At 64.5% G+C, this 107,534-nt stretch carries 88 protein-coding genes, 1 tRNA gene, 1 other RNA gene and 1 pseudogene (1 of these 91 running past the window's edge); 56 read left to right on the top strand and 35 right to left on the bottom strand.

From position 1 onward, the window contains the following. The 4 genes from K320_RS18215 to K320_RS0114485 all read right to left on the bottom strand — a co-directional run. On the bottom strand, positions 1 to 825 hold an 825-nt coding region (locus K320_RS18215), incomplete at its 3' end, for a hypothetical protein (protein WP_211236124.1). Positions 826 to 1,071: 246 nt separating this feature from the next. Next, a complete protein-coding gene (locus K320_RS19360; protein ID WP_051384942.1) occupies positions 1,072 to 1,497 on the bottom strand; it encodes a 2OG-Fe(II) oxygenase in 426 nt (141 codons plus the stop codon). Then, positions 1,464 to 1,634 carry a hypothetical protein gene (locus K320_RS19355; protein ID WP_211236123.1) on the bottom strand — a complete coding sequence of 57 codons (171 nt, stop codon included), beginning with the start codon at positions 1,632 to 1,634 and terminating at the stop codon, positions 1,464 to 1,466. Before K320_RS19355 ends, K320_RS19360 begins: the two co-directional genes overlap by 34 nt. A gap of 118 nt (positions 1,635 to 1,752) precedes the next feature. After that, entirely contained in the window at positions 1,753 to 3,270 is a 1,518-nt protein-coding gene (locus tag K320_RS0114485; protein WP_029696195.1) for an O-antigen ligase family protein, read from the bottom strand. A gap of 95 nt (positions 3,271 to 3,365) precedes the next feature. On the opposite strand from K320_RS0114485, the gene K320_RS18770 reads away from it, so the two are divergent. The 24 genes and pseudogenes from K320_RS18770 to K320_RS0114385 all read left to right on the top strand — a co-directional run bounded on the left by K320_RS18770 (position 3,366) and on the right by K320_RS0114385 (position 28,377). After that, positions 3,366 to 5,165: an ABC transporter ATP-binding protein gene (locus K320_RS18770; protein ID WP_084301271.1), complete on the top strand. Its 1,800-nt coding sequence runs from the start codon at positions 3,366 to 3,368 to the stop codon at positions 5,163 to 5,165. A 13-nt stretch (positions 5,166 to 5,178) separates the two neighbouring features. Further along, positions 5,179 to 6,123 carry a glycosyltransferase family 2 protein gene (locus K320_RS19570; RefSeq protein ID WP_024539548.1) on the top strand — a complete coding sequence of 315 codons (945 nt, stop codon included), beginning with the start codon at positions 5,179 to 5,181 and terminating at the stop codon, positions 6,121 to 6,123. A 15-nt stretch (positions 6,124 to 6,138) separates the two neighbouring features. After that, a pseudogene (locus K320_RS18760) lies at positions 6,139 to 7,052 on the top strand (glycosyltransferase family 2 protein). A gap of 1 nt (position 7,053) precedes the next feature. Beyond that, the gene (locus K320_RS18755) at positions 7,054 to 8,037 is read left to right on the top strand and encodes a glycosyltransferase 61 family protein (protein ID WP_084301268.1); all 984 of its coding nucleotides are present in this window, start codon (positions 7,054 to 7,056) and stop codon (positions 8,035 to 8,037) included. Positions 8,038 to 8,056: 19 nt separating this feature from the next. Then, positions 8,057 to 8,332 carry a hypothetical protein gene (locus K320_RS19120; protein ID WP_156913999.1) on the top strand — a complete coding sequence of 92 codons (276 nt, stop codon included), beginning with the start codon at positions 8,057 to 8,059 and terminating at the stop codon, positions 8,330 to 8,332. A 208-nt stretch (positions 8,333 to 8,540) separates the two neighbouring features. Beyond that, positions 8,541 to 8,726 carry a hypothetical protein gene (locus tag K320_RS19115; RefSeq protein ID WP_156914005.1) on the top strand — a complete coding sequence of 62 codons (186 nt, stop codon included), beginning with the start codon at positions 8,541 to 8,543 and terminating at the stop codon, positions 8,724 to 8,726. A gap of 7 nt (positions 8,727 to 8,733) precedes the next feature. Continuing rightward, on the top strand, positions 8,734 to 10,173 hold the full coding sequence (locus tag K320_RS0114470) for an FAD-dependent oxidoreductase (protein ID WP_029696193.1): 1,440 nt from the start codon (positions 8,734 to 8,736) through the stop codon (positions 10,171 to 10,173). 211 nt (positions 10,174 to 10,384) lie between these two features. Next, positions 10,385 to 10,885, top strand: coding sequence for a serine O-acetyltransferase (locus tag K320_RS19670; protein WP_024539545.1), 501 nt, complete (start codon positions 10,385 to 10,387; stop codon positions 10,883 to 10,885). A 118-nt stretch (positions 10,886 to 11,003) separates the two neighbouring features. Further along, entirely contained in the window at positions 11,004 to 11,255 is a 252-nt protein-coding gene (locus tag K320_RS0114460) for a ribbon-helix-helix domain-containing protein (protein WP_024539544.1), read from the top strand. Between the two features lie 3 nt (positions 11,256 to 11,258). Continuing rightward, positions 11,259 to 11,687, top strand: a complete 429-nt coding sequence (locus K320_RS0114455; protein WP_024539543.1) for a TA system VapC family ribonuclease toxin — start codon at positions 11,259 to 11,261, stop codon at positions 11,685 to 11,687. Positions 11,688 to 11,936: 249 nt separating this feature from the next. After that, the gene (locus K320_RS0114450; RefSeq protein ID WP_024539542.1) at positions 11,937 to 13,298 is read left to right on the top strand and encodes a Fic family protein; all 1,362 of its coding nucleotides are present in this window, start codon (positions 11,937 to 11,939) and stop codon (positions 13,296 to 13,298) included. A 149-nt stretch (positions 13,299 to 13,447) separates the two neighbouring features. Continuing rightward, positions 13,448 to 14,422 (top strand): glycosyltransferase, encoded by a 975-nt coding sequence (locus tag K320_RS0114445; RefSeq protein ID WP_024539541.1) that lies wholly within the window; start codon positions 13,448 to 13,450, stop codon positions 14,420 to 14,422. Beyond that, entirely contained in the window at positions 14,419 to 15,441 is a 1,023-nt protein-coding gene (locus K320_RS0114440) for a glycosyltransferase family protein (RefSeq protein ID WP_024539540.1), read from the top strand. The genes K320_RS0114445 and K320_RS0114440 overlap by 4 nt, the downstream gene beginning before the upstream one ends. Positions 15,442 to 15,636: 195 nt before the next feature. Further along, positions 15,637 to 16,851, top strand: coding sequence for a glycosyltransferase (locus tag K320_RS0114435; RefSeq protein ID WP_024539539.1), 1,215 nt, complete (start codon positions 15,637 to 15,639; stop codon positions 16,849 to 16,851). Next, on the top strand, positions 16,848 to 18,050 hold the full coding sequence (locus K320_RS0114430) for a glycosyltransferase family 2 protein (RefSeq protein WP_024539538.1): 1,203 nt from the start codon (positions 16,848 to 16,850) through the stop codon (positions 18,048 to 18,050). The genes K320_RS0114435 and K320_RS0114430 overlap by 4 nt, the downstream gene beginning before the upstream one ends. Continuing rightward, on the top strand, positions 18,047 to 18,820 hold the full coding sequence (locus K320_RS0114425) for a WecB/TagA/CpsF family glycosyltransferase (protein WP_084301275.1): 774 nt from the start codon (positions 18,047 to 18,049) through the stop codon (positions 18,818 to 18,820). The genes K320_RS0114430 and K320_RS0114425 overlap by 4 nt, the downstream gene beginning before the upstream one ends. 74 nt (positions 18,821 to 18,894) lie before the next feature. Further along, a complete protein-coding gene (locus K320_RS0114420) occupies positions 18,895 to 19,104 on the top strand; it encodes a type II toxin-antitoxin system RelB/DinJ family antitoxin (protein ID WP_024539536.1) in 210 nt (69 codons plus the stop codon). Positions 19,105 to 19,288: 184 nt separating this feature from the next. Beyond that, positions 19,289 to 20,755 carry a mannose-1-phosphate guanylyltransferase/mannose-6-phosphate isomerase gene (locus K320_RS0114415; RefSeq protein ID WP_024539535.1) on the top strand — a complete coding sequence of 489 codons (1,467 nt, stop codon included), beginning with the start codon at positions 19,289 to 19,291 and terminating at the stop codon, positions 20,753 to 20,755. A gap of 51 nt (positions 20,756 to 20,806) precedes the next feature. Next, the gene (gene xrtD, locus K320_RS0114410; protein WP_029696191.1) at positions 20,807 to 22,357 is read left to right on the top strand and encodes a VPLPA-CTERM-specific exosortase XrtD; all 1,551 of its coding nucleotides are present in this window, start codon (positions 20,807 to 20,809) and stop codon (positions 22,355 to 22,357) included. 100 nt (positions 22,358 to 22,457) lie between these two features. Continuing rightward, entirely contained in the window at positions 22,458 to 24,878 is a 2,421-nt protein-coding gene (locus K320_RS0114405) for a tetratricopeptide repeat protein (protein WP_024539533.1), read from the top strand. A gap of 6 nt (positions 24,879 to 24,884) precedes the next feature. Next, positions 24,885 to 25,733 carry an ExeA family protein gene (locus K320_RS0114400; RefSeq protein ID WP_024539532.1) on the top strand — a complete coding sequence of 283 codons (849 nt, stop codon included), beginning with the start codon at positions 24,885 to 24,887 and terminating at the stop codon, positions 25,731 to 25,733. Between the two features lie 128 nt (positions 25,734 to 25,861). Next, positions 25,862 to 26,551 carry a hypothetical protein gene (locus tag K320_RS0114395; RefSeq protein ID WP_024539531.1) on the top strand — a complete coding sequence of 230 codons (690 nt, stop codon included), beginning with the start codon at positions 25,862 to 25,864 and terminating at the stop codon, positions 26,549 to 26,551. Between the two features lie 181 nt (positions 26,552 to 26,732). Next, the gene (locus K320_RS0114390; protein ID WP_024539530.1) at positions 26,733 to 27,515 is read left to right on the top strand and encodes a Cys-Gln thioester bond-forming surface protein; all 783 of its coding nucleotides are present in this window, start codon (positions 26,733 to 26,735) and stop codon (positions 27,513 to 27,515) included. A gap of 115 nt (positions 27,516 to 27,630) precedes the next feature. Then, positions 27,631 to 28,377, top strand: a complete 747-nt coding sequence (locus K320_RS0114385) for a thioester domain-containing protein (RefSeq protein ID WP_024539529.1) — start codon at positions 27,631 to 27,633, stop codon at positions 28,375 to 28,377. A 55-nt stretch (positions 28,378 to 28,432) separates the two neighbouring features. Here K320_RS0114385 and epsA read toward each other — a convergent pair whose 3' ends face one another. The 7 genes from epsA to trxA all read right to left on the bottom strand — a co-directional run bounded on the left by epsA (position 28,433) and on the right by trxA (position 35,003). Next, positions 28,433 to 29,260 carry an XrtB/PEP-CTERM-associated transcriptional regulator EpsA gene (epsA, locus tag K320_RS0114380; RefSeq protein WP_024539528.1) on the bottom strand — a complete coding sequence of 276 codons (828 nt, stop codon included), beginning with the start codon at positions 29,258 to 29,260 and terminating at the stop codon, positions 28,433 to 28,435. Positions 29,261 to 29,455: 195 nt separating this feature from the next. Next, positions 29,456 to 29,546: transfer RNA gene (locus tag K320_RS0114375), tRNA-Ser, on the bottom strand. Between the two features lie 23 nt (positions 29,547 to 29,569). Further along, positions 29,570 to 30,937 carry an MATE family efflux transporter gene (locus tag K320_RS0114370; RefSeq protein ID WP_024539527.1) on the bottom strand — a complete coding sequence of 456 codons (1,368 nt, stop codon included), beginning with the start codon at positions 30,935 to 30,937 and terminating at the stop codon, positions 29,570 to 29,572. Next, a complete protein-coding gene (locus tag K320_RS0114365) occupies positions 30,937 to 32,652 on the bottom strand; it encodes a hypothetical protein (protein WP_024539526.1) in 1,716 nt (571 codons plus the stop codon). Before K320_RS0114365 ends, K320_RS0114370 begins: the two co-directional genes overlap by 1 nt. Before the next feature lie 106 nt (positions 32,653 to 32,758). Continuing rightward, entirely contained in the window at positions 32,759 to 33,013 is a 255-nt protein-coding gene (locus K320_RS0114360) for a type B 50S ribosomal protein L31 (protein ID WP_024539525.1), read from the bottom strand. Between the two features lie 155 nt (positions 33,014 to 33,168). Then, positions 33,169 to 34,431: a transcription termination factor Rho gene (gene rho / locus K320_RS0114355; RefSeq protein WP_024539524.1), complete on the bottom strand. Its 1,263-nt coding sequence runs from the start codon at positions 34,429 to 34,431 to the stop codon at positions 33,169 to 33,171. Between the two features lie 239 nt (positions 34,432 to 34,670). Beyond that, positions 34,671 to 35,003 carry a thioredoxin TrxA gene (gene trxA, locus K320_RS0114350; protein WP_024539523.1) on the bottom strand — a complete coding sequence of 111 codons (333 nt, stop codon included), beginning with the start codon at positions 35,001 to 35,003 and terminating at the stop codon, positions 34,671 to 34,673. 108 nt (positions 35,004 to 35,111) lie between these two features. Here trxA and K320_RS0114345 point away from each other — a divergent pair, with 108 nt between their 5' ends. Next, a complete protein-coding gene (locus K320_RS0114345) occupies positions 35,112 to 37,592 on the top strand; it encodes a PD-(D/E)XK nuclease family protein (RefSeq protein ID WP_029696189.1) in 2,481 nt (826 codons plus the stop codon). Continuing rightward, a complete protein-coding gene (locus tag K320_RS0114340) occupies positions 37,592 to 40,963 on the top strand; it encodes a UvrD-helicase domain-containing protein (protein WP_024539521.1) in 3,372 nt (1,123 codons plus the stop codon). The genes K320_RS0114345 and K320_RS0114340 overlap by 1 nt, the downstream gene beginning before the upstream one ends. Here K320_RS0114340 and K320_RS0114335 read toward each other — a convergent pair. The 3 genes from K320_RS0114335 to K320_RS0114325 all read right to left on the bottom strand — a co-directional run bounded on the left by K320_RS0114335 (position 40,960) and on the right by K320_RS0114325 (position 45,737). After that, positions 40,960 to 44,955, bottom strand: coding sequence for an NACHT domain-containing protein (locus K320_RS0114335; RefSeq protein WP_024539520.1), 3,996 nt, complete (start codon positions 44,953 to 44,955; stop codon positions 40,960 to 40,962). The genes K320_RS0114340 and K320_RS0114335 overlap by 4 nt on opposite strands. Before the next feature lie 79 nt (positions 44,956 to 45,034). Beyond that, the gene (locus tag K320_RS0114330; RefSeq protein WP_024539519.1) at positions 45,035 to 45,472 is read right to left on the bottom strand and encodes a putative toxin-antitoxin system toxin component, PIN family; all 438 of its coding nucleotides are present in this window, start codon (positions 45,470 to 45,472) and stop codon (positions 45,035 to 45,037) included. 7 nt (positions 45,473 to 45,479) lie between these two features. Further along, a complete protein-coding gene (locus tag K320_RS0114325; protein WP_024539518.1) occupies positions 45,480 to 45,737 on the bottom strand; it encodes a type II toxin-antitoxin system Phd/YefM family antitoxin in 258 nt (85 codons plus the stop codon). A 96-nt stretch (positions 45,738 to 45,833) separates the two neighbouring features. Here K320_RS0114325 and K320_RS0114320 point away from each other — a divergent pair, with 96 nt between their 5' ends. After that, positions 45,834 to 47,201, top strand: a complete 1,368-nt coding sequence (locus K320_RS0114320; protein WP_024539517.1) for a TIGR03862 family flavoprotein — start codon at positions 45,834 to 45,836, stop codon at positions 47,199 to 47,201. 46 nt (positions 47,202 to 47,247) lie between these two features. After that, positions 47,248 to 48,225, top strand: coding sequence for a chemotaxis protein (locus tag K320_RS0114315; protein WP_024539516.1), 978 nt, complete (start codon positions 47,248 to 47,250; stop codon positions 48,223 to 48,225). 10 nt (positions 48,226 to 48,235) lie between these two features. Here K320_RS0114315 and fabI read toward each other — a convergent pair whose 3' ends face one another. After that, positions 48,236 to 49,036, bottom strand: a complete 801-nt coding sequence (gene fabI, locus K320_RS0114310) for an enoyl-ACP reductase FabI (RefSeq protein WP_024539515.1) — start codon at positions 49,034 to 49,036, stop codon at positions 48,236 to 48,238. A gap of 44 nt (positions 49,037 to 49,080) precedes the next feature. Between fabI and K320_RS0114305 the strand changes: the two genes are divergently transcribed. The 6 genes from K320_RS0114305 to K320_RS0114280 all read left to right on the top strand — a co-directional run bounded on the left by K320_RS0114305 (position 49,081) and on the right by K320_RS0114280 (position 55,431). Continuing rightward, on the top strand, positions 49,081 to 50,880 hold the full coding sequence (locus K320_RS0114305) for an extracellular solute-binding protein (protein WP_024539514.1): 1,800 nt from the start codon (positions 49,081 to 49,083) through the stop codon (positions 50,878 to 50,880). Between the two features lie 64 nt (positions 50,881 to 50,944). Continuing rightward, the gene (locus K320_RS0114300; RefSeq protein WP_024539513.1) at positions 50,945 to 51,982 is read left to right on the top strand and encodes a microcin C ABC transporter permease YejB; all 1,038 of its coding nucleotides are present in this window, start codon (positions 50,945 to 50,947) and stop codon (positions 51,980 to 51,982) included. A gap of 63 nt (positions 51,983 to 52,045) precedes the next feature. Further along, complete coding sequence (locus K320_RS0114295; RefSeq protein WP_024539512.1) at positions 52,046 to 52,369, top strand: hypothetical protein; 324 nt, start codon at positions 52,046 to 52,048, stop codon at positions 52,367 to 52,369. After that, on the top strand, positions 52,366 to 52,794 hold the full coding sequence (locus tag K320_RS0114290) for a type II toxin-antitoxin system VapC family toxin (protein ID WP_024539511.1): 429 nt from the start codon (positions 52,366 to 52,368) through the stop codon (positions 52,792 to 52,794). The genes K320_RS0114295 and K320_RS0114290 overlap by 4 nt, the downstream gene beginning before the upstream one ends. After that, a complete protein-coding gene (locus tag K320_RS0114285; protein ID WP_024539510.1) occupies positions 52,787 to 53,830 on the top strand; it encodes an ABC transporter permease in 1,044 nt (347 codons plus the stop codon). The genes K320_RS0114290 and K320_RS0114285 overlap by 8 nt, the downstream gene beginning before the upstream one ends. Beyond that, entirely contained in the window at positions 53,827 to 55,431 is a 1,605-nt protein-coding gene (locus K320_RS0114280; RefSeq protein ID WP_029696187.1) for an ABC transporter ATP-binding protein, read from the top strand. Before K320_RS0114285 ends, K320_RS0114280 begins: the two co-directional genes overlap by 4 nt. Positions 55,432 to 55,455: 24 nt before the next feature. Here the strand turns inward: K320_RS0114280 and K320_RS0114275 are convergent, their stop codons facing one another. The 6 genes from K320_RS0114275 to K320_RS0114250 all read right to left on the bottom strand — a co-directional run bounded on the left by K320_RS0114275 (position 55,456) and on the right by K320_RS0114250 (position 61,798). Then, positions 55,456 to 55,815 carry a copper-binding protein gene (locus K320_RS0114275; protein ID WP_024539508.1) on the bottom strand — a complete coding sequence of 120 codons (360 nt, stop codon included), beginning with the start codon at positions 55,813 to 55,815 and terminating at the stop codon, positions 55,456 to 55,458. A gap of 12 nt (positions 55,816 to 55,827) precedes the next feature. After that, positions 55,828 to 57,192 carry a multicopper oxidase family protein gene (locus tag K320_RS0114270; RefSeq protein WP_024539507.1) on the bottom strand — a complete coding sequence of 455 codons (1,365 nt, stop codon included), beginning with the start codon at positions 57,190 to 57,192 and terminating at the stop codon, positions 55,828 to 55,830. Between the two features lie 4 nt (positions 57,193 to 57,196). Continuing rightward, positions 57,197 to 58,609 (bottom strand): TolC family protein, encoded by a 1,413-nt coding sequence (locus tag K320_RS0114265; RefSeq protein WP_029696186.1) that lies wholly within the window; start codon positions 58,607 to 58,609, stop codon positions 57,197 to 57,199. 63 nt (positions 58,610 to 58,672) lie between these two features. Beyond that, positions 58,673 to 59,539 carry a universal stress protein gene (locus tag K320_RS0114260; RefSeq protein ID WP_024539505.1) on the bottom strand — a complete coding sequence of 289 codons (867 nt, stop codon included), beginning with the start codon at positions 59,537 to 59,539 and terminating at the stop codon, positions 58,673 to 58,675. A gap of 103 nt (positions 59,540 to 59,642) precedes the next feature. Beyond that, positions 59,643 to 60,581: an alpha/beta hydrolase gene (locus tag K320_RS0114255; RefSeq protein ID WP_024539504.1), complete on the bottom strand. Its 939-nt coding sequence runs from the start codon at positions 60,579 to 60,581 to the stop codon at positions 59,643 to 59,645. 134 nt (positions 60,582 to 60,715) lie between these two features. Then, positions 60,716 to 61,798, bottom strand: a complete 1,083-nt coding sequence (locus K320_RS0114250) for an AI-2E family transporter (RefSeq protein ID WP_024539503.1) — start codon at positions 61,796 to 61,798, stop codon at positions 60,716 to 60,718. A 158-nt stretch (positions 61,799 to 61,956) separates the two neighbouring features. Here K320_RS0114250 and K320_RS0114245 point away from each other — a divergent pair, with 158 nt between their 5' ends. From K320_RS0114245 to K320_RS0114225, 5 genes are read left to right on the top strand one after another with little or no spacing between them, the layout of a single operon-like run. Further along, positions 61,957 to 62,493, top strand: coding sequence for a YeeE/YedE thiosulfate transporter family protein (locus tag K320_RS0114245; protein ID WP_024539502.1), 537 nt, complete (start codon positions 61,957 to 61,959; stop codon positions 62,491 to 62,493). Beyond that, positions 62,490 to 63,050, top strand: coding sequence for a YeeE/YedE thiosulfate transporter family protein (locus tag K320_RS0114240; protein WP_024539501.1), 561 nt, complete (start codon positions 62,490 to 62,492; stop codon positions 63,048 to 63,050). Before K320_RS0114245 ends, K320_RS0114240 begins: the two co-directional genes overlap by 4 nt. 31 nt (positions 63,051 to 63,081) lie before the next feature. Next, positions 63,082 to 63,405: a hypothetical protein gene (locus tag K320_RS0114235; RefSeq protein WP_024539500.1), complete on the top strand. Its 324-nt coding sequence runs from the start codon at positions 63,082 to 63,084 to the stop codon at positions 63,403 to 63,405. Positions 63,406 to 63,415: 10 nt separating this feature from the next. Next, positions 63,416 to 64,039, top strand: a complete 624-nt coding sequence (locus tag K320_RS0114230; RefSeq protein ID WP_024539499.1) for a DUF6969 family protein — start codon at positions 63,416 to 63,418, stop codon at positions 64,037 to 64,039. Between the two features lie 32 nt (positions 64,040 to 64,071). Continuing rightward, positions 64,072 to 65,064, top strand: a complete 993-nt coding sequence (locus tag K320_RS0114225; protein ID WP_024539498.1) for a sulfurtransferase — start codon at positions 64,072 to 64,074, stop codon at positions 65,062 to 65,064. Here the strand turns inward: K320_RS0114225 and K320_RS19350 are convergent, their stop codons facing one another. Then, positions 65,065 to 65,289: a hypothetical protein gene (locus tag K320_RS19350; RefSeq protein WP_211236120.1), complete on the bottom strand. Its 225-nt coding sequence runs from the start codon at positions 65,287 to 65,289 to the stop codon at positions 65,065 to 65,067. On the opposite strand from K320_RS19350, the gene K320_RS0114220 reads away from it, so the two are divergent. After that, a complete protein-coding gene (locus tag K320_RS0114220; protein WP_211236119.1) occupies positions 65,288 to 66,097 on the top strand; it encodes an OmpP1/FadL family transporter in 810 nt (269 codons plus the stop codon). The genes K320_RS19350 and K320_RS0114220 overlap by 2 nt on opposite strands. Before the next feature lie 90 nt (positions 66,098 to 66,187). Here K320_RS0114220 and K320_RS18435 read toward each other — a convergent pair whose 3' ends face one another. After that, a complete protein-coding gene (locus K320_RS18435) occupies positions 66,188 to 67,192 on the bottom strand; it encodes a YXWGXW repeat-containing protein (protein WP_024539496.1) in 1,005 nt (334 codons plus the stop codon). A 256-nt stretch (positions 67,193 to 67,448) separates the two neighbouring features. Between K320_RS18435 and K320_RS0114210 the strand changes: the two genes are divergently transcribed. The 4 genes from K320_RS0114210 to zapE all read left to right on the top strand — a co-directional run bounded on the left by K320_RS0114210 (position 67,449) and on the right by zapE (position 74,521). Beyond that, positions 67,449 to 70,328, top strand: a complete 2,880-nt coding sequence (locus K320_RS0114210) for a 2-oxoglutarate dehydrogenase E1 component (protein ID WP_024539495.1) — start codon at positions 67,449 to 67,451, stop codon at positions 70,326 to 70,328. A 90-nt stretch (positions 70,329 to 70,418) separates the two neighbouring features. After that, positions 70,419 to 71,675, top strand: coding sequence for a 2-oxoglutarate dehydrogenase complex dihydrolipoyllysine-residue succinyltransferase (gene odhB / locus K320_RS0114205; protein ID WP_024539494.1), 1,257 nt, complete (start codon positions 70,419 to 70,421; stop codon positions 71,673 to 71,675). Positions 71,676 to 71,741: 66 nt separating this feature from the next. After that, positions 71,742 to 73,169, top strand: a complete 1,428-nt coding sequence (gene lpdA / locus K320_RS0114200) for a dihydrolipoyl dehydrogenase (protein ID WP_024539493.1) — start codon at positions 71,742 to 71,744, stop codon at positions 73,167 to 73,169. 254 nt (positions 73,170 to 73,423) lie between these two features. Further along, complete coding sequence (zapE, locus tag K320_RS0114195; protein ID WP_024539492.1) at positions 73,424 to 74,521, top strand: cell division protein ZapE; 1,098 nt, start codon at positions 73,424 to 73,426, stop codon at positions 74,519 to 74,521. 185 nt (positions 74,522 to 74,706) lie between these two features. Here the strand turns inward: zapE and K320_RS0114190 are convergent, their stop codons facing one another. Next, a complete protein-coding gene (locus K320_RS0114190) occupies positions 74,707 to 75,510 on the bottom strand; it encodes a PP2C family protein-serine/threonine phosphatase (protein ID WP_024539491.1) in 804 nt (267 codons plus the stop codon). A gap of 9 nt (positions 75,511 to 75,519) precedes the next feature. Continuing rightward, positions 75,520 to 76,317 carry an outer membrane protein assembly factor BamD gene (locus K320_RS0114185; protein ID WP_024539490.1) on the bottom strand — a complete coding sequence of 266 codons (798 nt, stop codon included), beginning with the start codon at positions 76,315 to 76,317 and terminating at the stop codon, positions 75,520 to 75,522. A 127-nt stretch (positions 76,318 to 76,444) separates the two neighbouring features. On the opposite strand from K320_RS0114185, the gene K320_RS0114180 reads away from it, so the two are divergent. From K320_RS0114180 to K320_RS18430, 6 genes are all read left to right on the top strand, one after another. Beyond that, entirely contained in the window at positions 76,445 to 77,050 is a 606-nt protein-coding gene (locus tag K320_RS0114180; protein ID WP_211236118.1) for a phosphatase PAP2 family protein, read from the top strand. 74 nt (positions 77,051 to 77,124) lie between these two features. Next, positions 77,125 to 80,667 (top strand): DNA polymerase III subunit alpha, encoded by a 3,543-nt coding sequence (dnaE, locus tag K320_RS0114175; protein ID WP_024539488.1) that lies wholly within the window; start codon positions 77,125 to 77,127, stop codon positions 80,665 to 80,667. A gap of 126 nt (positions 80,668 to 80,793) precedes the next feature. Then, entirely contained in the window at positions 80,794 to 81,150 is a 357-nt protein-coding gene (gene clpS, locus K320_RS0114170; RefSeq protein WP_024539487.1) for an ATP-dependent Clp protease adapter ClpS, read from the top strand. 57 nt (positions 81,151 to 81,207) lie between these two features. After that, positions 81,208 to 83,568 (top strand): ATP-dependent Clp protease ATP-binding subunit ClpA, encoded by a 2,361-nt coding sequence (gene clpA, locus K320_RS0114165; protein WP_024539486.1) that lies wholly within the window; start codon positions 81,208 to 81,210, stop codon positions 83,566 to 83,568. Between the two features lie 104 nt (positions 83,569 to 83,672). Continuing rightward, complete coding sequence (locus tag K320_RS0114160; RefSeq protein ID WP_024539485.1) at positions 83,673 to 84,722, top strand: tellurite resistance/C4-dicarboxylate transporter family protein; 1,050 nt, start codon at positions 83,673 to 83,675, stop codon at positions 84,720 to 84,722. A gap of 56 nt (positions 84,723 to 84,778) precedes the next feature. Next, positions 84,779 to 87,118, top strand: coding sequence for a peptidoglycan DD-metalloendopeptidase family protein (locus K320_RS18430; protein WP_156913995.1), 2,340 nt, complete (start codon positions 84,779 to 84,781; stop codon positions 87,116 to 87,118). A 61-nt stretch (positions 87,119 to 87,179) separates the two neighbouring features. Here the strand turns inward: K320_RS18430 and K320_RS0114145 are convergent, their stop codons facing one another. The 3 genes from K320_RS0114145 to K320_RS0114135 form a co-directional block, all read right to left on the bottom strand. Next, positions 87,180 to 88,493 carry an O-acetylhomoserine aminocarboxypropyltransferase/cysteine synthase family protein gene (locus tag K320_RS0114145; protein ID WP_029696177.1) on the bottom strand — a complete coding sequence of 438 codons (1,314 nt, stop codon included), beginning with the start codon at positions 88,491 to 88,493 and terminating at the stop codon, positions 87,180 to 87,182. 159 nt (positions 88,494 to 88,652) lie between these two features. Continuing rightward, positions 88,653 to 89,177, bottom strand: coding sequence for a CoA-binding protein (locus K320_RS0114140; RefSeq protein WP_024539483.1), 525 nt, complete (start codon positions 89,175 to 89,177; stop codon positions 88,653 to 88,655). Further along, positions 89,174 to 90,451 carry a lytic murein transglycosylase gene (locus K320_RS0114135; protein ID WP_051384936.1) on the bottom strand — a complete coding sequence of 426 codons (1,278 nt, stop codon included), beginning with the start codon at positions 90,449 to 90,451 and terminating at the stop codon, positions 89,174 to 89,176. The genes K320_RS0114140 and K320_RS0114135 overlap by 4 nt, the downstream gene beginning before the upstream one ends. Positions 90,452 to 90,522: 71 nt before the next feature. Here K320_RS0114135 and sbcB point away from each other — a divergent pair, with 71 nt between their 5' ends. Next, positions 90,523 to 91,959: an exodeoxyribonuclease I gene (sbcB, locus tag K320_RS0114130; protein ID WP_024539481.1), complete on the top strand. Its 1,437-nt coding sequence runs from the start codon at positions 90,523 to 90,525 to the stop codon at positions 91,957 to 91,959. Here the strand turns inward: sbcB and K320_RS0114125 are convergent. After that, entirely contained in the window at positions 91,926 to 94,544 is a 2,619-nt protein-coding gene (locus K320_RS0114125; protein ID WP_024539480.1) for a [protein-PII] uridylyltransferase, read from the bottom strand. The two genes, sbcB and K320_RS0114125, sit on opposite strands and share 34 nt — an antisense overlap. Before the next feature lie 25 nt (positions 94,545 to 94,569). Beyond that, the gene (gene map, locus K320_RS0114120) at positions 94,570 to 95,385 is read right to left on the bottom strand and encodes a type I methionyl aminopeptidase (protein ID WP_024539479.1); all 816 of its coding nucleotides are present in this window, start codon (positions 95,383 to 95,385) and stop codon (positions 94,570 to 94,572) included. Between the two features lie 142 nt (positions 95,386 to 95,527). Here map and purL point away from each other — a divergent pair, with 142 nt between their 5' ends. From purL to K320_RS0114105, 5 genes are all read left to right on the top strand, one after another. After that, entirely contained in the window at positions 95,528 to 99,616 is a 4,089-nt protein-coding gene (gene purL, locus K320_RS0114115) for a phosphoribosylformylglycinamidine synthase (protein ID WP_024539478.1), read from the top strand. A 53-nt stretch (positions 99,617 to 99,669) separates the two neighbouring features. Then, positions 99,670 to 100,047, top strand: a transfer-messenger RNA (tmRNA) gene (gene ssrA, locus K320_RS18750). A 303-nt stretch (positions 100,048 to 100,350) separates the two neighbouring features. Continuing rightward, on the top strand, positions 100,351 to 100,569 hold the full coding sequence (locus tag K320_RS19560) for a hypothetical protein (protein ID WP_245593895.1): 219 nt from the start codon (positions 100,351 to 100,353) through the stop codon (positions 100,567 to 100,569). Then, positions 100,539 to 100,688, top strand: a complete 150-nt coding sequence (locus tag K320_RS19555) for a type II toxin-antitoxin system RelE/ParE family toxin (RefSeq protein ID WP_245593894.1) — start codon at positions 100,539 to 100,541, stop codon at positions 100,686 to 100,688. Before K320_RS19560 ends, K320_RS19555 begins: the two co-directional genes overlap by 31 nt. 1 nt (position 100,689) lies before the next feature. After that, positions 100,690 to 101,010, top strand: coding sequence for a helix-turn-helix domain-containing transcriptional regulator (locus tag K320_RS0114105; protein WP_024539477.1), 321 nt, complete (start codon positions 100,690 to 100,692; stop codon positions 101,008 to 101,010). 482 nt (positions 101,011 to 101,492) lie between these two features. On the opposite strand, the gene K320_RS0114095 is transcribed toward K320_RS0114105, so the two are convergent. The 5 genes in view from K320_RS0114095 to K320_RS0114075 are tightly spaced (at most 13 nt apart) and all read right to left on the bottom strand, a layout consistent with a single transcriptional unit that may run on beyond the window. Continuing rightward, positions 101,493 to 102,797 carry a sulfate adenylyltransferase subunit 1 gene (locus K320_RS0114095; protein ID WP_024539476.1) on the bottom strand — a complete coding sequence of 435 codons (1,305 nt, stop codon included), beginning with the start codon at positions 102,795 to 102,797 and terminating at the stop codon, positions 101,493 to 101,495. Then, positions 102,797 to 103,711 carry a sulfate adenylyltransferase subunit CysD gene (gene cysD / locus K320_RS0114090; protein WP_024539475.1) on the bottom strand — a complete coding sequence of 305 codons (915 nt, stop codon included), beginning with the start codon at positions 103,709 to 103,711 and terminating at the stop codon, positions 102,797 to 102,799. The genes K320_RS0114095 and cysD overlap by 1 nt, the downstream gene beginning before the upstream one ends. Beyond that, complete coding sequence (locus K320_RS0114085; RefSeq protein WP_024539474.1) at positions 103,708 to 104,448, bottom strand: phosphoadenylyl-sulfate reductase; 741 nt, start codon at positions 104,446 to 104,448, stop codon at positions 103,708 to 103,710. The genes cysD and K320_RS0114085 overlap by 4 nt, the downstream gene beginning before the upstream one ends. Before the next feature lie 13 nt (positions 104,449 to 104,461). Continuing rightward, complete coding sequence (gene cysG / locus K320_RS0114080; RefSeq protein ID WP_024539473.1) at positions 104,462 to 105,880, bottom strand: siroheme synthase CysG; 1,419 nt, start codon at positions 105,878 to 105,880, stop codon at positions 104,462 to 104,464. Positions 105,881 to 105,893: 13 nt separating this feature from the next. Next, positions 105,894 to 107,534, bottom strand: partial view of an NADPH-dependent assimilatory sulfite reductase hemoprotein subunit gene (locus K320_RS0114075; RefSeq protein ID WP_051384947.1) — the 3' portion only. 75 nt of this gene lie beyond the right edge of the window; 1,641 of the gene's 1,716 nt are visible here — the last part of the coding sequence; the start codon falls outside the window, past its right edge; it ends in the stop codon at positions 105,894 to 105,896.

The following is a 107,534-nucleotide window of genomic DNA, read 5'->3' as shown; positions in this document are numbered from 1 at the left end:
GCCATCAGACCCGTAGCGGAAAAGCTGCGCCAGCTTGGCGATGTAGTCGTCGTCCGCCTTCACCGGCACGTTGATCCACAGGTCGCGCCCGGTCGCGTTCGCCAGTTGCACCAGCAACTCCCACGATTGCCCTTTGGCCTCGGTCATGCCGATGAAGTCCGGGCGCGTGCGCTCGCTCCAGTGCGCCGTGGGGTTGGTGTTGGTCGATGTCATGTCCATCGCCCGCAGGATTTGCACCTTGCGCATGGCAGTGATGAATTCCGAGGTGAACAGGACCGAACCATCCGTCGCATAGCCCGGGCGCCAGAGATGGACCTGGGTAACGCCGTCCGCTCCTGTGGATGCAGCCGTGCGCCGGGTGTTCTCAAAAGTAAGCCAGGTGTTGCCCGTGACGTCCTGGGGCAGTACGACATCGGCCGTGCTGCGGTTGCTCGTTGCGTCGTACGCCTGGTTGCGCACCTGCCCTCCAGCTACGCCGCCCAAGGACAGGTCCGCCTTTCCCGTAAAGATCAGCTTGTAGGTGCCGGCACCGATCGTCCTCGAATTGAACATGAGCCGGAAGTCATGCCCCGGTGCACCAGTTGTATCAGGGGCTACGTCTGTTCCCCAGCCCATGTCCCTGAATTGAGCCTGCCGCACCACATCCGCCATCGCAAAGCTGCGGTCCCAATAGCTCAGCATCGGCAAATTCATGCCTATGCTCGCCGCCTGTGTAGTCAGTTCAGGAAGAGGCGGAGGTGGCGGTGCGTCACCATTACCGCCGCAGGCCTGCAGCACCGCTGCAAGGATCAGAACACAAGTACCCAAACGAGCGATTTTTGACACGATGCAGAGTGAAACAGGGCTGACGCTACACTTTGCGTGCCCATCACGCAAGGTGTGCCATTGGCAAAAGAAGTTTAGGTCAACCGCTATCGCCAGCACGCCGCCAAAGTACCGTACGACGTTTCAGGCTGGTTACAAAACGGACCAAGTGTCAGCAGTCAGTGTTCATTCCAACCAAATGACCGGTACGCGCTCTGCGACGCAAACCGTGGTAACCCACTGCCGAACATGCTGTTGCAGCTGCCATCACCGATACCGCCAGCGCGACAGCCGGCGGTACACCGCTGGCAGCAGCCAATCGCGGGCGCGCTCCCAGTTGTGCATCGTGCGTGCCTCGCGCTGCACCTCGGGCGCATCGTCCTTGCGCGGCACATACACCGTGCTGTTGGCCGGCACTTCTTCATGGATGGCGGCCGATGCCGTGTAGTAATACAGCGCCATCGAGTGGCGCGCCACGCCCTCGGGCGTGTTCAGCGGATCGGGGTGGCCGTGCCAGGTATCCGCATCGGTGCGAAAGACCACGCAGCGGTTCAGGATGGGCGACACGCGCTGCACACAGGTGGACATATCGCGACTCCACAATTCGAGCTGCCCCATCCAATCTTCTTCCCACTGCGCGTTCAGGTAGACGATCAGGTTCAGCCGCCGCTGCAGCCGCAGCTCTTCATGCACGCCCGGCAGACCACCCTGGGTTGTCTCAGAAAAGCCACCGCCTGATTGAAGTCTTGCGCCAGCAGGGCGCTCATGCCTCGCGCCTCTTCGGCGGAGAGTGTGAGGTTGTCTTCGATGGGAAGGGTCAGGGTTTGCATGGTGCTGCAGCCAGGAATGGCAAAGAGGGCTAAAAGAACCCCAAGAGTTTACGAGCCTGCAGCACCGCAGCAATGGTTCGGATGGCTCAGTCCTCGCGGCTTGTAGATTGATTTTGTATCACCCAGCGGAAACCGGTTGCGCGGGTATCTTACCAATGGGGCGTTTGCTGGCCATCAAACCCAGCCAGGCCACAGCAAATCCCGCCACTAGCCAAAAAACCTGCGCCACCACCACAATGGTGCTGACACTGGAAATCATCAGGGCGATCGCGAAAAAAGTTGCGAGCAAGCTGCGCCCCATTGTGCGCAATTCACTATCCATGGCTAGCCGCGTCTGCGTGCGCCAGAGTTGCCAGAGAATCACGATAAAGAACCCGGCAAACAGCGCCAACCCAATAATCCCGTAATTCAATGCAACCCCGAGGTAGGTGTTGACAATATCAATGATTCCTTGTCCCTGGATCATGCTTTGCATTTCCGGCGTTTGCCGGTAGTCCACCGAACCCAGCCAAAAATTGCGATCAATCACGATCAAGGCGTTATCCAGCAGCCGCTGGCGGTAGCTCACGTTACCGGAATCCACCGTGCCTATGAATGGCAGAAAAGACAGAATTTTCTGGCCCGCACCAAACAGCGACAACAAGCCCAGCCCGGCAATGCCTGCAACTCCCAGCTTGGCAATGTTTTGCACTCTATTGCGCCCCGTCCATAGAAAGGCCAGCAATACCGCTACAGCACCCACCCACGGCCCGCGCGAAAGAGCGGCCAGCAAGCCCCCGCCCATCAGCAACGCAGGCGCCAGATTGCGCAGCGTGCGGCGCTGCCCCTCCTGCAGAGCCAACCACAACCCTAACCCTACGGCTGACACATAGCCCAGCACAATCGCCTGCCCCACGCTACCGTTGGCACGCAGCAACCCTTCACGCGAAAGATAACCCGTAGTGCCCCAACCCAGCCCCAGGGTGCTGACCATGGCCGAATACAAATTCCAGTGCCGTAGGGTTTCAAAAACAGAAAGAATGCCCAGCAGCGCTGCCGCCATCACATAGGCCTGCAGCACGCGGCGCAGATCGCTGGGCTGCTGCGGCGCACGGCTGGCCACGTAGTAGATCAAAAGTACGTCTGTCACCAGGTAAAAACAGCCGCGCAAGGTACTGGTGAAGTTGCTCGCGCGCAGCTGCAGCACAGCAGCCAGCAGGACATAGCCCAGCAGCAATTTGTCCGGTAGCGTGCTGCCCAGGCGCACCCTGCCGGGCTGGCGCGCCAGCGCTAGGGTCGCCGGCGCCAGCAGCAGCAGCGCCAGCAGGCGCGGCTGGCTGAGCGTGAAAAAGTAGTTGATCAGCCCAAAGCCGGGAATGTCTACAGTTGCCGCCGGCACGGCAAACAAGAGCAGGCAGTAGGCGGCCAAGGCATCAATTGGCTTGAGTCGCTGCGCCAGCAGCACGATGGCGACGATAGCCGCGTAGAGCCAGAAACTGCCGACCGCAAATGCCACCACAGTGAAACCAAACCACCAATTGCGCCACTGCTGCGCGGTAGCTGCAGACGTGGCGCGTGCCACGCTGGGCTGGGTGACGATCCACGCTGCGCCCGCGAGCACAAGCACAACGATCAGGGCGCGAAGATGTTCAGGCATGTACAGGTGGTGCTAGGCTTGCAGATTTTTCACAGGGTGTCGAGTCTAGGTGAATTGGATCACCACCACCGCGTTACCCGTTACGCTTACGTCTCATGTACACACTGGTTTACTCGTTGTTGCGCCACCTCAGCACCAAACGGCGGTGGCAGTTGGCGCTGGTGCTCTTGCTGATGGTGGCTGGTGCGTTTGCAGAAGTATCCACGTTGGGCGCCATCGTGCCCTTTTTGGGCTTATTGGCCAGCTCCGAATTTTTAGACAAGGCGCCTTGGGCTGCAAATGCACTCGACGTTTTTGCAGCTGCACTGGGCAGCTCGCGGCTCACTGCTGCCTCGATCGCATTTGCTGGTTTGGCGCTAGGCGCTGGTGTCCTGCGGTTGCTGCTCACTTGGAGCGGCAATCGAGTCATCTTTGCCATCGGTGCAGACCTTGGCGCATTGGTCTTCAGCCGAGTATTACGCCAGTCCTATGTGTATCACTTGCAGCGCAACAGCAGCGAGACACTCTCCGCTGTCAACAAAATTGGCATGCTGACGGCGGGCTCTCTTGTGTCGTTGCTGAACATGATTGTCTCTGCCGTTATTGCGGCATCGATTTTGGGTGCGCTACTGCTGGTCGATGCGAAAATTGCGCTGGTTGCAGGCGCAGTGATCGGCGGTTTGTACGTAGCGACAAGCGTATGGGCAAAGAGCAAGCTACAGATCAACAGCGAAACAATTGCACAAGGTGATGCTCGTCGCATTCAGTCGTTGCAAGAGGGTATTGGCGCTATCCGCGACATCATTCTTGAGCATAACCAACAGGTGTATGTCAGCCAATTCGAACAGACTGACCGAGCAGTGCGCACCGCCCAAGCCACTAACGCGACGTTTGCAGGCGCCCCAAAGTACGTCATCGAAAGCATTGCCATTATTCTCGTGATCGCTTTGGCCAACTGGCTGGTACGCGGCGCTGGTGGCTTGGCAGAAGCTCTACCTGTACTGGGCGCCCTGGCACTGGGCGGTCAACGCCTGCTGCCACATGTGCAAACTATTTACAACGGCTACGCCAGCTACCGCGGGGGCATTGCCACGGCGCAAGAGACGCTGGAATTACTCAGCTTGCCCATTTCCCCCGCGCCTTCTGCACCGCCCGCAGATGCATTGCCAGCCGCTCCCCTGCACAGCATCGAACTGCGCAACATCCGCTTTGCCTACGACCCAGAGCAAAAAGAAGTGCTGCGTGGCGTGAACCTTGCCATTCACGCCGGCGAGCGCGTGGGCTTCATCGGCGTCACAGGCGGGGGCAAAAGCACGCTGCTTGATATCTGCATGGGCTTGCTTACACCCACTGCCGGGGCAGTCGTGGTGAACGGCGAATCGCTGGACGCGCACAACATGCCCACCTGGCACCGGCGCATCGCCCATGTGCCGCAGGCCATTTTTCTGTGCGACAAATCGATTGCCGAAAACGTCGCCCTGGGCCTGCGCCCGGCAGACATTGACCCAGCCCACCTGCAGCAGGCGCTGCAGGCCGCGCAGCTGGGCGACTTCATCACCAGCCTGCCCGAAGGCGTGCACACCCGCGTGGGCGAGCGCGGCGTGCAGCTTTCTGGCGGGCAGCGCCAGCGCATCGGCATTGCCCGCGCACTCTACAAAAAGGCGGATGTGCTGGTACTGGACGAAGCTACCAGCGCGCTGGATGGCAAGACCGAGGCCAAGGTGATGGATGCAATCTATCAACTGAACCCCGGCATCATCATTCTGATGATTGCGCACCGCGTATCCACGCTGGCGCGCTGCAACCGCATCTACCGCCTGGAAGGCGGGCTGGCGCACGAGGCTGCGTTGGAAAATATTGACAAAAAACAGCCTACAACGCTTGCTGGAAAATCGCCTGAAGCTATTCAATCATGAGTCTACTCAGCGCATGATCGACGTCATCATCGTCAACTACAACACCGCCCATCTGCTGGCGCGCATGTTTGCCGCATGTGATGCGGCGGGTGAAGGGCTGGCGCTGCGCTACTGGGTGGTGGACAACGCCTCCAGGGACGATTCCGTCGCCGTGCTGCAGCGCGATCACCCCGGCGCCTTCGTGCAGGTGAATGCCGAGAACGTCGGCTTTGGCCGGGCCAACAACCAGATGGTGCCGCACCTCTTGGGCGACTATGTGCTGCTGCTCAACACCGATGCCTTTGTGCAGCCGGATTCGCTGCGCGCCGCGCTGGACGTGATGCAGCGCCACCCGCGCTGCGGCGTGGTGGGCGTGCGGCTAACGGGCGAGGATGGCAGCTTGCAGCCCAGTTGCCGATATTTCCCCACACCGTTCAATGTTTTTTTGAACCGCACCGGCCTGGCACGGCTGATGCCTTGGGTGCGGCTGGTGGATGAGTTGGATTGGGACCACCAGGGCGAACGCGAATGTGACTGGGTGCCTGGTTGCTTCTTTTTGATGCGCAAGAGCGTGGTCGACGAGGTGGGGCTGTTTGACCCGCGCTACTTTCTGTATTCTGAAGAGGTGGATTTATGCCGCCGAGTGAAAGCCGCCGGCTGGAGCGTGTTTTATACCGGCGCCACCAGCGTGGTGCACCTGGGGGGCGAGAGCGCCAAATCGGCCAGCACCATCACGCAAAGCGGACGGCAGATATCTGCGCTGCAGGTGGAGAGCGAATTACTGTATTACCGCAAGCATTACGGCCTGGCGGGCGTGCTGGCGCATGTGGTGCTGGCCCATCTGGGTGATTTTGTATTAAGCATGAAAAATTTCATTAAATATCGTCGTTTTGATTTTATAAACATTCATTCCAAAAATGGAAAATTAATTTCTAAAATTCTCAAAATTACAAAATATGGCATGTATCCAACGAAGTAATTCATGGAGGATTAAATGAAAATTTCAGAAAATAATGTCTCATACATTATTCCAGCCTATAACGCAGAAAACACGCTGGATCGTTGCGTCACCTCTTTAATTGAACAAACACGTTTACCAGATGAAATATTAGTTATCATAGATGGCGCCACCGATAGCACTGAGTTAGTAGCTCGATTTTGGCAAAAAAAATATCCTACAATAATAAAAGTTTTCCTAAAAAAAATGGCGGTGTGAGTTCCGCAAGAAATTTTGGCATAGAAAAATCGACTTGTAATTTTATTAGTTTCATAGATGCTGATGATACAATATCAAAAAATTTCAATGAAACGTTAATGAACTTGATTGAAATCAACGGCGTGGAATTAGCAACCGGATCGATATATTCTGTAAGTCAATCAAAAAATAATTCAACCAATCCATTTTCAATGAGTTGGAAAGATATTAATGATGGATCGCATGATGTTGATAATTTTATTGGTTTTGTGCCTGTTGTTGGGAAAATTTATTCGAAAAATTTGATTGGGAATTCCAGATTTTTAATTGGTGTTATACATGAAGACAATCATTTTACAGCATTGATTTGTTCAAAAATAAAAAAAATAGTTTACGATAAAAATGCAAAATATTATTATTATCTGCCATCAGATCTATATGGTGAAAATATTTCCAGTAAATTAAGTATCAAAACTTTTTTGGATTTTCTTTTTGTTAGCAGGGAGATAAATAAAATATCAAGAAAGAGCAATAGTCTAAGAATATCTGGAATTTATTTTCACGGTCAAATAAATAGATTAATTTCTTATTATAACGAATGTGGAAAAAACAAAAAAGAGTATTTTGTTGAATCGATAATTTTTTTGTTTGGTGTTCTTTGTCATTCTCCATTAATTTTTTTAAATGGCGTGGCCCGATGGATTTTAAAATAAAATGACGAATCTCACTCGATTGACCGTTTCTCATCGTGGTTTGAGTGCGCCTCCAGCGTGGGTATACGGTGCAAGCACCAGGATAAATAATTGCTACGAATTAGGCTGTGAATTATTGTATCAAAATCAAATTTATATTCCACCTGCTTGTGATGAATTTCAATTGAGCCGAAAAACAACAGCATTTAAAAAAAATAAATTCAATTTTTTTAAATTAAAAATTCAAAAATTTAGTGACGAAAAAGTGTTCTATGATGCCAGAAATTTTTTTAATGGCAACATAGCGCATCTCACGCAGTATCATTTAACATCTCTCGCCATTCTTTGCATGGATTTTTCTATTTCTGAAGAAAATGTGGGTATTATTTTTTCAAAAAAAGATGGTGCGTTGGGGTATGAATTATTTTCAAAATTAGGTTTTAATTGCTTAATCACGGATCAAAATATAAACGCCCCGATATTCCAATCGCCAATCAATGATGATAATTTTTTTCATTACATGCGAAAAGCGAAAAATTTCGCAAATGGAATATTCCCCCAAATTCCTGCGGATGGAAAATATTTTATCCCTAGAAAAGGTACTAGAAAATTAATCAATGAGCTTGATGTTGGCAATTTTTTAAAATTACATGGGTATGAAAAATTATATTTGGAGGATTTATCCATTTCAGAACAAATGGATAAATGGCTAACAGCAAAAAGTGTTGTGGCCATACATGGGGCTGGTCTTGGATGGATGCCATTTTCTTTGGCCTCTAAATTTTCATTGGTAGAGCTGTTTCCATCTGGATTTGTCGTTAATCCATTTCGGAAATCACATGCAGTCATGTATCCCGGCTCCTTGTGGCGTGGCATTCGTGGTGTTTTGGATTGGCGTGTTGTAAAAAAAATAGATTCCTCTCATAATTTTAAAAAATTCGCATTTGATGACTTTCAGGTTGATTTGAAATCATTGGCGTTGGCATTGAAAGATATAGAAGATTAATTTTCAACGTCATTTTTAAATGACTGCTCCACTAATCAGTGACATTACGTCGGACTGGACCCGCGAAGCCCTCAATCCCGGCGAATGGAACCCCGGCAAGCGCATGCTGGCCAGCCTGCGCGACTACCAGCGCCATGCGACAGCGCTGGGGGCGTGGGCGCAGTTACGCAAAAAATGGGCGGTGCTGCGCCACCGGTTCTGGAGCGCGGTCAGTGGGGCGGATATTCCGCTCAATTACCAGATTGGCGGCCGGGGTGCTGCTGCCGCACCCCAATGGCGTAGTGATCCAACCTGATGTAGGCATTGGGGTGAACTGTCTGCTGTTTCAAAAAGTCACACTGAGCACCCGGGCGATGACTGCGCGCCGATGCTGGTGGGTGACAATGCGGATGTGGGCGCAGGCGCCAAGGCGCTGGGCGGCGTGACGATTGGCGCGCATGCGCGCGTCGGCGCCAATGCATTTGATTGCGGTATATCGAATGGTTTTAGTGAAAGGATTTGCAATGCAGCACGCTGCTCAACAACGACGGACGAGTCGCCGCTTTTTTATCGGCTGGCTGCTGGGCTCTGCCTCGGCCGCGCTGGGCACGGCAGCATTGCTGTGCAACCGTAAGCCGGTGCATGAGCGGCTTGGAAGCGATTTCTTGATTGTGGATGGGTGGATACTGCCATCTGCATATTTCAAATGAGGAAGCGATGATTTTCGATTTTTCTCAATCTGCGAACCTGCCAGAGTTTGATGTCTGCGTTGTCGGTGCGGGCCCCGCTGGAATCACGTTGGCACTCAAAATGGCAGAAATAGGCTTGCATGTGGGATTGATCGAAGCGGGAGGCATGGAGTATGGCCAGCAATCGCAGGATGTGTACAAAATAGAATCGCTAGGCCGGGATTTATATGCGGAATCGACGCGATTGCGCTATTTTGGTGGCACATCCAATCATTGGAGTGGGCGTTGTCGGCCCTTTGTCAAGGAGGATTTTGAGCGCGCAATCGCGGGTGATTTGCCGGGTTGGCCAATTTCGTTTGATGAGTTGAATCGCTATCAACCAGAGGCGATGCAAATATTGGATATTCCTGAAAATGGGTTTGCGACTGAGAATGAGTCTTTTGATGGAGGATATTTTGAGGCAGATCATTTTGCTCTAAGCCCGCCTACGAGGTTTGCGGAAAAATATAAAAAACAACTGGAAGAGCATAATAATGTCAATTTGTATTTGAATTGTAATTTAATCGACGTTCGATATGATCGAATTAGCGGTGGTGTTGTTCAACTGAGTGCCGCAGGATACGATAAGCAGCAGCGTGCCGTGAAAGCCAAAAACTATGTCTTGGCAATGGGTGGAATAGAAAATTCGAGAATGTTGCTAAATAGCGTGTCATTGATGGCTGTGGATCATATTAATAGTATGACTGGCGTTGGTTTTATGGAACACCTGAATGTGGAACTGGGTGAATTTGTTGTCAAGGATCAAGAGATTGAACAAGATTGGAGTGTATTTACCACACCTCGCTTGGTAAAAGAAAAAGATGTCGGACGCGGGAATGTAAGTTTCGGCGTTGTTCGACAACTAAAATCCTACGGGCGTACGGCTAAAGTCAAGACGTTTTTGAAGGGACTGGTCTGTGATTTGGGGCTGGATGACAAGATAGAGTTGATCACGCGCATCAATTGTCCAGGCGAAGGTGTTATTGGCACCTTGCTGGAGCAGTTTCCCGAGCGCAGCGGTAACAGGATCGAGCTGTCCGACGAGACAGATTATTTTGGCTTGCGGCGGGCCAAGCTTAATTGGCAGCTGTCCGAGCGTGATATCAAAACCGTGAAGGTAGTTGCCATGGAAGCGGCCAAGGCATTTGCCGATTCGGGTCTGGGTTTTGTCAAGCTGCGTGATTACATTTTGCGCGATGACGTGTTCATGCCGGTCAGCCCGCATGCCCATCACATGGGCGGTACGCGCATGGCTGCTGACAAGGCGGACGGCGTGGTGGATGAAAACTGCAAGGTGTTTGGTGTGAGCAATCTCTTCATCGCCGGCAGCAGCGTATTTGCCACGGGTGGCGGTGGCAACCCCACCATGCCGCTGATTCAACTCACGCTGAGGCTGGCTGATCATTTAAGACGCATCGTCAAGGCGTAGGCCAGAGGATTTATGCAGTGGCTGCGTTTTCCAAAAATATCCAATGAATTTATCCGCTGGTAGTTTCCAGTCTGATTGGTCGTGCGAAGCCTTGCGCCTTGGCAATTTGTTGAAATATTTATGACAACTCTTTATATATTTCCGGCTGCACCAGTATTCATTGAAAATGGCGGATATTGGATTGATGAAAAAATGCATCAGGGTATTATTTATGATTTCAACCAGCGGCGAGGTGCCCGACTGGCACCGTGAAGCCCTCAATCCCGGCGAATGGAACCCCGGCAAGCGCCTGCTGGCCAGCCTGCGCGACTACCAGCGCCATGCGGCAGCGCCGGGCACGTGGGCGCAGTTGCGCAAGAAATGGGCGGTGCTGCGCCACCGGTTCTGGAGCGCGGTCAGCGGGGCGGATGTTCCGCTCAATTGCCAGATCGGCGGTGGGCTGCTACTGCCGCACCCGAACGGCGTGGTGATCCACCCCGGTGCGCGCATCGGGGTGAACTGCCTGCTATTCCAGCAGGTCACGCTGGGCACCCAGGGCGATGGCGGTGCGCCGGTGCTGGGCGGGCATGTGGATGTGGGCGCGGGCGCCAAGATACTCGGTGGCGTCACGATTGGCGCGCATGCGGTGATCGGCGCCAATGCCGTGGTGTTGCAGGACGTGCCGGCGGGAGCTGTGGCAGTGGGGGTGCCGGCGAAGGTGCTGGTGGGGTAGAGATCCATCAGGTGGCGAGTTCGCTTCGAGGGAGTAGCGGAAAACGCACCATGATGGTAAATCATCATGGTGTAATAAGATCAACGCATCGGGATGCTGATCTCAAGGAGCCCTCGACATGAGAACCACGATCGATCTGGAGCCAGATGCCTTCATGGCCGTCAAAGAGCTGGCGCGGCAGGAAAGCGTGAGCATGGGCAAGGTTGTCTCGCGGCTGTTGCGCCAGGCATTGACGGGCCAGACGGCGCATGCGGATGCTGCTGTGCGGCAGAGCGGCGCCTCAGCGACGGGCTTTGTGCCTTTTGCCTCGCGCGGTGTGCTGGTCAGCAACGAGCTGATCGACAAACTGCGCGACAGCGAAGGGGTGTAAGCCGTGCGTGCATTGCTGGATGTGAACGTGCTCATTGCGCTGCTGGATGCTGCGCATGTGCACCACCAGCGCGCCAGTCAATGGCTGGAGCAAGAGTTGCATCATGGCTGGGCATCGTGCCCGCTGACGCAGAACGGCTGCCTGCGCATCATGGCGCAGCCCGCTTATCCGCAGGCATTGCCGCTGGCGGCAGTGGCGCAGCGCCTGGCGCTGGCGGCGGCGACTGCGGCGCACGTATTCATTGCGGATGACTACAGCTTGCTGGATACGGACAGCTTGCATTGGCCGCATCTGCTGGGGCACCGGCAGGTGACCGATGCGTATTTGCTCGGGCTGGCGGTGCGGCATGGCTGCCGGTTTGCCAGTTTTGATGCGCGGGTCAATCTGGCGGCCGTTCCTGGCGCAAAAGCACAGCATTTGCTGGTGCTGTGAGGGGGCTGTCGGTGCATCCTTCGCGGTTAAAACCGCTCCCACAGGAGCAGCTTTTGTGAGGGCAGCCTGGAGGCCAAACCAGGTCTCTGGCCGATGCTGTCCAAGCGGGGTGTATTGGCATCGTGCCGAAAGAGCTTGCGGCTTCGTCAACGTTTAAAGCGGCCCCTGAAATCCAGATGGTGGCATGGCGCCGTTTGATAAACTGCGCCAAAACTGCGCCAAACCAACTCCGAACTGCGCCACGCTGCCATGTCCTCCACCAAAGACTTGCTGAACAGCATCCAGACATCCGCGGACGGATTGACGCTGGCGGAACTGCTCGCCAAACACTCGGGCATCGCCAGGCGAACCGCGCAACGACTGATTGCCAGGCTGATCGATGGCGGCCAGATCATCGCACTGGGTGAAGGGCGGGCGCGTCGCTATTTGGATGCCGTTGCCCCACCGAGCCACCGTGTACTGGCCGCAAAAACAGATCATTTCCCGTCTTTCATCCCGCTGTCTGCCGACAGTCTGGACATCGTGGCCTATATCGATCAGCCCTTGGCCGCGCGCAAGCCCGTCGGGTATCAACATGATTTTCTGGAGGCTTATCGGCCCAATGAAACCTGGTATCTGCCCGAATCGCTGCGCCGCCAGTTGCACAGAATGGGCAAAACCACGGACGCCCACGCACCTGCGGGCACCTACGGCCGCGCCATTCTCAATCGATTGCTGATTGACTTGTCATGGGCGTCCAGCCATCTGGAGGGCAACACCTACTCTCGGCTCGACACGCGCGAGCTTATCGAGCATGGCAAGGCCGCACGGGGCAAGGCGACTCTCGAAACGCAGATGATCCTGAACCACAAGACGGCGATTGAACTGCTGCTCGAAAACATCGAAGCAGCACAGTTCAACCGCTACACGCTGATGAATCTGCACAGCGCCTTGGCGGAAAACCTGTTGGCCAACCCTGCTGATGAGGGGCGCGTTCGCCAGCACGCCGTCGATATCGGCCAAAGCGTTTACCGCCCGCTCTCGACACCACAGCCCATCGAACATGCACTCGAAGTGCTTCTGGGTAAAGCTCGCCAGATCGGTGATCCGTTCGAGCAGTCCTTCTTCGTGATGGTGCACTTGCCCTACCTGCAGCCCTTTGCCGACATGAACAAGCGCACCTCGCGATTGGCCGCCAACATCCCGCTGTTCCGTGCGAACCTTTGCCCGCTGACGTTTCTGGACGTGCCGGAGCAGGCGTACAACCGAGCCGCCCTCGGCGTGTATGAAATGACACGGGTGGAGCTGCTGCGTGACCTCTACGTCTGGGCGTACGAGCGTTCCACGCAGGAATATCTGTCGATCAAACAAGACTTGCCAGAGCCTGATCCCATTCGATTGGCATGGCGTGATTTCATCAGGCAAGCCATCCGCGAAGTGATCGCACATCCGGAGCGTGATCCGCTGGCTTGCCTTCAGCAGGCCGTGGCAGAGTGTGTACCCGAGGGCGAACAAGCAGGGGTGCAGGCGCTGACGATCGAAGAGCTTCGTCGACTGCACGAGGGAGTGCTGGCGCGCTACGGTTTGCGACAGTCCGAGTACGCAACCTGGAAGGCGGTTCATGGGCATTGACGTACGAAAAGACGAGCGTAAATTTCATTATAAAAATTGGCCTATAACGCTTTGCCATCAGGCGCTGATAGCTATGAAAAACAGATTACAAACCATCCCAACCCGCTGCACCATGGCCAGTCCATTCCCCGCGCGGGTTGCTGTGTCCCATGTCTGACAACACTGCAAGCGCCATCGGCCTGGTAGTCATTGGCCGCAACGAGGGCGAGCGTCTGCGCCGTTGCCTGCAATCGGTGCTGGGCGATGGACGCCAGGTGGTGTACGTCGATTCCGGCTCCACGGATGGATCGGTAGAACTGGCGCGCGGCCTGGGCGCGCAGGTGGTGGCGCTGGACATGCGCCGGCCCTTCACCGCAGCGCGTGCGCGCAATGCCGGCTGGCGCGCGCTGCTGTTGCAGGCGCCGCAGGTGCGCTATGTGCAGTTCATCGATGGTGACTGTGAAATGAACGCGGGCTGGCTGGCGGCCGCACAGGCGTTCCTCGACAGCCATCCACAGCACGCCGTGGTGGCAGGCCGGCTGCGTGAGCGCCATCCGGAGCGCTCCATCTACAACCGCCTGTGCGATATCGAATGGGACACGCCAGTGGGTGACGCCAAGGCCTGCGGCGGCATTGCCATGGTGCGCGCCACGCCGCTGCAGGCGGTGGGCGGCTTTCGTGATGACCTGATTGCGGGTGAGGAGCCCGAGCTGTGCGTGCGCCTGCGTGCCGCGGGTTGGAAGATTTACCGGCTGGATGCCGATATGGCGCTGCACGATGCCGCCATGCTGCATTGGCGCCAGTGGTGGCGCCGCACCATGCGCGGTGGCTTTGCCTACGCGCAGGGTGCCTGGCTGCATGGCGCTGCACCCGAGCGCCATTGGGTGCGCGAGACGGCGCGGGCCTTGGCGTGGGGCGCGGGTGTGCCGTTGCTGGCGCTGGCGGCGGTGCTGGCCTTTGGCGCCTGGGGGCTGCTGGTAGGGTTGATCTACCCATTGCAAATGTTGCGGCTGGCGCTGAAGATGCGCGACCCGCAGCGCGCCTTCTTTCTGGTGGCGGGCAAGTGGGCCGAAGCCTGGGGGGCGATCCGGTTCTATTGGGGCCGGCTGCTGCAGCGCCGGCAGGGCATCATTGAATACAAATGAACGAAATCGGCGTAGCACCCATGTTGACTGCCATCAACGTTCCTGATCTTGGGCCAGCAGACGGCGAGTTCACCCGGTTGCAGACGCGGCATGCATTGCAGTGGGTGCCGCTGACATCCAACCTGCTCGATTGGCGCAGCAAGGGCGTGCAATTCTCGCGCTATCGGGTGGCTGCGCAGGCAGCTCTGCAGGCTGGGTCTGAGCGCTTTGTGATTTCGCATCTTCCTCCGATGACGGCGGCTGTTGCTCATTTGCTGCGTTTGCGCCGCAGCCCTGCGGCGCACCTCGGTTTCGCGTTCAATTTCACCAGCTTGCCCGTTGGCCTGCGTTTCAAATACCTGAAACGGGCCTTTGAAAACGTGGACCAGATGGCCGTATTTTCTGCTTATGAAGAGCGCTTGTACGCAGAATATTTTGATATTGACCCGACGCGGTTTCGACGAGTGGTATGGACCCAGCAGGCGCCGCCGGTTCAGAAGGCGGTAGAGATCGGCGTGCAGGGCCCCTACCTTTGCGCCATCGGCGGGGAAGGTCGGGATTTTCAGTTGCTGCTGGAGGTGGCACGCAGGCTTGGATCAAACGTTCCCGTGGTCATCATCGCGCGAAGGCATAGTGTGGTGGGGCTGGTCGTGCCAGAGAATGTGACGGTGCTGTCAAATATTTCGTTGGCACAGGTGTGGGGCATTGCGTGTGGCAGCCGCGGTGTGCTGGTGCCGTTGCTGCAACGCAATACCTGTTGTGGTCACATTACCTTGGTCAGCGCCAAATTGCTGGGGCTGCCAGTGGCCACCACTTACGCCGATGCCACGCGGGAATATGTAGAAGGGCGGCGAGCTGTCCTGGAATGCGAACCCGGCGATGTGACTGCGTATACCGATTTGGCGCGCAGGTTGCTGGAGGACAAGGATGACCTGCAGGAGGCGGCGCGCGCTGCCATTGCGCAGGAATTGGAGTTGCATGACCGCCGGATATGGGCGCAGTACCTTGACCGGTTTATCGAGGAGAGGGTTTCTTGCTGAAAATAAATGCGGGCTTGCTGCGGCTGGTAGCTGCGCTGGAATTGCTCACGGCACTGGAGCGTGGCGTGTGCCATTTTTTGGAGCTTCCATTGGGCCGATTTGCCGCAATGGCGCGAAGTTGCTGTGAGTACCTGGCAAGGGTTGCCCCCTTGGTCGAACTGCGCCATGTCAGGACTGAAAATGCCTGACCACTCGATGTGCGTTGCTTATTGCATCAACCAATACCCCAAAGTCAGCCACAGCTTCATCCGCCGAGAAATCCTCGCGCTGGAGGCGCGGGGCGTGCAGGTGCACCGCTTTGCCCTGCGCGGCTGGGCCGATGCAGTGGCCGATCCGCTCGATGACCAAGAACGCGCACGCACGCGCTTCGTGCTGCAGCGCGGGCTGGCGGGGTTGATCGCGCCGGTGCTGCGGGTGTTTGCCGCGCAGCCGCTGCGTTGGTTGCAGGCGTTGGCGCTGGCGCTGCGCCTCTCGCGCGGGGCGGATCGGCCCTGGCCGCTGCATCTGGTGTATCTGGCGGAGGCGTGCCAGTTGCTGTTGTGGCTGCGCGAGTGCGGCGCCGAACACGTCCATGCCCATTTCGGCAGCAATTCCACCGAGGTGGTGATGCTCGCGCACGCGCTGGGCGGGCCGGGCTACAGCTTTACCGTGCATGGGCCGGAGGAATTCGACAAGCCCCAGGCGCTGCACCTGGCGGCCAAGATGCAGGCGGCGCGCTTTGTCGTGGCCATCAGCTCGTATGGGCGCAGCCAGCTCTACCGCTGGCTGCCGGTGGCTGCGTGGCACAAGGTGCAGGTGGTGCACTGTGGGCTGGATCAGGGCTTTCACGCCGTGCCGGCGCAGCCGGTGCCGCAGGCGCCCCGGCTGGTGTGTGTCGGCCGGCTGTGCGAACAGAAGGGGCAGTTGCTGCTGGTGCAAGCCCTGGCTCTGCTGAAAGAGCACGGTGTGGCGTGTGAGCTGGTGCTGGCCGGCGATGGCGAGATGCGCCCGCAGGTGGAGACGGAACTGGCGCGCCACGGGCTGCAGGCGCAGTGCCGCATCACCGGCTGGATTGCCTCCGAGCAGGTGCGTGCCGAGCTGCTGGCGGCGCGGGCGCTGGTGCTGCCCAGCTTCGCCGAGGGGCTGCCGGTGGTGATCATGGAGGCCATGGCGTTGCGCCGTCCGGTGCTCAGTACCTACGTGGCGGGCATTCCTGAGCTGGTGCAGCCCGGGCGCACGGGCTGGCTGTTTCCTGCAGGCGACGTGCAGGCGCTGGCCGATGCGATGGCCGAATGCCTGCAGTCGCCTTTAGATCAACTGGATGCGATGGGCGAGGCCGCGCGCACCCGCGTGCTGCAGCGCCACGACGTGGATACCGAGGCGGGCAAGCTGCTCGCATTGTTTGAGGATCATGTGCGGAGGCAAACTTGATAGCCCTGCTCTTGTGGCTGATGGTGGCCGCCGTTGCAGTGCCCGTGGCAGTGGTCTGGCTGCAGGTGCTGCTGGCCTGGCCGCACCGGCGCGCGGGGCTGCCCGCGGAAGTAGCGCAGCCAGCGGCACAGGCTGCGCCGCGCTGTGCTGTGCTGGTGCCGGCGCATGATGAAGAAACGGTGATTGCCGAGACGGTGCGCCAGCTGCGCGCGCAGCTGGGTGCGGGCGATACGCTGCTGGTGGTAGCAGACAACTGCCAGGATGCCACCGCGCGCCTGGCGCGCGAAGCCGGTGCCACGGTGGTGGAGCGGCAAGACGCTACGCGGCGCGGCAAGGGCTATGCGCTGGATTTTGGCGTGCGACACCTGGCAGGGCAGGCGCAGGCGCAGGCGCCGGAGGTGCTCATCATCGTGGACGCAGATTGCGTGGTGGCGGGGGGTAGTCTGCATGAGTTGGCTCAGCAAGCACTGCGCAGTGGGGCGCCCGTGCAGGCGCTGTATCTGATGGATGCACCCGAAGGCGCCCCGCTCAAAACCCGCGTGGCGGCGTTTGCCTGGCGCCTGAAAAACTGGGTGCGTCCGCTGGGCTGGCGCGCGCTGGGTGCGCCCTGCCAGCTGATGGGCACGGGCATGGCCTTCCCTTGGACGATGGCGCAGCAGATGCAGCTGGCCAATGCCGAACTGGTGGAGGACATGAAGCTGGGCATAGACCTGGCGCTGGCGGGCACCCCCGCGCAATTTTGCCCGCAGGTGCTGGTACGCAGCAGCTTTCCCACAAGCGAGCAGGCCACGCAGGGCCAGCGCCGCCGTTGGGAGCATGGCCACCTGGGCATGATGCTGGCGCACCTGCCGCGCCTGCTCGGCCAGGCGCTGCGCCGGCGCGATGCGCGGCTGCTGGCGCTGGTGCTGGATTTGGGCGTGCCGCCGCTGGCGCTGCTGGTGCTGTTGCAACTGGGGGTGTTGGTCGTGTGCGCGGTGGCTGCGTTGCTCGGCGCTGGGCCAGGCCCGCTGTGGGCGGTGCTGGCCTGCATGGCGCTGTTTGGCATGGCGATTGGCATGGCCTGGTGGGGTTGGGGGCGTGCGGTGGTTTCTGCCCGTGACTTGCTGGCCGTGCCCGGTTATGTGCTGGGCAAGCTGCCGGTGTATCTGGGCTTTCTGCGACGGCGGCAGAAAGAGTGGGTGAGGACGGAGCGCAAATGATGCAGCGCATCACCATCGCCGGCCTGCCCTTTGACGTGATCGACACCGCAGGCGCCGCCGAGCGCCTGGCGCGGGCGATGCGCGATGGGCAGCGGCTGTTTCTCTCCACCCCCAACCTGAACTTTCTGGTGACGGCGCAGCGCGATGCGGCCTTCCGGCAATCGGTGGTGGAAAGCGACCTGAGCGTGGCCGATGGCATGCCGGTGGTGTGGCTGGCGCGCCTGCAGGGCACGCCGCTGCCGGAGCGGGTGGCGGGTTCCACGCTGTTTGATCAGTTGCGCGCAGGCGCGGGGCAAGCGGTGCTGGGGCGCGCCATCAGGGTGTATTTTTTTGGCGGCCCGCCGGGCGTGGCGCAGCAGGCGTGTGAGCGGCTGAACGCCGAGCATGCGGCGGGGCGCGGGCAGATGCGGTGTGTGGGCTGGCATACGCCGGGTTTTGGCCCGGTGGAACAGATGGCGGCGCCCGAGGTGATCGCCGCCATCAACGCCAGCGGTGCGGATTTTCTGGTGGTGGCGCTGGGCGCGCAGAAGGGGCAGGCGTGGATCCTGCAGAACCGCGCCCGCCTGCAGGTGCCGGTGGTCAGCCACCTGGGTGCGGTGGTGAACTTCGTCGCCGGCACGGTGCAGCGCGCGCCGCCCGCCTGGCAGCGCTGGGGGCTGGAGTGGCTCTGGCGCATCCGCCAGGAGCCGCAGCTTTTCAAGCGCTACTGGGGCGATGGCTGGGCGCTGCTGAGGCTGGCGGTGCGGGCGCTGGGGCAGCGCGGGCGGTGACCGAGAGAGATGGCCAAGAGCCTTGGTTGTATCGCATTGAAGACACAAAATATGGTCATTCAAAGGAGTCAGTTATGGCGCACTCCACCGTGCTGCATGTCCGTGTGGACGAGGAAACCAAAACTCAGGCCTCTGAAGCACTGGCTTCAATGGGGCTTTCCATGCCCAACGCCGAGACACGCGCAGCAATGATTGAGGCGCGTGCGATGGCGAAGGCGCGTGCAGCCCGCTTCGAATCCGCCGATGCCTTGTTCGATGACCTCGAAAAAACCCGCCAGAGTTGAACGGGCTGCGCTGCCACCAACCTGCGAACTGTTCGAAGAATAGCGACGCCCGCCAGCTGCATCGCATCCAACCGGCGCGTGCAAGGTCATTCGGACTATCGATCCGGCGCGGCAAGCGTGATACAAACCACGGCTTGCCGGGCTGGGCTTGTGTGCCTGCCTTCTTCGCGCCGTTGCTCCATCCATGACTTCTTCCCTTGTCCTGACGCCTGTGATCCTCTGCGGAGGCGCGGGCACGCGCCTGTGGCCGCTTTCGCGCGAGGCCTATCCCAAGCAGTTTCTGGCGCTGCAGGGCGATGATGGCGGCTCGATGCTGCAGGAGACGGCGCGGCGGCTCGATGGTTTGTCCGCGGAGATTGCCCGCGGGCAGCCGCTGGTGGTGTGCAACAACGCGCACCGCTTTCTGGCCGCGCAGCAGCTGCACGATGCCGGTTTTGCCGCGGCGCAGCTGGTGCTGGAGCCAGTGGGCCGCAACACCGCGCCGGCGCTGGCGCTGGCGGCGCTGGCGGCGCCCGCCGACAGCGTGCTGCTGGCGATGCCGGCGGACCATGTGGTGGGCGATGTGCGGCATCTGCACGCCGCGCTGGCGGCGGCGTGGCCGCTGGCCTGCGATGGCGCGATGGTGACGTTTGGCGTGGTGCCGGACCGGCCCGAGACGGGCTATGGCTATATCCGCAAGGGCGGCGCGCTGGCCGGCGGCGGGGCGTACGCCATTGACGGCTTTGCCGAAAAGCCCAGCCTGGAGCGCGCGCAGGCCTATCTTGCCGGGGGCGAGCATCTGTGGAACAGCGGCATGTTCATGGTGCGCGCAGACCAGTGGCTCAAGGCGCTGGAGGTGCTGCAGCCGGCGATGCTGGCGGCCTGCCGGGCGGCGATGCAGGGCGCGAGCCGGGATTTGGATTTCATCCGCCCCGAGGAGGCGGCCTTTGCCGCCTGCCCGGCCGATTCGATCGACTACGCGGTGATGGAGCATCTGCCCGGGCGCACAGACCTGGGCATGCCGGCCTGCGTGGTGCCGCTGGATGCGCGCTGGTCGGACTTGGGATCGTGGGACGCGCTGTGGGAGCTGCTGCCCCACGACGGCGCGGGCAATGCCACGGCGGGGCAAACGCTGGCGGTGGAGTCGCAGGGCAGTCTGCTGTTTTCGCAAGCGCGCCTGGTGGCGACGGTGGGCGTGCAGGATTTGGTGGTGGTGGAAACGCCCGATGCCGTGCTGGTGGCCGACAAGCGCCGCACGCAGGACGTGAAAAAGGTGGTGGAGCAGCTGAAGGCGCAGGGCCGCAGCGTGGCGGGCAGCCACCGCAAGGTGCATCGCCCCTGGGGCTGGTACGACAGCATCGATGCCGGGGAGCGTTTTCAGGTCAAGCGCATCGTGGTGCGCCCGGGCGCGAGCCTGAGCCTGCAGATGCACCACCACCGGGCGGAGCATTGGGTGGTGGTGCGCGGCGTGGCGCAGGTCACGCGCGGCGACGAGACCTTTCTGCTCAACGAGAACGAATCCACCTTCATCCCCGTCGGGCGCACGCACCGGCTGGCCAACCCGGGCAAGCTGGCGCTGGAGATCATCGAGGTGCAGTCCGGCAGCTACCTGGGCGAGGACGACATCGTGCGCTTTGAGGATAGCTATGGCCGCACCACGCCTGGCGGCTGATGCGCTGCACGGCTGATAGCATCGCCCTACTTCTCTGAGGAACCATCCCCCGTGCGCTTTACCTTTCGATTGGCCCGCAACGAGCAATTGCTGCTGCTGGGTGTGCTGCTGGCGATCGCCGCGTTCTGGGGTGGTCTGTCCGAGCTGGTGGGGCGCTGGTACAACCAGGAGGAATACAGCCACGGCTTCTTCCTGCCGCTGATTTCGCTCTTTCTGCTGTGGTATCGGCGCGACGTGCTCAAGAAGAGCCGCGGCGCGCCCTCGGCCTGGGGGCTGGTGCTGCTGCTGGTGGCGGCGCTGTTGCTGGTGCTGGGGGAGGTGACGGCGCTGTTTCTGGCGGTGCAGTTCGGCTTTCTGCTGGCGCTCGTCGGCCTGGTGCTGTGCTATGGCGGGGTGTCGCTGCTGCGCGTGAGCTGGCTGCCGATTGCCTTTCTGCTGTTCGCCATCCCGCTGCCGTATTTCATCGATTCGCAGATTTCCTGGCGGCTGCAGCTGCTGTCCTCCAGCATGGGCGTGGGCTTTCTGCGCGCGCTGGGCTACGCGGTGTACCTGGAAGGCAACGTCATCGACCTGGGCAACTACAAGCTGCAGGTGGTGGAGGCCTGCAGCGGGCTGCGCTACCTGTACCCGCTGCTGAGCCTGAGCTTTCTGATGGCCTACATCTATCCGGCCAGGATGGTCTGGCGGGTGCTGGTGTTCCTTTCGGCGATTCCGATCACGGTGCTCACCAACAGCGCGCGCATTGCCATGGTGGGCGTGCTGGTGGCGCGCTGGGGCAACGGCATGGCCGATGGCTTTCTGCATTACTTCGAGGGCTGGGTGATCTTCCTCGTCTGCCAGCTGGTGCTGATGGCCGAGATCTGGCTGATCGAGCGCTTCACGCGCAAGCGCAGCTTCATGGAGGTGCAGCAGCAGATTCCGCTGCCGCCGGTGGCCACGCCCACCGGGGTGTTCAGCGCGCGCTGGTCGCGCCCGCTGGCGGCGGCGCTGCTGCTGCTGCTGGTGGGCTGGGCGGCCTCGATGGCCGTGGGCGGGCGCGAGGAGGTGCGGCCGCTGCGCTCCAACCTGGCGACCTTCCCGCTGGAGCTGGGCAACTGGCGCGCGACGGAGTCTTCGCTCTCCATCCAGGTGGAGCAGGCGCTGGGCTTCACCGATTACGTGCTGGCCGATTACCGCGACGAGGCCGGCGACGTGGTGAATTTCTACACCGCCTACTACGCCTCGCAGCGCAAGGGCGTGTCGCCGCATTCGCCGCAGGTCTGCATACCGGGCGGCGGCTGGGTGATTTCGGACATCCGCGATGCCAAGCTGGGGCTCAACGACGGCACGCCGCTGGAGGTGGTGCGCGTGGTGATCTCCAAGGACAATACGCACCAGCTGGTGTATTACTGGTTCGAGCAGCGCGGGCGGCGCATCTCCAACGAGTACCTGATGAAGTGGTTCCTGCTGGAAGACGCCATCCTGCGCAACCGCACCGATGGCGCGCTGGTGCGCATGGTCACGCCGATGCGCCCGGGCGAGCCCGCCGGCGCGGCGGATGCCCGGCTGACGGCGTTTGCCCGGCTGGCAGTGCCGCTGCTTGGGCCCTATGTGCCCAAGTGATTTTTGGTCAAATAGGCCGTTAACGCACGGCTGGCATGCGCTGACAGCTATGAATTTGATGAATTTTGAGCCCCATCCAACCGGGCTGAGGGGAAGCAAGATGCAGCAATCCAATCGATCGCCACGGGCCCCCTGGCCCCGCGTTGCGGCCACTGCGCTGGTGCTGGCGCTGAGCCTGGGGTTGGCGGCGTGTTCGTCGCCGGAAGAGAAAGTCGCCTCGTTCGCCAAGAAGGGCCAGTCCTATCTGGAGCAATCCGACCTGGTCAAGGCCAGGCTGGAATTCCAGAACGCGCTGCAGATTGCGCCCAATGACGTGCCCTCCCTCTACGGCATGGCGCTGATCGCCGAGCGCAACAGCGACTGGAACCGCGCCTACGGCCTGCTGAGCAAGGTGGTGGAGCTCGATCCGGCGAATCTGCAGGCGCAGCTCAAGCTGGGCAAGCTGCTGCTGGCCGCGGGCCAGATGGACAAGGCGCTGAAAGTCAGTGAAGAAGCAGACAAGATCAAGCCGGGTGATGCCGATGTGCTGGCGCTGCGTGCGGCGGTGATGTTCAAGCTCGGTGACCACGCCAAGGGCGTGGACCTGGCGCAACAGGCACTCAAGGGCAACCCCAGGCAGGTGGACGCGTTGGTCGTGCTGGCCACCGCGCGCCTGCTCGAGCGTGATGGCGATGGGGCGATCAAATACCTGGATCAGGCCCTGGCCGGCAATGACCGCGACGTGGCGCTGCAGCTCATCAAGGTGCAGGCGCTCGAGAAGATGAAGCGCCTGGACGAAGCCGAGGCGATTTTCCGCAAGCTGATCGGCTATTTCCCGGAGAACAAGGTGTTGCGCCACATGCTGGCGCAGTTCTTCATGAGCCATGGCAAGCCCCAGCAGGCCGAGGCGGTCTATCGCGAGACGGTGAAGGACCTGCCCAAGGATATGGAGGCCAAGCTTGAACTGGTGCGCTTCATCGGCCAGGTGAAGGGGCAGGATGCGGCGGCGAGCGAATTGCAGGGCTTCATCCAGCAGGAACCCAAGGCCTATGACCTCAAGCTCATGCTGGCGAACCTGCGCGTGCAGCAGAAGCAGCCTGAGCAAGCCCAGGCGCTGTGGCGCGAGGTCATGGCCGATGCGGGCACGGACCCGGCGGGTCTGCGGGCCCGGGACGCCCTGGCGGCCGACCTGCTGGGAGCCGGCAAGAAGCCGGAGGCCAACGCGCTGATCGCCGAGGTACTCAAGGCCGACGCGCGCAACGAACAGGCGCTGCTGCTGCGCGCCGGCGTGGCCATGGATGAGCGCCGCCTGGACGATGCCGTGGCGGATCTGCGCACCGTCTTGCGTGATGCGCCGTCCTCGGCGCAGGCGCACGCGCTGCTGGGGCGTGCGCTGGAAATGCAGGGCACCAAGGAACTGGCGCAGGAGGAATATGCCCGCGCCGCGCAGGAGGGCAAGTTTGCCCCGATCTTTGCCATGCCCTATGCCGAATTCCTCATGCGCGTGGGCAAGCCCCGGCTGGTGGAGCCTGCGCTGCGCGAAACCTTGCAGGCCAATCCGACCTATCTGCCGGCGTATCAGCTGCTGGCGCAGTCGTATCTTGCCGCCGGAGACGCGGTCTCTGCGCAAAAAGTGGCGGACATCGTGGCCAAGATGGGCAACCAGCAGGTGGCGGCCAGCCAGCTGCAGGGGGCGGTGGATGCGGCGCGCAATGAGCTGGACAGCAGCATTGCCGCCTACAAAAAGGCCTATGAGCTATCGCCGGACCAGGCACAGCCCCTGGTGGCATTGGTCACCAGCTACGTGCGCGCGGGCAAAGTCAAGGAGGCGCAGGATTTCGTCAAATCCGTGCTTGCCGCGTCACCCGACAACAATGACGCCCGCCTGCTGCAGGCGCAGCTGGCGGCACAGGCGGGCGACAAGGCGGGCGCACGCCAGGGCTATGAAGGTCTGATGCAGCGCGACCCCAGGAATGCGCCGGCCTACCTGGGCCTCGCCAGCCTGCTGGCGGGTGAAGGCAAGCTGCAGGAGGCCGATGCCGCGCTGCAAAAAGGTCTGGCGCAGGTGCCCGGTGACTTCGGCCTGAACCTCATGCGCGCCAGCCTGCTGGAGCAGCAGGGCAAGGTCGACGATGCCGTCGCGCTCTATGAAAAACTGCTCAAACAGCGCCCCAACGCCGAGGTGGTGATCAACAACCTGGCCAGCCTGCTGAGCGACGCGCGCAGTGACGAGGCAAGTTACAAGCGTGCCTACGATTTGGCCCAGGGCCTGCGTGGCAGTGCCATGCCGCAATTCCTGGATACCGTCGGCTGGGCGGCCTACCGCATGAAACGTTACGCCGAAGCCGCCGGCCCGCTGCGCGACGCGGCCAAGGCCATGCCTGATTCTCCGACGCTGAATTACCACCTGGGCATGAACCTCCTTGCGCAGGGCAACAAGGAAGGCGCGCGCAAGGCGCTGCAGCAGGCACTTGATCTGGCCGCGAAAGGAGCACCGTTTGCGGCCGCGGATGAGGCGAAGAAGGCACTGGCGGGAATCTGACAGCACATGTATGAAGCCTACTATGGGCTGCGCGAGAAACCCTTCTCCATCCAGCCCGACCCGGAGTTCCTGTACTTCAGCAAGCGCCACGCGCTGGCGTTCACCATGCTGCAGTACGGCATCCAGAACCGCGCGGGCTTTTCCGTCATCTGCGGCGAAATCGGCTGCGGCAAGACGACGCTGATCCGCCACCTGCTCAACACCCTGGGCGAGGAGCTCACGGTCGGGCTGGTCTACAACACGCACCGGGACATCGCTGACCTGCTCGAATGGATCATGCTGGCCTTCGGGCAGCCTTACGAAGGCATGTCGCCGGTGGCGCGCTATGACGCGTTTCAGCGCTTTCTGATCAAGGAATACGCTGCGGGGCGCCGCGCCATCCTCATCGTGGACGAGGCGCAGAACCTCTCGGCCAGCGCGCTGGAGTCGCTGCGCATGCTCTCCAACATCAACGCGGACAAAGACCAGCTGCTGCAGGTGATCCTGGTCGGCCAGCCGCAGCTGCGCGACCTGCTCAAACAGCCCGAACTGCAGCAGTTCGCCCAGCGCATAGCGGTCGATTTCTTCATCCCGCCGCTGACCGTGCCCGAGGTGGCGCACTACATCCTGCACCGGTTGAAGGTGGCCGGGCGCGAGGAGCCGCTGTTCACCAAGGCAGCCGTCATCCTGATCGCCGAGGCCTCCAAGGGCATTCCCCGCAGCATCAACATTCTGTGCGACATGGCGCTGGTCTACGGGTTTGGCGGTGGTTGCACGACGATCGACTCTGCCTTGGTCGGGGAGGTGCTGGCCGATCGCCACGACTATGGCGTGCTGAACGCGCCGCCGGCAACGACGCCATCCATGGGTCAATAGACTGGGTCAATTAGTCCTAACGCATCATTGCGCAACTGCGGCAGGCTACTTACAGTCTGATTCAGCCGGATCAAATGGTGAACCGGATGTAATCGCACTGGAGGCTATTGATCATGCAATTTTTCTCAATGAAGACCGTTTCCGTCGCTCTGGGCTCCGTGGCGCTGGCATGCGCCGCCATGAGCGTGCAGGCGGAGCAAGTCAAGGTTCACTTCGACAACTTCACTCCGGGCTATGAAAACGTCAACATTACGTCGCTCAGCCCCGCGGTGACCTACGGCGGGCGTGCCGGTCAGTTCCAGACGACGGTCGTCAATCCGATGGATTCCACGTTTGCCAACGGCTCGACACTCCTCACCTGGTGCGTGGATTTGGTCCAGGGGGTGAGTTTTGGCACTTCCTATGTCTATGACGTGGTGCGCGGGCTGACGGGCACGGTGTATGACAACCTCACCAAGCTTTTCAACAACCACTATGCGGACGTGACCACGGCCGCTACCTCTGCCGCCATGCAGCTGGCGATCTGGGAGATCGTGGGGGGTGACACCACGCTGAACCTTTCGGCGGGCAATTTCAAGGCCAATTCGGCGGGTGGTGGTGCGATAGGGATTGCACAAGGCTGGCTGGATGGACTGTCTACCGATACGGCGAAGGGCAGCTACAGCATCATCCGCTTGAACAGCACTACGGCGCAGGACCAGATCACGGCGGTCGTCAATGCCGTGCCGCTGCCTGGCGCCGCCTTGATGTTCCTCTCGGCCCTGGGACTGGGGCTTGCACGCCGCAAGGCAACCGGGTCGGAGCCTGCTGCCGCCTGATTGAGCTTCACGCAACCCTGAGCCCGCCGTCAAGGCGGGCTTTGTTTTGGGCGCTCCAGCGTGCAACACCACACTGGCATGGCGCCGTTAGGTCGATAGGACCATTGCGATAGCCGGTGGCTGTCATGTAGCATCCGGTCATAATTTTTTCAAATCCATCGATTCCGAGAGGTAGGTACCCATGAATTTTCTGACCAAGACGCTGGCGGCGACGGCGTGTGCTGCGGCGTTTGTACTGGCCGCGCCGGCAGCTTTCGCGTCCACGGTGACGGTCAAGGTGAACGGCATCGACCCGGGCACGGTGATGAAGGTTGACGTGAATACGGGCACGGGCACCAACTGGCAGAGCACGAGCGTGGGCGCCCAGCACGTCACGGTCACGGGGCATTCGGGCAGCAGTGTGCTGGATGGCCTGACTTCGCCCCTGTTGACGTGGTGCGTCGAGCTGACGGAATCCGTCTCCAAGGGCGCCAGCTACACCTATACGGTGGTGGAGAGCGTCACCGCCAGCTGGGTGGATTCGGTGCTCAAGCTGTTCACCGCCCACAGCGCGGATCTGACGGCTGGAACCAAAACCCAGCAAACCACGGCCGCGGCTGCCATGCAGATGGCGATCTGGGATTTGGTTTACGGTGATGACTACAACGTGAGGACGGGCAAGGTCAAGGAACAGGCTGGCAGTGGCGGCACTGCGGCGTTCAACAACGCCGCCAACCTGGCCAACAGCTGGCTTTCCGACATCAAGAGTGGCAAGGATACGGCCATCGGCTGGCAGGTGGTGCAACTGGAGAGTGATGGGTATTACAAGCGCGGCAAGTGGGTGCCTGGTGCGCAGGATCTGATCACCTTTGTCCAGGTCAGCGAAGTGCCGCTGCCGGGGGCCGCACTGTTGTTCCTGTCGGCACTGGGGTTCGGCAGCCTGGCCCGCCGCAAGCAGGCCGCCAAGTCACCCTTGGCCTGCTGAGCGCGGAACCGCAGGTTCAACGCGCCGACTAGTCCGATGGAGCCATTGCAGTAGTCAATGGCTTCGCATTAAGATAGCACCATAGTTTTTCTCAAACCTGTCCGAGGGATGGACCATGAAACTGTTTAGTAAAACCCTTGCCGCGTCGCTGTGTGTTGCGGCATTCACGTTCTCGGCGCCGCAGGCGTTTGCGGAAACGGTCAATCTCACCAACAATGGAGGAGCGTTCGGCGGCGAAACTCAAGCGTCCGTGACGCGCACGCCGGGTGTGTTCACCGACATGTATGTCGGTGGGTTTGATGTTCATATCAATACTGCTGATAACACCACACCACTTACTGCTGGGCAGAATATCCTCGCTTGGTGCATTGAGGTGGCGCGGCACTTCCCAACCGGGGTGACAAGCGACTACTCGACGGTCGAGGAACCGACCGTTCTGGCGGAGTCTTGGGCTAATTCACTCAAGCGCCTGTTTACCGAGTTCGGCGGTTCTGTGACCGACAGGGTGACGTCTGCCGCAATGCAATTGGCAATTTGGGAAGTGATTGGAGGAGACAGCACATATGACTTGAATGCTGGCAACTTCCAGGCGGTTTCTACGGCGGCCCCTCGCAGCGCCGAAGCGGTCGCTCAGGCGCAAAATTGGCTGACATGGCTCAACGCTAACCCGACTGCTTGGAATGATGGGTACAAGATTGTCAAGCTGGAGAATTTTGGCGTTGATCCGAAGTTGCAAGATTTGGTGACCTTCATCCCAACCCCGCTCCCCGGCGCTGCCTTGATGTTCCTCTCGGCCTTGGGTCTGGGTGGTCTGGCACGCCGCCGCAAGCAAAAGGCTGATCCGGGCGCCTTGGCAGCCTGAGTCTTGGCTGGGTAGTCCAGCCCAGGAAAAAAGCCCGCTGACATCAGCGGGCTTTTTATTTGCGTGGCGATGGATGTCGGTAACTGTCCATCATGGCCACGGCCTGTGCGCGGTTGAGCACATCGAGCTTCTTCAGGATGCGCTGCATGTGGTTCTTCACGGTGAACGCGCTGATGTCCAGGATGGTGCCGATTTCCGAATTCGTCTTGCCTTTGCGCACCCATGCCATGATCTCGAGCTCGCGCGCGCTCAGTTCCTCGACGGCGGCGTTGTTGCTGCCGTCAGTGTCCTCCGCTTCGTTTCCCGACGAAGGTATGTCGCGCGGCTGGCCGTAGTATTGTCCTGGCAGGTGCGATATCTGCCGGAATGATGCGTCGATGTAGGGAAGCAGAAACCGCAGTGATTCGAGCGTCTTGCGCTTGTCGGGCAGTTCGTTGTCTGTCAGCAACACATACAGGCAGTCGTGGCGGCCGCGCTGATCCTTGATGCCGTGGACCAAGCCGGTCTTCATGTCCTGGAAGGTCTGGATCGTGCTTTCGCCTTCCAGACTCTGGAGCGCGGAGTCCGTGAACGCTTCATTGATGAAGGGCTGGAAACGGTGCCCCATCCAGCGATCGAAAAGCCAGCTTGTGAACGGCTGCAATGTGGTGTCGCTGAAGCTGCGGGTACGAAAACCCTCCAGCGACGAGACGACGTCGTGACAGACCAGACCCAGTGAAAAATCTCCCCACGCCGCGATCACGACTTCATGTGGAATCAGGCGTTGCACATCCTTGTGCAACCAATTGAAGAGCGCGTAATGGCTGTCAACCTGCAGCGATCGCTCCATGGTCTGCAACAGGTGCCCGAGCTCTTCGACCGACAGGTGAGCCAGCAGTGACATCCGTGTAGTCCTTGGTTCGTTGACCTGGTTGGGAGTGGATCGATCGCGAAAGCGTGCCCTTAAGGGGACGCATTATGGCGCCGGTCTATTCTTGCACCGACAGCCCTGGCTTGATGCGATGAAAAACGGGTGGCAAATGGGGTTGCTCACACCGTCCATCATCTGTGTGGGTTGTAAACACGTTGCCGTGCAGTCTGGCGGAGAGGGCGGGATTCGAACCCGCGGTAGGCTATTAACCTACACACGCTTTCCAGGCGTGCGACTTAAACCGCTCATCCACCTCTCCGCAGAGTCGTCGATTGTAGCGGTTCACGAGGGCGATTTTTTGCCTTCGTCGCGGCCGGTGTGGGCGCGCAGGGCAAGCAGCAGCAGCCCGGCGAAGGCGGTGGCCGTGAGCAGCAGCGCTGCGGCACTGGCGCCCCAGAAGGGCGCGGGGGAATGCCACGGCCCGAAGCCGGCCCAGCCGTGGTAGGCCAGCGCATAGCCGCCGCCCAGGCCCAGGCCCCAGAGCAGCACGCCGTACACCAGCAGCGGCATGAGCGTGATGCGGTAGCTGCGCAGCACGAAGATGCACAGCGTCTGCATCGCATCGGCCACGTGGTAGGCGGCGACCCAGACGAGCAGCCGGGCCGCAAGCCGCGCGACGTCGGCGTTGGTGGTGTAGAGCGCGCTCAAGGGCTTTCTTGCTATCACAAGAATAGTTGCCAGCGCACACCCCATCAGCGCTGCAGCCAAAAATCCTTTCCATGCAAGGCGGGCCGCCTGGCCCTCGTCGCCGGCGCCGCGGCAAAAGCTCACATGTGCGCTGACCGCGATGCCGAGCGACAGCGGCACCATGTAGAGCACGGCGGCGAGGTTGGCGGCGATCTGGTGCGCGGCGGCGGCCAGCACGCCCTGGCGCGCGATGAACAGCGCCATCAGCGTGAACGAGGTGACCTCCACCATGACCGAGAGCGCCGCGGGCAGGCCCAGCCGCAGAAAGTGCTTGTGTTGCACGCTGTCGGGGCGCTCGATTGGCTGCCAGAGCGCCAGGGGGCGGAAGGCGCCCTGGCGGCGCAGCATCACCAGCGCCACGGCCAGCAGCGCATAGTTGACGGCGAAGGTGGCCCAGGCGCAGCCGGGCGCGCCCTGCGGTGCAAGGCCCGCGCCGCCGAAGGTGAACCACAGCGACAGCGGGACCTTGAGCAGCAGCGAGCCCATCTGCAGCCAGGTGACGAATTGCGGCCGATCCACCGCCTGGCTCAGCGTGCTGTAGATGCGAAACAGCAGCGCCGGCGGCAGGCCGAAGGCGAGGATGGCGAGGTAGCTGCGGACTTCGCCGCGCAGCGCGGGCGGCACTTCCGTGGCCCGAAGGATGGGCTCGGGCGAAAGAAGCACGGCCATGCCCAGCAGCGATGCGGCCAGCCATAAATACAACGACTGGCGCACGCTGGCGCCGATGGCCACGGGGCGGCCAGCGCCGTGGTGCTCGGCCCAGATCGGCAGCAGCGCCTGAAACAGCCCCATGACGGCGACATAGACGCTCACGAACACGGCCGAGCCTATGGACAGCGCGGCCAGCGAATCCTGCGAATAGCGCCCGGTGACGATGGTGTCGGTCACGCCAAAGGCCATGACCGCCAGCTGGCCCACGAGTACCGTGAGCGCATGCTGTGCGATGCCCGAACGCTTGCGCACTAGCGTCCGGCCCGGCGCAGCACGGTGAGCTGGTCGCGCCGGTCCGTGGGGCGCGTGACGATGGCAACCTGCTGCCAGTCGTCGGGCGGCAGGGCTTCGAACATCTGCGCGTCGGCGTCCGGGTCGACGATGGCCCAGTGGCACCGATGCGCCTGCGCCGGCGCAGCGACATCCAGCCCGCCCTGGTAGATCAGCGCCGCGACCAGGGGCTGGTCGAGCCCGTAGCCGGCCACGCAGTCGTTGGCCCGCGGGGGGGCGCCGGCGTTTGCCTCGGTGATGGCCTGGCGCAGCAGCGCCACCTGGGGCGCGTAGCTGCGGCCGTAGTCGAGCAGCGGCAGCCACAGCGTCATCAGCAGCACCCAGCCCAGCGCGGCACCGCCTGCCGGAAGAACCAGGCTCTTCCAGATGGCCGCGCGGTGGCGTGCGGTGCGCCAGCGCACCAGGGCGCACCAGGCGATCGTGCCGGCCAGCGCCGCGGCGAACGGGAGCAGCGCGAAGTGGCTTTGAAAGCCGGGCGCCAGCCGCGCCACGTTGGCCGCCGGTGTGGCGGGGATGCCGGTCTGCACCGCCAGCCAGATCACCCAGACGGTGATGGCGGCCACGCTGAAGAACAGCAGCGTGAACCAGTCGATGATGGCCGAGACGCTGCGCGTGAGCGTGGGCAGGGCAAACGCGGCCAGGGCAGCGAAGGCCGGCAACCCTTGCAGCAGCGCGCGATCGGAGGGCGCTACCAGGCAGGTGACGGCGAGCGCCACGCCCCCAAACCACAACGGCAGCAGCAGATGGTGCGCGCGCGCGGCGATCAGGTGGCGCCAGCGCCAAAGTGTCCACAGCGTCAGCAGCCAGGTCGGCCAGATGAACCAGAGCAGCAGGCGCGGGATGGCGAGCCATTCCTGTGCACTCCCGGGCAAGGCAATGCGCCAGCGCCAGAGGCCGTGCCATGTGGCCCATGCGGCGGCCAGTGCGGTGAATGCAAGCAGCAGGGCTGCGCTGCGCAGGCGCGTGCGCCACGGCCCATCGCGCCCATCGCCGGTGAGGGCAAGGACCGCACTGCCCGTGCCCAGCAGTACCGCCAGGGTCGGCGCACCGCTCAGGGTCAGGCCGAGCAGCCCCGCGGCGGCTGCCACGCCCGGCAAGGCGCGGTGGCGCCGCAGCGCCGCAGCGGCATACAGCAGCAGCGTGGTGCTGGCCAGTTGCGTGAGGTTGCTCGTCGCCTCGTGCGAGAACTGCGCCAGCCCCAGCGAGGCGATCAATGCCAGCAGGCCGCCATCGGCGATGGCGCGGGCGTAGCCGTGCGGATCGGCCTCGCCGCCAAAGGCGAAGGCCACCGGCTGGGCCAGCGGGCTGCGCGCCAGGTGATAGACCGCATGCCAGGCGGCGAAGAGGGTGAGCGCGAGCAGCGCGATGAAGGGGATGCGGCTGGCGATTTCAAGCGGCAGCCCATGGCCCAGCAGGCGCATCGCGCCGGCGCCCAGCCACAGTGGCAGCAGACCGCCGGTTTCCGGCGGCTGGCCGGCCAGCAGCGGGGCGGACCAGTCGGTCTGGCCCAGCGCCATCGCGCGCATGAAGCCGAAGGCCTGCATGTCGTCGCCGCGCCACGGGTCGCGCCCGAAGAAGCCGGCCAGCACATAGGCGGCGCACAGCAACAGCAGGGCCCAGCGTGGCAGCGGCCGCACGGCAGCCTGGGCGACGATGGCGGGGGTGGGGCGTATCACAGGTCGGAAGTCAACACGGAAGACGACAAAAAAGGCAGCGCGGCGTACCGGGCTGCCTTGTTGCGCCGGGGCGGGCCGCCCGCTGAACGCGTTGCTGGGTGGGCGTTTATCTGGCGGCGCCGCGGCCAAAGCGGTTGCGGAATTTCTCCACGCGGCCGCCCATGTTGTCCACCGATTTTTGCGTGCCGGTGTAGAAGGGATGCGATTCGCTGGAGGTATCGAGCTTGTACAGCGGGTATTCCTTGCCCTCGAAGGTGTCTTTTTCCCGCGTGTTCACGCACGAACGGGTGACGAACTTGAAGCCGTTGGACAGGTCCACGAACAGCACTTCGCGGTAGTCGGGGTGAATGCCTTCACGCATGGTGGATTCCTTGGGTGGTGTGGTTCGGGAGCCGCGCCGCACCATGCAGCGTACTTTCCGGGAAACTGCGCATTATACGGAAAATGACGCAATGACGGGTTTCAGCCTCACCCCGTCATCCAAGCGCGGCGAGATCATTGCGTCATGCGGAAGCTTCAGCCGCCGCGGCGCATGGCCTCGAAGAAGTCGACGTTGCTCTTGGTCTCGCGCATCTTCTTGATCATCAGTTCCATCGATTCGATCTCGTCCATGTTGTACATGAACTGGCGCAGGATGCGGGTCTTCTGCAGGATCTCGGGCGCGAGCAGCAGCTCTTCGCGGCGCGTGCCGCTCTTGTTGAGTTCGATCGCCGGGAACACGCGCTTTTCGTACAGGCGCCGGTTCAGGTGCAGTTCGCTGTTGCCGGTGCCCTTGAATTCTTCAAAGATCACCTCGTCCATGCGGCTGCCGGTATCGACCAGCGCGGTGGCGATGATGGTGAGGCTGCCGCCTTCCTCGATGTTGCGCGCCGCGCCGAAGAAGCGCTTGGGGCGCTGCAGCGCGTTGGAATCGACGCCGCCGGTGAGCACCTTGCCCGAGGACGGCACGACGTTGTTGTAGGCGCGCGCCAGGCGCGTGATGGAGTCGAGCAGGATGACCACGTCCTTGCCGAGTTCGACCAGGCGCTTGGCGCGCTCGATCACCATCTCGGCCACGTGCACGTGCCGCGTGGCGGGCTCGTCGAAGGTGGAGGCGATGATCTCGCCGCGCACCGAGCGCTGCATCTCGGTCACTTCCTCGGGGCGCTCGTCGACCAGCAGCACCATCAGCGTCACGTCCGGGTAGTTGGCGGTGATGGCGTGCGCGATGCTCTGCATCATCACCGTCTTGCCGCTCTTGGGCGGCGCGACGATCAGCGCGCGCTGGCCGCGGCCTATGGGCGCGATGATGTCGATGATGCGGCCGGTGATGTTTTCCTCGCCCTTGATGTCGCGTTCCAGCTTCATCTGCTCCTTGGGGAACAGCGGCGTGAGGTTTTCGAACATCACCTTGTGCTTGTTCTTCTCGGGCAGGTCGCCGTTGACCTTTTCCAGCTTGTTCAATGCGAAATAGCGCTCGCCATCCTTGGGCGTGCGCACCTCGCCTTCGATCATGTCGCCGGTGTGCAGGTTGAAGCGGCGCACCTGGCTGGGGCTGATGTAGATGTCGTCGGTGCTGGCGGTGTAGCTGGTGTCGGGGCTGCGCAGGAAGCCGAAGCCGTCGGGCAGGATTTCGAGCACGCCGTCGGCGAAGATCTGTTCGCCATTCTTGGCGCGCTTCTTGATGATGGCGAACATCAGCTCCTGCTTGCGCATGCGGCCGCCGTTTTCGATATCCAGGGCTTCGGCCTGCTTGAGCACTTCGGAGACGTGCAGGGCCTTCAATTCGTTCAGGTGCATGAATGGACTCCGGTCAGGGAGTGGCAATGTCGGGCAAAAAAGGGGAGGGTGGCTGGTTGCCAGACGAGCATCCGTCGGTCGGGATGTTCTGGCAAGCCGGTGATCTGCATGCCTGCCGCGCGTCAGATGGTGCGCGGCGGTGATCGGGGAGGATTATGACAGCAAAAGCCCGCCGCGAGGGCGGGCGCATGGGCGAGGGTCCGTCAGCGGCGGCAGGGCGCCGCCGCGAGGCCGCTGGTTCAGCCGAGGTTCTGGTCGAGGAATTCGGTGAGTTGGGCCTTGCTCATCGCGCCGACCTTGGTGGCGGCGAGCTGCCCGCCCTTGAACAGCATCAGCGTGGGAATGCCGCGGATGCCGAACTTGGCCGGCACTTCGCGGTTTTCGTCCACGTTCATCTTGGCGATCGTGAGCCTGCCCTGGTAGGCGCCGGCCGCTTCGTCGAGCACCGGGGCAATCATCTTGCAGGGGCCGCACCAGGCGGCCCAGTAATCGACCAGCACGGGTTCGGTGGATTTCAGGACGTCGGCGTCAAAGCTGGCGTCGGAGACATGTTTGATCAAATCGCTGGCCATGGCATTTCCTCGATGGCGGGAACAAGGGGGTAGATTCGGCGGATTGTGACAGAAATGCATGAGGTTCGTGCCGGTATGGTTGCTATTGAAATTGAAGCTGACGGTGCTTTGGCGCCATCGCTTTCAGGCAGCTGGATTGACGGGATTCGGACGCTTGCGGCCGAGCGCGGCGTGCACCTGGCGCGCACCGTGGTGCTGCTGCCCTACGCCAATCTGCTGGCACCCGCGCGCGCCGAGTGGGCGCGGCGCTTCGAGGGCTTTGCGCCGCGCTTTGAAACGACGCACAACTGGGCGCAGCAGGCCGATCTGTTCCTGCCCGGGCCGGACGACCTGCGCTTTGACCACGGCCGCGACTGGCTGACCGCGCAGACCCTGCTGGAGCGCGCGGGCCTGGGCAGCCAGCGTGCCCTGCTGGCCGGGCGGCTGGTGGAGCAGGCGTTGCAACTGGCGCCGCTGGCCAGCGCCCGTGCACCGGCGCAGCGCGCCGACTGGCTGGCGCAGGTCGCGGGCGTGCTGCCCGCCGTGGCCGATGGCGCCTTGCGGCTGGAGGCGGCCGTGGCGCGCATCGCCGCCAGCTGGGCTGCCACCTCGGCCTATGCCAGCGACGTGCTGTTTGCGCCGCGCGTGCTGCGCGGGGTGGAACTGCTGCTGATCCTGCCCGGCCTGCAGCACGAGCCGCTCACGCAGGCGCTGGCGCGGCACTGGGGCGACCAGGCCGTGACGCTGGCGCATCCACCCCAGGCGCCGCAGGGCGCCATCGCGCTGCACGAAGCGCACGACGCCGAAGACGAGGCCGGGCGCGCCGCCGCCTGCGTGCTGCGCCATTTGCGAGAGGGCCGCGCGCCGGTGGCGCTGGTGGCGGGCGACCGGCTGCTGGTGCGCCGCATCAACGCCTTGCTGGCGGCGCAGGGCGTGGCATTGCGCGACGAGACCGGCTGGAAGCTCTCCACCACGCATGCGGCCGCCAGCGTGGCGGCGGCGCTGCACGCCTGCGCGCCCCGCGCCGGCAGCGATGCGGTGCTCGCCTGGATCAAGCTGGCGCCGGTGTTTGCCGGGCTGGATCACCGCGCGCTGGAGCACCGCTTGCGCAAGGACGCGGTGCGCCATTGGCACCAGGCGGCGCTGCTGCCCGAAGGCGGGCCGCTGGCGGCGCAGGTACGCCAGCTCCGCCAGCCCATGCAGGCGGCCCGGCCGCTGGCGGCGTGGCTGGCCGACCTGCGCGCGCTGCTGCAGGGCTGCGGGCTGTGGCCGCTGCTTTCGCAGGACGCGGCCGGGCAGGCGGTGATCGCCGCGCTGGGCCTGGCGGACGAGGCGCTGGCCGAATGGCGCGCCTGGCCGGTGGCGGCGCGGCGCATGCCGCTGGCCGAATTCACGCATTGGGTGGGCGAGGCGCTGGAGGGCGCCAATTTCCATCCGCCGCACCCGGCCTCGGCGCAGGTGGTGGTGCTGCCGATGGCGCAACTGCTGGGGCGCAGCTTTGCGGCGCTGGTGCTGCCCGGCGCCGATGAACAGCACTTGCCCGCCGCGCCCGAGCCCGCCGGCCAATGGAGCGCGGCGCAGCGCACGGCCCTGGGTCTGCCCACGCGCGCGCAGTTGCAGCAGGAACAGGCGCAGGCCTTTGCGCTGGCGCTGGCGGTGGCGCAGGTGGATCTGCTCTGGCGCCGCGCCAACGACAGCGGCGAGGCGCTCTCGCCATCGCCGCTGGTGCAGGCGCTGCGGCTGGCGCAAGTGCTGCCCATAGGCACGGATGCGCGCAGCGCCCGTACCGTGGAAGCCAAGCCCACGCTGCGGCCCGAGCCCACAGGCGCGCTGCTGCCGCTGCAGCCGCTCAGTGCCAGCAGCTACGAACAGTTGCGCGCCTGCCCCTACCGCTTCTTCGCGCTGCGCCAGCTGGGCCTGAGCGAGGAGGGCGAGCTGGACGTGGACATCGACAAGCGCGACTGGGGCAACTGGGTTCATGCCGTGCTGCGCGGCTTTCATGAGGCGCTGCGGGCAGCACCGCAGGCTGACCGGCTGGCGCTGATGCAGCAAGCGGCCGAGGCCGTCACGCAGGCCCAGGGCCTGGCCGACGAGCCGGGCGAATTCATGCCCTTCGAAGTTGCCTGGCCGCGCCTGCGCGATGCCTATCTGTGCTGGCTGGCAGAGCACGAGGCGGGCGGCGCGGTGTATGCGGATGGCGAAAAGGCCTTCGACGTGCGCCGCGGCCCCTTGCAACTGCGCGGGCGCATCGACCGCATCGACCAGCGGATGGACGGCACCGAGCTGCTGATCGACTACAAGACCGAGGCGCGCGACAAGACCAAAAAGCGCGTCGAATCGGGCAGCGAGGAAACGCAGCTGCCCTTCTACGCGCTGCTCTCGGGCAGCGAGGCGCCGCGCGCGGCCTACCTCAACCTGGCCGAGCGCGAGGAGCCCAGGATGTTCGAGGTGAAAAACCTGCAGCAGCTCGCCGCCGACCTGCACGCCGGCATGGCGCAGGACGTGCAGCGCATCGCCGCCGGGGCGCCGCTGCCGGCGCTGGGCGAGGGCAGCGTGTGCGACTGGTGCGAGGTGCGTGGCCTGTGCCGCAAGGATTTCTGGGTGAATTGATGCAAGAAGCTGCCTACCACCACAACGGCGCCCCCTGCACCCCCGCGCAGTTCTACGCCATCGCCTGCGACCCGCGCCGCAGCGTGGTGGTCGAGGCCTGCGCGGGCGCTGGCAAGACCTGGGTGCTGGTTTCGCGCATCCTGCGTGCGCTGCTGGCCGGCAGCGCACCGCATGAAATCCTGGCCATCACCTTCACCAAGAAGGCCGCCGGCGAGATGCGCCAGCGCTTGCTGGAATGGCTGCGCGACTTTGCCCAGCCGCGCCCCTTTGACGCCGCCAAGGGCCAACCCGCCGAAACCGGCGCCGAATGGGCGCAGCGTTTGCAGGATGAGCTGGTTTCAAGGGGAATCGGCCCTGAGCCCGCGTCGATACAGCGCGAGCAGCTACAAAATTTATACAAAGCAGTGCTCAGCCAGGGCCGCCCGGTGGAGATCCGCACCTTCCACAGCTGGTTTGCCGCGCTGCTGCGCGCAGCGCCCCTGCAGGTGCTGCAAGACCTGGGCCTGCCCGCCAGCTACGAACTGCTGGAAGACGACGCCGACGCCGTGGCCGAGGTCTGGCGGCCGTTTCTGCGCCAGGTGGCCGCGGATGCCAGCCTGCAGGCCGACTACGCCGCGCTGGTCGGCGCGATGGGGCGTCATCAGGCACACAAGGCGCTGGAGGGCGCGCTGGAGCGGTGCGTGGAGTTTCTGCTGGCCGATGCGGCGGGCAGCGTTGCACCAGCGGTCGAACCATTTGGTGTGGTTTACCCGCGCATGGCAGGCGTGGCGCAGCCCAGCGACTGGCTGCTGCAGCGCGCGGCGGGCCGCGCCCTGCTGGAGGATGCGGCGCGCGCCCTGCTGCCTGCCGCCAAGACATTCGCAGCCTGCGGTCAGCAATTGCTGGATGCACTGGCAGCCGGGGGGTTTGATCAGGTGCAGCAGGCCTTGCTGACCCAGAAAAATGAGCCGCGCAAGTTCAGCGAGAAGGTGGCCGGCCTGCCAGACGTGCGTGCCGCGCAGCACGAATTGCTTGCCGTTCTTGCCGCAGACCAGCAGCACCAGGCCTGGCAGCACCAGCAGCGCATGGCTCGCCTTACCCGCGCCCTGGTCGCCTGCTTTGCCGACTTGAAGCGCGAGCGCGGCTGGGTGGACATGAACGACATCGAGCGCGCCGCGCTCACCCTGTTGGCCGACCATGAGCTTTCCGCCTGGGTGCAGGAGCGGCTGGACGCGCGCGTGCGCCACCTCCTGATCGACGAATTCCAGGACACCAACCCGCTGCAATGGCAGGCCCTGCGTGCCTGGCTGGCGGGCTACGCGGGCAGCGGCGGCGGGCAGCAGGCGCCCAGCGTCTTCATCGTCGGCGACCCCAAGCAAAGCATCTACCGCTTTCGCCGTGCCGACCCCACCATCTTTGCCGCCGCGCAGGATTTTGTGGTGCAGGCCCTGGGCGGCGAGCGCCTGGCCACCGACCACACCCGGCGCAACGCACCCGCCGTGCTGGCGGGCGTGAACACCGTCATGGCGCAGGCGCAGGGCGATGGGCAGTACCAAGGCTTTCGCGCCCACAGCACCGAATCTCTGGATGCCGGAACCATCGAAGCCTTGCCGCTGATTCCCCGCGCCAAAGTCGCCAGAGATGCGGGGGACGACGCACCCGAATGGCGCGACACCCTGACCCAGCCGCGCCAGGAAGCCGAGGAAACCCTGCGCACGCTGGAATGCCGCCAGGCCGCGCGCTGGATCGCCGCGCGCATCCAGGCCGGCGTGCGGCCCAGCGACATCATGGTGCTAGCGCGCAAGCGCGAGCCGCTGGGCGTGCTGCAGGCCGAGCTGCGCCATCTGGGCATCGCCTGCGAGCAGCCCGAAAAGCTGCGCCTGGGCGAGCAGCCCGCCGTGCAAGATGTGCTGGCCCTGGTCGACGCGCTGCTCTCGCCCGGCAACGACCTGGCGCTGGCGCGCGCGCTCAAGTCGCCGCTGTTCGGCCTGGCCGACGAAGACCTCGCGCGCCTGGCGCTGGCCGTGCGCGCCGCAGGCGATGCGCGCCCCAGCTGGCTTGACGTACTCCCAAAAACAGAGCTGCCTGCGAAGAACAGCCAAGCGCTGCATGCCGATTTGATGCAATGCCACCAATGGCTGCTGAGCCTGCCGCCGCACGACGCGCTGCAGGCCATCTACGACCAGCGCGACGCCCTGGCCCGCTTTGCCGCCGCGGCGCCCGCACCCGAGCGCGACCACGTGCTGGCGCAGCTGCGCGCCCTGCTGCACGCCGCGCTGACGGTGCAGGGCGGGCGCTTTGTCAGCGCCTACCAATGGCTGCGCGCCATGCGCCGCGAACGCATCCCCGTGCCGCGCCACGCCGCGCCCGAGGCCGTGCAACTGCTCACCGTGCACGGCGCCAAGGGCCTGGAGGCCGATGAGGTGCTGCTGCTCGACAGCGCCTCGGGCCTGCCCGTGCGCGGCGACCCCGCCGTGCTGATCGACTGGCCCGCCGAGCAACCCGCGCCGCAACGTTTCGCCTTCCTCGCCAACGGCAACCAGCCCGCCCCCAGCCTGGCCGAACTCGCCGCCACCGAGGCCGCCGCCGGCGCGCGCGAGGAACTCAACGCCCTGTACGTCGCCATGACCCGTGCGCGCCGCCGCCTGCTGCTCTCCGGCGTCGAGCCGCACCGCGCGCCCGCCAGCAGCTGGTGGCAGCGCATCGAACCGCTGGCGCAGACGCTGGACGCTCCGGCTGCGGCGCAAGCCACGCAGTCGCCAGACCAAACCTTCACGCTCCCGGTCTTACCCCCTCTCCCCTTGGGAGAGGGCAGGGGTGAGGGCTCGGCGCTTGATTCAACCCCAGTCGGTGACAATCAAAAAGAGTCTGCAGCGCTTGATGAACAAGCGCTGGCAGCTATAAATAAAGCAGTTGACGCCGACACCGAAACCTCCCGCATCGGCCAGGCCATGCACTGGCTGCTGGAGCACGCCGGCGACATCCCCGCCGGCTGGCTGCCCCAGCGCGTGCCCCAGGCCCAGCGCCTGTTCGCGCTCGGCGCCGGCCCGATGGCGCATGCCCAGGCCATGGCCCGCGCCATCCTCACCGGCGAAGCGGCCTGGGCCTGGTCAGAAGGCGAAGTGCTGGAAGCATTCGATGAAGTCGAACTGATCCACCAGGGCGAGCGCCTGCGCATCGACCGGCTGGTGCGCCGCCGCGCCAGCGCCCACGGCCCGGAGGCCTGGTGGGTGCTGGACTACAAGAGCGCCGCGCATCCCGAGCGCGATGAAGCGCTGCAAGCGCAGCTGGAGCGCTATCGCGCTGCTGTGGAGAGTCTGTATCCGGGGCAGGTGGTGCGGACGGCGTTTTTGAGTGGGGAGGGGCAGGTTATCCTAGGTTCGTCTTCTTAGCCTGTCCGTTCGAGGTCGAGCACCAAAATGTCGATTCGGCCCTGGCGCGCGGCATGCGATCGCTCGCAGAGCATGTTGCGAAGCGCGTCCGGTGTGGTGGGGGTGGGCTGGTCAAGCAACCCTTTGAGCCGCTTGTTTTTCGGCACCGATGCACCGAACCAAAGCACGAGGTAAATTCCGTGGTGCTGCGCCTGCCAGTCCGATGCGTACAGCCGGTTCAATTGGGCGTCTGCTGCCGTCCACAGGCTAGCGTGCCATTGCCCCTTGATTTCGATGGGCAGCCGCAAGCCATTCACGGCGCAAGTGATATCCACTTCTTTGTCCGACGCGACATGGGTTTCTGGCTCCAGGTGGATGCTTCTATCGCCCTGCCGCAGCAGCCCGAGCAGATGGTCGCGACAGCGCTCCTCGCTGTGCGGTTCTTGATTGCTGTCATTGAAGAAACCTCGCCACGATTCGGCGTCGTCACTTTTGATCTTGGCTTGAACGACTGCCAGCTCTTCCAGCATGAACGCCTGCAAATCCTTGATGTCGGCGGGTGCGCTGTTCGTCACGACGGCTTGGATTGCGGTCAAAGTTTGTGGTTGGTAGCTGGAGTCCACCAAGGCTTGCTGTTGCTCGGCCATCACGATCTTGATTCGTTCCGTGTAACTGTCTTCCAACGCATCACGCAATCCCCCAAGCACTTGTCTGGATTCACTGCCCAGGTCGTTTCCGAGTCGGCTGATCATGCCTTCAAGAAACCTGCAGGCATCCCATGGGTTGGTATCTCCGACCGAAACACCTGCTGGGTGGGAGGCGCGTGGCCACAAGCCGCGGAAGTTGGAAATGACCCAGCCCACTTGTCCTGGAGTCAGCGTGATGGCGTGCGAGTTCGTGCGTTCACGTTTGATGCGTGCCCGGAGGTCCCAAAGCAAGTCCCGGTCAACGGTCGCGGAAGAAAGCATTGCTGCTGCTTGTTCAAAGTCAACCAGCAGTCCAACGGCAAGCCACAACCTCCGCCGGTTTGCGTCGGATGTCTGATGACGTTGCGGCCACGCTGAACGAAGTGGCTCAAATGCCTGCGAAGCGAACAGGCGATCCACGATTTCCATCTCGGCCATGACCGGCATCTCAGGGAATCGCTCGAGCCATTCGATCGCCAACTCCGTTGCAGGCTGCGCAAATGCGTCATTGCGCATCACGTCATAGAGCTCGTGCACGCTCCTATCCGAGTGGTTGAGTTGGGGCTCCACCCGCAGTTGAATGCCTTGTTTCCACAGGCCGCGTTGTAGTGCGTACAGGGCGATCGTGTCATCGAAGTCACCGGTACCGCGATAGTGCCCCAGTGCGGTCTGATAGATCGCGACGAATCCTTTGAGGATGCAGTCGTCGCCCAAGTCATCGAACCCCAGGTTGAGCCGCACGCGTTCAGCAATTCCTGCTGCGAGCACGGTGCAGGCATTCAAGATTTTGCTGTCCGCGAGAGCGTTAACAATTTCTTTGACACCAGGAAACAAGGCAGGTTGATGCAGCGCAGCTTCGAACCCTGCCAGTGCCGCATCCGAAAGATCTTCCCCCAGCATTGACGTTACTCGACCAACAGGCTCTTCGTCACGGTACTCGTGGAAGAACCCCAAATAACTTTGAGCCGGAGCGATCAGGCAGTTGATCTCTCCGCTGCGCATCGCGTCGGCATGCGGGGCGTATGACGCCTTGACTTTCGCCAGTCTTTGTAAGCGCTCCGTACGGTGTTGTTCCTCTTTTGCCTCTCGCTCAATCTGCCATTGCGGCTTGATCGGAAACGGCAGAGCGTCGATCCAGGCCAATAAGTCGGGCCGGTCAGAGGCGAACGGACGAGCCGCGTTGCGCACTGCCGCGCCGGCGGTGGCGTCATGGTGGGTCAATCGGACGATCGATTGCCAGTAGCCGGCCGGGGTGTGAGTGGGATCGAGCGCTCCAAGGAGCGCGATGACGTCTGATTCGGAGAACGCGAGACCAGCGACGCATTGCCGGACCTCCCACACGGTTCGCCACAATTCTTCAGAAGCATGCCCCTGAAGAATTGCTTCCGCCTGGATGGCTTGGCGGATGGCGTCGTTCGCTCGGAGATAGTTGTTTACAACGTTGTGGTTGTCGTCCTGATATCCGCTCGCGCCTTGAAAAGGTTTAAGCCAGCGCCACAACTGCTCAGCCTCGACACTCCTAGTCTTCAGTATGCGAGCGATCAGGTGGTAGGCAAAGTCCTCCATGATGGAGGCAGGTGTATCTATTGCGCCATGTGAGTCGCCCTGTGCGAGCAGCGCATCAGATAGCAAGTCCAGCACACCAGCGATGCGTTCAGGTGGCAAGCGTCGTTGCAGCATGAACAGAGGAGCAGCAATTCGCTGATGCGCTGCCAGCGCACGTGTTCGCGCGGTTTCCACGATCTGCTGATCAGTGAAGCGCGCGTAATCCAGGTTGTTCAGCAGTTCCATCGCCAGGCGGGTCGAGTCCTCACCTCCGACCGCACGCAACGTATCCACCATCGTTGGCCAGTCTTTGTCTGGCGCGATGGCGATCAGCGCTTCGCTAGCAGCACTGCGCGACGCATACCACTCGTCTTGATCCAGCGCGATGCGCCACAGCTCAGTGGCGAAGGAAGATGCGTGCCGGTCGTCGCGTAGAGATTGAAGAAGCAATAGGCGCAGTCCAAATGGCGTCGCTCTAGTGTTGATCAGTGATCTGACTTCATCGCGCAGTTCTGGTTGTAGGAGCGCGGGAACCCGAACGTCTTTCGAGGGCAGAAGGGCTGGGTTTCGTTTCGCCAGTTCAGTCAACGCGGCGAGCAGCAGGCGCGCATTGCGGAGTGCGAGGTTGTCTGAGTCTCCGTATTCGATCAACCCAATCGGGTCGGCGCGGATGACACTCTCGGTCAGGACTGGATTGGCGGCCAACCAAGCATGAAAGCCGCGCAGAGCCGACGGCACACCGCTAGGCCCTTGCACGATTGCAAGCAGCCTTCGGCGCTGCCGGTCGGTGCTGCACTTGCGTGCGAGCCATCGTGCGGCTACGTACTCTGCGATGCTGCGGTGGAGATACGTGAATCGGTCAGCACCTGACGCAACGAACAATCGGGTATCGAGCACGGCATTGAGTGCTGTGCGAGGTACGAGGCGGTCGAGTTCTGCGATGGGTATAGCGCCATCGTTGTGACTGGCTGCACGGCGCGAGATGGCCTCGCAGCCGGTCAGGAGCAGCGCGGCGCAGGCGGCACCAGCGGATTCTATGGTGTCGACAGGTGCAAGTTGGCGCTCTGCTTTTTCATCCCGGTGCTCTTGCGACAAAAGGGTGATCGCTCGGTCAAAAAGTTCTGTCTTGCTTTCTGGGAGTGGGCCGGCGCGCGCCACCTCCGCAACCATCGTCAAGGTCTGTGGATTGCCCAACAAGGCTTCAAGGTTCCGTGTTTTCAGGTGCTTCTGGATGTGCTCGGCCTCTGTTGGGCCGACACGCGCGTTGAGAAAAATGCGTGCCTCGTTATCGTCAAACGGCAACAGATGCAGTTCAGCGGTGCCGACGCCGTAGTGCTCCTCTATGGCCGATTTGGATAACGCTGAACGCCAATCTGCCACGCGGCACGAAAGGATGAACCTCGGATAGCCCGCCTGTGCGAGTTGTTTCAGGACGGCGTCCACGGACTCGCCATCGCGTGAGGTGCTGAGTTCATCCAAAGCGTCGATCACCAGCGTGTTGGTGCCGTTGAGCAGTCGCGATGGATCGGAGGTTGTGGTGAGTTTTCGTGCCGAACAGAAGGCATATCCGGCAGTTTCCGCCAGCCATTTCAGCAAACCCGTCTTGCCGGCTCCCGCTTCGCCCAGTATCACCAGAGGGGTGATGAAGTCTGGCAGCGCGTCTTGGCTGGTGACTTCATTGCTTCCGTCCGCTCGCTCTTGCCGAAGACGCCGTGGAATCACGGTTTCTGGTGTCTCCGGGTCGGGCTGTTGCTGTGCGCGCGATAGCAGTGTTGAGATCATGTCGATGTACAGGGCGCAAAACTGAAATCGAGTTTTGGTGTCTCGCGATCCAGTTGGCCGGGGAGCCTCATATTTCTTGCTATTGGGGCTCCAAAGGCGAAGCCAGGAACTGCGCCGGCGACAAAATCGGCAGCCCGTGGCTGCCCTCAAAAGCCTCATGCAACACCAGCAGGTCCCGATCGCCGCTGATCAGCGCGTGCGCCTCGCCATTGAGCGCAACGTGCAAAAACATGTCGTCCTTGGGGTCGCGGCAGGCGGTGACGCGATGGTGGATAGGCACGATGCGCGCAACGCCGCCCAGCAGGCGCAGGAATTGCTGACGCTCGTCGATCGAGAGGTAGCGGTCAAACTTGGGGCGTGAGAGCACGCGTGCCAGTTCGGCAAGAGTGGCGTCGGACATCAGCAGCACGCCTTCGGCCAGCGCTTTGTCCACTGCGCGCCCGGCCACGCCGCTCGGCACCAGCAGGCGGCTCAGCAGGACGTTGGTGTCGACAACGTAGCGGCGCAGTTCGCGCATGGCTGCGTCAGTCGCCGCTGGTTTCGTCCAGCAACTCCGCCAGCGCTGCATCGTCCAGGCCTTCGCGAGTTGCGCGCTCGCCGATCTGGTCGCAGAAGCGCTGGAATTCCGCGACGTTGAGCCGGGTCAGCCGCTCGTACTCGGCCATCGACAGCACCACGGCCACGTCGCGTTTCTGGCGCTGGATCAGTACAGGCTCGTGCATGGCCGTGTCAAGCACGCTGGCAAAGGCTTGCTTGGCTTCACTGGCGGGGACGGTGCGCATCTCGGTACTCCATGAATTGACCATCCATTTTGGACGAAATATTCAAAATGGACAAATCAGACACAATCGCAGCATTTCTTTGATTGCACTGCAACCATGTTTCCCGCCGATCTTCATCCCGTCGCAGTCATCGGCGCCGGCCCCGCCGGCCTGATGGCGGCCGAGGTGCTGTCGCGCGCCGGGGTGGCGGTGGCGGTGTTCGACGCCATGCCCTCGGCGGGGCGCAAGTTTCTGCTGGCCGGGCGCGGAGGCTTGAACCTGACGCACTCCGAGCCGCTGACACCTTTCATCAACCGCTTTCGCCAGGGCGACGGCGAGCCGGGCGCGGCCGACGCGGTGGCCGGCTGGCTGCGCGACTTCGGTCCGCAAGCGGTGCGTGACTGGGCGGCGGAGTTGGGCGTGCAGACCTTCGTGGGCAGCTCTGGCCGCGTGTTCCCGACCGAGATGAAGGCCGCGCCGCTGCTGCGCGCCTGGCTGCAGCGGCTGCGCCACCCCACGGCGCCGGGGGCGGCGCCGGTGCGCTTTCACATGCGGCACCGCTGGGTGGGTTGGGGCGCGAATGCTTTCAATTCGATAGCTGCTTGCGCAGACCAGTCAAGCGATATTGGTCTGTTTTGCTTTGAGACTCCCGTCGGTGCCATCACCGTGCAGCCGCACGCGGCGGTGCTCGCGCTGGGCGGCGCAAGCTGGCCGCGCCTGGGCTCGGACGGCGCCTGGGCGCCCTGGCTGGCGCAGGCGGGGGCGGATGTGGCGCCGCTGGCGCCGGCGAACTGCGGCTTCGACGTGGGCTGGTCGCCCTACCTGGCCGAGCGCTTTGCCGGTACACCTTTGCGGAACGTGGAGCTGTCGTTCACCGACAGCCGCGGCCGGCGCTTTGCGCGCCGCGGCGAGTTCGTGCTGACGGCCACGGGCGTGGAGGGCAGCCTGATCTACGCCGCCAGCAGCCTGTTGCGCGACGAAATCGCCGCGCGCGGCCAGGCCACGCTGCACCTGAACCTGCTGCCGGGCCGCACCAGCGAGCAGGTGGCGGCGGCGGTGGCGCACCCGCGCGGCAGCCGCAGCCTGTCGTCGCACCTCAGGAGCCGGCTCGGTCTGCAGCCGGTGCATGGCGCGCTGCTGCATGAGTTGCTTTCGGCCGAGCAACTGCATGCGCCGGCGCAGCTGGCGGCCGCCCTGCAGGCGCTGCCCGTCACACTGCGGGCGCCGCGGCCGGTGGCGGAGGCGATCAGCAGCGCGGGTGGGGTGCGCCTTGCCTCGCTCACCGCCGATCTGCAATTGCGCGCCGCGCCGGGCATTTTTTGCGCCGGCGAGATGCTGGACTGGGAGGCGCCGACGGGCGGCTATCTGCTGACGGCCTGCCTGGCCAGCGGCGTGCGTGCGGCGCAGGGGGTGCTGCGGCACCTGCGCGACGGCCAGGGGCAATCCGGCGTTGCGGATGCCCCCATCGCGGCGGGCGGCTTATAGAATGGTTGCAGTCTGCACTGCAGCAGGCAGCAGAGGATGACCCACCATGGCAAAACACCAGTCCGACGTCGATGAACGCACCAATCTGGCCGGTTCGAACAAGTTCGAGATGCTCATGTTCCGCCTGGGCAAGGACAACGCCCTGGGCCAATCCGAGCTGTTCGGCATCAACGTTTTCAAGATCCGCGAGATCATGGCCATGCCGCAGATCACGCCGGTGGTGGGGGCGGACAAGCTCTCGCTCGGCGTGGTCAACCTGCGCGGGCAGGTGATTCCGGTGTTTGACCTGCCCGCCATCGTCGGCTGCAAGCCCGAGACGGGGCTCAACATCCTGCTGGTGACGGAGTACGCCCGCTCGGTACAGGCCTTCGCGGTGGAATCCGTCGAGGACATCGCGCGCCTGAACTGGAGCCAGGTGATTCCGGCCGAGGCCAGCGGCAATGCCAAGTCGTTGGTGACGAGCTTTGCGCGGCTCGATCCCGATGCCAATGGCAAGCAGCACCTGGCGCAGGTGCTGGACGTGGAGGCCATCGTGCAGATGGTCACGCCGGAAAGCGACCGGCACACGGTGCAGGGCAAGAAGCTCGGCGCCAAGCTGCAGATGCGCGGCGATGCCATCGTGCTGGCGGCCGATGACTCCTTTGTCGCGCGCTCGCTGCTGGAGCAGGAGCTCAAGGCGCTGTCGGCCTCCTACGAGATCGTGAAATCCGGCAAGGAAGCCTGGGAGCGGCTCAACGCGCTGTTCGAGGTGGCCGAGGAAGAAGGCAAGAGCATTTCCGACAAGGTCGGCCTGGTGCTGACCGACCTGGAAATGCCCGAGATGGATGGCTTCACGCTCACGCGCAACATCAAGCAGGATCCGCGCTTCGCGCGGCTGCCGGTGCTGATCCATTCCTCGCTCTCGGGCACGACCAACGAGGATCTGGTGCGCAAGGTGGGGGCAAACGGCTACGTGGCCAAGTTCGAGGCCACCGAGCTGGCCAATGCCATCCGTGGCGCGGTGGCCGCCAGCGCGTCTGCCTGACCGGGGCGCTCTACACCTGGTCGGCGGAGAGGCCGGCCGTCTGGCTGAAGCCGCCGTCCACGTAGGTGATCTCGGCCGTCACGCCGCTGGCCAGGTTGCTCAGCAGAAAGGCGGCGACGTTGCCCACGTCTTCTATCGTCACGTTGCGTCGCAGTGGCGCGGCGTCGGCCACGCGGCCCAGCAACTTGCCGAAATCCTTGATGCCGCTGGCCGCCAGTGTCTTGATCGGGCCCGCCGAGATGCCGTTCACGCGGATCGCGCGGCCGTCGGGCGTGCGGCCCATGGCCTCGGCCAGATAGCGCACGCTGGCTTCCAGACTGGCCTTGGCCAGACCCATGGTGTTGTAGTTGGGGATGGTGCGCAGCGCGCCCAGGTAGGTCAGCGTGAGCAGCGCGGATTGGTCGTTCAGATACGGCAGCGCCCCCTTGGCCAGCGCCGCAAAGCTGTAGGCGCTGATGTCGTGCGCGATGCGGTAGTTCTCACGCGAGAGACCGTCGAAGAAGTTGCCCGCGATCGCCTCGCGCGGCGCAAAGCCGATGGAATGCACCAGGCCGTCGAACTGGCCCCAGGCGGCGTGCAAGTCGGTAAAGAGCCGATCGATCTGCGCGTCATCGCCCACGTCGCAATCGAACACCAGCCTGGAATTGAAATCTGCGGCAAATTCGGTGATGCGGTCCTTGAAGCGCTCACCCACGTAGCTGAAGGCCAGCTCCGCCCCCTGCTGGTGGCAGGCGCGGGCGATGCCGTAGGCAATCGAGCGGTTGGACAGCACGCCGGTGATGAGCAGCTTCTTGCCTGCGAGAAAACCCATTGTCGTTCTCCTGAATCGGGTTCGGGGTAATGCAGAATTGTCGCATGCGAGGTTTGCGACGATTCCTTCTGTTGGCGGTGCTGGTGCTGGCCTTGCCCGTGCGCGCCGACTACGCCTATGCGCTCTGGGGCGATGTGAAGGAGCCGGCGGATTTCACGCATTTCCCCTATGCGAACCCGGATGCGCCCAAGGGCGGCACCTTGCGCCTGGTGAGCAATTCGCGCGCCTCCACCTTCGACAAATACAACCCCTTCACCATCCGCGGCAGTGCGCCGGCGTACCTGAGCGCGCTGATGTTCGATACGCTGCTCACCGGCTCGCTCGATGAGACGGCGACTGGCTACGGGCTGCTGGCCGAGGACGTGAGCGTCGCGCCCGATGGCCTGTCCGCCACCTTCCGCCTGCGGCGCGAGGCGCGCTTTCACGACGGCAAGCCGGTCACGGCGGAGGATGTCAAATACACCTACGAGACGCTGATCGGCCCCTACGTCTCGCCGGGCTACAGGACCATGCTCTACGAGGTGGACGGCTGCGACGTGCTGGATGCGCGCACCGTGCGCTTTCGCTTCAAGGCGCCCAACCGCGAGCTGCCGCTGACGGTGGGGGGGCTGCCCATCTTCAGCCGCGACTGGGGCGCGGGCAAGACCTTCGACCAGGTGGTGATGGACACGCCCATCGGCAGCGGGCCGTACAGGATCGGCCCGGTGAACTTCGGCAAGGACATCACCTACGTGCTCGACGCTGACTATTGGGCGCGCGATCTGCCGGTTCGGCGCGGCACGGCCAATTTCGGCCGCATCGAGGTCAAGATCTACAAGGACAACACCGCGCGGCTGGAGGCGCTCAAGGCCGGCGAATTCGACCTGATGCGCTTCTTCAGCGCCGGCGACTGGGCGCGGCGCGTGAACGGCAAGCGCTTCGATACCGGCGAACTGGTGAAGGCCGAGTTCAAGAACAAGCTGCCGACCGGCTTTCAGAGCTATGTGCTCAACACCCGCCGCCCGCAGCTGCAGGACCGGCGCGTGCGCGAGGCGCTGGGCCTGGCGTTCGATTACGAGTGGATGAACCGCCAGCTCTTCTACGGCGCCTACCAGCGCGTGCATGGCCTGTTCGGCAACACCCGCTGCGAAACGCATGGCGAGCCCACCGCAGCGGAACTGGCCTTGCTCGATCCCTGGCGCGCCGAGCTGCCCAAGGCAGCGTTCGGCCCCATGGTGGAACCCCCGGTGACCGAAAGCCCCATGGTGTTGCGCGAGCATCTGCGGCAGGCGCAAAAACTGCTCAAGGAGGCCGGCTGGGAGGTGCAGGACGGTGTGCTCAAGAACGCGCAAGGCGAGCCCTTCGTGCTTGAATACATGGACAGCAGCGAGGGCGGCGTGCGCACCATCTTCTCGTGGCAGCACAACCTGGCCAAGCTGGGCATCGCGCTGAACTTCCGCTCGGTCGATTTCGCGCTCTACCAGCAGCGGCTGCAGAAGTTCGACTTCGACATCACCACCATCGCCTTTCAGGGCACGAACAACCCGGGGCAGGAGTTTGCCGATCTGTTTGGCAGCAAGGCGGCCGATCAGGAAGATTCGGGCAATTTCGCCGGGGTGAAAAACCCGGCGGTGGACGCGATGATCCAGGCCATGGTCTCGGCCAAGTCGCTGGCTGGGCTGCTGCCCGCCTGCCACGCGCTCGACCGCATCATGGCCGCCGAGTACTACCTGATTCCGCAATGGTCGGCCAGCACGCACCGCATGGTGTACGACGGCTGGCGCCTGGCAAAACCCGACGTGGTGCCGCCGTACTCGCCGGGGGAGATGTGGGCGGTGGATACCTGGTGGTCGAAAAAACCATAGCTGCTTGCGCTTGCTGCATAAGCGATTGAAGGTGTTTTTGCTTGAAAATGAATAATGTGACGCCATGACCGCCTACATCCTCAAGCGCATCCTGCTCATGCTGCCCACGCTGCTGGGCGTGCTGCTGCTCACCTTCGTGGTGATCCAGTTCGTGCCCGGCGGGCCGGTGGAGCAGTACCTGGCCGAGGCCAAGGCGGGCATGGCCGGGCAGGGCGGTGGGGGCGAAGGCGTGGGCATGGCCTACCGTGGCGCGCAGGGGGTGGACCCGGGGCGCCTCGCGCAGATCAAGAAGCTCTACGGCTTTGATGAGCCCGCGCATGTGCGTTTCTTCAAAATGCTCGGGCAGTTTGCGCGTTTCGACCTGGGGCGCAGTTTTTTTCAGAACAAGGACGTGTGGCAGCTCATCAAGGAGAAGATGCCGGTTTCGATCAGCCTGGGGCTCTGGACCTTTTTCATCAGCTACCTGGTGGCGGTGCCGCTGGGCGTGGCCAAGGCGGTGCGCGCGGGCTCGCGCTTCGACCTGGCAACCACCATCCTGATCCTGATCGGCTACGCCATTCCGGGCTTCGTGCTGGGCCTGGCGCTGCTGGTGATTTTTGGCGGGCAACTGCAGTGGTTTCCGCTGCGCGGGCTCACGTCCAGCAACTGGGAGGAGCTGACCTGGGGCGCGCGCATCGTCGATTACCTCTGGCACATCACGCTGCCGGTGATCGCGATGGTGGCGGGCAGCTTCGCCGTCACCGCGATGCTGACCAAGAACGCCTTCCTGGAAGAAATCCGCAAGCAGTACGTGCTGACGGCGCGCGCCAAGGGCCTGTCTGAGCGCCAGGTGCTCTACGGCCACGTGTTCCGCAATGCGCTCATTCCCATTGTCACCGGCTTTCCATCGGCCTTCATCGGCGCGTTTTTCACCGGCTCGCTGCTGATCGAGACCTTGTTCTCGCTCGACGGACTGGGGCTGCTTTCGTACGAGAGCGTGATCCGGCGTGATTACCCCGTGGTGCTGGGCACGCTGTACCTGTTCACGCTGATCGGTCTCGTGACCAAGCTGATCTCCGACCTGTGCTACGTCTGGGTCGATCCGCGGGTGAAGTTTGATTGAGCGCCGTGCAGCCCGTTCGTTTGTCATACAATGCAAGACAAATAAAGTCCAAGGAGTTCCGTGATGCGGGTCAACGCACGTTTCGAGGGTGAAGCCGAGCAGCAGCTCAATTACCTGGCCGAGGCGACCGGCCTGGGCGTGAGCGAGGTGCTGCGCACCAGCGTTCAGCACTATTACGAGCAGATGCGCGCACAGCGTGTGGGGTTGACGCACTTTGCAGCCTTTGTCGGCAAGGGCCGCAGCGGCCGCAGCGATGTGGCGGGCCATTACAAGGCGCGGCTGGCCGAGGGCTGGAGCGCCAAGCACCAGGGCCGGACGCCCGCGGTGCATGAGTCTGATCCAGTGTCCTTCGCCGCTGGTGCCCCGGCTGCCAAAGGTGGCGCGTGATCATCGCCGACGCGGGTTTTTTCTACGCGCTGGCCGATGCCGACGACGCCTGGCACGCCCGAGCGGCGCGGGCGCTTTCCACACAGGAGGAAGGCTGGGTGACCACCTGGCCCGTGCTGACCGAGGCCACGCACCTGATCACGCGCTGGATCGGCACCGATGCAGCGCACGCCCTGCTGCGCGACGTGGCGGGCGGGGGCATTGCCGTGTGGCAGTGGGACATGCCGCAAACCGAGCGACTCGCGCACCTCATGGAGCGCTACGCCAGCCTGCCCATGGATCTGGCCGACGGCTCGCTGGTGCTGCTGGCGGAGCACCTGGGGCACGGGCGCATCCTGACCACCGATGAGCGCGATTTCGGCGCCTACCGCTTCAAGAGCCGCGAACCGTTTCAGAACCTGCTCGCCGAAGGCGCCCATGGCTGACGCGCCCGCATCCAGCCTCTCGCCCACGCGCCGCGCCTGGCTGCGGTTCAAGCGCAACCGGCTGGGCTATTGGAGCCTGGTCCTGTTCTGCGCGCTCACGCTGGTGAGTCTGGGCGCGGAGCTGGTGAGCAACGACCGCCCGATTCTTGTGCGCTACGACGGCCAGTATTACCTGCCGATGCTGCACGACTACCCGGAAACCACCTTCGGCGGCGACTTCCAGACGCCCACCGACTACCTTGATCCGTATGTGCGCGAGAAGCTTTCGGAAAACGGCAACTGGGCGCTCTACACCCTCAACCCCTATGGCGCCAACACGCTCAATTACTTCGCCAAGTCGCCCAACCCGTCCGGCCCCTCGCGCGACAACTGGCTGGGCACGGACGACCGCGGGCGCGACCTGCTCGCGCAGCTCATCTATGGCTTTCGCGTGAGCGTGCTCTTCGGCCTGGCGCTCACGGCGGTGGGCGTGGTGCTGGGCATCCTCGCCGGGGCGGTCCAGGGCTTTTTTGGCGGCAGGATCGATCTCACCTTTCAGCGCTTCATCGAAATCTGGGGTTCGATGCCAGAGCTGTATCTGCTCATCATCTTCAGCGCCATCTTCGCGCCCAGCATCGCGCTGCTGCTGGTGCTGCTTTCACTCTTCGGCTGGATGGGCCTTTCGGACTACGTGCGCGCCGAATTCCTGCGCAACCGCCAGCTCGATTACGTCAAGGCGGCGCGTGCGCTGGGGGTCAGGAGCGGCGCCATCATGTGGCGCCACATCCTGCCCAATTCCATGGTGCCGGTGGTCACCTTTCTGCCGTTTCGCATGAGCGGGGCGATTTTGGCGCTCACCTCGCTCGACTTCCTGGGCTTGGGCGTGCCCCCCGGAACGCCCAGCCTGGGCGAACTGCTGAGCCAGGGCAAGAACAACATCGATGCCTGGTGGATTTCCATCTTCACCTTTGCGGTGCTGGTGGTCACGCTGCTGCTGCTCACCTTCATGGGCGATGCGCTGCGCGACGCGCTCGATCCGCGAAAGGCCGACCAATGAACGCGCCGGTGCTGTTGCAGGTGCAGGATTTGCGCGTGCGCTTTGGCGACAAGGAAGTCGTGCACGGCGTGGATTTCGAGATTCGCGCCGGCGAAAAATTTGCGCTGGTGGGCGAATCGGGCTCAGGCAAGACGGTGAGCGCGCTCTCGCTGCTGCGCCTGGCGGGCGAGGCGCACATCACCGGGCGCGCACTGCTGGAGGGGCGAGACCTGCTGCAGCTCTCCGAGCGCGCATTGCGCGGCGTGCGCGGCAGCAGCGTGGCGATGATCTTCCAGGAACCGATGACGGCGCTCAACCCCTTGATGACGGTGGGCGCGCAGGTGGCCGAAATCTTGATGCTGAAACAGGCGCTGACGCGCACCCAGTCAGCGCAGACAGCTATCGAATTGCTGGCAAGCACGGGCATCCCCGAGCCGGCGCGGCGCGCCGCCAGCTTTCCGCACCAGATGTCTGGCGGGCAGCGCCAGCGCGCCATGATCGCCATGGCGCTGGCCAGCCGCCCCAAACTGCTGCTGGCCGATGAACCGACGACGGCGCTGGACGTGAGCCTGCGCGGCCAGATCCTTGATCTGCTGTCCGATCTGCAGCGCCAGACCGGCATGGCGGTGCTTTTGATTACGCATGATCTTTTGATGGTGCGCCGCTTTGCCGATCGCGTGGCGGTGATGGAGCAGGGCCATCTGGTGGAGGGCGGCGGCACGGCGCGGATTTTCGAGGCGCCCGAGCATGCCTACACCCGCCGGCTCATCGCCAGCACACCGCGGCGCGACGTGGTCGAAGGTGCACCGGAAGGCGGCATCGCGGTGCGGGCGCAAGGGCTGCGGGTGGGCTATCCGGTGCCGCTGCCGGGTGTGCGCGGCTGGTTTCGCAAGGGGGAATTCGTTGCGGTCAAGGGGGCGGATTTCCGGATTCCCGCAGGACGCACGCTGGGCGTCGTGGGCGAATCCGGCTCGGGCAAATCCACGCTCGCGCAGGCGCTGCTGGGGCTGCTGCCCAGCACCGGCCAGCTCATGGTGGCGGGCGATCAGTGGCATCAGCCCGCGCAGCACAACAGTGCCCACAACCAGGCCTTGCGCCGGCGCGTGCAGGTGGTGTTCCAGGACCCGTTCTCGTCGCTCTCGCCGCGCCTCACGGTAGAGGAAATCGTCGGCGAGGGGCTCAGGGTGCATGCGCCTGAACTGCCCGAGGTCGAGCGCCGCGCGCGCGTGCTGGCGATGCTCGCCGACGTCGGCCTGGCAGAGGCCCAGTTCCCCGGCCTGCTGGCGCGCTATCCGCACGAGTTTTCCGGCGGCCAGCGCCAGCGCATCGCGGTGGCGCGCGCGCTCATCGTCGAGCCCGAACTGCTGGTGCTGGACGAGCCGACGAGTGCGCTGGACGTGACCATCCAGCAGCAGGTGCTGCAACTGCTGCAGCGCCTGCAGAAGGAGCGGGGGCTGGCCTATCTGCTCATCACGCACGACGTCGCCGTGGTGCGCGCGATGGCGCATGAGGTCATCGTCATGAAGGAGGGCGAGGTGCTCGAATCGGGCGACTGCAGCCAGGTGCTCGATCGGCCGCGCAACCCCTACACGCGGCGGCTGGTGGAGGCGGCGGCGGGGTGAGGCAAGGCTGAACCAGCCCCGGTGTCAGTGCGCCGGAGCGATTTCGGTCACGGTGAGCGCGCCGTTGATCTGCTCGGCGCGAAAGCGCACCTTGTCGCCCGCCTTCAGGCCATCCAGCAGTGCCGGATCGCTGACGCGAAAGACCATGGTCATGCCGGGCATCTCCAGGTGGGCGATCGGGCCGTGGCGCAGCGTGATCTTGCCCTGGGCGCTATCGATTTTTCTAACCTCACCTTCGCTCAGGCTGCCCGCGTTGGCGTTGGCGTTGGCGTTGGCGTTGGCGGGCTGGGCACCGTGGCCCTGGTGTGCCGTACCGGTCTGGGCGCTGGCAGCTGTGGCCAGGAGCAGAGCCGCGATCAGCGGCAAGAAAAGCGTGGGTCTCATGGCGGTCTTCAATCAGTGGTGTCCGTCGTGCGGCTTGCGCACCTGCAGCGGGGCAGTGGAAGTGCGCGGCGCGCCCGCCTGCGGCGCTTCGGGCAGTTCCGCGGTGTATTCGCTCGCCAGCGTGCCCGCGGGGTGGCGGTAGGGGCCGGGGTCGGTGTAGTCGCCGGGGCGCTGGTCGTCGCGCACCTTGACGACGCTGAACATGCCGCCCATGCCGATAGGCCCGAACGGGCCGGTGCCGGTCATCATCGGCGCGGTGTTGTCCGGCAGCGGCATCTCCATCTCGGCCATGTCGTGCATGCCGCGGTCGCCCATCACCATGTAATCGGGCACCAGGCGCTGGATTTTTTCCAGCAGATCCTTCTGCTGCACGCCAATCATGGTCGGCACGCCGTGACCCATCGCGTTCATGGTGTGGTGGCTCTTGTGGCAGTGGATCACCCAGTCGCCGGCGATGGCGTCGAACTCGAACGCGCGCATCTGCCCGACGGCGATGTCGGTCGTCACCTCGGGCCAGCGCGCGGATTTCGGCACCCAGCCGCCGTCGGTGCCGGTCACTTCGAAGTGCGGTCCGTGCATGTGGATCGGGTGGTTGGTCATCGTCAGGTTGCCGACGCGTACGCGCACACGTTCGCCGGTGCGCGCCACCAGCGGGTCTATGCCGGGAAACGCCCGGCTGTTCCAGGTCCAGAGATTGAAATCGAGCATGGTGGCGATGCGCGGCGTCGCCGCGCCGGGCTCGATGTCGTAGGCGTTGAGGATGAAGCCGAAGTCGCGGTCCACCCGGTGCTGGCGCGGGTCTTTGGGGTGCACGATGAACAGGCCCATCATGCCCATCGCCATCTGCACCATTTCATCGGCGTGCGGGTGGTACATGAAGGTGCCCGAGCGCTGCAGCACGAACTCGTACATCCAGGTCTTGCCCACGGCGATCGGCGGCTGCGTGAGGCCGGCGACGCCGTCCATGCCCGAGGGCAGCAGGATGCCGTGCCAGTGGATGGTCGTCACCTCGGGCAGGCGGTTGGTGACGAAAATGCGCACCCGGTCCCCTTCGACGGCCTCGATCGTCGGGCCGGGACTGGCGCCGTTGTAGCCCCAGAGATTGGCCACGGTGCCGGGCGCAATCTCGCGCGTGACGGGCTCGGCCACGAGGTGGAATTCCTTCACGCCATCCTTCATGCGCCAGGGTAGCGACCAGCCGTTGAGCGTGACCAGAGGCCGATAGGGCCGGCCATTCGCGGGTGGCGGCGGCACCAGCGTGGCCGATCCCTTGTGCGTGGCCGCCTCGGGCAGGCGCGCAGCCCCGGCGCGGCTCACGGCGGCGGCGCCCAGCAGGGTGGCGCCGGCGGTTCTGAGGAAATGTCTGCGTTGCGTCATCGGCTCAATGCCCTGCGGAGGCAGCTTCGGGTTCGCTGCCCGTGGAGAAAACGGGCACGGCGGTCTGTGCCAGGCCAATGCTCTGCGCACTTTGCAGGTCGGTGTCGGCAATCCAGAAATCGCGCAGCGCCTCGATCGCCTGCATCACCGCGCCCGCCTGGCGGCGCGCATCGGCGAGCAGGTCAAACACGCTGGCGAACATGCCGTTGTAGCGCAGCACCATTTCCTCGGAGACCTGCTGCCCGAGCGGCACGACCTCGGCCTGCTGCAGCCGCGCAAGTTGCCAGCTGCTCTGGTAGAGCGACCAGGCCTCGCGCACCTCGGAGCGCGCCTGCTGCGCCACCGCGGCCGTGCGGTGCACCGCCTGCATGTACAGCGCCTGCGCACGGGCATTGCGTGCCTGGCCAAAGTCAAACAGCGGCAGCGCCAGCGTGACTTCATAGCCACGCGCCAGCGGCTCGCCCGTGGCGCTGCGGTTCTGTGCGCCGATCTCAAGCGCGTTGACGACGCTGGTGGCGTGGCTGAGCCCGAGCGCGTCGGCGCTGGCCTCGACGGCCTGGCGCGCCAGCTGCACGTCCAGGCGCCGGTCGATCGCCGCCTGCTCCACCGTTGGTGCGGCCAGAGGTGCTTGCGGCAAGTCGGGCAGGCGTTCGGGCAGTTTTGGCATGCCCTGCTCACGGGTCAACCCCAGGGCGCGCGCCAGCCGCTCCTGTGCCGCCGCCTGCTGGTGGCGTGCGCGGGTGAGCTGGCTGCCGGCCTGCTGGGCAAAGGCTTGCTCACGCAAACGTTCGAGTCGTGAAAAGTTGCCCGCCGCCTGCATGCGCGCGGCAAGTTCGCTGGCGGCATCCGCGGCATCCGCGGCCTGCGCGGCGTAATCGGCCAGCTGGCGCGCCGCCACCGCGCCGTAGAAGGCCTTGCGCGCGGCAGCCGCGGTGGCGATGGTGTCGATCGCCGCCTGCCACTGCGCCTGCCTGAGCTGCCGCTCGCCGAGCTGGCGCGCCAGCGGCAGCGTGAACAGGCCGAGCACGTCGAGCGAAAGCGCGCGGTCGATCTCCACCACGCCGCCGCCCGCCAGACGGCCAAGACTTAGCAGTGGGTTGGGCAGCGTGGCGGCGCGCACGCGTTCCGCCTCGGCAAGACCCAGCTGGCCGTAGCGCGCCTGCAGCTCACGGTTGCCCAGCAGCGCGATCTGCACCGCGGTTGCGGCGCTGAGCGGCTGGGCCAGCAACTGCGCCGTGCGTTCACGGGCAGCGTCGGTGTCCTGCAGCGTGCGCTGGTAGGACAGCGTTGCATCGAGATGTCCGCCAGCCTGCTGCGCGACCACGCCGAAGCCACCATCGGGCGATACCGAGGCGCAGCCGACCAGCCCCAAGATGGCGAGCGACGCAGCAAGAATGCGAGGAAATTTGAATGGCACACAGCGGAGTCTGAGGCTTGACGCAGTGTCAAGGTCAAGCGGCAATGGCAGTGCGATGGTGCATCAACGCAACACCACCACCGGCACGCTGCACAGCCGCAGCAGCGCCGTGGTGGTGCTGCCCACGATGAGCTGGCGGATGCGCGAATGGCCGTAGGCGCCCAGCACCAGCAGCGCATGGCCCAGGCTGTCCATCAGCGGCGGAATCACCTCTTCGGGCAAACCCTGCAACATGCGGCTGGTCACGGCGAACCCGGCATCGGCCAGCTGCGTTTGCGCGGCGCGCAGGCGCTCCTGCAGCCGCGCGGGGCAGTCGCCCGCCATCACCAGCTGCGCCGGCATGCCTTTCAGGAGCGGGCTGCGCGCCACCGCCGCAACCGCGCGGTCGGCCGTGGCGCTGCCGTCGTAGGCCACGACGAAGTGTTCGGGCGCGGCGAACGGCACGGCGTCCATCACCATCACCGGCTGGCGCAGGTTGCGCACGGCGGCCTCGATGCGGTGGTCCAGCCGCAGCTTGCGCGCCGTGGCGGGGCGGCGGTTGCTGCCCAGCACGAAAAGGCGCGCGCTCGGCTCCTGCGTCAGCAGCACGTCGATCAGGTCGCCCTGGCGCAGCAGTGTCCGCATCTGCGGCACGGATTCCTGGCAGACGCGCGAGCGTGCCTCGTCGAGCATGCGCTGGGCGGCCTCCTGCGCCACCTTGGCGCGCTCTTCGTCCAGATCGGAAAGACGCTGCAGCAGCAGATCTTGCGCGCCCATGCCGAGCACGCCGCTGTAATCGCCCACGGCCGCGGCGGGCTCGGGCCGCTCCAGCGTGTGCAGCAGCGTGAGCGGCGCGCCCAGGCGCTGCGCGGCCCAGCAGGCGCCATCGACCACGGCAGGGGTGGTGTTCAGGCCATCGAGGCAGGCATAGACGGTATCGGGTGTGGACATGGCTCTCTCGCGGATGACTGAGGAAGACCTTCCAAGTGTCGCATCGTCATCGCGGCGCGCAAGCGGGATATCCCGCCGGCGGTTTTGCGGAGCTGCGCGCTCCTCATGCTTCCAGCAGGGCGCGCAAGCGTTCGATGCCATGCGTGATGATGGCTTGCGCGCCGGGTGACCAGCGGCCCATGTCGAAGAAGCCGTGGATCATGCCCGCCCCCTGGATCAGCTCGGCCTGGCCGCCCGCGGCGCGCAGGGCCTCGGCATAGGCCATGCCCTGGTCGCGCAGCGGGTCGAATTCGGCGGTCATGATCACCGCCGGTGGCAACCCGGCCAGGCTCGCCGCCTGCAGCGGTGCCAGGCGCGGGTCCAGGGTGTCGGCGACATGCCCGGCATAGTGGTGGAAGAACCAGGCCATGGTTTCCACTTCGAGGAAGTAGCCCTTGGCGTTCTGCTTGGCGCTGGGGTATGCGGCAGCGGCGTGGTCCACTGCCGGATAGATGAGGAACTGTGCGGCCAGCGGAATACCCGCATCGCGCAGCTGCTGCGCCACCACGGCGGAAAAATTGCCGCCTGCGCTGTCGCCCGCCACGGCCACGACGCCGTTGCCGCCCAGCTCCTGCGCATGCGCGACGACCCACCGGGCAGCGGCCACGGCATCCTCGATGCCCGCGGGGAATGGATGCTCCGGCGCGAGGCGGTAATCCACCGATACGAGTACGGCCTGTGCGCCACGGCAGATTTCGCGGCACATGTTGTCGTGTGTGTCCAGATTGCCGATCACGTAGCCGCCGCCATGGAAAAAGGCCACGGTGGGAAACGGACCTGCGCCTTCGGGCCGGTAGATGCGCGCAGGAACGGGGCCCGCGCCGCCGGGCACGGTGGTGTCCCGCACGCTGGCCACGGGCACGCGCTGTTCGGGCGTGAGCGAGCCCGCGGTCAGCGCCAGGTAGGCGGCGCGGCCTTCTTCGGGCGTGCCTTCGGCGATGGGCTTGGCGCGCGAGCCGGCGATCATCTGCAGGACGGCGGCGAGGTGGGGATCAAGGGGCATACGGAAGTCTCCTGGGTGGTGTGATCGGAGTGCCTGTACCGTTTGGGCGCTGGGCGCAAGAGCGCCAACGGGCCTCGCGCCAACGGCCCAGCGAAAAACCTGGGTTGGAAGGCTCCCTGGCGCCCGGTACGCGGTCAGTCATGGTCTTTGCGGGCCCCGGGGTGCGAGGGGATGGCTGGCGGCGGTGAAAAAATATCCCAGGTGGCCATGAACAGCGCTGCCACCATGGGTCCGATCACGAAACCGGTCAACCCGAACAGCGACATGCCGCCCAGGGTGGAGATCAGCACCACGTAGTCCGGCATCTTGGTGTCCTTGCCCACCAGCAGCGGGCGCAGCAGGTTGTCCACCAGACCGATCACGCCCACGCCATAGAGCGCCAGCGTCACGCCCTGCCAGGTGGCGCCGGTGGCCAGGAAGTACAGCGCCACCGGCCCCCAGATCAGGCCGGCCCCCACCGCTGGCAACAGCGAGAGAAAGGCCATGAGCACGCCCCAGAGCACCGGCCCCTGGATGCCCAGCACCCAGAAGATCAGCCCGCCCAGCGCGCCCTGCGTGGCGGCCACGGCGATGTTGCCCTTGACGGTGGCGCGGATCACGGTGATGAACTTGATCGCCAGGGCGCGCTTGTGCGCTTCATCCAGCGGCACCGCGTGAAAGATGCGCGTCGCCAGCGGCGTGCCGTCGCGCAGCAGGAAGAACAGCAGGTAGAGCATCACGCCGAAATTGACGATGAACTGCAGCGTGTTCGAGCCCAGGCTCACGGCCTGGTTGGCCAGGAACTGGCTGGCCTGGGCCCCGAAACTGGCCAGCCGTGTCTGCAACTCGGCAAAGGTACCCAGGTGCAGGCGCTCAAGCAGATTGAGTGCCCAGGTGGGCAGGGTGGACCAGATCTGCTGCGCGTAGGCGCCGAAATTGAGCTGGCCCGACCGCACCCGCTGATAGACCGCCCCTGCCTCCTGCACGACCGAGGCGCTGATGGCCAGAATCGGCAGGATGACGATCAGCAGGCAGATGGCCAGCGTTGCCAGTGCCGCCAGATTGGGCCTGCGCGGCATGCGTGCCAGCAGCCGCCGGTGCAGCGGCGCGAACAGGATGGCGAGCACCATGCCCCAGAAAATCGCGCCGTGCAGCGGCAGCAGGATGGCGCCAAATGCGATCGTGACGGCGACCAGCAGAAGCAGCAGGGTACGGTTGGTGAGTGTCGGCGGGTGCATGGGACTTGCGCTGTGCGTGGTGGCGGCAACTGTACGGCATGCGCCCTGGCGCCACTACGGGTTTCCGATATTGACAGCGCTGATCGACATCAATAAATTCTTATATTGCATTTTGCCTATATACCTTCGTGCTACGCAACCTTGAAGGAGTCGTTCCGATGGCATCCCCGACTGTTTGCGAACCCCCGGGCAGCAAGGCTTACTGGCCGGCCTGGTTGGCTGGGCTGGCGCTGGGCATCGTGCTTTTGCTGACCTTCCTCATCACCGGGCATGGCTTGGGCGCTACCGGATTCACCACCCGGCTGACCGCGTGGCTTGGCGGCGAGGTGCTGCCCAAGTGGACGGTGAACAACGATTACCTGGGCCCCATGGTGGAAAACGGCTCGGTGATGTCTTCCTGGATCACCTGGCAGGTGCTCGGGGTGTTCGCCGGAGCCTTCATCTCCGCGCGGCTCGCTCACCGCTTGGCGTGGCGCATTGAAGGCTCGGCGCATGCCGGCACCATCGGGCGTTTGCTCAAGGCACTTGCAGGTGGCATTTTCGCTGGCTTCGGGGCGCGCATTTCTGCGGGTTGCACCAGTGGCGTGGGTCTGTCCGGTGCGGCGGTGCTGGGTGTCGCTGGCTTTGTGTTTCTGGGGGCTTTTTTTCTCTCAGGGCTGGTTGCAGCCCGCCTGACCGGCGGAGGTGTCAAATGATCGATGCCATCGTGGCAGTTGCGCTGGGGCTGGGCTTTGGCTTCGTGCTCGAGCGGGCCGGTTTTGGCAGCAGCTGCAAGCTCACGGCGCAGTTTCGCCTGACGGACTGGTCGGTGTTCAAAGTGATGTTCAGTGCGATCGTCTTCACGGCGGTGGGTCTGTACCTGCTGGAGCGCGTTGGTTTCGTTCAGGCCACCAGCCTCTTTGTGCCTGCGCCCTACCTCTGGGCCATGGCGGCCGGCGGCGCCTTGATCGGCGTGGGTTTTGCCGTTGGCGGGTATTGCCCGGGCACTTCGGCGGTCGGTCTGATGACGGGGCGTCTGGATGCGATCGTGTTCTTCGTCGGCCTGTTCATCGGCACCTTCCTGTTTGCAGGCCTGTTTGGCGAACTGGATGCGCTGACCACCGCGGGTGAAATCACGCGCGGCGACCGTCTGCCTGAATTGCTGGGCCTGCCCGAATGGCTGGTGCTGGCGGCCATGGTGGCAGCTGTTTTCGGGGTGTTTCAATTGGGTGGCTGGTTCGAGCGCCGTGCACGGGCAGTTGGGCAAGCTTGACGATCGGCCTGTATCGACGGAGGAACTCACCATGGCGCAACGGCGTTCAATCCATTCCCTGGCTGCCGCGCTCGCGGTGGCGGCTCTGGCGCTGCCTGTCGCCACGCTGGTGCACGCGGCCGACACCGCGGGGACGGCCGCAGCGGGCGCAAGCAATTCCTGTGCGGCCAGCGGCAAGCGCATGCGCGGCGAAAACCCCTGCAGCGCAGGCGACAGGCGCCCGGCTGGCAACAACCCCTGCGCTGCAGGCGGCAAGCGCAGCCGCGCAGACAACCCCTGCAGTGCCAATCCTTGCGGGGTCAGCAGCCGGCGCAAGAGCAAGGGCAAAAGCAACAATCCCTGCGCCGCCAACTGACAGGCGGACCATGACCACCATGGCTCTGGCTGCCCGCAGCGCCCTGGCGCGGCAACTGCAGCTCGCGCGCCGGGGGCGCACCTGGATTCAGGTGCTGAGCGGTCGGCACGCCAGGGTGGATGCATGGCAGCACTACCCGCGCCATGACGCCGTGGACGCCGCGGGCCGATGGCAGTTCTATTTCCATGCCCACGCAGCCGTGGCGCCAGACCACGCACCCCTGCGGAAAGAACTGGGGCATGTTCACCTGTTTCGCCGCAGCCCTGCCGGGCAGCTGACGCATCTGTGCGCTCTGGTGCTGGATGCGCGCGGCATGCCGCTGGGCTGGACGGCGAACAACCAGTGGGTCACTGGTGGTCGCTGGTATGCGGCGGCAACGCTGGTGCGCTGGCTGTCGTGCTTTGAATTGCGGCTGCACGGCCCTCTGGCGGGGCTGGCGCTGTGGCTTTGCGATCTGGTTGCGCTTTATCGGCAGCCGCTGGCGCAGATGCTGCACCAGCGTGATGCACGGCTTGCGCAACACCGTTCGCACCAGGGCCTGACGCAGGCGCAAGCGCTGGCCGATCGCAGTGTGAGCGTCTGGCAATCCTTTTCCATCCGTTGGCCGGCTGACGCGCTGGCTGCGGCTTCTTGATTTGCGTGTCGTTGATTCATCAGGAGACTTGCATGCACACACTGAACCGCGTCGCGGCCGGAGCCGCTTTTTTGGGCTTGTCGCCCTTCGTTCTGGCGCTTACCGTGCCAGGCCCCGTGGTGGATGATGCCTGGCTGGCGGCGCACCGCAACGAGGTGACGGTGCTGGATGTGCGCCCCAACGCCAAGTCGTTCACCGCTGCACCACAGTTTGAGGTGGACAAGAAATCCGGCCAGAAATTTCTCGTGGAACTGGGCGGACATATCGGTGGCGCGACGCTGGTGGACAACAAGAAGGTGCGCACCGAGAGGACGATCAACGGCGTCAAGCTCAAGGGAATGATCCCGGAGAAGGCGGACTTCGAAAAGCTGGTGCGCAGTTGGGGCGTGCAGGCGGACAAGCCCATCGTCATCGTTTCGGCGGGCATGGATCCCATGGATTTCAACGATGCCTCACGCCTGTTCTGGCAATTCAAGGTCTATGGGGAAGACAACATTGCCGTGCTCAACGGCGGCACGGCGGGCTGGATCGCGTCCGGCAATGTGTATGGCAATGTTCCGGTGGCGCCCGCCGCCGGCAACTGGGTGGCGCGCAGTGACCGCAGCGGTGAATTCACGGCCACTTCGCAGGATGTCGTGAATGCGCAAAAAGGCGGCTCGGTGCAGTTGATCGATGCCCGCAGCGATCCGTTCTATCTCGGGCTGTCGGTGGCGGCACCCACTGTCACCGCGCCAGGGCATATCGCTGGTGCGAAAAACCTGTTCACCGGCCTGATGTCCACGGCGGGTGGGCATGATGCTTCAAAGCTGCGCTCTGTCGCCGCCTACAAGGACATGTTCGAGATGAGCGGTCTCAATGGTCAGGCTCCCGCCATCACCTACTGCAATACCGGGCACCAGGCCTCCGGTACCTGGTTTGTGATGACGCAGATTCTGGGTAACAAGCATGTCAAGCTCTACGATGGCTCCATGCATGAATGGAGCGTCGAAAAGCGGCCCACGGTCGCAGTGGCTGGGTCCAAATAGTCAATCCAGGAGCTGACAGGCAACGCCCGCCATCGGGCGGGTGTTCTTTACCCACGACGACACCACCGGCAACCTGGCATCGCAAGCAACACCATGAAGAAACATTTCCCCTGCGGTCTGTCGTTCACCGCATTGGCGGTCATGCGGGCAGATCAGCTGCGGCGCGGGGCCTGCAAACATGCTGTGCGGCAACGGCAAGCTGGGCGTGAATTTGATGCAGCTCATGATCGCCCCGACGGTGGCGTGGAAAGCGAGCGACAACCACGCGTTCGGTATTTCGCCGCTTTTGGTGGTGCAGCAGTTTGAAGCCTACGGTCTGCAGCCGTTTGACAATGCACCGGGCTTTCCGCACATGACCGGGGCGCCGGGCAGCGTGACCAACAACGGCACCAGCACGAGTACGGGTGTCGGCGTGCGCATTGGCTATCTGGGCAAGCTTTCCGACAGGGTGAGCGTGGGGGTTTCGTATTCGCCCAGGATACGCATGTCGCGCTTTGACAAGTACCAGGGCTTGTTTGCCGATGGCGGGCGGTTTGACATCCCTGAAAACTATTCCATGGGGATCAATCTGCGCGCCACACCGGCGGTGACGCTCGCATTTGACTATGCCAGGATCAACTACGCTGGCGTGGCGTCGGTCGGCAACCCCAGTGGTCCGCCGGTGGTGCCGCTGGGCGCAGCCAACGGGTCGGGTTTTGGCTGGAAAAACATCAATGTCTTCAAGATCGGCGTGCAGTGGCAGGCGACGCCGCAATGGCAGCTGCGCGCGGGCCTGAACCTTGGGCAGAACCCGATCCGCAGCGACGATGTCTCATTCAACATCGTCGCGCCGGGCGTGATGACGACGCACTACACCTTGGGCGCGACCTATGCGATGGCGCAGCAGTCCGAGCTCACGTTCGCGCTGACGATTGCGCCGAGCCGCTCGGTGACGGGCCCCTCGATGTTCAACGGTTTTGGCATGCCGGCAGGCAATGAGACCATCCGCATGCGCCAGTATGGTCTGGGTGTGCAGTACGCCTGGAAATTCTGAAAGTCCCTGACGGAGCCCCTTGACGCCTGCCCTTCGGCACGCAGCCGGTGCCCAAGGGTGGTGGCGTCTCACGGTTGGTGACCAGCGCGGCTAGCGCTCTTCATGTTCGCGTTCATGGTGCGGATGTGGCCGCTGAACGCGGTGTTCGGGTTTGACGTGTTGGGGCGCGCGCACGGCAGGGCGTGGCTGCATGTTTTCACGCTCCATTTGTGCGGTCTCACGTGCAGTCTCACGCGCCTCGGCGGCAGCACGTTCGGGCATCTTTTGCGCGCGCTCATGCACCTGTTCTGCGGGCGAATGGACCGGCATTGCCTCCTGGTGCACGATCGTGGGCGGGTGCGGAACCGCCGCTGCCCGTACCGCCGCCGGATCGGCAAGATGCTCGCTCACGCGAGAGGTCCCATAGACGGCAGGCCCATGGCCTGCCGGGTCGTAGCGCTGGCCGCGTTCCTGCACGGCCATGGTGTGCTGCTGCACCTGGGCTGCCGTGGGAGCGGCATGTGGCTGGTGCAGCGCGGTCTTTTCCATCGCATTGGGCTGCAGGGTGGCTCCGCCGCTGCCGCCGTTGTAGCTCACGCGGTTGACCGTCGTGCCGTTGTGCGTGACGCTGTTGTCCACATACACGTTGGTGATGCGGGTGTTGTGGATGTTGTTGACGGTGCGGTTGTAATAGAACTGGTCGCCGTGCCAGTAGCCGCCGGCGTAGCCGGTGCCAAAGTAGCCAAAGCCGTAGTTGATGCCGCCGTAGAAGCCTATCGTCGGTCCCCAGTAGCCGATATGCCAGCGGTAGATGCCGCCGGACCAGCCCCACCACCCGGGTGTCCACAGGACCCCCGCGCGCGGAGGCAGCACCCAGACGCCGGGCACCCAGTAGTACGCTGCATCGCCCCATGCCCAGTAGCCGGGCGTCCAGAGGTAGCCGGGGCCGGGCGCCGCAGGCTGCTCGTACGCGGGCAGTGCCGGCGGCGCGATGGTGGTGGTCACCGTCGTCGTGCCTGACGGGGTTTCGGTCGCGGCGGTGGTCGCGGGGACGGCCACGCAGCCAGACAGCAGGGCCAGGCTTGCCGCCATGGCCAGGAGGGTGGATTTTTTCATGGAGCACTGTCCTTTCGCACCATGCAACGCAGCGTTGGACTGCGCTGTTCACACAAAATCGGCGAACCGGCAAAAAGTTACACAAATCACCGCTTGTGCAGCGCCCCGGCGGGCACCGGGTGATCGGTGGCACAATAGTCCCCGCACATCAGGCCCTTCCCCAGCCACAGTCGCATCCGCCATCCGGTACAGCCGTGTCGCGGAAGGTTTTCCAACCAACTCACGTTTCCTTCAGGGAGACAAAGGTCAGCGGGACATGAGCGAACCGACATCCGTCTACCAAGCCTTTCAGGGCAATACCTATCTCTTCGGCGGCAACGCGCCCTATGTCGAAGAGATGTACGAGAGCTATCTCACCAACCCCGGCAGCGTGCCGGATTCATGGCGCGGCTATTTTGATGCGCTGCAGCACGTGCCCGCCGTCGATGGCAGCGATGCGCGCGACGTGCCCCACCAGCCGGTCATCAATGCGTTCGCCGAGCGCGCCAAGCAGGGCGGCACGCAGGTGGTGGTGGCTTTTGGCGCCGATTCCGACATGGGGCGCAAGCGCACGGCGGTGCAGCAGCTCATCGCCGCGTACCGCAACGTCGGCGCGCGCTGGGCGGACCTGGACCCGCTCAAGCGCCAGGAGCGCCCGGCGATTCCAGAACTCGAACCGTCCTTTTACGGCTTCACCGATGCCGATCAGGAGACCGTGTTCAATGCCAGCAACACCTTCTTCGGCAAGGAGAGCATGCCGCTGCGCGAACTGCTCAACGCGCTGCGCGAGACCTATTGCGGCACCCTGGGCGCGGAGTTCATGTACGCGACCGACCAGCACCAGAAGCGCTGGTGGCAGCAGAAGCTTGAAAGCGTGCGCAGCAAGCCGCAGTACGACGCTGCCAAGAAAAAGCGCATCCTGGAGCGTCTGACGGCCGCCGAAGGCCTGGAGCGCTTTCTGCACACCAAATACGTCGGGCAAAAGCGGTTTTCGCTCGAAGGCGGCGAGACCTTCATTCCCGCCATCGACCACCTGATCCAGTCCGCCGGCCAGAAGGGCGTGCAGGAGATCGTCATCGGCATGGCGCACCGCGGTCGCCTGAACGTGCTGGTGAACACGTTGGGCAAGATGCCCAAGGATCTGTTTGCGGAGTTTGACCATACCGCGCCGGAAGACCTGCCGGCCGGCGACGTGAAATACCACCAGGGCTTTTCAAGCGACGTGACCAGCCCGGGCGGCCCGGTGCACCTGTCGCTGGCATTCAATCCCTCGCATCTGGAAATCGTCAACCCGGTGGTCGAGGGCTCGGTGCGCTCGCGCATGGACCGCCGCGGCGACCCGCTGGGCAAGCAGGTGCTGCCGGTGCTGGTGCATGGCGACGCCGCCATCGCCGGGCAGGGCGTGAACCAGGAAACCCTGGCGCTGTCCGAGACGCGCGGCTATTCGACGGGCGGCACGGTGCATGTCGTCATCAACAACCAGATCGGCTTCACCACCAGCGACCCGCGCGACAGCCGCTCGACCATGTACTGCACCGACATCATGAAAATGATCGATTCGCCGGTGCTGCACGTGAATGCCGATGACCCCGAAGCGGTGTGCCTGGCGATGGAACTGGCGCTGGAATACCGCATGGAGTTTTCGCGCGACGTGGCGGTGGACATCGTGTGCTTCCGCAAGCTGGGCCACAACGAGCAGGACACGCCCATGCTCACCCAGCCGCTGATGTACAAGAAGATCGCGGCGCACCCGGGCACGCGCAGGCTCTATGCCGACAAGCTCGCTGCGCAGGGCATGGGCGCGACGCTGGGTGACGACATGGTGCAGGCCTATCGCACGGCGATGGACGATGGCAAGCACACGGTCGATCCGGTACTGACCAACTTCAAGAGCAAGTACGCGGTGGATTGGGCACCCTACCTGAGCAAGAACTGGACCGATACCGCCGACACCGCCATTCCGTTGACGGAATGGAAACGCCTGGCCGAGCGCATCACCACCATCCCGGAGGGCGTCACGCCGCACATGCTGGTCAAGAAGGTGTATGCCGACCGCGCGGCCATGGGCCGCGGCGAGCACCCGGTGGACTGGGGCATGGGCGAGCACATGGCGTTCGCCTCGCTCGTCGCCTCGGGCTATCCGATCCGCCTGTCGGGCGAGGACAGCGGGCGCGGCACCTTCAGCCATCGCCACGCCGTGATCCATGACCAGAAGCGCGAAAAGTGGGACGAAGGCTCCTACGTTCCGCTGCAGAACGTGGGCGATGGCCAGGCGCCGTTCACCGTCATTGATTCGATTCTTTCGGAAGAGGCGGTGCTGGCGTTCGAATACGGCTACGCCTCCAATGACCCGGGATCGCTGGTGATATGGGAAGCGCAGTTCGGCGATTTCGCCAATGGCGCGCAGGTGGTGATCGACCAGTTCATCGCCTCGGGCGAGGTGAAGTGGGGCCGCGTGAACGGCATGGCGCTGATGCTGCCGCATGGCTACGAGGGGCAGGGACCGGAGCACTCCTCGGCACGCCTGGAGCGCTTCATGCAGTTGGCGGCCGACACCAACATGCAGATCGTGCAGCCGACGACGGCCAGCCAGATCTTCCACGTGCTGCGCCGCCAGATGGTGCGCCCGATCAGGAAGCCTCTGATCATCATGACGCCCAAGAGCCTGCTGCGCGCCAAGGACGCGAGTTCGCCCATCTCCGAGTTCACGGGCGGCGGTTTCCAGACCGTGATCAGCGAGCGCGACGAGGCGGTGGTGAAGAACGCGGCCAAGGTCAAGCGCATCATCGCCTGTTCGGGCAAGGTCTACTACGACCTCGTGAAAAAGCGCACGGAAAAGGGCATCGATGACGTGGCCATCATCCGCATCGAGCAGCTCTATCCCTTCCCGCACAAGGCGTTCGTGGCCGAGCTCAAGCGCTTTGGCAAGGCGGCCGACATCGTCTGGTGCCAGGACGAGCCGCAGAACCAGGGCGCCTGGTTCTTCATCCAGCACAACATTCACGAAAACATGCTCGCGGGGCAGAAGCTTGGCTACGCCGGCCGCGCCGCATCGGCTTCGCCTGCCGTGGGCTATGCCCATCTGCACGCCGAGCAGCAGAAGAACCTGGTCGAGGCGGCCTTCGCCAAGCTCAAGGGCTTCGTGCTCGCGAAATAACCAGACGTTGAACGCTGTGGGTTGGGTTTTTTGCGTCCAATCCAAGCCTGACGTCCAACGCCTAACGCCTAACGCCTAACGGAATCCAAAATGTCCATCGTTGAAGTCAAAGTCCCCGAGTTGTCCGAATCGGTTGAAGAAGCCACCTTGCTGCAGTGGAAGAAAAAGGCCGGCGAAGCCGTCGCCGCCGATGAAATCCTGATCGAGATCGAAACCGACAAGGTCGTGCTCGAAGTCCCCGCGCCGGCCGCGGGTGTGCTCAGCGAGATCGTGCAGCCTGATGGCGCCACGGTCACCGCGAGCCAGCTGATCGCCAAGATCGATACCGAGGCCGTGGCAGGGGCGACAGCGCCTGCGGCGGCGCCCGCTGCTGCTGCTGCCGCGCCCACCGCAGTAGCGCCTGTGGCACCAGCCGCTGCGGGAGGTGGCAAGGCCGGTGTCGCGATGCCGGCCGCCGCAAAAATTCTTGCTGAAAACAATCTGGCTGCCGCCAACGTGGCAGGCACCGGGCGTGATGGCCGCGTGACCAAGGGCGATGCCCTGGCCGCCGTGGCGGGTGGCGTGAAGGCGACGGCCGTCATCCCGACCGGCGTGCCGACCAAGGCGCTGCCGCAGGTTGCCGCGCCCGCCGCGCCCGACTTGGGCAACCGCCCCGAGCAGCGCGTGGCCATGAGCCGCCTGCGCGCGCGCGTGGCCGAGCGCCTGCTGCAGTCGCAGGCCACCAACGCCATCCTGACCACCTTCAACGAGGTGAACATGGCGCCGGTGATGGAGCTGCGCAAGAAGTTCCAGGATGCGTTCACCAAGGAGCATGGCGTGAAGCTCGGCTTCATGTCCTTCTTCGTGAAGGCGGCGGTGCATGCGCTCAAGAAGTTCCCGGCGGTCAATGCCTCGGTGGACGGCACCGACATCGTCTACCACGGCTATTTCGACATCGGCATCGCTGTCAGCAGCCCGCGCGGCCTGGTGGTGCCGATCCTGCGCAACGCCGACCAGATGGGTTTTGCGGACATCGAGAAGAAGATCGCCGATTTCGGCGCCAGGGCGCGCGAGGGGAAACTGGGGTTGGACGATCTGACCGGCGGCACCTTCTCGATCTCCAACGGCGGCACCTTCGGCTCCATGCTTTCCACGCCCATCATCAACCCGCCGCAGTCGGCCATTCTGGGCGTGCACGCCACCAAGGACCGCGCGGTGGTGGAGAACGGCCAGATCGTGGTCCGGCCGATGAACTATCTGGCGCTGAGCTACGACCACCGCATCATCGACGGACGCGAGGCAGTGCTGAGCCTGGTGGCGATGAAAGAGGCGCTGGAAGATCCGTCGCGTCTGCTGTTCGACATCTGATCGGTCCAGCCACACAAGTCAACCCACCCTGAGCGGTGGGTTTTCACCATCCATTGAGGAAGAAACATGAGCAAGTCTTTTGACGTTATCGTCATTGGCGCCGGCCCCGGCGGCTATGTGGGCGCGATCCGCGCGGCGCAGCTGGGCATGAACGTCGCCTGCATCGACGAGTGGAAGAACGACAAGGGCGGCCCCGCGCCCGGCGGCACCTGCACCAACGTGGGCTGCATTCCTTCGAAGGCGCTGCTGCAGTCGAGCGAGCACTATGAGCAGGCGCGCCTGCACTTTGCCGAGCACGGCATCACGGCCAAGGACGTGAAGATGGATGTCGCCACCATGGTGGGCCGCAAGGCGGCCGTGGTGAAGCAGAACAACGACGGCATCCTGTACCTGTTCAAGAAGAACAAGGTCACGTTCTTCCATGGCCGCGGCTCGTTTGCCAAGGCGGTTGACGGCGGCTACGAGATCGCCGTGGCCGGGGACAAGCCCGAAACGCTGGTGGCCAAACAGGTCATCGTCGCCACCGGCTCCAACCCGCGCGAACTGCCGGGGGCGCCGTTCGATGAAGAGAACATCCTCTCCAACGACGGCGCGCTGCGCATTCCCGCCGTGCCCAAGCGTCTGGCGCTGATTGGCTCGGGCGTGATCGGCCTGGAGATGGGCAGCGTCTGGCGCCGCGTGGGCTCCGAGGTGACGGTGCTCGAAGCGCTGCCCACCTTCCTCGGCGCGGTCGATGAGCAGATCGCCAAGGAAGCCAAGAAGGCCTTTGACAAGCAGGGCCTGAAGATCGAGCTGGGCGTGAAGATCACCGAAGTGAAGAATGGCAAGAAGGGCGTGGGCATTGCCTATACCAATGCCAAGGGCGAGGCGCAGAAGCTCGATGTGGACAAGGTCATCGTCTCCATCGGCCGCGTGCCCAACACCAACGGCCTCAACGCCGAGGCCGTGGGCCTGAAGCTGACCGACCGTGGCCAGGTCGAGGTCGATGAGCTCTGCCGCACCAACCTGCCGGGCGTCTGGGCCGTGGGCGACGTGGTGCGCGGCCCGATGCTGGCGCACAAGGCCGAGGAAGAGGGCGTGGCCGTGGCCGAGCGCATGGCGGGGCAACACGGTCATGTGAACTTCGCCACCGTTCCCTGGGTGATCTACACCAGCCCCGAGATTGCCTGGGTAGGCCGCACCGAACAACAGCTCAAAGCCGACGGCGTGAAGTACAAGGCCGGCACCTTCCCCTTCATGGCCAATGGCCGTGCGCGCGCGCTGGGCGACACCACCGGTCTGGTCAAGATGCTGGCGGATGCCGCCACCGACGAAATCCTCGGCGTGCACATCGTCGGCCCCATGGCCTCCGAGCTGATCGCCGAGGCGGCGGTGGCGATGGAATTCAAGGCCAGCAGCGAAGACATCGCGCGCATCTGCCATGCGCACCCGACGCTGGGCGAGTCGATGAAGGAAGCCGCGCTCGCGGTGGACAAGCGCACGCTCAACTTCTGAGGTTTAACCGAGAAAATCCATTAGGCGCATCTCCGATGCTGCTTGGGCGTCAACGGAGCATTTGCGGCCATTTTGGCCCCTCTTTGTCGCCTGTAGCTACGGCTACAGGCTTCGCAGTCGGGGCCAAACTGACTCGCAACTGCCCTCGTTGCCATCCCAAGCCCTGATGCACTTTCTCGGTTTAAGCAAAATTGGCTGCCAGCGCTTGATGGGAAAGCGCTGGCAGCTATTGTTTTGGATGAATTGGAGTCGGTGTGTCGGTTCGGCAGATTTACGATGAGGCCTTGGCGGCCAAGGGCTACCAGAGCGACCCGGCGCAGTTGCGGGCGGTGGATGCGCTGGAGCGTTGCGCCAGCGAATGGGCGGGCTACAAGCAGCGCCGCTCCAATGCGCTCAAGAAGCTGCTGAACCACCCGCAGATTCCGCGCGGCGTCTACATGTATGGCGGCGTGGGGCGCGGCAAGAGCTTTCTGATGGATTGCTTCTTCACCGCGGTGCCGATCAAGCGCAAGGTGCGGCTGCACTTTCACGAGTTCATGCGCGAGGTGCAGCGCCAGCTCACCGAGCTGCAGGGCACGCAGAACCCGCTGGATGCGCTGGGTGCGAACATCGCCAAACGCTACAAGCTGATCTGCTTTGACGAGTTCCACATCGCCGACATCACGGACGCGATGATCCTGTACCGGCTGCTGGATGCGCTCTTTGCCAACGGCGTGGGCTTCATCACCACCTCCAACTTCGAGCCCGATGGCCTGTACCCGGACGGCCTGCACCGCGACCGCATCCTGCCGGCGATTGCGCTGCTCAAGGAGCGCATGGAAATCATCAACGTGGACAACGGCGTGGACTACCGCAGCCAGACGCTGGAGGATGCGACCATCTACCACCATCCGCTGGGCCCCGAGGCGGATGCGGCGATGGCAGCCATGTTCGATCGCCTGGCCGAGGCGCGCGACGAAGACCCGGTGCTGCGCATCGAGGCGCGCGAAATCCACGCGCTGCGCCGTGCGGGCGGCGTGGTGTGGTTTGATTTCCGCGAGCTCTGCATGGGGCCGCGCTCGCAGAACGATTATCTGGAGCTTGCAAGCCAGTTCCACACCGTGCTGCTCTCCAATGTGCCCTACATGCCGGTGAACATGGCTTCGGCGGCGCGGCGCTTCACCTGGCTGGTGGACGTGCTCTATGACCGGCGCGTCAAACTCATCATTTCAGCCGCGCTGCCGCCGGAGCAGCTCTATACCGAAGGCCCGCTGGTGCACGAATTTCCGCGCACCGTCTCGCGCCTCAATGAGATGCAGACGCGGGAATATCTGCAGCTCGAGCGCCGCGTGGTGGATACGCGCCTGACTTGAGAGCGTGTTCAAAGTCTCCGCGTGCTGCCTTGCCCGAAGGGTTGCCCCGCAAAGGCAGCGTCTGCGGCGTTGCAAGTCCTCGCCGGGCCACCAGCCCGGCTGTGGCTTGCGCCTTGCAGCCACTACCTTTGCGGGGCAACGGGTACTACGCGGAGACTTTGAACACGCTCTGAGCAGGGAGCGCTTCAGGATTTGGCCTCGAAGCCCTGGAAGCGCCGGGATTTCCTGACTTCAACCGGGGCTTCAATCTTCACGACCGCCAGCGACAGGTTGTCGCCTCCGCCGGCGGCGCGTTCGCGCGCCTGCGCGATGAGAAATTCGGTGGCCTCGCGGGGCGTGAGCGTGCTGACCGCTTCGGCCAGTTCGTCGGACGTGAAGTAGTGCCAGACGCCGTCGCTGCAGGCGAGCAGCGCATCGTCCGTCTTGAGCTCTGCAATGGCGTAGCCGCTGGTTGGCGGCGTGTTGTCCATGCCCAGGCATCCGAGCAGGATGTTCGAATGCGGATGGTCGCGCGCCTGCGCTTCGGTCAGGTCGCCCCGATCCACCAGGGCCTGCACGTAGGAGTGGTCGCGCGTGCGATGCACCATCGCGCCGTTGCGAAAGTGGTAGATGCGCGAATCCCCGGCGTGCACCCAGTGGCAATCGCCCCCCGGGTTGACCAGGAAGGCGGCGATGGTGCTGTGCGGCTCCTGCTCGGCGGAGATGGCGGTGAGGCGGATCACGAGATGCGCCTCCTGCACCATGTTTTCCAGAAACGACGCGGCATCATCCGTGGCCGGATCGTAGCGCTCGAACACCTGGCTCGCCGTCATGATGACCTGGTCGGATGCCTTGCGTCCGCCGCTGCGCCCGCCCATGCCGTCGGCGACGATGGCCAGCACGCAGCCATTGACGCGCGGGTGCGTCAGCAGTTCGACCCGGTCCTGCTGGTAGTCCCGGTCACCCTTGTCGGTGCCCGTGGCGGCAATGATCCGAAACGATTTGCTCATGGCGCTCCATCACCAGAGTTTCCACCACGGGCTTGCCCTGCCCTTGAAGCCGGACCTGGTGTAATCGCTTTGCGGGTAGGAGGCGTCGAGCACGCGCTGCGTGTCCTCGCTCAGCTGCGTCAGGCCCAGCGCCTCATAGGAGCGCACCAGGATGTAGAGCGCCTCCTCGCTGGCGGGCACATCGCGGTAATCGGCGATGGCCGATTGCGCCCGGCTCACGGCGGCCACGTAGGCGCCGCGGTCGAAGTAGTAGCGCGCCACATGCACTTCGTACAGCGCGAGGGCATTCACGACGTAGGTCATGCGCTGGCGTGCATCGGGTGTGTAGCGCGAGTCGGGAAAGCGTTCGATCAATTCCTTGAAGGCCTCGAACGATTCCTTGGCGGCCTTCTGGTCGCGTTCGGACAGGTCCTGGCGCGAGAGCCAGGAAAACATGCCCAGGTCATCGTTGAAGTTGACCAGCCCCTTGAGGTAGAGCGCGTAGTCATACGCCGGGCTGGCCGGATGCAGCTTCATGAACCGGTCCAGCGTGGCGATGGCCGTGCCGCGGTCTCCGTTCTTGTATTCGGCATAGGCCTTGTCCAGCTGCGCCTGCTGCGCCAGCGGCGTACCCGCGGCGCGCCCCTCCAGCTTTTCCAGTAGGGGAATGGCCTTGTCCCAGGCGCCGCCCTTCATCTCGTCCTGTGCCTCGGAATGGATTTTTTGCACGCTCCAATGGGCAGTGGGGTCCGCTGGTGTGCTGGAGCAACCGGACAGAGCCGCGATGAGCAGCAGGACGGCGGGCAGAAGGGCAGGTGGGCGCAGCATGGAGCGTGGATTGGAGCAGAACGGAAAAATTCAGCCATTGTATGAAACAGCGACCGCGGGGACTACCGGCAATGGGGTGAAAATTGCGGCCCCGCCACACCTGCTCCCTGGACCGTGGAGCCGCCGGATGATGATGTTGGATGAATTCAATCGTTCTCTTTTCCTGCTGATCAACGGCCCCGCCGAGCCGGGGGCGGCGATGCTGCTTCTGGCCCGGGGCTGCGCCGCGGTGCTGGTGCTGGCCGTGCCGCTGTACCTGCTGCTTGCCTGGCTGCGCGGCGGGGAGGGGCGGCGCGCGCCGCTGCTGGAGGCCGCGCTGGCCTGTGCGCTGGGCTTTGCGCTGTCGGCTGCGCTGGGAGCGCTCTGGCCGCAGCCGCGCCCGTTCATGGTGCCGCTGGGCCATGCGCTGATGCCGCATGCAGCCACGCCATCGTTTCCCAGCAACCATTTGACCGGTATCTGGAGCGTGGCTTTCAGCCTGCTGCTGCACGGCAAGCAGCGCAGGGCCGGCCTCTGGCTCGCGCTGCTGGGCCTGCCGGTTGCCTGGGCGCGCATCTATCTGGGCATCCATTTCCCGCTGGACATGGTCGGTGCCGCGCTGGTGGCTGCCGCCAGCGCTGCCGTGCTGCACCTCGTGCTGCCCGGGCTGGTCAGCCTGCTGCTGCCGCCGGTCAACGCCGTCTACCGGTGGATTTTTGCCCCTTTGATACGGCGCGGCTGGGTGGCCTGGTAGGGCCGCGGTCGGGTTGTTTCGTCCATGCCCGCGCGCCGGGGGCGGGCAATCCGGCCTCTTCCTACAATCGCCGGATGTTTGTCCATCTGCGCCTGCATTCCGAATTTTCCGTGGTCGACGGCACCACGCGCATCGACGAGGCGGTGGCAAGCGCCGCCAAGGATGGGCAGGGCGCGCTGGCCATTGCCGATCTGAACAACCTCTTCGGTGCGCTCAAGTTCTACAAGGCGGCGCGTGGCAAGGGCGTCAAGCCGGTGATCGGCGCCGAGATCTGCCTGGAAGATGCGGCTGGCGGTGAGCCCGCGCGCCTGCTGCTGCTGGTGCAAAACCGCCAAGGCTATTTGAACCTGTGCGAGCTGCTGACCCGTGTCTGGACACAGAGCGCGGCGCGAGAGGCGGCGGTGTGCCGCTGGCAATGGCTGCGCGATCTGAACGAGGGGCTGATTGCGCTGTCGGGCGCGCAGGCGGGCCCCGTCGGGCGCGCGCTGATGGCGGGCAACGAGGCGGCGGCGGCTGAGCAGGCGCTGGGGCTGGCCGCGCTGTTTCCGTACCGTTTTTACCTGGAGCTGCAGCGCGCGGGCCGAGACGATGACGAGGCGCATGTGCTGGCCGCGGTGCAGCTGGCGGCGCGCCTGAAGCTGCCGGTGGTGGCCACGCACCCGGTGCAGTTCCTGGCGGCCGAAGACTATGAGGCGCACGAGGCGCGCATCTGCATTGCCGAAGGCAGCACGCTGGGCGACCGCCGGCGTGTGCGGCGTTTCACGCGCGAGCAGTATTTCAAGAGCAGCGCGCAGATGCAGCAGCTCTTTGCCGATGTGCCTTCGGCGCTTGAGAACACCGTGGAGATCGCCCGGCGCTGCAGCCTGTCGCTGGTGCTGGGCAAACCGCAGTTGCCCGATTTTCCGATTCCCTCCGGGATGACGATGGAGGATTATTTTCGCCACGCCTCGCAGGAAGGATTGGAAGAGCGCCTGCGCCACCTCTACCCCGATGCCGCCGAGCGCCGGCAGCAGCGTCCGCACTACCAGGAGCGCCTTGACTTTGAGCTCGACATCATCATCAAGATGGGCTTCCCGGGCTATTTCCTCATCGTGGGCGACTTCATCCAGTGGGCCAAGACGCATGCCTGCCCGGTGGGGCCGGGGCGGGGCTCGGGCGCGGGCTCGCTCGTGGCCTATGCGCTCAAGATCACCGACCTCGATCCGCTGCACTACAACCTGCTGTTCGAGCGCTTCCTGAATCCCGAGCGGGTGTCCATGCCCGACTTCGACATCGACTTCTGCCAGGCCAACCGCGACCGGGTGATCGATTACGTGAAGGACAAATACGGCAAGGATGCCGTGAGCCAGATCGCCACTTTCGGCACCATGGCCGCGAAGGCGGCGATCCGCGATGCCGGGCGCGTGATGGACATGAGCTACACCTTCTGCGACGGCATCTCCAAGCTGGTGCCGGCCAAGCCGGGGCAGAGCTACACGCTGGCCTACCCGCCCGAGTCCAAGGTGGAGGGCGACAAGCACAACTACGCGCTGGAGCTCGAACCGCAACTGATGGCGCGCGTGCAGGGCGAGGAAGAAGTGCGCATGGTGGTCGAGATGGCGCAGAAGCTCGAGGGCCTCACGCGCAACATCGGCATGCACGCGGGCGGTGTGCTGATCGCGCCGGGCAAGCTCACCGACTTCTGCCCGCTCTACCAGCAGCCGGGCAGCACTTCGGCGGTGAGCCAGTTCGACAAGGACGACGTGGAGGCGATCGGCCTGGTGAAGTTCGACTTCCTGGGACTGGCCACGCTCACCATCCTGGAGCTGGCGCGCGAGTTCATCATGGCGCGCCACCCGGGGCAGGAAAACTTCGCCTTCGAGAACATACCGCTGGACGATGCGCCCACCTACAGGCTGTTTCAGGAAGGCCGCACCGAGGCCGTGTTCCAGTTTGAAAGCCGCGGCATGCAGGGCATGCTGAAAGAAGCCAAGCCCGGGCGCCTGGAAGACCTGATCGCGCTCAACGCCCTGTACCGCCCGGGGCCCATGGACCTGATTCCGAGCTACATCAACCGCAAGCACGGCAAGGAAGCGGTGATCTACCCGCACCCGCTGGTCGAGCCGGTGCTCTCCGAGACCTACGGCATCATGGTCTACCAGGAGCAGGTGATGCAGACCGCGCAGCTGCTGGGCGGCTATTCGCTCGGCGGCGCCGACCTGCTGCGCCGCGCCATGGGCAAGAAAAAAGCGGAGGAAATGGCCAAGCACCGCCAGATCTTCCGCGATGGCGCGGCGAAGAAGGGCATCAGCGAATCCACGGCCGATGAGGTGTTCGACCTCATGGAGAAATTCGCAGGCTACGGCTTCAACAAGTCGCACGCGGCCGCGTATTCGCTGCTGGCCTACCACACCGGCTGGCTCAAGGTGCACTACACGGCCGAGTTCTTCTGCGCCAACATGACGATTGAGATGGACGACACCGACAAGCTCAAGGTACTGGTCGATGACGCCATCCGCGAGGGGCTCTCGTTCGAGCCGCCGGACATCAACCGGGGCGTTTACCGGTTTGAGCCGGTCACGGACAAGGTCATCCGTTACGGCCTCGGGGCCGTCAAGGGCACGGGCCAGCAGGCGATCGAGGCCATCGTCGCGGCGCGCGAAGGCCGGGGCACGGGGCCGCAGGGTACGACGCGCGGACCGTTTGCCAGTCTGTTTGATTTCTGCGTGCGGGTGGACCGCACGCGCATCAACAAGCGCACGGTGGAAGCGCTGATAAAAGCAGGGTCTTTTGACGGCCTGAGCCTTGATAGGGCGGCGCTTGCAGCTTCCATAGATATAGCATTCGACTACGCTCAGGCGCAGCTGGCCAACGCCAATCAGGGCGGCCTGTTCGACATGATGGGCGACGGCGCCGTGGGCGCGAGCAACGAAGAGCCGCCGCTGGCCGTCGTGCTGCCCTGGGACGTGCGCGAGCGCCTGACGCAGGAGAAAACGGCGATTGGCTTTCACCTGTCCGGCCATTTGTTTGATGCGGTGGAAGGCGAGGTGCGGCGCTTTGCCGCCGCACCGATCGCGCGGCTTGCCGACACGCGGGAGACCGTGGTGGTGGCGGGCATCGTGGCCGATCTGCGCACCATCAACGGACAGCGCGGCAAGCTCACGCTGTTCAAGCTGGACGACAAGAGCGGCGTGATTGAAGTCTCGGCCGACGAGGGCGTGGCGGCGTCGTGCGCCGAGGTCCTGCACGACGACGAGGCCGTCATCATCAGCGGGCGGCTGCAGCCCGATCATTTCAACGGAGGCTTGCGCCTGAAAGCCCAGCAGGTCTGGGGGGTGGCCGCGGCCCGGGCGCGCTTTGGCAGGTATCTGCGCGTGCAGGCGGGCATTGGCGTGCCGGATGTGGCTGCCTTCGTGCGGCGCTTTCCGCCCAGGATCGAGCAGACGGAAGACGGCCATTCCCTGGCGCTTGGCCTGTGCGTGCGCCTGGCGCTGCGCTGCGAGGCGGACGGACAGGCGGCCATGGCCGAGCTGCAGCTGGGCGACGCCAGCCGTTTTTTCCCCTCCGATGTGGCGCTCGCGGCATGGGGTGCCCAGGCAGGGGCCGGGGGCGTCAGCGTGGTCTACGGCGCTTCTTGATAGCAGCAGGCACGCGGCCTGCAAGGGCGTGCGCGGCTTTTGGCTGGCATTGGCTGGGCGAACGCTTGAAAAGCCCGGTTGTGGCACCAAATCCACAACGATCACGCTTTGCGGCGGATCGCTAGAATGGATTTCATGGTTACCAAAGCGCCCGTGCCGCCACCCCGCGAGCCGTCCTGGGATGACGGCGGTTCGGTCGTCGCCGAGCGGCGTACGCAGAAGCTGCAGCCGCCGCACATGTACCAGGTGGTGATGCTCAACGACGATTTCACGCCGATGGAGTTCGTCGTCGTCGTGCTGCAGGAGTTCTTCAACAAGGACCGCGAAGCCGCCACCCAGATCATGCTCAAGATCCACCTGGACGGCAAAGGCGTCTGCGGCGTGTATTCGCGCGACATTGCCGATACCAAGGTGGCGCAGGTGATGGATGCGGCGCACAAGGCCGGGCATCCGCTGCAGTGTGTTTCCGAGCCTGTTGAATGACAGGCAGCCCGCCCTGATCTACAGTTAGTCCCAACCGCAAGCCAAAGGAGTTCTCACATGATTGCCCAGGAACTGGAAGTCAGCTTGCACATGGCCTTCGTAGAGGCCCGCCAGCAGCGCCACGAGTTCATCACCGTGGAGCACCTGCTGCTGGCCCTGCTGGACAACCCGAGCGCCACCGAGGTGCTCAAGGCGTGCGCCGCCAATATCGACGATCTGCGCGCGGCGCTCAGCAACTTCATCAAGGACAACACGCCGCAGGTGGCCGGCACCGAAGAGGTCGACACCCAGCCCACGCTCGGGTTTCAGCGCGTGATCCAGCGCGCCATCATGCATGTGCAGTCCACCGGCAATGGCAAGAAAGAGGTGACCGGAGCGAATGTGCTCGTCGCCATCTACGGCGAGAAGGATTCGCACGCCGTGTACTACCTGCACCAGCAGGGCGTGACGCGCCTGGATGTGGTGAATTTCATCGCCCACGGCATCAAGAAGGGCGAGGCGGCCGAGCAGGCCAAGCCCGAGGTGCCGCAGGCTGAAAGCGAAGAGGGCGCGGCGCAGGGCGGCGAGCGCAACGAAAAGGCCTCGCCGCTGGAGCAGTACACGCAAAACCTCAACCAGGCGGCCAAGGACGGCAAGATCGATCCGCTGATCGGGCGCAACTACGAGGTAGAGCGCACGGTGCAGATCCTGTGCCGCCGGCGCAAGAACAACCCGCTGCTGGTGGGCGAAGCCGGCGTGGGCAAGACGGCGATCGCCGAAGGCCTGGCCTGGCGCATCACGCAGGGCGATGTGCCCGAGATCCTCAAGGATTCCACCGTCTACGCGCTGGACATGGGCGCGCTGCTGGCCGGCACCAAGTACCGCGGCGACTTCGAGCAGCGGCTCAAGGGTGTGCTCAAGAACCTCAAGGACAAGCCCAGCGCCATCCTGTTCATCGACGAAATCCACACGCTGATCGGCGCGGGCGCGGCCTCGGGCGGCACGCTGGACGCGAGCAATCTGCTCAAGCCTGCGCTGTCTTCGGGTGCGCTCAAGTGCATAGGTGCAACCACGTATACCGAGTACCGCGGCATCTTCGAGAAGGATGCGGCGCTGTCGCGGCGTTTCCAGAAGGTGGACGTGGTCGAACCCACGGTGGCCGAGACGGTGGAAATCCTCAAGGGCCTGAAGTCGCGCTTCGAGGAGCACCACGCGGTCAAGTACGCCGCCGCTGCCCTGCAGGCCGCGGCCGAACTCTCGGCCAAGTACATCAACGACCGGCACCTGCCGGACAAGGCCATCGACGTGATCGACGAGGCCGGCGCGGCCCAGCGCATCCTCACGCCATCCAAGCGCAAGAAGACGATCGGCAAGACCGAGATCGAGGAGATCGTCGCCAAGATCGCGCGCATCCCGCCGGCCAACGTGAGCAACGACGACCGCGGCAAGCTGCAGACGCTGGAGCGCGACCTGAAGAGCGTGGTCTTCGGCCAGGACAAGGCGCTGGAGGTGCTGGCCAGCAGCGTGAAGATGGCGCGCTCGGGCCTGGGCAAGGGCGACAAGCCGATCGGCGCCTTCCTCTTCAGCGGCCCCACGGGCGTCGGCAAGACCGAGGCCGCGCGCCAGCTCGCCTATGTGATGGGCATAGACCTGATCCGCTTCGACATGTCCGAGTACATGGAGCGCCACGCGGTCAGCCGGCTGATCGGCGCGCCGCCGGGCTACGTCGGTTTCGATCAGGGCGGCCTGCTGACCGAGGCGATCGCCAAGAAGCCGCACGCGGTGCTGCTACTCGACGAAATCGAGAAGGCGCACCCGGACATCTTCAACGTGCTCTTGCAGGTGATGGACCACGGCACGCTGACGGACAACAATGGGCGCAAGGCGGATTTTCGCAACGTCATCATCGTGATGACGACGAACGCCGGCGCCGAGACCATGAACAAGTCCACCATAGGCTTCACCACGCAGCGCCAGCAGGGCGACGAGATGGCCGACATCAAGCGCCTGTTCACGCCCGAGTTCAGGAACCGTCTGGACGCCATCGTGAGCTTCAAGGCGCTCGATGAGCAGGTCATCCTGCGCGTGGTCGATAAATTCCTGCTGCAGCTGGAGCAGCAGCTCGGCGAGAAGAAGGTGGAAGTCACCTTCACCGACGATCTGCGCAAGCACCTGGCCAAGAAGGGCTTCGACCCGCTGATGGGCGCGCGGCCGATGCAGCGCCTGATCCAGGACACCATCCGCAAGGCGCTCGCGGACGAACTGCTGTTCGGCCGCCTGGCCGATGGCGGGCGCGTCACGGTGGATGTGGAGCACAGGAAGAACGACAAGGGTGTGGAAGGCGAAGAGATCAAGCTCGACATCCAGCCGCTGCCCAAGAAAGAGCGCTCCAAGGCCAAGGAGGCCGCGGAACATGAGGAAGAAGCCGCTGCCGATTGACGGCGCCCCGCAAGCATCCCAACCCGCCCACCCGGCGGGTTTTTTAATGAAAAGTGGCGTTATCGCATGCTGGCAAAGCGCTGGCAGCTACTAAAATTTCATTCATGAAGGCATTTTCCACCTGGCACGCAGGGCTGGCGGACCTCTCGCCGGCCAACTTCGGGCTGGTGATGGCGACGGGCATCGTGGCGCTGGCGGCCGGCATGGTGGGCTTTGCCGCTATCGCGCACGCGATGTTCCTGCTCAACGTGGCGCTGTACGCCGTGCTCTGGGTGCTCTACCTGCTGCGCCTGGCCCTGCATCCGCGCCGCTGTCTGAGGGATCTGGCGGACCACGCCACCGGTCCGGGCTATTTCACGGTGGTGGCCGCTTCCGGCGTGCTGGCCTCCGAAGCGCTGGTACAGGGCCGTGATGCGACTGCCGGGCTGGCGCTGGGGGTGGTGACGCTGGTGCTGTGGGCACTGTTCACTTATGCGATTTTTTTCGCCTTCATCGTCAAAAGTGGCAAGCCGGCGCTTGCGCAGGGCATCAGCGGCTCCTGGCTGCTGGCGGTGGTGGCGACGCAATCGGTGGCGCTGGTGAGCGCGCTGCTCTCGCCGCATCTGGCGGCCGGCCTGCGCCCGCTGCCCAACCTCCTGGCACTGGCGATGTGGCTCTGGTCGGGCGTGCTCTACCTCTGGATCATGGCCTTGATTTTCTACCGCTTCATGTTCCTGCGCCTCGCGCCCGAGGAACTGGTGCCTTCGTACTGGATCAACATGGGGGCGCTGGCCATCTCCACGCTGGCGGGGGCCTTGCTCATCCAGCAGGCACCGGCGGCGCCGTGGCTGCAGCAGATGCTGCCTTTCGTCAAGGGCGTGACGCTGCTGTACTGGGCGGCCGGCAGCTGGTGGATACCGGTGCTGCTGCTGCTCGGCATCTGGCGCCATGGCGTGCGCCGCTATCCGCTGCGCTACGAGCCGCTGTACTGGGGGCTGGTGTTTCCGCTGGGCATGTACGCGGCGTGTACCTGGCAGATGGACAAGGCGCTGGATATTCATCTGCTTGAGGGGTTGGCGCGTTTGTTCCTCTACGCCGGGTTATTGGCCTGGTTGCTCACGTTTGCAGGCTTGGTCGGGCGCTTGGCGGGCCAGGTCCGTTCGCGCGCTGCCTGAGCGGGCGACTGATCCGGGGTTCGTCGGGGTGCTCGAGGATGCTCCGCCCAGCCGGGGTGCCGACGCAGGGCGGTCCATGCCGCTTGTCGGCGGTCTGTATTGGCCCCAGAATCGGTCTGCTCCTGTTTCACGAGGGACCGCTTGCCATGCCAATTGCCCTGAGCCGGTATGTCTCCACGCTCTGTCAATGCGCCCGCTGGTGTGCCATGGGGGGTGGCCTGAAAGCCTGCTTCTACATGGCGCTGGCCATCTTCATGGGGGCCATGGGGTCGGCGGCATGGGCTGTCTCCTACGACGCCGGGATGGCGCAGGTGGAATACGTCGACGCCACCAGCGGCCGCACGCTGAGCTACATGCTGATCTATCCAGCCGCGGTGAACGCGGCAGCGCCCGTCAGGATCCCGATGACCCAGGGTCTGCGGCTGTACCAGGATGCATCGCCTTTGCCGGATGGCGTCCGGCGTCCGCTGGTGGTGCTGTCGCATGGCGCCGGAGGCAATGGCTCCAACTATGCGTGGTTGGGCCAATACCTGGCGGCCCATGGCTACATCGTCGCCCTGGTGCACCACTACCGTGCCAATACCTATGACCGAAGCGCGCTGTACGTGCGCAATCGGCTCTGGCAGCGTCCGCGCGACATCAGTCTGGGGATCTCGCACCTGCTGCAGGACAAGGACTGGGGGCCACGCATCGATCCTGATCGCATTGCCGTTGCGGGGCATTCGCAAGGAGGGTTCGCGGCGCTCTGGTTGGGCGGCGCCCAGGTCAATCCCGAAGCGTTCATGCGTTATCAGCGAGGCTGGAAAAGCAATCCCCTGGTGCCTGCCCACATTCGCGAGAGCATGCAGGTGGATGCGGTGCCAGCGCAGCATCTGCGCGACGACAGGGTAAAAGCGGTCTTTGCGATGGCGCCTGGCGTGATTCAGGCCTTTGGCATGGACGCCGATGGCCTGCGCCAGACGCGGGTACCCGTTTACCTGATGGTCGGCGCGCAGGACAGAGCTACGCCTGCCGATGAAAACGCCGCGTTCGCGGCATCGCATATTCCCCAGGCGGAACTGCAGATTTTGCGCGGACCCGTGGGGCACGAAATTTTCACCAATGAATGTGATTCGGATGGCCGTGACAATTATTCCGAGTCCTGTGTCGATGCGCCGGGTGTTGACAGGGCCGATATGCACCGGACCATCGGTCAGGCGGCGTTGACTTTTTTTGACAGCACGCTGGGCGTGGCGCGCGCAGCAGCGCCGCCGGAGCGTGTCGCTGCCGCGCAGCCGGCGCCAGACACTTTCACGGCGGTTGTGGCGGCGCCGATCGGCGGGCCGCATGTGGCGGTGCCCGGCACCGATGGACAGCTGCATGTGTTGTACGAGCTGATGCTCACCAATACCAAGCGCGCAACCGCCACCTTGCAACAGCTGGAAGTGCTCGACGCGGCATCCCGCAAAGTACTGGCATCGTGGTCAGGCGAGGCGCTGCTCGGGCGCATCCGCACCGTGCAGCCGGCGCCTGCACAAGCGCCCACGGTCCCGTTTGGCGAGAGCCGGCTGCTCTACGTTGAACTCGCTTTCCCGCCCGGCGACGTTCCGCCCGCGGTGACGCATCGCCTGCATCTGCTGGCGGCACCCAACCCCGGGCCGAACGCCGTCGCAGCGCCAGCGCAGTTCACCGCGGCGCAGATCAACATTGCCCGTGCACCGTTGCCGGTACTGCAGCCACCGCTGCGTGGGAGCGGATGGCTCGCCGTCAATGGTTGCTGCAACAGCGGCATCGTTCACCGCGGTTCGATGCAGGGCGTCAATGGCGGGTTGTACGACTCGCAGCGCTTTGCCATCGACTGGATGCGCCTGAACCCGCAGGGCGAGATGATCCACGGCGACCCCGGCGATGTGAACAGTTTCATCAACTACGGCGCCGAGGTGTACGCCGTCGCGGACGGCACCGTGGTCGACGTGCTGAACGACCTGGATGACCAGATTCCGGGTCAATTGCCCGATCCGGCAGCGATTACCCTCCATACCGTGGACGGCAATCACGTGATCCTGGATATCGGCCAAGGCCGGTATGCGTTTTACGCGCACCTTCAGAAAGGCTCGGTGAACCTGCGCCGTGGCGATCAGGTCAAGGCCGGCAGAGTGATTGGCAAGCTGGGGAACACCGGCAACTCTTCCGGACCGCACCTGCACTTTCACGTCATGGATTCACCGTCGGCGCTGGGGGCGCAAGGCATGCCCTTCGTGTTCGACCGTTTCATGCTGACCGGGCAGGCCGACATCGCGCGCTTCGAGGCCAGTGACGAACTGACGGGACGTTGGGGACAAGCGTTACCGCAGCCCGCGCCACAGCAGGAGCGTTTTCCGCTCAATCTGAATATTGTTGATTTCGGCGAGCGCTGACGCCTCGGGTGGCAGGCACCCGACGAGCGCCATCGGCAAGAGCGCTTGTCACTGCAAACTATCAGGCGCAGGCCCGATCCAGCGCCTGGTCGATATCCCAGAGGATGTCCTGCACATCCTCTATGCCCACCGACAGCCGCACCATATCGCTGCTCACCCCGGCGCGCGCCAGCTCTTCGTCGTTCAGCTGGCGGTGGGTGGTGGAGGCAGGATGGATCACCAGCGTCTTGGCGTCGCCGATGTTGGCCAGGTGGCTGAAAAATTCGCAGGCATCTATGAATTTTTCTCCGGCCGCGCGCCCGCCCTGGATGCCGAAGGTGAGCAGCCCCGAAGCGCCGGGCGCGCCGTCCACGCTGCGGAACTGTTTTTGCGCGAGCGCGTGGTAGGGCGAATCGGCAAGGCCCGGGTAATTTACCCACGCCACCTTCGGATGGCTTTGCAGGTGCCGCGCCACGGCGAGCGCGTTGCGGCAATGCGCCTGCATGCGCAGGTGCAGGGTCTCGGCGCCCTGCAGCAGCAGCCAGGCGTTGATGGGCGAGAGCACGCCGCCGTAGGTGCGGTTGACCTCCATGCGCGCCTTCATGGTGTAGCCGAAGTCGCCGAAGGTCTCGTAGAACTTCACGCCGTGATACGCCCGGCTCGGTTCGACCATGTCGGGGAATTTGCCGTTGTCCCACGGAAAGCGCCCGCTCTCGATCAGCACGCCGCCCATGGTGGTGCCGTGCCCGCCGATGTACTTGGTGGCGCTGTGCACCACGATGTCGGCGCCCAGGTCGAGCGGGTTGCACAGGTAAGGGCTGGCCACGGTGTTGTCCACGATCAGCGGCACGCCGTGCGCGTGCGCCACGGCGGCCACGGCGGCGATGTCGAGCACGTTCACCAGCGGGTTGCCCAGGGTTTCGCCAAACACCACGCGGGTTTCGGGGCGCATGGCGCGCTCGAAGTTCAGCGGGTCCTTCGGATCGACGAAGGTGGTTTCTATCCCCAGGCGCTCGAAGCCTATGCCCAGCTGCCCGACGCTGCCGCCATACAGCGTGCTGGCGGCCACCACGTGGTCGCCGCTCTTGAGCAGCGCGAACAGCGCCGTCATCTGCGCCGCCATGCCGCTGGCGCAGGCCAGGGCCGCGCGGCCGTTTTCCAGGCTGGCCATGCGCTCTTCGAACACCGCCACCGTGGGATTGCTGATGCGGCTGTAGACGTTGCCGAAGGTCGCCAGGTTGAAGAGGTTGGTGGCGTGCTCGGCGTCGTCGAAGACGAAGCTGGTGGTCTGGTGGATGGGTGTGGCGCGCGCGCCGGTGACGGGGTCGGGCTGGGCGCCGGCATGGATGGCGCGGGTGCCAAAGCCAAAGACGTGATCGCCGTGGGGTGTGGTCATGATTATCTATGAAAAGTGGCTGTAGCGCTTGTGTATCAAGCGCCGGTAGCTATGAAAATGACAAAATGATTGCCGGCCGGCGCCGACATGACGCAATGACGGGCGCCTTTGATCGTGCGACGCGAGGAGCGTCATCGAGCGCAGCGAGGCCATTGTTCATCAGTAAGGCAATTGGCGCGCACGCTTGGCCGTGATGACCTTGGTATTCACCCCGGCCCAGCCCAGGCCGCCAAAGAGCCGCGCGTGCTCGATCTTCACGCAGCGGTCCTGCACGACATCCAGGCCTGCGGCGCGCGCCTTGGCGGCAGCTTCTTCGTTGACCACGCCCAGCTGCAGCCACAGGCACGATGCGCCGATGGCAATCGCCTCGTCGGCCAGCGGGGGGATGTCTTCGGCGCGGCGAAAGCAATCGACCATGTCGATCTTCCGGCCCTGAGCGGACAGCGCTTCGGCCGCTTGCGTGACGCTGGCGTACGCCGTCTCGCCCAGGATGCTGCCGCCCTTGTCGGCCACCAGCGGGTTGACCGGCACGACGCGGTAGCCATGCGCCTGCATGTACTGCGCGGCGAAGTGGCTGGGGCGGTGCCATTGCGGCGACAGGCCGACGACGGCGATGGTGCGGCAGCGTGCCAGGATGCTGCGAAGCTGGCTGCTCAGGATGGGTGGGCTGGTCGTGGCGGTCATGGCTTGCTGGTACTGGTGTTTTTGTCGGTCTGTTGCATCAGGCGCTGCAGCAGCTCCTGCGTGGGGTAGCCGTCCGCGGTCTGCCCCAGGCGCTGCTGGTAGCGGCGCAGCCCGGCGCGGGTGGCGGGGCCGAACACGCCGTCGATCTCGCCCGCGTCCAGCCCCAGCTGGTTGAGCGCCAGCTGCATCGCTTCGATCTCGGTGCGCGCGAGCGGTTTGATCTGCCGCGGCCAGAGGGCGAGCAGGCCCGGGCCGCCGTCGATCTGCTGCGCCAGCAGAGCCACGGCCAGCGCGTAGCTGGTGGAGCTGTTGTAGAGCAGCAGCACGCGGAAGTTGTTGCCCACCATCACCGCCGGCCCGCGTGCGCCGGCGGGCGTGAGGATGGAGGCGTCGCGCATCACCGGCAGCGGCTGGCCGTCCATGCCGCGCACGCCCTGTGCCGCCCAGGCGTCGCTGTCCTGGCGCAGGGTCAGCTCGGTGCGGCTGTAGTCAAAGCCGGCGGGCAGCCGCACTTCCGTGCCCCAGGGCTCGCTCGGGCGCCAGCCCGACTGCGCGAGGAAATTGGCGGTGGACGCGATCACATCCGGGATGCTGTTCCAGATGTCGCGTTTGCCGTCGCCATCGGCATCGACGGCGTACTTCAGGTAAATCGACGGCAGGAACTGCGTGTTGCCCATGGCACCGGCCCAGGAGCCGATCAGCGCCGCCGCCGGCATGTAACCCTTGTCCACGATGGTGAGCGCCGCCATCAGCTCGCCCTTGGCCCAGTCGCGCCGGCGTCCGTCATAGGCCAGCGTGGCCAGCGCGTCGATGGTGCGGAAATTGCCGAAGTGCGCGCCGTAGCTGCTCTCTATGCCCCAGATGGCGGTGACGATGCTGTCGGGCACGCCGTAGCGCTGCACCGCCGCCTGAAAGGCCGCGGCGTAGCGCTGGCGCTGCAGCCTGCCGGCCTGGATGCGCTGCGCCGAGACGGCGCCATCCAGGTATTGCCAGACCGGGCGCACGAACTCGGGCTGGGCGCTGTCGAGTTCGATCACTTGCGGCAGCCAGCGCGCGCGCGCGAGCGTGGCGTCCAGCGTTGCACGGCTGATGCCGGCCTGCAGCGCCTCCTTGGAAAAACCGGCGATCCACGCGCCGAAGCCGTCGGCCTCGCTGGCGGTGTCCGCCGCAGCCGGGGGCGCGGCCAGGGTGGTGCAACTGGCCGCGCCCAGCAGGGCCGCCAGGGTGAGCAACAGGGCGGGAGCACGCGCGAGGGAACCAGAGGGAGAGCGCATGGCAGGATTGTGCCCAAGTCTGGACCTGCCTTTGGGCAGGCATACTGCAATCCCGCCCGCGCTTTACGCCCATGCACACTTTTCTCTGGCACGATTACGAAACTTTTGGTACCGACACGCGCCGCGACCGCCCGGCGCAGTTCGCCGCCATCCGCACCGATGCCGGCCTGAACGAAATCGGCGAACCCGTCATGCTGTACTGCCGACCGGCGGACGACTACCTGCCCGACCCCGGCGCCTGCCTCATCACCGGCATCACGCCGCAGCAGTGCCTGGAAAGAGGCCTGCCGGAATGCGAATTTGCCGCGCGCATCGAAGCCGAGATGGCCCGGCCCGGCACCATTGGCGTGGGCTACAACACCATCCGCTTCGACGATGAAATCACCCGCTTTCTCTTCTGGCGCAACCTGATCGACCCCTATGCGCGCGAGTGGCAGAACGAGTGCGGGCGCTGGGATCTGCTGGACGTGGTGCGCATGGCCTATGCGCTGCGCCCGGAGGGCATCCACTGGCCGGTGGTGGAGGGCAAGCCGAGCTTTCGGCTGGAAAAGCTCACGCAGGCCAACGGCATTGCGCATGAGGCGGCGCACGACGCGCTCTCGGACGTGCGCGCGACGATCGCGCTCGCCAGGCTCATCCGCCAGCACAACCCAAAGCTGTTCGATTTTGCCCTTGCGCTTCATAAAAAGGAGCGCGTTGCGCAGGAACTGCGCCTGCCGGCGACGCAAGACACCGCAAGGCCTTTCCTTCATGTCTCCGGCATGTTCCCGGCCGAGCGCGGCTGCCTGGCGGTGATGTGGCCGCTGGCGACGCACCCGACGAACAAGAACGAGCTGCTGGCCTGGGATTTGGCGCACGACCCCGCGCCGCTCGCCGCGCTGTCGGTGCAGGAGCTGCGCACCCGCCTGTTCACGCGCAGCCAGGATTTGCCCGAGGGGGTGGCGCGGCTGCCGGTGAAGGGTGTGCACCTGAACAAATCGCCCATGGTGGTGGGCAATCTGGCCACGCTCACGCCGGTGCTGGCTGAGAAATGGGGCATCAACCTGGAGCAGGCGGCGCGCCATGCCGAGGCGGCGCGCCAGCTGCCGGACATGAGCGCCATCTGGCCGCAGGTCTACGCGCGGCCCGAGGAACCCACGCCCGATGTGGACCAGGACTTGTATGGCGGCTTTCTCGGCAACGAAGACCGCCGGCGCCTGCAGCGTCTGCGGGCCCTGTCTCCGCGGGATCTGGCACAGGCGCGCGGTGGCTTTGATGATGCACGCCTGACAGAGCTGCTGTTCCGCTATCGCGCGCGCAATTTCCCTGAAACGCTGGCACCCGAGGAGCAGGCACGCTGGCAGGCCCACCGCATCGCCGTGCTGACGCAGGGCGAAGGCGGCGCCCGCACCTTCGATGCGCTGTTCGAGCAGCTGGATGCCCTGGGCGCCGACGCTGACGGGCGCAACCAGGCCATTCTGGAGGCGGTCTATGACTACGCCGAGGGCATCGCGCCCGAGCTGGACTGATCGTCGGCGTCTGCCAGCGCGTCGAGCAGCTCGGCCTCGATGCGCAGTTGCCGCGCGCTGTTGCTCAGAGCCTCGCCTGCTATCAGAAACGTATCTTCTGCACGCTCTCCCAGCGTGCCGACCTTGGCCAGCTGCACGCTGAGCCCGTGGCGCGCCAGCACGCCGGCGATCAGGTACAGCAGCCCGGCGCGGTCGGTGGCCGAAATCTCCAGAATCCAGCGCTCGTGCTGCTCATCGGGCCGCAGCGCGATGCGCGGCGCTACGGGGAAGCTGCGCGCACGGCGCGACAGCCGCCGGTGGCTGGGCTGCGGCAGTGGCGTACGCAGATCGATCGCCAGCGGCAGGCCGTTTTCGATCAGCGCGATCAGTTCGCGCGCGCCACTCTCCGCGTGCCGGGCAGCCACCTGGAAGGTATCGAGCGCGTGGCCGTTCAGCGTGGTGTGGATGCGCGCCGCGAGGATGGAAAACCCGGTGCGGTCAAAGTAGCCGCAGATGCGCAGAAAAAGCTCTGCCTGGTCGGGCGTGTAGACCAGCACCTGCAGGCCGTCGCCCGCCAGCGAAGGCCGCGCGCGCACCACCGGGCTGGTGCTGCCTATCACTTCATACAGCTGGCGGGTGTGCCAGGCGATATCGGCCGCGTCGTGCTGCATGAAGTAGCCCACATTCAGCGTGCGCCACAGCGCCTCATTCGCGCCGCGCGGCAGGGCGTGCAGGGCCAGCAGCACGCGCGCATCGCGCTTGCGCTCTTCCACTTCGGTGGCGGCGTCGGGCGTACGCCCGCCCAGCACGGCGAGCGCCTGGTGGTAGAGATCGAGCAGCAGCTTGCCCTTCCACGCGGTCCATACGCGCGGGCTGGTGCCGCGGATGTCCGCCACCGTCAGCAGGTAAAGGGCCGTGAGGCGGCGCTCGTCGCCCATGCGTTGCGCGAACGCGGCAATCACCGCCGGATCGCTCAGGTCCTGCTTTTGTGCCACCTGGCTCATAAACAGGTGTTCGGCAACGAGAAATTCGATCAGCCGGGCGTCCTGAGCCGAAATGCCGTGCGCAGCGTACTGCCGGCAAAAGCGCCGCACCTCACTGGCGCCGATCGCGGAATGGTTGCCGCCGCGGCCCTTGCCGATGTCGTGAAACAGCGCGGCGATGGTGAGGATCCAGGGTTTGTCCCAGCCTGCGGCCAATTGCGAGCACAGCGGGAATTCGTGTGCATGCTCGGCCATGAAGAAACGCCGCAGGTTGCGCACCACCATCAGAATGTGCTGGTCCACCGTATAGGCGTGGAACAGGTCGTGCTGCATCTGCCCGACGATGCGCCGAAACGGCCACAGCAGCCGCCCGAGGACCGAGGTCTGATTCATCAGCCGCAGGGCATGCGTCACGCCGCTGGGTTCACGCAGGATCTGCATGAAGCAGGCGCGGTTGGCTTCGTCTTCGCGAAAGGCCTGGTCCATCAGCGGGCGGGCGTTGTAGAGCGCGCGCAGCGTGCGCACTGAAAGCCCTTGGATGCCCGGCGTGGACTGGTAGCGCAGAAAAGTGCGCACGATGGCCTGGGGCTTGCGCTGGTAGAGGTCGTCGCGCCCAATTTCCAGCAGGCCGTTCTTGTCGAGAAACTCGGCGTCTATCAGTATCAGCGGCGCCGTCGATGGCCGTAGCCGCTCCTCGATTTCCAGGCGCAGGATCTGCGTGAGCTGCGTGACCGCCTTGGCTGCCCAGTAATAGCGGCGCATCAGCTGTTCGCTGGCGCGCTGCCGGCGTCCACCTGGGCCTGTGGCATCCGCAAGGCCGAAGGCCTGGGCCACGCTGGCTTGCAGGTCAAAGGCCAGCCGGTCCTCCCGCCGCCCGGCCACCGCATGCAGGCGCGCTCGGATCAGGCACAGCAGCGCCTCGTTGCGCTCCAGCTGGCGCACTTCATACGCGGTCGCCAGGCCGTGCTGCGCCAGCGCCTTCCAGCTGGCGCCCACGCCGGCAGCGCGCGCCAGCCAGAGGACAAGATGCAGATCGCGCAGCCCGCCGGGCGATTCCTTGCAATCCGGCTCCAGCGCGTATGGCGTATGTTCGTACCGGGTGTGGCGCTGGTGCAGCTCCAGGAGCTTGGCCTGGACGAACGCCCGCGCATCGAGCTGGCGCGCATGGGCTTGCTGCAGAGCCTCGAACGCCTGCGCGCTGCCGGACAGTCGGCGCGATTCGAGCAGCGCCGTCTGCAGCGTGATGTCCTCGGCGCAGGCGGCAAGGCACTCGGCTCGCGTGCGTACGCTGGAGCCTATCGGCAGCCCCGCATCCCAGCAGCGGGCGATGAAGGTTTCTATGGCGGCGGTGGCGCCGCCGTCTGGCACCAGCACCAGCACATCGACATCCGAATGCGGGAACAGCTGCCTGCGCCCGTAGCCGCCGATGGCGATGAGCGCCGGACCGGGGCCAGGATGGAGCGACTGCCAGAGGGCGCGCAGCAGGGCGTCCGTGGCATCGGAGAGGCCGCGCAGCAGGCGATGCACACCGCGTGGATGCAGCGCCGGGTCCAGCAGGGACTGCAGCAAAGCGGCGCGGCGCGTCTGGTAGCGGGCCTGTTCGGCAGCGATGTGCGCGTCCATGGCCCTGCGCGCAAAAACGCCTGTGTCAGGTCGCCGTCGCGGTGACGAAATCCGGCAGCGGCGGGTATTGCGGCGAGAGCGTGAGCACGTCAAAACCCGTTTCGGTGACCAGAACGGTGTGCTCCCACTGCGCCGAGAGGCTGTGGTCCTTGGTGATGATGGTCCAGCCGTCCTTGCCCAGCTCCTTGATGTCGCGCCTGCCCAGGTTGAGCATGGGCTCGATCGTGAAGGTCATGCCGGGCTTGAGCTCGACACCCGTGCCGGGGCGTCCGTAGTGCAGCACCTGGGGCTCGTCATGGAATTTCCTGCCGATGCCGTGGCCGCAGAATTCGCGCACCACCGAAAGCCCCTGGTCCTCGGCAAACACCTGGATCGCGTGGCCGATGTCGCCCAGGTGCGCGCCGGGGCGTACCTGCTGGATGCCCAGCCACATGGATTCGTAAGTGAGCTTGACGAGGCGTTTGGCGGCAATCGAGCACTCGCCCACGAGGTAGGTGCGGCTGGTGTCGCCGAACCAGCCGTCCTTGGTGATCACGGTGACATCCACATTGACGATGTCGCCCTTCTTGAGCGGCTTTTCGTTCGGGATGCCGTGGCAGACGACGTGGTTCACCGAGGTGCACAGGTAGCCCGGGTAAGGCGGGTAGCCCGGCGGCTGGTAGCCGATGGTGGCGGAGACCGTGCCCTGCTGCTTCATGCACTCCGCGCCCAGGCGGTCGATTTCGATGGTGGGCAGGCCGGGCACGATGTGCGGGGCGATGTAGTCGAGCACCTCGGCCGCCAGGCGGCAGGCCTCGCGCATGCCGGCAATGCCCGCTGCGTCCTTGATTTCTATGGTCATCGCGAAATTATCCCATTCGCAATCCATTCGTGCTGGGTCACTAAAATCGCCACTTCCTCCAACCCTCCTTGCCGGATACCTGCGCCAGCCCCAGTCAGCGGCGTGCGCGGGCGCCGGCTTTGCCCGACCGTCAGGCTCTTTCGTGTCCCTGCATATCACCCTGTTTGCCGGCAGCAATGCCCTTGGTTCCTTTCGCGCGGCCCAGCTGCTGCCCCAGCTGCGGGCCATCCATCCCAGGATCGGCGCCATGGGTGCGCGCTACCTGCATCTGGTGGCGACGGCGCAGGGACTGCAGGCGGCTGAACGCGAGCGTCTCGCGGCCCTGCTCACCTATGGCGAGGCCCATGAGGGCGAGGAGGGCGGCGAACGGCTGATCGTCGCCCCGCGCATGGGCACCATTTCGCCCTGGGCATCGAAAGCCACCGATATCGCGCGCAATTGCGGCCTGGCGGTGCAGCGCATCGAGCGCGTGACCGAATACCGGCTGGTGCTCAAGGGCGGGCCGCTGGGCGGCAAGACCGAGCTCACGCCCGGACAGCGCGCGCAGATCGCCGCGCTGCTGCACGACCGCATGACCGAATCGGTGTTTGCCACCCGCGGCGAGGCCGAACAGCTCTTCACCCGCCTTGAGGCCGAGCCCATGGCGCAGGTGGACGTGCTCGCCAAGGGCAGGGCGGCGCTGGTGCAGGCCAATACCGCCTGGGGCCTGGCGCTGGCGGATGATGAAATCGATTACCTCGTCAAAGCCTTCACCGAGCTCAGGCGCAACCCCACCGACGTGGAGTTGATGATGTTCGCGCAAGCCAACAGCGAGCATTGCCGCCACAAGATCTTCAACGCCGAGTTCACGATCGATGGCGCGCCGCAGGAGAAAACCCTGTTCGGCATGATCCGCCACACCGAGGCCAGCGCGCCGCGGCACACCATCGTCGCCTATGCCGACAACGCTTCCGTCATGGAAGGCTGGCAGGTACAAGAATTTGCAGCCAAATCGGCATCTAACGCAGATGCAGCAAACGCGAGCAGCTATCAAAAACAAGAGATGCTGCGCCATGTGCTGATGAAGGTGGAAACGCACAACCACCCCACGGCCATCTCCCCCTTCCCCGGCGCTTCGACCGGCGCCGGCGGCGAGATTCGCGACGAGGGTGCCACCGGCCGCGGCTCGCGCCCCAAGGCGGGGCTCACGGGCTTCACGGTCTCCAAGCTCTGGGGCAGCGAGGTGGGCAGACCCGAGCACATCGCCAGCCCCCTGCAGATCATGACCGAGGGGCCGCTGGGCGGCGCGGCCTTCAACAACGAGTTCGGCCGACCGAACCTTGCGGGCTATTTCCGTGAGTACGAGATGGTGGTCGATGGCGTGCAGCGCGGTTACCACAAGCCCATCATGATCGCCGGCGGGCTGGGCAGCATAGACGCGCGCCTGACCAAAAAAATTGCCTTCCCGGCAGGCACCCTGCTGGTGCAGCTGGGCGGCCCCGGCATGCGCATCGGCATGGGCGGCGGCGCGGCCAGCTCGATGGCCAGCGGCACCAACTCCGCCGATCTCGACTTTGATTCCGTGCAGCGCGGCAACCCCGAGATCGAGCGCCGCGCGCAGGAGGTCATCAACCAGTGCACGCTGCTGGCCGAGGCCAACCCCATCCTGGCGATCCACGACGTGGGCGCGGGCGGGCTCTCCAACGCCTTCCCTGAGTTGGTCAACGACGCCGGGCGTGGTGCGCGCTTTGATCTGCGTGCCGTGCCGCTGGAGGAATCGGGCCTGTCGCCCAGGGAAATCTGGAGCAACGAAAGCCAGGAGCGCTACGTGCTGGCGATCGCGCCGGATTCGCTGCCCCAATTCCAGGCGCTGTGCGAGCGCGAGCGCTGTCCGTTCGCCGTCGTCGGCACGGCGACCGAAGAGCGCCAGTTGGTCGTTGGCAATGTGGATTTACTCCTTTCCCCTCTGGGGGAAGGCAGGGATGGGGGCTTGCGCGCCAGTGATGCGCCCACGCCCCCACCCCAGCCCTCTCCCGACAGGGGAGAGGGCGAATACCCCGTGGACATGCCGATGGAAGTGCTCTTGGGCAAGCCGCCCAAGATGCAGCGGGACGTCACGCGCATCACACGCCAGGGTAAGGAATTGCCGCTGGACGACCTCCCGCTGGAAAAAGCGGTCATCGAAGTGCTCGCCCACCCCACGGTGGCGAGCAAGCGTTTCCTCGTCACCATCGGCGACCGCAGCGTCGGCGGCCTGACGCACCGCGACCAGATGGTCGGCCCCTGGCAACTGCCGGTGGCCGACGTGGCCGTCACGCTCGCGGACTACAGCGGTTTTGCCGGCGAGGCCATGGCCATGGGCGAGCGCACGCCGATCGCCGCGCTCGACGCCCCGGCCTCCGGGCGCATGGCGGTGGCAGAAGCCATCACCAACCTGCTGGCCGCGCCCATCGAACTGCCCCGCGTCAAGCTCTCCGCCAACTGGATGGCCGCCTGCGGCGAACCCGGTGAAGATGCTGCGCTGTACGACACGGTGCACTCCGTCGGCATGCAGCTGTGCCCGCAGCTGGGCGTCTCGATTCCCGTGGGCAAGGACAGCCTCTCGATGCGCACGCAGTGGAGCGATGGTGGCGCGCAGAAAAAGGTCGTCTCGCCCGTGAGCCTGATCGTGAGCGCCTTTGCCACGCTCGCCGACGTGCGCGGCACATTCACGGCGCAGCTTGACCGTACGGTGAAGGACAGCTCTCTCGTGCTGATCGACCTGGGCCGCGGCAGGATGCGCATGGGCGGCTCGGTGCTCGGCGAGGTGCTCGGCGCCCCCGGAACCACCACGCCCGACCTGGATGATGCTGAAGATATCAAGCGCCTCGTCGCCGCCATCAACGCGCTGCGCGCCAAGGGCCTGATCCTCGCCTACCACGACCGCAGCGACGGCGGCCTGATCGCCACCGTGGCCGAAATGGCGTTTGCGGGCCAGGTCGGCGTGGCGCTCAACGTGGACATGCTCGTGAGCGAGGGCGACGGCATCCAGGACGGCCGCATGGACAGCTTCGAAGCCAAGGACTGGACCAAGCAGATCAGCGGCCGCCGCGACGTACTCACGCTGCGTGCGCTGTTCAACGAAGAGTTGGGCGTGGTACTGCAAATCCGCACCGCCGAGCGCGAGGCCGTGATGCAGGTGCTGCGCGAGCACGGCCTGATCCAGTGCAGCCACCTCATCGGCAAGACCCGGCCCGCATCCTCGCCGATGCAGGCGGGCAAGGGCGAGCTGCAAGTCTGGCGCGACGCGAAGAAGGTCTTTGGTGCCACGCTCGAAAACCTGCACCAGGTCTGGGACACCGTGAGCTGGAAGATCGCCCGGGGCCGCGACAACCCCGCCTGCGCCGATGCCGAGCACGCCAGCGCGGGCGATCCGTCCAACCCCGGCCTGCACCAGCACCTGAGCTTTGATCCCGCCGAGGATGTCGCGGCGCCGTATTTGAACCTCTCCAAACCCCGCGTCGCCGTGCTGCGCGAGCAGGGCGTGAATTCGCACGTCGAAATGGCCTACGCCTTCACCGCCGCCGGATTCGACGCGGTGGACGTGCACATGAGCGACCTGCAGGCCGGGCGTGCCCAGCTCGCGGACTTCAAGGGCATCGTCGCCTGCGGCGGCTTCAGCTACGGCGATACGCTGGGCGCGGGCGTCGGCTGGGCGCGCTCCATCACCTTCAACGAGCGCCTGTCCGAATCCTTCCAGCAATTCTTCGGCCGCGCCGGCACCTTCGCGCTTGGCGTTTGCAACGGCTGCCAGATGTTCGCCGAGCTCTCCGAGATCATCCCCGGCGCCCAGGCCTGGCCGCGCTTCACCACCAACCAGAGCCACCGCTTCGAGGCGCGCCTCTCGATGGTGGAGGTGCTCGATTCGCCCAGCATCTTCTTTGCCGGCATGGCGGGCAGCCGCCTGCCCATCGTCGTCTCGCACGGCGAGGGCTACGCGAGCTTCGCGCAGCGCGGCGACGCGGCCGGCGTGGTGCGCGCGCTGCGCTTCGTGGATAACCACGGCCAAGTGACCGATGCCTACCCCGCCAACCCCAACGGCAGCCCCGAAGGCCTGACGGCGGTCACGACCGCCGACGGGCGCTTCACCGCCATGATGCCCCACCCCGAACGGGTGTTCCGCAATATCCAGATGAGCTGGACGTCCGGTGACGCCTCGGCCTTCAGCCCCTGGATGCGCCTGTGGCGCAATGCGCGCCGCTGGGTGGGTTGAATCGCCGCGCGCGGGTCTTGAAGTGGCGCACTCTGGCCTAAAATAGGCACCGAGGGGCTGTACCGGTTTCGACGTGGGTTCGGACGCGGTGTGGTGCATGTCGAGCTTGAGTGACGCTCGTAAATCTCCATTCACAAAAGTAACTGCAAACGACGAACGTTTCGCACTCGCCGCCTAAAACCGGTGAGCCTTGCAACAGCACGCTGATGGGCTGGGCAAGGGGGTAGCAATACCTCCAGGCTGCAAGGGAATTCACACCAGCTGGCCTCCTGCCGGGTACCTTGGCAGGGGGTAAGAAAAAAGGGTGCTGGCCTGGTACATAGCGTGCGCCTGCGCGATGTGCCGGGTAAGACACAAAACAGAACGCTAAACATGTAGATCTGCCCGAACAAGGCTTGCGGACGCGGGTTCAATTCCCGCCAGCTCCACCACTCACAAGGGTCTGGATAGTCTCCAGGCCCTTTTTCTTGCCTGAAATCCCCGCGCCACGCGGGGTTCCGGCCGATGGGCTTGCGGATACCGCCTCGCCGCTCGCCCCCCCGAAATCGGCAGTTTTCGGGCGATTTCTGCGCCAGAGCCGTCTCTTGTCTCTGTTTTGCTTGCGGGTAGGCGCAGCGCCAATCCGCCAAAATCAAGCACTTACGCGCCACGTTTCGCCGTCAACCGTGCCTGCCGGTCACACATCGAACCTGCCACAGTGGCGCAATGGGAACTTATACGTTACCATTTGGTCTATGAGCTACCAGATCAAAGAACTGCTGCTGGACGATGGCGGCAGCCCCTTCGCGCAGTGGCTCGGGTCGCTGGAGGCCGTTGCCGCCGCCAAGGTACGCGTAGCCGTCAGCCGGATGGAACAGGGCAACCTGTCCAGCGTTGAGTGGTTTCGTGGCATCGGGGAATACAAGATCGATTGGGGGCCGGCTTGCGCGTCTATCTCGCCAAGGACGGTCTGAAGATCATCATTCTGATCGGCGGCGGTACCAAGAAACGCCAGCAGCAGGACATTGACCAAGCCGTGGCGCCATGGGACGACTACAAGAGCCGCAAGGCATCAACCCAAAAAGGAAAGTGAGATGGCACTGACCCGTGATTTCAAAGAGACCGTGGCCGCGCGCGTGCAGAACGATCCGGCTTTCGCACAGGCACTGCTGGACGAGGCCATCACCCTGTTCGTCAATGGCGAACCGGAATCGGCCAAGCTGATCCTGCGTGACCTGGTCAATGCCACGGTCGGCTTCGAGGCGCTTGCCGAGGAAATTCACAAGCCCGCCAAGAGCCTGCACCGGATGCTGTCGCAGTCAGGCAACCCGACCATGAGCAATATCTCGGCAGTCTTTGCTGCCATCAAGCGTGCGCTCAAGGTCGAGGTGCACACTCAGATCGTGATGGCCTGATTTCAGGCATCAAACCTCGTCACCACCTCCTGCTGCGCCACCCAGTCGGTCGGCAGCGGGTTCCGCTGAAACCACAGCATGTGGGGCAGGGCGTGGAGCAACTGGACGAGGGCAATCTGTCGGGGCTGTTGAAGCTGAAATACGGCGGCTGAGCGATGCGGTGGTCGCGCTGGGCGATGCGAGCGCGGTGTAGCAGGTATTTGTGGGGTTTCGGCGCTATATGTATGCGCAGGCAGCTATCAAAATTGCTGTCTGAAAAGTCTGTCTGAAACTCCTTCCCTCTCTGGGGCTGAAGGCCGCGGCTCCAGTTCCGCCAGTGCGGAACCGGACGGCCTGAAGAGCGGCGGCGTCTCGCCGCCAGCACCGAGGCTGGGATGGGGGCTGGCAGTGGAAGCAAGAGACGGGCATGGAGTGCCCGAGCCGCAAGCCCTCACCCCTGCCCTCTCCCAGAGGGAGAGGGGGTCAAACGGCAGAACCCAGTTTCAACCCGCCAGCCGCACCATCCCCGCCGCCGCCGTCTGGTGGCTGGCGTCGTCGATCAGAATGAAGGCACCGGTGCTGCGCTCGTGGCGGTAGTCGTCGAGCGCCAGCGCGTCGCGCGTGCGGATCTGCACGCGGGCGATGTCGTTGCTCGTGAGTGCGCCGCTCCAGTCCACGGTGCTCAGTTCACGGATGTCGCGCTTGTGCGTCACGGCGGTGATGCGCGCCTGGGTGAGGCGCGTGCCCTGCTTGAGCCAGTACCAGCGCGCGGGGTTGAGCGCCTGGCGGTCGAGCCAGCACAGCTCGGCCTCGAATTCGCGCGCCACCAGCGGCTTGACCTCGCCCGCCACGATCAGATCGCCGCGTGAGACATCCACCTCGCGGTCGAGCACCAGAGTCACGCTGTCGCCAGCGGTGGCAGCCTCCTGCCGTTCATCGCCCCGGTGGATCGCCTGTACTCGGGCCGTTTCCCCGCTGGGCAGCACCGTCACCTCGTCACCCACGCGCAACTGCCCGCCCTGCAATTGCCCGGCATAGCCGCGGAAGGCGTTCTGCGTGCTGCCTTCGTGGCGGATGACCCATTGCACGAAGAAACGCAGGGCTTGTGCGCCCTGGGTGCGCTCCAGCGGCAGGGTTTCGAGCAGCGGCAGCAGCGGCGCGTCATCAAACCACGGCATGTGGGCGCTGGCCTCGACCACGTTGTCGCCGGTCAGCGCCGAGAGCGGCACGCAATGGGGCGCGGGAATGTCCAGCCGCTGGGCAAGTTCTGCCACCGACGCGCGGATGCGCTCGAACACCGCGCGATCCCACTGCACCTGGTCCATCTTGTTGATGGCGAAGACGATGTGGCGCAGGCCCAGCAACCTGGCCAGCGTGGCGTGGCGCTTGGTCTGGGGCAGCAGCTGGCCATCTTGCGCACGCCCGGCGTCGATCAGGATGACGGCGGCGTCGGCCGTGGAGGCGCCGGTGACCATGTTGCGCGTGTACTGCTCGTGGCCCGGCGCGTCGGCGATGATGAACTTGCGCGCCGGGGTGGCGAAGTAGCGGTAGGCCACGTCGATGGTGATGCCCTGCTCGCGCTCGGCCTCCAGGCCGTCGGTGAGCAGCGCCAGATCGAGCGCATCGGCCGGTGCGCGCGAGTAGCGCGAGCCGGAGATCGCCGCGATCTGATCGGCGAACACGCCCTTGCTGTCCAGCAGCAGGCGGCCGATCAGCGTGGATTTGCCGTCATCGACCGAGCCTGCGGTCACGAGGCGCAGCACGCCCTTGTTGCGGGCCTCGGGCCAGAGATCGTTGATCGCATTCATCAGAAGTACCCCATTTTTTTACGGCGTTCCATCGACGCTTCATTGAGCTGGTCGTCCATGCGCGTGGCGCCGCGTTCGGTGATGGTGGTCACGGCCGTTTCGGCAATGATGTCCGTCGGTGTGCTTGCATCCGATGCGACCGGGCAGGTGCAGGAGACATCGCCCACGGTGCGAAAGCGCACGCGCACCTGTTCCACGGTTTCACCCTCACGCGGCGGGGTCAGCGGCGTGATGGGGGCCAGCAGGCCCTTCCTGCGCACCACGGGGCGCACGTGGCTGTAGTAGATGGAGGGCAGCGCGAGGTTTTCGCGTGCGATGTACTGCCAGATGTCCAGCTCGGTCCAGTTGGAGATCGGGAATACGCGGATGTTTTCGCCAGCGTGCACGCGGGTGTTGTAGAGGTTCCAGAGTTCGGGGCGCTGGTTCTTCGGATCCCACTGGCCGAACTCGTCGCGGAAGGAGCAGATGCGCTCCTTGGCGCGGGCCTTTTCCTCGTCGCGGCGCGCGCCGCCGATGCAGGCGTCGAAACGGAATTCCGCTATCGCTTCAAGCAGCGTGGTGGCCTGCGCGGCGTTGCGCGAGTCGTTGGCGTGGCGCAGCACCACGCTGCCGCGGGCGATGGAATCTTCCACGCTGCGCACGATGAGCTGCTCGCCCAGCTCCGTGGCACGTTGGTCGCGAAAGGCGATGACTTCAGGGAAATTGTGGCCGGTGTCCACATGCAGCAGCGGGAAGGGAAACTTGCCGGGCCGGAAGGCCTTTTCCGCCAGGCGCAGCAGCACGCAGGAATCCTTGCCGCCGGAGAACAGCAGCACCGGACGCTCGCACTCGGCGGCGACTTCGCGCAGGATGTGGATGGCTTCGGATTCCAGCCAGTCGAGGTGGGTGCGGTTCAAGGTGGTGGCAGTGGTCATGGGTTTTCCTGATGGACGGCGCTCTCGTGGTGGCTGGCGTTCACGCTGGTGTGCAGGCCGCATTCCAGGCTGCTGCGCTGCTCCCACCACCAGCGGCCGGCGCGGATGTCCTCGCCGGGGCGGATGGCGCGGGTGCAGGGTTCGCAGCCGATCGAGGGGTAGCCCTGGTCGTGCAAGGGGTTGTAGGGAATCTCCAGCGCACGCACCACGGCCCAGATTTCCTCGGTGCTCCAGCTGGCCAGCGGGTTGTATTTGTGCAGGCCGAAGGCTTCGTCCCACTGCGCTTCGGGCAGTTCGGCGCGGGTGCCGGACTGTTCGCGCCGCTGGCCGGTGATCCACGCGGAATGGCCTGCGAGCGCGCGGCGCAGCGGCTCGACCTTGCGGATGTCGCAGCACAGCTTGCGCAGTTCCACGCTTTCGTAGAAGGCGTTGAGGCCGTGGGTGGCGATGTATTCACGCACCGCTTCGGGATTGGGGTGCATCACCTGGATCGCGATGCCGTAGCGCTGCGCCATGGTGTCCACCATGGCCAGCGTCTCCTGGTGCAGGCGGCCGGTGTCGAGCATGAAGATGGAGAGGCGCGTGGGCAATTGCATCAGCGCGTGAATCAGCAGCGTGTCTTCCACGCCCATGGATGAGGCGAGCAGCGCGTCCGGGTGCTCCTGCGCAATGCTTTCCAGCAAATTGAGCAGTGCGTTCCAGCGTTGCGCCAGAGGTGTGCTGAGGGGGGCGGCCATGGTGGTTTCCTCTTTATGCGGCCAGGGCAATGGCGGGTTGTTGGGCGGCTTCTGGCGTAAGCGTCTCGCCAAACCAGGCGAGCCGCTGGCCCAGGCGCGTGACCTCGCCCACGATGAAGAGAGCGGGTGAAGCCATCGCGTGTTCGCGTGCCTGCTGCGCCACGGTGGCGAGCGTGGCGTGCAGCGTGCGCTGCTGGGGGCGCGAGCCGTTTTCCACCAGCGCGCAGGGCGTGTCGGGTGCGAAACCCTGCGCGATGAGGCCTGCGCCGTGGCTGGCAAGGCGCTCCACGCCCATGTAGATCACTTGCGTGTGCCGGTGCGGTGCCTCTTCGCGTTCGGCATCGCCTTGGCGGTGTGCCGTGGCAAAGGTCAGGCTGTCGGCGGCGCCGCGGTGCGTGAGCGGAATGCCGGTGTAGGCGCCGCAGGCCAGCGCCGCGGTAATGCCGGGCACCACTTCGTAGGCGACGCCGTGCTGCTGCAGGGCCAGCAGTTCTTCGCCGCCACGGCCGAAGACGAAGGGGTCGCCGCCCTTGAGGCGCACCACCGTCTGGCCCTGGCGGGCGTGCCGCACCATGAGCGCGTGGATGCGCCGCTGCGTGGCTTCGTGGTCTTCGCCGGGGGTCTTGCCCACGCCGATGCGCAGCGCGTCGCGCCGGGCGAGCTGCAGCACCTCGGCGCTCACGAGCCTGTCGTGCAGGATCACGTCCGCCTCATTGAGCGCGCGCAGGCCGCGCAGCGTGAGCAGGCCGGGGTCGCCCGGCCCAGCGCCGACAAGCAACACCTTGCCTGCGGTGGTTTTTTCGCCTTGGGCAAGGGCGCGATGCAGCAGTGCTTCGGCCTTTTCAGGCTGGGCGGCACGCAGCGCATCGTGCACCGGGCCATCAAGCAGCCAGTGGTAGAAGCGCCGCCGCGCGATGAGGTCGGGGCGCGCCTTGCGGATGGCCGCGCGCTGGCGTTGGGCCAGGGCGGTGAGCCAGCCTATGGACGGTTCCACCAGCGATTCGATGCGCTCGCGCAGGCGCCGTGCGATCACCGGGGCTGCGCCGCCCGACGAAATGGCGATGGTGATGGGCGCGCGATCGACGATGGCGGGCACCTGGGCGCTGGAACGCGCGGCGTCGTCCACCACGTTGCACCAGAGCTGGCGTGCGGCGGCGGCCTGCGCCACGGCTTCGTTGAGCTGCGCGTCGCTGGTGGCGGCGATCACCAGCCAGGCACCGTTGAGCTGCTCGGGCGCGAAATCCTGCAGGCGCAGGGTGATCTGGCCGCTGGCCGCGCGTTCCTGCACGCGGCTGTGGGCGGCGCGGGCGAGCACCGTGACTTCAGCACCGGCGGCCAGCAACAGTGCGACCTTGCGCTCTGCGACGAGCCCGGCGCCCACCACCAGCACAGTGCGCCCGCGCAGGTCGAGAAACAGCGGAAAGTGCTCCATGATCCTGCTGCCTTCAGTACTGGATGGCGGGGCGGCGGCTCGGAGGCTGCACCACCTGGGCACGCGCGATGAAATCGCCGAAGTGCTCGCCCTCGTTGCGCTCCTGGGCAAAGCGCCCAAAGAGCTCGTCGAGCGCGGCGAGGATGACCTCTTCACCCACGTTTTCCTTGTAGGGCGCATTCAGGCGCTCGCCCAGGTGGTCGGCGCCCAGGCGCAGGTCGTACTTGCCGATGGCGCGGCCCACGAGCGCGATCTCGCCCATGTAGGGGCGCGAGCACCCGTTGGGGCAGCCGGACATGCGAAAGTGGATGGGCTCCTCGCGCAGGCCGTGCTTCTCCAGCAGCGCTTCCATCTTGCCGACGATGGTCGGCAGGTAACGTTCGGATTCGGCCATCGCCAGGCCGCAGGTGGGCAGGGCCACGCAGGCAATGGCGTTCAGGCGCAGGCCGCTGGCGCCGACGTGGTCGTCCAGGCCGTATTCCTTGACCAGCGCGTCGATCCTGGCCTTGTCCCTGGTGGCGACGCCCGCGATGATCACGTTTTGGTCGCAGGTCATGCGGAATTCGCCCTGGTGGATGCCGGCGATCGCGCGCAGGCCGCTCTGGCGCGGGTGGCCATCGACATCGAGCACGCGGCCGCTGGGGATGCGCAGCGTGAGGTTCCACTGTCCGCGCCCGGCTTCCACCCAGCCGAAGCGATCGCCGTTGTGCTCGAAGTGGTACGGCCGCGGCGGCTCGATGAGGAAGGGCAGGCGCGATTGCAGCTCGTCGTGATACCACTGCAGGCCTCGGTCGTCGATGGTGTATTTGAGGCGCGCGTGCTTGCGCTCGCCGCGGTCGCCGAAGTCGCGCTGCACCGCCACCGCGTGCCAGCAGGCCTCCAGCAGATGCTCCTTGGGCACGTAGCCGATCAGGTCGGCCAGCGCCGGGTAGGTCTTGGCATCGCCCGCCGTGGCGCCCATGCTGCCGCCGGGCGCGAGGTTGAAGCCCTGCAGTTCGTTCTTCTTGTCGAAGATGGCGATCAGGCCGAAGTCCTGCGCGAACACGTCGATGTCGTTGTAGGGCGGAATCGCGATGCCGAACTTGAACTTGCGCGGCAGATAGCTCTTGCCCAGCAGCGGCTCTTCGTCGTGCGCGCCGTCGCTGGTGCGCTCCTTCCTGTCTATCCACAGTTCCTGGTAGGCGCTGGTGCGGGGCTTGACGTGGTGCATCAGCTTGACCGCCCACTCATACGCCTGGGTCTGCTGCGCGGGCACGAGCGGGTTGACCGAGCAGATGACGTTGCGCACGTCGTCGCCGCAGGCCGCGAGCGTGGAAAGACCCGTGGCGTTGATGGCGCCGATCACGTCGCGCAGTTTTTCTTTCTTGATTTCATGGAACTGGAAGGTCTGGCGCGTGGTGATGCGCAGGCCGCCCTTGGTGTGCGCCGTGAGCGCATCCAGATCGAGCCACTGCTTGGGCGTGAGCACGCCACCGGGCAGGCGCACGCGCACCATGAAGCCGAAGTCGGGCTCCAGCTTCTGGCGGCGGCGCTCGTCGCGCACGTCGCGGTTGTCCTGCATGTAGCTGCCGTGGAATTTCAGCAGCTTGGTGTCGGGCTCGCTGATCGAGCCTGTCGTGCGGTCCGCCAGGCCAAGGTCTATGGTGCCGCGCAG

Source organism: Comamonas badia DSM 17552 (genome assembly GCF_000484635.1).
Taxonomy (GTDB): domain Bacteria; phylum Pseudomonadota; class Gammaproteobacteria; order Burkholderiales; family Burkholderiaceae_C; genus Comamonas_C; species Comamonas_C badia.
Note: the sequence above shows the minus strand (reverse complement) of the source record. Positions and strands in the feature narration are given on the sequence as shown.

Coding starts and splice junctions, on each gene's coding strand:
- K320_RS19355 (WP_211236123.1), bottom strand. CDS start 1,634: ATGCAAACCCTGACCCTTCCCATCGAAGACAACCTCACACTCTCCGCC.
- K320_RS0114485 (WP_029696195.1), bottom strand. CDS start 3,270: ATGCCTGAACATCTTCGCGCCCTGATCGTTGTGCTTGTGCTCGCGGGC.
- K320_RS18770 (WP_084301271.1), top strand. CDS start 3,366: ATGTACACACTGGTTTACTCGTTGTTGCGCCACCTCAGCACCAAACGG.
- K320_RS19570 (WP_024539548.1), top strand. CDS start 5,179: ATGATCGACGTCATCATCGTCAACTACAACACCGCCCATCTGCTGGCG.
- K320_RS18755 (WP_084301268.1), top strand. CDS start 7,054: ATGACGAATCTCACTCGATTGACCGTTTCTCATCGTGGTTTGAGTGCG.
- K320_RS19120 (WP_156913999.1), top strand. CDS start 8,057: ATGACTGCTCCACTAATCAGTGACATTACGTCGGACTGGACCCGCGAA.
- K320_RS19115 (WP_156914005.1), top strand. CDS start 8,541: ATGCAGCACGCTGCTCAACAACGACGGACGAGTCGCCGCTTTTTTATC.
- K320_RS0114470 (WP_029696193.1), top strand. CDS start 8,734: ATGATTTTCGATTTTTCTCAATCTGCGAACCTGCCAGAGTTTGATGTC.
- K320_RS19670 (WP_024539545.1), top strand. CDS start 10,385: ATGATTTCAACCAGCGGCGAGGTGCCCGACTGGCACCGTGAAGCCCTC.
- K320_RS0114460 (WP_024539544.1), top strand. CDS start 11,004: ATGAGAACCACGATCGATCTGGAGCCAGATGCCTTCATGGCCGTCAAA.
- K320_RS0114450 (WP_024539542.1), top strand. CDS start 11,937: ATGTCCTCCACCAAAGACTTGCTGAACAGCATCCAGACATCCGCGGAC.
- K320_RS0114445 (WP_024539541.1), top strand. CDS start 13,448: ATGTCTGACAACACTGCAAGCGCCATCGGCCTGGTAGTCATTGGCCGC.
- K320_RS0114440 (WP_024539540.1), top strand. CDS start 14,419: ATGAACGAAATCGGCGTAGCACCCATGTTGACTGCCATCAACGTTCCT.
- K320_RS0114435 (WP_024539539.1), top strand. CDS start 15,637: ATGTGCGTTGCTTATTGCATCAACCAATACCCCAAAGTCAGCCACAGC.
- K320_RS0114425 (WP_084301275.1), top strand. CDS start 18,047: ATGATGCAGCGCATCACCATCGCCGGCCTGCCCTTTGACGTGATCGAC.
- K320_RS0114420 (WP_024539536.1), top strand. CDS start 18,895: ATGGCGCACTCCACCGTGCTGCATGTCCGTGTGGACGAGGAAACCAAA.
- K320_RS0114415 (WP_024539535.1), top strand. CDS start 19,289: ATGACTTCTTCCCTTGTCCTGACGCCTGTGATCCTCTGCGGAGGCGCG.
- K320_RS0114405 (WP_024539533.1), top strand. CDS start 22,458: ATGCAGCAATCCAATCGATCGCCACGGGCCCCCTGGCCCCGCGTTGCG.
- K320_RS0114400 (WP_024539532.1), top strand. CDS start 24,885: ATGTATGAAGCCTACTATGGGCTGCGCGAGAAACCCTTCTCCATCCAG.
- K320_RS0114395 (WP_024539531.1), top strand. CDS start 25,862: ATGAAGACCGTTTCCGTCGCTCTGGGCTCCGTGGCGCTGGCATGCGCC.
- K320_RS0114390 (WP_024539530.1), top strand. CDS start 26,733: ATGAATTTTCTGACCAAGACGCTGGCGGCGACGGCGTGTGCTGCGGCG.
- K320_RS0114385 (WP_024539529.1), top strand. CDS start 27,631: ATGAAACTGTTTAGTAAAACCCTTGCCGCGTCGCTGTGTGTTGCGGCA.
- epsA (WP_024539528.1), bottom strand. CDS start 29,260: ATGTCACTGCTGGCTCACCTGTCGGTCGAAGAGCTCGGGCACCTGTTG.
- K320_RS0114360 (WP_024539525.1), bottom strand. CDS start 33,013: ATGCGTGAAGGCATTCACCCCGACTACCGCGAAGTGCTGTTCGTGGAC.
- rho (WP_024539524.1), bottom strand. CDS start 34,431: ATGCACCTGAACGAATTGAAGGCCCTGCACGTCTCCGAAGTGCTCAAG.
- trxA (WP_024539523.1), bottom strand. CDS start 35,003: ATGGCCAGCGATTTGATCAAACATGTCTCCGACGCCAGCTTTGACGCC.
- K320_RS0114340 (WP_024539521.1), top strand. CDS start 37,592: ATGCAAGAAGCTGCCTACCACCACAACGGCGCCCCCTGCACCCCCGCG.
- K320_RS0114335 (WP_024539520.1), bottom strand. CDS start 44,955: ATGATCTCAACACTGCTATCGCGCGCACAGCAACAGCCCGACCCGGAG.
- K320_RS0114330 (WP_024539519.1), bottom strand. CDS start 45,472: ATGCGCGAACTGCGCCGCTACGTTGTCGACACCAACGTCCTGCTGAGC.
- K320_RS0114325 (WP_024539518.1), bottom strand. CDS start 45,737: ATGCGCACCGTCCCCGCCAGTGAAGCCAAGCAAGCCTTTGCCAGCGTG.
- K320_RS0114320 (WP_024539517.1), top strand. CDS start 45,834: ATGTTTCCCGCCGATCTTCATCCCGTCGCAGTCATCGGCGCCGGCCCC.
- K320_RS0114315 (WP_024539516.1), top strand. CDS start 47,248: ATGGCAAAACACCAGTCCGACGTCGATGAACGCACCAATCTGGCCGGT.
- fabI (WP_024539515.1), bottom strand. CDS start 49,036: ATGGGTTTTCTCGCAGGCAAGAAGCTGCTCATCACCGGCGTGCTGTCC.
- K320_RS0114305 (WP_024539514.1), top strand. CDS start 49,081: ATGCGAGGTTTGCGACGATTCCTTCTGTTGGCGGTGCTGGTGCTGGCC.
- K320_RS0114300 (WP_024539513.1), top strand. CDS start 50,945: ATGACCGCCTACATCCTCAAGCGCATCCTGCTCATGCTGCCCACGCTG.
- K320_RS0114295 (WP_024539512.1), top strand. CDS start 52,046: ATGCGGGTCAACGCACGTTTCGAGGGTGAAGCCGAGCAGCAGCTCAAT.
- K320_RS0114285 (WP_024539510.1), top strand. CDS start 52,787: ATGGCTGACGCGCCCGCATCCAGCCTCTCGCCCACGCGCCGCGCCTGG.
- K320_RS0114280 (WP_029696187.1), top strand. CDS start 53,827: ATGAACGCGCCGGTGCTGTTGCAGGTGCAGGATTTGCGCGTGCGCTTT.
- K320_RS0114275 (WP_024539508.1), bottom strand. CDS start 55,815: ATGAGACCCACGCTTTTCTTGCCGCTGATCGCGGCTCTGCTCCTGGCC.
- K320_RS0114270 (WP_024539507.1), bottom strand. CDS start 57,192: ATGACGCAACGCAGACATTTCCTCAGAACCGCCGGCGCCACCCTGCTG.
- K320_RS0114260 (WP_024539505.1), bottom strand. CDS start 59,539: ATGTCCACACCCGATACCGTCTATGCCTGCCTCGATGGCCTGAACACC.
- K320_RS0114255 (WP_024539504.1), bottom strand. CDS start 60,581: ATGCCCCTTGATCCCCACCTCGCCGCCGTCCTGCAGATGATCGCCGGC.
- K320_RS0114250 (WP_024539503.1), bottom strand. CDS start 61,798: ATGCACCCGCCGACACTCACCAACCGTACCCTGCTGCTTCTGCTGGTC.
- K320_RS0114245 (WP_024539502.1), top strand. CDS start 61,957: ATGGCATCCCCGACTGTTTGCGAACCCCCGGGCAGCAAGGCTTACTGG.
- K320_RS0114240 (WP_024539501.1), top strand. CDS start 62,490: ATGATCGATGCCATCGTGGCAGTTGCGCTGGGGCTGGGCTTTGGCTTC.
- K320_RS0114235 (WP_024539500.1), top strand. CDS start 63,082: ATGGCGCAACGGCGTTCAATCCATTCCCTGGCTGCCGCGCTCGCGGTG.
- K320_RS0114230 (WP_024539499.1), top strand. CDS start 63,416: ATGACCACCATGGCTCTGGCTGCCCGCAGCGCCCTGGCGCGGCAACTG.
- K320_RS0114225 (WP_024539498.1), top strand. CDS start 64,072: ATGCACACACTGAACCGCGTCGCGGCCGGAGCCGCTTTTTTGGGCTTG.
- K320_RS0114220 (WP_211236119.1), top strand. CDS start 65,288: ATGATCGCCCCGACGGTGGCGTGGAAAGCGAGCGACAACCACGCGTTC.
- K320_RS19350 (WP_211236120.1), bottom strand. CDS start 65,289: ATGAGCTGCATCAAATTCACGCCCAGCTTGCCGTTGCCGCACAGCATG.
- K320_RS18435 (WP_024539496.1), bottom strand. CDS start 67,192: ATGAAAAAATCCACCCTCCTGGCCATGGCGGCAAGCCTGGCCCTGCTG.
- K320_RS0114210 (WP_024539495.1), top strand. CDS start 67,449: ATGAGCGAACCGACATCCGTCTACCAAGCCTTTCAGGGCAATACCTAT.
- odhB (WP_024539494.1), top strand. CDS start 70,419: ATGTCCATCGTTGAAGTCAAAGTCCCCGAGTTGTCCGAATCGGTTGAA.
- lpdA (WP_024539493.1), top strand. CDS start 71,742: ATGAGCAAGTCTTTTGACGTTATCGTCATTGGCGCCGGCCCCGGCGGC.
- K320_RS0114190 (WP_024539491.1), bottom strand. CDS start 75,510: ATGAGCAAATCGTTTCGGATCATTGCCGCCACGGGCACCGACAAGGGT.
- K320_RS0114185 (WP_024539490.1), bottom strand. CDS start 76,317: ATGCTGCGCCCACCTGCCCTTCTGCCCGCCGTCCTGCTGCTCATCGCG.
- K320_RS0114180 (WP_211236118.1), top strand. CDS start 76,445: ATGATGATGTTGGATGAATTCAATCGTTCTCTTTTCCTGCTGATCAAC.
- dnaE (WP_024539488.1), top strand. CDS start 77,125: ATGTTTGTCCATCTGCGCCTGCATTCCGAATTTTCCGTGGTCGACGGC.
- clpS (WP_024539487.1), top strand. CDS start 80,794: ATGGATTTCATGGTTACCAAAGCGCCCGTGCCGCCACCCCGCGAGCCG.
- clpA (WP_024539486.1), top strand. CDS start 81,208: ATGATTGCCCAGGAACTGGAAGTCAGCTTGCACATGGCCTTCGTAGAG.
- K320_RS0114160 (WP_024539485.1), top strand. CDS start 83,673: ATGAAGGCATTTTCCACCTGGCACGCAGGGCTGGCGGACCTCTCGCCG.
- K320_RS0114145 (WP_029696177.1), bottom strand. CDS start 88,493: ATGACCACACCCCACGGCGATCACGTCTTTGGCTTTGGCACCCGCGCC.
- K320_RS0114140 (WP_024539483.1), bottom strand. CDS start 89,177: ATGACCGCCACGACCAGCCCACCCATCCTGAGCAGCCAGCTTCGCAGC.
- K320_RS0114135 (WP_051384936.1), bottom strand. CDS start 90,451: ATGCGCTCTCCCTCTGGTTCCCTCGCGCGTGCTCCCGCCCTGTTGCTC.
- sbcB (WP_024539481.1), top strand. CDS start 90,523: ATGCACACTTTTCTCTGGCACGATTACGAAACTTTTGGTACCGACACG.
- K320_RS0114125 (WP_024539480.1), bottom strand. CDS start 94,544: ATGGACGCGCACATCGCTGCCGAACAGGCCCGCTACCAGACGCGCCGC.
- map (WP_024539479.1), bottom strand. CDS start 95,385: ATGACCATAGAAATCAAGGACGCAGCGGGCATTGCCGGCATGCGCGAG.
- K320_RS19560 (WP_245593895.1), top strand. CDS start 100,351: ATGAGCTACCAGATCAAAGAACTGCTGCTGGACGATGGCGGCAGCCCC.
- K320_RS0114105 (WP_024539477.1), top strand. CDS start 100,690: ATGGCACTGACCCGTGATTTCAAAGAGACCGTGGCCGCGCGCGTGCAG.
- K320_RS0114095 (WP_024539476.1), bottom strand. CDS start 102,797: ATGAATGCGATCAACGATCTCTGGCCCGAGGCCCGCAACAAGGGCGTG.
- cysD (WP_024539475.1), bottom strand. CDS start 103,711: ATGACCACTGCCACCACCTTGAACCGCACCCACCTCGACTGGCTGGAA.
- K320_RS0114085 (WP_024539474.1), bottom strand. CDS start 104,448: ATGGCCGCCCCCCTCAGCACACCTCTGGCGCAACGCTGGAACGCACTG.
- cysG (WP_024539473.1), bottom strand. CDS start 105,880: ATGGAGCACTTTCCGCTGTTTCTCGACCTGCGCGGGCGCACTGTGCTG.